Source organism: Neorhizobium descurainiae, assembly GCF_051400715.1.
Lineage (GTDB): Bacteria > Pseudomonadota > Alphaproteobacteria > Rhizobiales > Rhizobiaceae > Neorhizobium.
The window spans coordinates 113,117-227,981 of the sequence record NZ_JBLFFK010000009.1 but is presented as its reverse complement, the minus strand read 5'-3'; the positions used below and the strand labels follow the sequence as shown (position 1 = coordinate 227,981).

General features: G+C 61.7%; 101 protein-coding genes and 1 pseudogene (2 of these 102 cut by a window edge). 63 read left to right on the top strand and 39 right to left on the bottom strand.

Annotated elements, in window-relative coordinates; translation table 11 throughout:
- Nucleotides 1-652, bottom strand: partial view of an ABC transporter substrate-binding protein gene (locus ACMGE0_RS17775; protein ID WP_436817201.1) — the 5' portion only. It extends 638 nt beyond the left edge of the window; the window shows 652 of its 1,290 coding nt (coding positions 1-652); its start codon is at nt 650-652; its stop codon lies beyond the left edge, outside the window.
- Nucleotides 653-691: 39 nt separating this feature from the next.
- Complete coding sequence (locus ACMGE0_RS17770) at nt 692-1,783, bottom strand: ABC transporter ATP-binding protein (RefSeq protein ID WP_436817200.1); 1,092 nt, start codon at nt 1,781-1,783, stop codon at nt 692-694.
- Nucleotides 1,784-2,022: 239 nt separating this feature from the next.
- Here ACMGE0_RS17770 and ACMGE0_RS17765 point away from each other — a divergent pair, with 239 nt between their 5' ends.
- From ACMGE0_RS17765 to ACMGE0_RS17725, 9 genes are all read left to right on the top strand, one after another.
- Nucleotides 2,023-2,736, top strand: coding sequence for a GntR family transcriptional regulator (locus ACMGE0_RS17765; RefSeq protein ID WP_436817199.1), 714 nt, complete (start codon nt 2,023-2,025; stop codon nt 2,734-2,736).
- Nucleotides 2,737-2,826: 90 nt separating this feature from the next.
- Complete coding sequence (locus tag ACMGE0_RS17760) at nt 2,827-3,930, top strand: LacI family DNA-binding transcriptional regulator (protein WP_436817198.1); 1,104 nt, start codon at nt 2,827-2,829, stop codon at nt 3,928-3,930.
- A gap of 57 nt (nt 3,931-3,987) precedes the next feature.
- Nucleotides 3,988-4,857: a carbohydrate ABC transporter permease gene (locus ACMGE0_RS17755; protein WP_436817197.1), complete on the top strand. Its 870-nt coding sequence runs from the start codon at nt 3,988-3,990 to the stop codon at nt 4,855-4,857.
- Complete coding sequence (locus ACMGE0_RS17750; protein WP_436817196.1) at nt 4,847-5,680, top strand: carbohydrate ABC transporter permease; 834 nt, start codon at nt 4,847-4,849, stop codon at nt 5,678-5,680. The genes ACMGE0_RS17755 and ACMGE0_RS17750 overlap by 11 nt, the downstream gene beginning before the upstream one ends.
- 27 nt (nt 5,681-5,707) lie before the next feature.
- Entirely contained in the window at nt 5,708-7,003 is a 1,296-nt protein-coding gene (locus ACMGE0_RS17745; protein ID WP_436817195.1) for an ABC transporter substrate-binding protein, read from the top strand.
- 95 nt (nt 7,004-7,098) lie between these two features.
- Nucleotides 7,099-8,532, top strand: coding sequence for an FAD-dependent oxidoreductase (locus ACMGE0_RS17740; RefSeq protein ID WP_436817194.1), 1,434 nt, complete (start codon nt 7,099-7,101; stop codon nt 8,530-8,532).
- A 43-nt stretch (nt 8,533-8,575) separates the two neighbouring features.
- Entirely contained in the window at nt 8,576-9,304 is a 729-nt protein-coding gene (locus tag ACMGE0_RS17735; protein ID WP_436817193.1) for an SDR family oxidoreductase, read from the top strand.
- Nucleotides 9,305-9,306: 2 nt separating this feature from the next.
- Nucleotides 9,307-10,911: an FGGY-family carbohydrate kinase gene (locus ACMGE0_RS17730; protein ID WP_436817192.1), complete on the top strand. Its 1,605-nt coding sequence runs from the start codon at nt 9,307-9,309 to the stop codon at nt 10,909-10,911.
- Nucleotides 10,912-10,932: 21 nt separating this feature from the next.
- Nucleotides 10,933-12,000, top strand: a complete 1,068-nt coding sequence (locus ACMGE0_RS17725; RefSeq protein ID WP_436817191.1) for an ABC transporter ATP-binding protein — start codon at nt 10,933-10,935, stop codon at nt 11,998-12,000.
- A gap of 108 nt (nt 12,001-12,108) precedes the next feature.
- Here the strand turns inward: ACMGE0_RS17725 and ACMGE0_RS17720 are convergent, their stop codons facing one another.
- Nucleotides 12,109-12,843 carry an IclR family transcriptional regulator gene (locus ACMGE0_RS17720; protein WP_436817190.1) on the bottom strand — a complete coding sequence of 245 codons (735 nt, stop codon included), beginning with the start codon at nt 12,841-12,843 and terminating at the stop codon, nt 12,109-12,111.
- Between the two features lie 300 nt (nt 12,844-13,143).
- Here ACMGE0_RS17720 and ACMGE0_RS17715 point away from each other — a divergent pair, with 300 nt between their 5' ends.
- Genes ACMGE0_RS17715 through ACMGE0_RS17690 form a run of 6 tightly spaced genes read left to right on the top strand, consistent with a single transcriptional unit; the run spans nt 13,144 to nt 22,320 of the window.
- Nucleotides 13,144-17,001: a hydantoinase B/oxoprolinase family protein gene (locus ACMGE0_RS17715; protein WP_436817189.1), complete on the top strand. Its 3,858-nt coding sequence runs from the start codon at nt 13,144-13,146 to the stop codon at nt 16,999-17,001.
- A gap of 54 nt (nt 17,002-17,055) precedes the next feature.
- Nucleotides 17,056-18,612: an ABC transporter substrate-binding protein gene (locus ACMGE0_RS17710; protein WP_436817188.1), complete on the top strand. Its 1,557-nt coding sequence runs from the start codon at nt 17,056-17,058 to the stop codon at nt 18,610-18,612.
- A 57-nt stretch (nt 18,613-18,669) separates the two neighbouring features.
- The gene (locus ACMGE0_RS17705) at nt 18,670-19,677 is read left to right on the top strand and encodes an ABC transporter permease (protein WP_436817187.1); all 1,008 of its coding nucleotides are present in this window, start codon (nt 18,670-18,672) and stop codon (nt 19,675-19,677) included.
- The gene (locus ACMGE0_RS17700; protein WP_436817186.1) at nt 19,674-20,582 is read left to right on the top strand and encodes an ABC transporter permease; all 909 of its coding nucleotides are present in this window, start codon (nt 19,674-19,676) and stop codon (nt 20,580-20,582) included. The genes ACMGE0_RS17705 and ACMGE0_RS17700 overlap by 4 nt, the downstream gene beginning before the upstream one ends.
- Nucleotides 20,583-20,593: 11 nt before the next feature.
- On the top strand, nt 20,594-21,481 hold the full coding sequence (locus ACMGE0_RS17695) for an ABC transporter ATP-binding protein (RefSeq protein WP_436817185.1): 888 nt from the start codon (nt 20,594-20,596) through the stop codon (nt 21,479-21,481).
- Nucleotides 21,478-22,320 (top strand): ABC transporter ATP-binding protein, encoded by an 843-nt coding sequence (locus ACMGE0_RS17690; RefSeq protein WP_436817184.1) that lies wholly within the window; start codon nt 21,478-21,480, stop codon nt 22,318-22,320. The genes ACMGE0_RS17695 and ACMGE0_RS17690 overlap by 4 nt, the downstream gene beginning before the upstream one ends.
- Before the next feature lie 30 nt (nt 22,321-22,350).
- Here ACMGE0_RS17690 and ACMGE0_RS17685 read toward each other — a convergent pair whose 3' ends face one another.
- Entirely contained in the window at nt 22,351-23,124 is a 774-nt protein-coding gene (locus tag ACMGE0_RS17685) for an IclR family transcriptional regulator (protein WP_436817183.1), read from the bottom strand.
- Between the two features lie 110 nt (nt 23,125-23,234).
- Here ACMGE0_RS17685 and ACMGE0_RS17680 point away from each other — a divergent pair, with 110 nt between their 5' ends.
- From ACMGE0_RS17680 to ACMGE0_RS17605, 16 genes are all read left to right on the top strand, one after another.
- Nucleotides 23,235-24,161: a polysaccharide deacetylase family protein gene (locus ACMGE0_RS17680; RefSeq protein ID WP_436817182.1), complete on the top strand. Its 927-nt coding sequence runs from the start codon at nt 23,235-23,237 to the stop codon at nt 24,159-24,161.
- Nucleotides 24,162-24,215: 54 nt separating this feature from the next.
- A complete protein-coding gene (locus ACMGE0_RS17675; RefSeq protein WP_436817181.1) occupies nt 24,216-25,709 on the top strand; it encodes an ABC transporter substrate-binding protein in 1,494 nt (497 codons plus the stop codon).
- Nucleotides 25,710-25,725: 16 nt separating this feature from the next.
- Nucleotides 25,726-26,646 carry an ABC transporter permease gene (locus tag ACMGE0_RS17670; RefSeq protein ID WP_436817180.1) on the top strand — a complete coding sequence of 307 codons (921 nt, stop codon included), beginning with the start codon at nt 25,726-25,728 and terminating at the stop codon, nt 26,644-26,646.
- A gap of 11 nt (nt 26,647-26,657) precedes the next feature.
- Nucleotides 26,658-27,521, top strand: a complete 864-nt coding sequence (locus ACMGE0_RS17665; protein ID WP_436817179.1) for an ABC transporter permease — start codon at nt 26,658-26,660, stop codon at nt 27,519-27,521.
- Nucleotides 27,522-27,532: 11 nt separating this feature from the next.
- Nucleotides 27,533-28,315 carry an SDR family NAD(P)-dependent oxidoreductase gene (locus tag ACMGE0_RS17660; RefSeq protein ID WP_436817178.1) on the top strand — a complete coding sequence of 261 codons (783 nt, stop codon included), beginning with the start codon at nt 27,533-27,535 and terminating at the stop codon, nt 28,313-28,315.
- Nucleotides 28,316-28,319: 4 nt separating this feature from the next.
- Nucleotides 28,320-29,315 (top strand): ABC transporter ATP-binding protein, encoded by a 996-nt coding sequence (locus ACMGE0_RS17655; RefSeq protein WP_436817177.1) that lies wholly within the window; start codon nt 28,320-28,322, stop codon nt 29,313-29,315.
- The gene (locus tag ACMGE0_RS17650) at nt 29,312-30,307 is read left to right on the top strand and encodes an ABC transporter ATP-binding protein (protein ID WP_436817176.1); all 996 of its coding nucleotides are present in this window, start codon (nt 29,312-29,314) and stop codon (nt 30,305-30,307) included. Before ACMGE0_RS17655 ends, ACMGE0_RS17650 begins: the two co-directional genes overlap by 4 nt.
- 24 nt (nt 30,308-30,331) lie before the next feature.
- On the top strand, nt 30,332-32,695 hold the full coding sequence (locus tag ACMGE0_RS17645; protein WP_436817175.1) for a penicillin acylase family protein: 2,364 nt from the start codon (nt 30,332-30,334) through the stop codon (nt 32,693-32,695).
- Between the two features lie 65 nt (nt 32,696-32,760).
- Nucleotides 32,761-34,134 (top strand): malonyl-CoA decarboxylase, encoded by a 1,374-nt coding sequence (locus ACMGE0_RS17640; RefSeq protein ID WP_436817174.1) that lies wholly within the window; start codon nt 32,761-32,763, stop codon nt 34,132-34,134.
- On the top strand, nt 34,134-35,663 hold the full coding sequence (locus ACMGE0_RS17635) for a malonate--CoA ligase (protein ID WP_436817173.1): 1,530 nt from the start codon (nt 34,134-34,136) through the stop codon (nt 35,661-35,663). Before ACMGE0_RS17640 ends, ACMGE0_RS17635 begins: the two co-directional genes overlap by 1 nt.
- Nucleotides 35,664-35,751: 88 nt before the next feature.
- Complete coding sequence (locus tag ACMGE0_RS17630; protein WP_436817172.1) at nt 35,752-37,419, top strand: UGSC family (seleno)protein; 1,668 nt, start codon at nt 35,752-35,754, stop codon at nt 37,417-37,419.
- 2 nt (nt 37,420-37,421) lie between these two features.
- Nucleotides 37,422-38,396: an NAD(P)/FAD-dependent oxidoreductase gene (locus ACMGE0_RS17625; protein WP_436817171.1), complete on the top strand. Its 975-nt coding sequence runs from the start codon at nt 37,422-37,424 to the stop codon at nt 38,394-38,396.
- 6 nt (nt 38,397-38,402) lie between these two features.
- Nucleotides 38,403-39,092, top strand: coding sequence for a GntR family transcriptional regulator (locus tag ACMGE0_RS17620; protein WP_436817170.1), 690 nt, complete (start codon nt 38,403-38,405; stop codon nt 39,090-39,092).
- A gap of 110 nt (nt 39,093-39,202) precedes the next feature.
- Nucleotides 39,203-40,252, top strand: coding sequence for an ABC transporter substrate-binding protein (locus ACMGE0_RS17615; RefSeq protein WP_436817169.1), 1,050 nt, complete (start codon nt 39,203-39,205; stop codon nt 40,250-40,252).
- Nucleotides 40,253-40,346: 94 nt separating this feature from the next.
- Complete coding sequence (locus ACMGE0_RS17610; RefSeq protein ID WP_436817168.1) at nt 40,347-42,095, top strand: ABC transporter permease; 1,749 nt, start codon at nt 40,347-40,349, stop codon at nt 42,093-42,095.
- 1 nt (nt 42,096) lies between these two features.
- Nucleotides 42,097-43,167, top strand: a complete 1,071-nt coding sequence (locus ACMGE0_RS17605) for an ABC transporter ATP-binding protein (RefSeq protein ID WP_436817167.1) — start codon at nt 42,097-42,099, stop codon at nt 43,165-43,167.
- Nucleotides 43,168-43,176: 9 nt separating this feature from the next.
- Here ACMGE0_RS17605 and ACMGE0_RS17600 read toward each other — a convergent pair whose 3' ends face one another.
- From ACMGE0_RS17600 to ACMGE0_RS17555, 10 genes are all read right to left on the bottom strand, one after another.
- Nucleotides 43,177-44,013 (bottom strand): ABC transporter permease, encoded by an 837-nt coding sequence (locus ACMGE0_RS17600; protein ID WP_436817166.1) that lies wholly within the window; start codon nt 44,011-44,013, stop codon nt 43,177-43,179.
- Nucleotides 44,006-44,812, bottom strand: a complete 807-nt coding sequence (locus ACMGE0_RS17595) for an ABC transporter ATP-binding protein (protein WP_436817165.1) — start codon at nt 44,810-44,812, stop codon at nt 44,006-44,008. Before ACMGE0_RS17595 ends, ACMGE0_RS17600 begins: the two co-directional genes overlap by 8 nt.
- Before the next feature lie 4 nt (nt 44,813-44,816).
- The gene (locus tag ACMGE0_RS17590) at nt 44,817-45,821 is read right to left on the bottom strand and encodes an ABC transporter substrate-binding protein (protein ID WP_436817164.1); all 1,005 of its coding nucleotides are present in this window, start codon (nt 45,819-45,821) and stop codon (nt 44,817-44,819) included.
- Between the two features lie 51 nt (nt 45,822-45,872).
- On the bottom strand, nt 45,873-47,045 hold the full coding sequence (gene ssuD / locus ACMGE0_RS17585) for an FMNH2-dependent alkanesulfonate monooxygenase (protein ID WP_436817163.1): 1,173 nt from the start codon (nt 47,043-47,045) through the stop codon (nt 45,873-45,875).
- 159 nt (nt 47,046-47,204) lie between these two features.
- Nucleotides 47,205-48,059 (bottom strand): NADPH-dependent oxidoreductase, encoded by an 855-nt coding sequence (locus tag ACMGE0_RS17580; RefSeq protein ID WP_436817162.1) that lies wholly within the window; start codon nt 48,057-48,059, stop codon nt 47,205-47,207.
- A 24-nt stretch (nt 48,060-48,083) separates the two neighbouring features.
- Nucleotides 48,084-48,830: an ABC transporter ATP-binding protein gene (locus ACMGE0_RS17575; RefSeq protein WP_436817161.1), complete on the bottom strand. Its 747-nt coding sequence runs from the start codon at nt 48,828-48,830 to the stop codon at nt 48,084-48,086.
- Nucleotides 48,827-49,636 carry an ATP-binding cassette domain-containing protein gene (locus ACMGE0_RS17570; RefSeq protein ID WP_436817160.1) on the bottom strand — a complete coding sequence of 270 codons (810 nt, stop codon included), beginning with the start codon at nt 49,634-49,636 and terminating at the stop codon, nt 48,827-48,829. Before ACMGE0_RS17570 ends, ACMGE0_RS17575 begins: the two co-directional genes overlap by 4 nt.
- Complete coding sequence (locus tag ACMGE0_RS17565; protein WP_436817159.1) at nt 49,633-50,490, bottom strand: ABC transporter permease; 858 nt, start codon at nt 50,488-50,490, stop codon at nt 49,633-49,635. The genes ACMGE0_RS17570 and ACMGE0_RS17565 overlap by 4 nt, the downstream gene beginning before the upstream one ends.
- Nucleotides 50,487-51,467: an ABC transporter permease gene (locus ACMGE0_RS17560; RefSeq protein ID WP_436817158.1), complete on the bottom strand. Its 981-nt coding sequence runs from the start codon at nt 51,465-51,467 to the stop codon at nt 50,487-50,489. The genes ACMGE0_RS17565 and ACMGE0_RS17560 overlap by 4 nt, the downstream gene beginning before the upstream one ends.
- A 67-nt stretch (nt 51,468-51,534) precedes the next feature.
- Complete coding sequence (locus tag ACMGE0_RS17555; RefSeq protein ID WP_436817214.1) at nt 51,535-53,004, bottom strand: ABC transporter substrate-binding protein; 1,470 nt, start codon at nt 53,002-53,004, stop codon at nt 51,535-51,537.
- A 284-nt stretch (nt 53,005-53,288) separates the two neighbouring features.
- Here ACMGE0_RS17555 and ACMGE0_RS17550 point away from each other — a divergent pair, with 284 nt between their 5' ends.
- The 9 genes from ACMGE0_RS17550 to ACMGE0_RS17510 all read left to right on the top strand — a co-directional run bounded on the left by ACMGE0_RS17550 (nt 53,289) and on the right by ACMGE0_RS17510 (nt 62,113).
- On the top strand, nt 53,289-54,521 hold the full coding sequence (locus tag ACMGE0_RS17550; RefSeq protein WP_436817157.1) for a M24 family metallopeptidase: 1,233 nt from the start codon (nt 53,289-53,291) through the stop codon (nt 54,519-54,521).
- 269 nt (nt 54,522-54,790) lie between these two features.
- Nucleotides 54,791-56,413: an FAD-dependent oxidoreductase gene (locus ACMGE0_RS17545; protein ID WP_436817156.1), complete on the top strand. Its 1,623-nt coding sequence runs from the start codon at nt 54,791-54,793 to the stop codon at nt 56,411-56,413.
- Nucleotides 56,410-56,733 (top strand): 4Fe-4S binding protein, encoded by a 324-nt coding sequence (locus tag ACMGE0_RS17540; RefSeq protein ID WP_436817155.1) that lies wholly within the window; start codon nt 56,410-56,412, stop codon nt 56,731-56,733. The genes ACMGE0_RS17545 and ACMGE0_RS17540 overlap by 4 nt, the downstream gene beginning before the upstream one ends.
- A gap of 64 nt (nt 56,734-56,797) precedes the next feature.
- On the top strand, nt 56,798-57,865 hold the full coding sequence (locus ACMGE0_RS17535) for an ABC transporter substrate-binding protein (RefSeq protein WP_436817154.1): 1,068 nt from the start codon (nt 56,798-56,800) through the stop codon (nt 57,863-57,865).
- A gap of 15 nt (nt 57,866-57,880) precedes the next feature.
- On the top strand, nt 57,881-58,954 hold the full coding sequence (locus ACMGE0_RS17530) for an ABC transporter substrate-binding protein (RefSeq protein WP_436817153.1): 1,074 nt from the start codon (nt 57,881-57,883) through the stop codon (nt 58,952-58,954).
- Nucleotides 58,955-59,019: 65 nt separating this feature from the next.
- A complete protein-coding gene (locus tag ACMGE0_RS17525) occupies nt 59,020-59,889 on the top strand; it encodes an ABC transporter permease (RefSeq protein WP_436817152.1) in 870 nt (289 codons plus the stop codon).
- Nucleotides 59,890-59,900: 11 nt separating this feature from the next.
- Nucleotides 59,901-60,692, top strand: coding sequence for an ABC transporter permease (locus tag ACMGE0_RS17520; RefSeq protein WP_436817151.1), 792 nt, complete (start codon nt 59,901-59,903; stop codon nt 60,690-60,692).
- The gene (locus ACMGE0_RS17515) at nt 60,677-61,471 is read left to right on the top strand and encodes an ABC transporter ATP-binding protein (protein WP_436817150.1); all 795 of its coding nucleotides are present in this window, start codon (nt 60,677-60,679) and stop codon (nt 61,469-61,471) included. Before ACMGE0_RS17520 ends, ACMGE0_RS17515 begins: the two co-directional genes overlap by 16 nt.
- A gap of 180 nt (nt 61,472-61,651) precedes the next feature.
- The gene (locus tag ACMGE0_RS17510; protein WP_436817149.1) at nt 61,652-62,113 is read left to right on the top strand and encodes an RrF2 family transcriptional regulator; all 462 of its coding nucleotides are present in this window, start codon (nt 61,652-61,654) and stop codon (nt 62,111-62,113) included.
- Here the strand turns inward: ACMGE0_RS17510 and ACMGE0_RS17505 are convergent.
- Nucleotides 62,110-63,327 carry an SfnB family sulfur acquisition oxidoreductase gene (locus ACMGE0_RS17505; RefSeq protein WP_436817148.1) on the bottom strand — a complete coding sequence of 406 codons (1,218 nt, stop codon included), beginning with the start codon at nt 63,325-63,327 and terminating at the stop codon, nt 62,110-62,112. The two genes, ACMGE0_RS17510 and ACMGE0_RS17505, sit on opposite strands and share 4 nt — an antisense overlap.
- 270 nt (nt 63,328-63,597) lie before the next feature.
- Here ACMGE0_RS17505 and ACMGE0_RS17500 point away from each other — a divergent pair, with 270 nt between their 5' ends.
- A complete protein-coding gene (locus ACMGE0_RS17500) occupies nt 63,598-64,917 on the top strand; it encodes an LLM class flavin-dependent oxidoreductase (protein WP_436817147.1) in 1,320 nt (439 codons plus the stop codon).
- A gap of 179 nt (nt 64,918-65,096) precedes the next feature.
- Nucleotides 65,097-65,288, top strand: a complete 192-nt coding sequence (locus tag ACMGE0_RS17495) for a hypothetical protein (RefSeq protein WP_436817146.1) — start codon at nt 65,097-65,099, stop codon at nt 65,286-65,288.
- Nucleotides 65,289-65,533: 245 nt separating this feature from the next.
- On the opposite strand, the gene ACMGE0_RS17490 is transcribed toward ACMGE0_RS17495, so the two are convergent.
- The 5 genes from ACMGE0_RS17490 to ACMGE0_RS17470 form a co-directional block, all read right to left on the bottom strand.
- Nucleotides 65,534-66,193, bottom strand: a complete 660-nt coding sequence (locus ACMGE0_RS17490; RefSeq protein WP_436817145.1) for a peroxiredoxin — start codon at nt 66,191-66,193, stop codon at nt 65,534-65,536.
- A 419-nt stretch (nt 66,194-66,612) separates the two neighbouring features.
- Nucleotides 66,613-67,671: an ABC transporter ATP-binding protein gene (locus ACMGE0_RS17485; RefSeq protein WP_436817144.1), complete on the bottom strand. Its 1,059-nt coding sequence runs from the start codon at nt 67,669-67,671 to the stop codon at nt 66,613-66,615.
- A 7-nt stretch (nt 67,672-67,678) separates the two neighbouring features.
- Nucleotides 67,679-68,467 (bottom strand): ABC transporter permease, encoded by a 789-nt coding sequence (locus ACMGE0_RS17480; protein WP_436817143.1) that lies wholly within the window; start codon nt 68,465-68,467, stop codon nt 67,679-67,681.
- Nucleotides 68,468-68,471: 4 nt separating this feature from the next.
- Nucleotides 68,472-69,296 carry an ABC transporter permease gene (locus ACMGE0_RS17475; RefSeq protein WP_436817142.1) on the bottom strand — a complete coding sequence of 275 codons (825 nt, stop codon included), beginning with the start codon at nt 69,294-69,296 and terminating at the stop codon, nt 68,472-68,474.
- A gap of 89 nt (nt 69,297-69,385) precedes the next feature.
- The gene (locus tag ACMGE0_RS17470) at nt 69,386-70,426 is read right to left on the bottom strand and encodes an ABC transporter substrate-binding protein (protein WP_436817141.1); all 1,041 of its coding nucleotides are present in this window, start codon (nt 70,424-70,426) and stop codon (nt 69,386-69,388) included.
- Nucleotides 70,427-70,636: 210 nt separating this feature from the next.
- Between ACMGE0_RS17470 and ACMGE0_RS17465 the strand changes: the two genes are divergently transcribed.
- Together ACMGE0_RS17465 and ACMGE0_RS17460 are read left to right on the top strand one after the other, a co-directional pair.
- Nucleotides 70,637-72,514: an adenine deaminase gene (locus tag ACMGE0_RS17465; RefSeq protein WP_436817140.1), complete on the top strand. Its 1,878-nt coding sequence runs from the start codon at nt 70,637-70,639 to the stop codon at nt 72,512-72,514.
- 117 nt (nt 72,515-72,631) lie between these two features.
- A complete protein-coding gene (locus ACMGE0_RS17460) occupies nt 72,632-73,735 on the top strand; it encodes an NADH:flavin oxidoreductase/NADH oxidase (RefSeq protein WP_436817139.1) in 1,104 nt (367 codons plus the stop codon).
- A gap of 721 nt (nt 73,736-74,456) precedes the next feature.
- Here the strand turns inward: ACMGE0_RS17460 and ACMGE0_RS17455 are convergent.
- From ACMGE0_RS17455 to ACMGE0_RS17440, 4 genes and pseudogenes are all read right to left on the bottom strand, one after another.
- A pseudogene (locus ACMGE0_RS17455) lies at nt 74,457-75,041 on the bottom strand (iron chelate uptake ABC transporter family permease subunit); the annotation flags it as partial.
- 33 nt (nt 75,042-75,074) lie between these two features.
- The gene (locus ACMGE0_RS17450) at nt 75,075-76,166 is read right to left on the bottom strand and encodes an ABC transporter substrate-binding protein (RefSeq protein ID WP_436817138.1); all 1,092 of its coding nucleotides are present in this window, start codon (nt 76,164-76,166) and stop codon (nt 75,075-75,077) included.
- A 98-nt stretch (nt 76,167-76,264) separates the two neighbouring features.
- Nucleotides 76,265-77,221 carry a nucleoside hydrolase gene (locus ACMGE0_RS17445; protein WP_436817137.1) on the bottom strand — a complete coding sequence of 319 codons (957 nt, stop codon included), beginning with the start codon at nt 77,219-77,221 and terminating at the stop codon, nt 76,265-76,267.
- Nucleotides 77,218-78,174 carry a MurR/RpiR family transcriptional regulator gene (locus tag ACMGE0_RS17440; protein WP_436817136.1) on the bottom strand — a complete coding sequence of 319 codons (957 nt, stop codon included), beginning with the start codon at nt 78,172-78,174 and terminating at the stop codon, nt 77,218-77,220. Before ACMGE0_RS17440 ends, ACMGE0_RS17445 begins: the two co-directional genes overlap by 4 nt.
- Before the next feature lie 127 nt (nt 78,175-78,301).
- Between ACMGE0_RS17440 and ACMGE0_RS17435 the strand changes: the two genes are divergently transcribed.
- From ACMGE0_RS17435 to ACMGE0_RS17405, 7 genes are read left to right on the top strand one after another with little or no spacing between them, the layout of a single operon-like run.
- A complete protein-coding gene (locus ACMGE0_RS17435) occupies nt 78,302-79,330 on the top strand; it encodes an ABC transporter substrate-binding protein (RefSeq protein ID WP_436817135.1) in 1,029 nt (342 codons plus the stop codon).
- A 16-nt stretch (nt 79,331-79,346) separates the two neighbouring features.
- Nucleotides 79,347-80,363, top strand: a complete 1,017-nt coding sequence (locus ACMGE0_RS17430) for an ABC transporter substrate-binding protein (protein ID WP_436817134.1) — start codon at nt 79,347-79,349, stop codon at nt 80,361-80,363.
- A 7-nt stretch (nt 80,364-80,370) separates the two neighbouring features.
- Entirely contained in the window at nt 80,371-81,762 is a 1,392-nt protein-coding gene (locus ACMGE0_RS17425) for an amidohydrolase family protein (protein WP_436817133.1), read from the top strand.
- A complete protein-coding gene (locus tag ACMGE0_RS17420; RefSeq protein ID WP_436817132.1) occupies nt 81,759-82,538 on the top strand; it encodes an ABC transporter ATP-binding protein in 780 nt (259 codons plus the stop codon). The genes ACMGE0_RS17425 and ACMGE0_RS17420 overlap by 4 nt, the downstream gene beginning before the upstream one ends.
- A complete protein-coding gene (locus ACMGE0_RS17415) occupies nt 82,535-83,296 on the top strand; it encodes an ABC transporter permease (RefSeq protein ID WP_436817131.1) in 762 nt (253 codons plus the stop codon). The genes ACMGE0_RS17420 and ACMGE0_RS17415 overlap by 4 nt, the downstream gene beginning before the upstream one ends.
- On the top strand, nt 83,296-84,045 hold the full coding sequence (locus ACMGE0_RS17410) for an ABC transporter permease (protein ID WP_436817130.1): 750 nt from the start codon (nt 83,296-83,298) through the stop codon (nt 84,043-84,045). The genes ACMGE0_RS17415 and ACMGE0_RS17410 overlap by 1 nt, the downstream gene beginning before the upstream one ends.
- 9 nt (nt 84,046-84,054) lie before the next feature.
- Nucleotides 84,055-84,627, top strand: a complete 573-nt coding sequence (locus ACMGE0_RS17405; RefSeq protein WP_436817129.1) for a nucleoside 2-deoxyribosyltransferase — start codon at nt 84,055-84,057, stop codon at nt 84,625-84,627.
- A 77-nt stretch (nt 84,628-84,704) separates the two neighbouring features.
- Here ACMGE0_RS17405 and ACMGE0_RS17400 read toward each other — a convergent pair whose 3' ends face one another.
- A complete protein-coding gene (locus ACMGE0_RS17400; protein WP_436817128.1) occupies nt 84,705-85,784 on the bottom strand; it encodes a mandelate racemase/muconate lactonizing enzyme family protein in 1,080 nt (359 codons plus the stop codon).
- A 6-nt stretch (nt 85,785-85,790) separates the two neighbouring features.
- The gene (locus ACMGE0_RS17395; protein ID WP_436817127.1) at nt 85,791-86,606 is read right to left on the bottom strand and encodes an NAD-dependent epimerase/dehydratase family protein; all 816 of its coding nucleotides are present in this window, start codon (nt 86,604-86,606) and stop codon (nt 85,791-85,793) included.
- A 255-nt stretch (nt 86,607-86,861) separates the two neighbouring features.
- Between ACMGE0_RS17395 and ACMGE0_RS17390 the strand changes: the two genes are divergently transcribed.
- Nucleotides 86,862-88,448 carry an ABC transporter substrate-binding protein gene (locus ACMGE0_RS17390; protein ID WP_436817213.1) on the top strand — a complete coding sequence of 529 codons (1,587 nt, stop codon included), beginning with the start codon at nt 86,862-86,864 and terminating at the stop codon, nt 88,446-88,448.
- A 154-nt stretch (nt 88,449-88,602) separates the two neighbouring features.
- Here the strand turns inward: ACMGE0_RS17390 and kdgD are convergent, their stop codons facing one another.
- Together kdgD and ACMGE0_RS17380 are read right to left on the bottom strand one after the other, a co-directional pair.
- Nucleotides 88,603-89,535 (bottom strand): 5-dehydro-4-deoxyglucarate dehydratase, encoded by a 933-nt coding sequence (gene kdgD / locus ACMGE0_RS17385; RefSeq protein WP_436817212.1) that lies wholly within the window; start codon nt 89,533-89,535, stop codon nt 88,603-88,605.
- Between the two features lie 92 nt (nt 89,536-89,627).
- A complete protein-coding gene (locus ACMGE0_RS17380; protein ID WP_436817211.1) occupies nt 89,628-90,287 on the bottom strand; it encodes a FadR/GntR family transcriptional regulator in 660 nt (219 codons plus the stop codon).
- A gap of 258 nt (nt 90,288-90,545) precedes the next feature.
- On the opposite strand from ACMGE0_RS17380, the gene ACMGE0_RS17375 reads away from it, so the two are divergent.
- Together ACMGE0_RS17375 and ACMGE0_RS17370 are read left to right on the top strand one after the other, a co-directional pair.
- The gene (locus ACMGE0_RS17375; protein ID WP_436817126.1) at nt 90,546-91,346 is read left to right on the top strand and encodes an NAD-dependent epimerase/dehydratase family protein; all 801 of its coding nucleotides are present in this window, start codon (nt 90,546-90,548) and stop codon (nt 91,344-91,346) included.
- 115 nt (nt 91,347-91,461) lie between these two features.
- Nucleotides 91,462-92,610: a mandelate racemase family protein gene (locus tag ACMGE0_RS17370; protein ID WP_436817125.1), complete on the top strand. Its 1,149-nt coding sequence runs from the start codon at nt 91,462-91,464 to the stop codon at nt 92,608-92,610.
- A gap of 23 nt (nt 92,611-92,633) precedes the next feature.
- On the opposite strand, the gene ACMGE0_RS17365 is transcribed toward ACMGE0_RS17370, so the two are convergent.
- The 9 genes from ACMGE0_RS17365 to ACMGE0_RS17325 form a co-directional block, all read right to left on the bottom strand.
- On the bottom strand, nt 92,634-93,689 hold the full coding sequence (locus ACMGE0_RS17365; RefSeq protein WP_436817124.1) for a dienelactone hydrolase family protein: 1,056 nt from the start codon (nt 93,687-93,689) through the stop codon (nt 92,634-92,636).
- Nucleotides 93,686-94,435: a FadR/GntR family transcriptional regulator gene (locus ACMGE0_RS17360; protein WP_436817123.1), complete on the bottom strand. Its 750-nt coding sequence runs from the start codon at nt 94,433-94,435 to the stop codon at nt 93,686-93,688. The genes ACMGE0_RS17365 and ACMGE0_RS17360 overlap by 4 nt, the downstream gene beginning before the upstream one ends.
- 32 nt (nt 94,436-94,467) lie before the next feature.
- Entirely contained in the window at nt 94,468-95,226 is a 759-nt protein-coding gene (locus ACMGE0_RS17355) for an ABC transporter ATP-binding protein (protein WP_436817122.1), read from the bottom strand.
- The gene (locus tag ACMGE0_RS17350; RefSeq protein ID WP_436817121.1) at nt 95,223-96,065 is read right to left on the bottom strand and encodes an ABC transporter ATP-binding protein; all 843 of its coding nucleotides are present in this window, start codon (nt 96,063-96,065) and stop codon (nt 95,223-95,225) included. Before ACMGE0_RS17350 ends, ACMGE0_RS17355 begins: the two co-directional genes overlap by 4 nt.
- Before the next feature lie 11 nt (nt 96,066-96,076).
- A complete protein-coding gene (locus ACMGE0_RS17345; RefSeq protein WP_436817210.1) occupies nt 96,077-96,916 on the bottom strand; it encodes an ABC transporter permease in 840 nt (279 codons plus the stop codon).
- Between the two features lie 67 nt (nt 96,917-96,983).
- A complete protein-coding gene (locus tag ACMGE0_RS17340; protein ID WP_436817120.1) occupies nt 96,984-98,000 on the bottom strand; it encodes an ABC transporter permease in 1,017 nt (338 codons plus the stop codon).
- A 61-nt stretch (nt 98,001-98,061) separates the two neighbouring features.
- The gene (locus ACMGE0_RS17335; protein ID WP_436817119.1) at nt 98,062-99,669 is read right to left on the bottom strand and encodes an ABC transporter substrate-binding protein; all 1,608 of its coding nucleotides are present in this window, start codon (nt 99,667-99,669) and stop codon (nt 98,062-98,064) included.
- Between the two features lie 345 nt (nt 99,670-100,014).
- Nucleotides 100,015-100,899 carry an ABC transporter permease gene (locus ACMGE0_RS17330; RefSeq protein ID WP_436817118.1) on the bottom strand — a complete coding sequence of 295 codons (885 nt, stop codon included), beginning with the start codon at nt 100,897-100,899 and terminating at the stop codon, nt 100,015-100,017.
- Between the two features lie 62 nt (nt 100,900-100,961).
- On the bottom strand, nt 100,962-101,963 hold the full coding sequence (locus ACMGE0_RS17325; protein WP_436817117.1) for an ABC transporter substrate-binding protein: 1,002 nt from the start codon (nt 101,961-101,963) through the stop codon (nt 100,962-100,964).
- A gap of 252 nt (nt 101,964-102,215) precedes the next feature.
- Between ACMGE0_RS17325 and minC the strand changes: the two genes are divergently transcribed.
- The 7 genes from minC (at nt 102,216) to ACMGE0_RS17290 (ending at nt 110,034) form a co-directional block, all read left to right on the top strand.
- Nucleotides 102,216-102,941 carry a septum site-determining protein MinC gene (minC, locus tag ACMGE0_RS17320; protein WP_436817116.1) on the top strand — a complete coding sequence of 242 codons (726 nt, stop codon included), beginning with the start codon at nt 102,216-102,218 and terminating at the stop codon, nt 102,939-102,941.
- A 32-nt stretch (nt 102,942-102,973) separates the two neighbouring features.
- On the top strand, nt 102,974-103,789 hold the full coding sequence (gene minD / locus ACMGE0_RS17315) for a septum site-determining protein MinD (protein WP_436817115.1): 816 nt from the start codon (nt 102,974-102,976) through the stop codon (nt 103,787-103,789).
- Nucleotides 103,786-104,046: a cell division topological specificity factor MinE gene (gene minE, locus ACMGE0_RS17310; RefSeq protein ID WP_436817114.1), complete on the top strand. Its 261-nt coding sequence runs from the start codon at nt 103,786-103,788 to the stop codon at nt 104,044-104,046. Before minD ends, minE begins: the two co-directional genes overlap by 4 nt.
- 465 nt (nt 104,047-104,511) lie before the next feature.
- Entirely contained in the window at nt 104,512-106,455 is a 1,944-nt protein-coding gene (locus tag ACMGE0_RS17305) for a PrkA family serine protein kinase (protein WP_436817113.1), read from the top strand.
- Nucleotides 106,456-106,485: 30 nt separating this feature from the next.
- Nucleotides 106,486-107,763, top strand: a complete 1,278-nt coding sequence (locus tag ACMGE0_RS17300; RefSeq protein ID WP_436817112.1) for a YeaH/YhbH family protein — start codon at nt 106,486-106,488, stop codon at nt 107,761-107,763.
- Complete coding sequence (locus ACMGE0_RS17295; protein WP_436817111.1) at nt 107,760-109,328, top strand: SpoVR family protein; 1,569 nt, start codon at nt 107,760-107,762, stop codon at nt 109,326-109,328. Before ACMGE0_RS17300 ends, ACMGE0_RS17295 begins: the two co-directional genes overlap by 4 nt.
- A gap of 268 nt (nt 109,329-109,596) precedes the next feature.
- Complete coding sequence (locus tag ACMGE0_RS17290) at nt 109,597-110,034, top strand: hypothetical protein (RefSeq protein ID WP_436817110.1); 438 nt, start codon at nt 109,597-109,599, stop codon at nt 110,032-110,034.
- Nucleotides 110,035-110,250: 216 nt separating this feature from the next.
- Here ACMGE0_RS17290 and ocd read toward each other — a convergent pair whose 3' ends face one another.
- Both ocd and ACMGE0_RS17280 read right to left on the bottom strand, forming a co-directional pair.
- Nucleotides 110,251-111,321, bottom strand: coding sequence for an ornithine cyclodeaminase (gene ocd / locus ACMGE0_RS17285; protein WP_436817109.1), 1,071 nt, complete (start codon nt 111,319-111,321; stop codon nt 110,251-110,253).
- A 130-nt stretch (nt 111,322-111,451) separates the two neighbouring features.
- A complete protein-coding gene (locus ACMGE0_RS17280) occupies nt 111,452-111,715 on the bottom strand; it encodes a helix-turn-helix domain-containing protein (RefSeq protein WP_436817108.1) in 264 nt (87 codons plus the stop codon).
- A 149-nt stretch (nt 111,716-111,864) separates the two neighbouring features.
- Between ACMGE0_RS17280 and ACMGE0_RS17275 the strand changes: the two genes are divergently transcribed.
- Nucleotides 111,865-114,765, top strand: a complete 2,901-nt coding sequence (locus tag ACMGE0_RS17275) for a monovalent cation/H+ antiporter subunit A (protein ID WP_436817209.1) — start codon at nt 111,865-111,867, stop codon at nt 114,763-114,765.
- Nucleotides 114,765-114,865, top strand: the start of a protein-coding gene (locus ACMGE0_RS17270; RefSeq protein ID WP_085421159.1) for a Na+/H+ antiporter subunit C. The gene runs 238 nt beyond the window's last position; 101 of the gene's 339 nt are visible here — the first part of the coding sequence; it begins with the start codon at nt 114,765-114,767; its stop codon lies off the right edge, out of view. Before ACMGE0_RS17275 ends, ACMGE0_RS17270 begins: the two co-directional genes overlap by 1 nt.

The following is a 114,865-nucleotide window of genomic DNA, read 5'->3' as shown; positions in this document are numbered from 1 at the left end:
TGATGCCGATCGACGGGATGTTCAGGATCGAGGTCTTGCCTTTGAATTTCGGGTCCATGATGTCGGCCCAGGTCGAAATCTCGCGGCCGACGAGGTCCGGGCGGATGCCGAGCGTATCGGCGTTGTAGATGGTCGGAACCATGGTGAACCACTGGGTCTCGCCCTTCGCGAAGGTCTTGACGCCGGGACCTTCGACGAAACCGACCGTATGCGGCGCGGTGCCCTGTGCGATGACGCTGTCCGGCTTCAGCTTGCCCGTTTTGAAGAGCGGCACGATCTTGTCGTAGTATTTGAGCTTCTTGGTATCCATCGGCTGGATGACGCCTGCCGGATAGACCTTCTTCAAGATCCAGTATTCGATGTCGGCAATATCGTAGGAGTTCGGCTGGGTGACGGCGCGCTGGGCGGCGGCGTCGGAATCGGTCGCCGTCATTTCGAGCGTGATGCCGAGATCGGCCTTGCACTTCTCGGCAATCGCATTGAGGTTCGAAACGCCGGTGCCGAACTGGCGCAGCGTGATCGGGTTCTGCGCCCAGATGGTCGGAAAACCGGTGATGGCGCCGGAACCGGCCGCAAGACCGGCCGCGGCGGACGCGGTTTTCAGCAGGTTGCGGCGTGAAATTCCCTTGGTCGTCTTTTTGGTCTCGGTCATTGCCTTGTTCTCCTCTGGTTTGAGATTTTGTGGCTGACGTCAATGCTTGAGGCGGCCAAGGACGGTGGCGTCCTCGCGGCCCCAGGACAGCGGGATCGCCTCTCCGACCTTGACCGGATTGGCGAAAAAGGCGGTGTCGCTGAGGATGGCGGTGAAATCCTCGATGCCGGCGCCGTTGACGCTCAGCTTCACCGAAGAGCCGCGATACTCGATGTTGGATACCGATCCGGTAAAGCCGAGACCCTTCTCCGGCGGCTCGCCAATGCACACGTGGTCGGTGCGTATGGCGATGTCAGCCGTATCGGTGAGGCCCGCCGCGTTGCCGCCGGTCGCGAGGAATTCACCGCCGGCCGGCACGGAGAGCCTCAATTCGTTGCCGTCACTTCCGGTGACGCGGCCCGAGATGACATTGTGATCGCCCATGAAGCGGGCGACGAAGGCGGTGGCCGGCTTCTCGAACACCATCCGCGGATGCGCCGCCTGCTCGATGCGGCCGTCGTTCATGACGACGATCAGGTCGGCAAGCGCCATCGCCTCTTCCTGGCTGTGCGTCACGTGCACGAAGGTGATGCCGAGCGATGTCTGCAGCTTCTTGAGTTCGGCGCGCATGCGAATCTTCAGGAACGGGTCGAGTGCCGAAAGCGGCTCGTCGAGGAGCAGCGCTTCCGGATCGGTGATGAGGGCGCGGGCAAGCGCCACACGCTGCTGCTGGCCTCCGGAAAGCTGGGCCGGGCGGCGTGTTGCATAGGCTTCGAGTTGCATGAGCCGCAGCATGTCCATCGCCTTGGCCCGGCGCTCGTCCTTTTCCACTCCCTTCATCTTCAGGCTGAAGGCGACGTTGTCGACAAGGTCGAGATGGGGGAAGAGCGCATAGGATTGGAACATCATCGCCGTGCCGCGCCTGGCGGGCGGCAGGTCGGTCACGACCGCGTTGCCCAGACGGATATCGCCGGAGGAAAGGCTCTCGTGGCCGGCGATCATCCTCAGCGTCGACGTCTTGCCACAACCCGAGGGGCCGAGCAGGCAACAATAGGTTCCGGCAGGAATTTTCAGGCTGATCGAGTGAACGGCAGTCGTCGTACCATAGATCTTGGAGACAGAGACAATGTCGATTTCGGCAGCTTTGCTCATCCGGCGCTCCCTTGCGTCGGATATTGCAATGCATCAGGCGTGCCAGTTCCGCTAAACCTCTAACGATACTGGCCTTTATTTCCATAGACGTCCCGCGGGCCCGCTGGAATGCGTAAAAATCGTGCGATCGTTTTCGATGATATGGGTAAATCGTATGCAATCCCTGGATTCGATCAAAGACAACTCTATTGGCTTTTTGTGATCACTCAGGGTACAAAGGTCCCGCAGCGGATCACACCATGAATATCAATGAAAAAATCATCTTTACCGAGACCGCATCCGAGGACCGCTCGCTGGCGATCCGGGAAGCGCTTCGCAACGCGATTGTCGATCGCCGCCTGGCGCCGGGAACGAAGCTCTCCGAAAGCGAGGTTGGCTCTCTTTTCGACGTGAGCCGCACGGTCGCACGATCTGCACTCCAGATGCTTGCCTTCGAAGGCCTGGTGAGAACCGAGCGCAATCGCGGCGCATTCGTTTCCAACCCCTCCCCGGAGGAGGCGAAACAGATCTTCGCTTCCCGCCGGTTGATCGAGCCAGGGATCGTCGCGGCGGCCATCGACCGCATCACCTCCACCGACATCGAACAGTTCCGCCGCCAGCTCGAGGAAGAAGAGCGCTACATGAACGAGCGAGGCCCCGCCGCGCGGCGCGCCGAGATCAAGGCGTCGGGCGATTTTCATCTCATGCTGGCCTCGGTCGCAGGCAACGTCATCCTGCAGAAATTCATGGACGAACTCGTCGCGCGCTCCTCACTGGTCATCGCGCTCTACGGCAGGTCCGGCGTGTCGAGCTGCGGGCATTCGGAACATTTCGCCATTCTCGAAGCTCTCGAAAAAGGGGAGGGCGGACGGGCGGCCGAACTGATGGTCCATCACATCGATCATATCGAGGCCGATCTCGACCTTCAGCCCAAGCAGGGCCTGGGTCTCAAAGATGCGCTCTCGCTGATCTAATCTTGTCGCGAATGCTGCATCAAGGTCCCTTGATTTTCCTGCCGAAGCTGTTAAACGTTTAACGGTAAAACGTTTAACAGCGGGGCAACGGTGAGCCGAAAGCGAGCCACATTGAAGGAAGTCGCGGAGAAAGCGGGTGTGTCCATCGCCACCGTCTCCAACGTCTTCAGCGGCCGAAAGCCGGTGAACGACGATCTGCGCATCAAGGTGGAGAAGGCCGCGAAGGAGCTGTCTTATCAGGTCGACCGCGCGGCCTCGCAGCTGAAGTCGGGCCGAGCCAGGGTTGTCGGTGTGCTCGTGCCGGATCTCGATGACACGTTCTTCACCTCGCTGATCTCCCGCATCGAGGTGATGGCGCTGAAAGACGGCTATGATGTCATCGTCGCGAGTTCCCGTGACGATAAGCAACTGGAGGAGTCGCGGCTGCAGACGCTGCTCGGCTGGCGGCCCTCGGGGATCATCGCCGTGCCGTGCTCGGATACGGTGCCGGCCATCCTTTCGCGTGAGGTGGGCCACCTGCCGATGGTTCTCGTCGACCGCGTCATGCCGAAATCGGCCGCTGCCGACACCGTGACGATCGACAATTTCGAGGCGGGCGAGATTGCCGCCCGCTATCTGGTCGAGATGGGGCATTCGGATATCATCCTTGCGGCCTCCCATCTCGATATCGCACCGATCCGGGAGCGCGTAAGGGGCGCGACCTTGGTCGTTGAACAGATGCTCGGTCGCACGCCCGCGGCGATCGGACTGGGCTCGAATGCCGAACGCGGTGCGGAACTTTTCACCCACTGGCTCGAACGTCATCCGTTGCCGTCGGCGGTTTTTGCGCTCACCAACGTTACGACGCTCGCGGTGCTGACGGCGCTCGCCCGACAGCGGATCGACATTCCGGACCAGGTCTCGGTCATCGGCTTCGACGATTACACCTGGATGAGCGCCCGCAAGACGGCGCTGACGGCCATCCGTCAACCGGTCGATGAGATTGCGCGCGTCGCGTGGGAGCGGCTGCAGAGGCGGATCGCCGGCGACGCTGCCGATCCTTATCCCAGCATTCTGAATACGAGCCTGCAGGTCCGGGATTCCACGCGCCGGCTCGTTCCATCTCCCGCCGAGGAGCTTCTCAAGGGAGTGGAAGAGCAGGGTGCCGACCCTGCAGCAGATGCGGTCAAGGACCGGCCGAACAGCATTCACTAGGCGCCGGACGAGAAAGCGCCAGCAAAAACACATCCGAATGGGAGGAGCATTTTGCGTTTGAACAAGATCACCGAAGCGGTGCCATTCCTCGCGCCGGTGCAGATACTGATCCTCAGTGTCATCGTCATACCGTCGCTTTACGTCGTATGGCTCAGCCTCCATGCCTCCAGCTTCGGCCAATCGGCGGCCTTCGTGGGGCTCGACAACTATATCAAGGTGCTGACCGACCCGGCCTTCATGCTGGCGCTCGGCAATACGGTCCTGATCGTTATTTTCGCCGTGCATCTGGAACTGGCGCTCGGGCTTGGGATGGCGCTGCTCTTCGCAAGCGGCCTGCCATGCCGCCGCATCCTGCTCGTCGCGGTGCTGGCTCCCTATGCGGTCAGCGAAGTCATCGCGGTTGCGATGTGGCGTTTCCTCTTCGATCCCGACGTCGGCCCCGTGACGGCCGTTCTGACCTCACTCGGCCTGCCGATGCTCGATTGGTCCTTCGAGCCGTCGCATGCGCTGATCATGATCGGTCTTCTGACGATCTGGCTGCATCTGCCTTTCACCTTCATCATCCTTTACGCGGCGCGTCTTGCAATCCCGAAGGATCTTTACGAAGCCGCCCGCATCGACGGCGCGACGCCGTTCGCCGCTTTCCGTCGCGTAACCATGCCGTTGCTTGGCCCCGCGATCGTGGTGGCGCTCCTCTTCCGCTATATCTTCGCCTTCCGGATCTTCTCCGAAGTCTGGCTGATGACCCAGGGAGGGCCGGCCCGCTCGACGGAAGTGGTCGCCGTCTATCTCTACCAGGAAGCCTTCAGCTTCAATGCGTTCGGCACCGCTGCCGCAACCGCGTGGATCATGGTGCTCGCGTCGCTGCTCTTGGCGACCGGTTATGTCTTCCTTCTTCGCAAACAGGTGGCCGGCAATGCGCACTGACAAGCTCGCCATCGGTTTCGGAAAAACGGTCGCCGTCGTGGTGATCCTCGCCTGGTCGCTGTTTCCGATCGCCTTCATCGTCATGTCCTCCTTCAAGCCGGGACAGGACATTTTCGCGGTGCCGCCGAAATTCGTCTTCTCGCCGACCTTCCAGCACTATATCGAACTCTGGAACGGCTGGGGCGTCTTCTTCGACGGGCTCTTGAACAGCACCATCATCACGGCAGGCGCGACGGTTCTTGCGATCACCACCAGCACGGCGGCCGGTTACGTCTATTCGCGCTACAGCAGCCGGATGCTCAATGCGAGCGTGATGTTCCTGATCGTCGTGCGTCTCATCCCGCCGATCGTCGTGACGCTGCCGCTCTTCCCGATCATCAACGCGATCGGTCTCAACGACACGCATATCGTGCTGATGGTGCTTTATGCGACCTTCTTCGTATCGCTCGGCACGGTGCTGATGCGCACCTTCATCGACCAGATTCCGCGCGAACTCGACGAGGCCGCGCAGATCGATGGGGCGGGGCGCCTGACGATCCTGAGAAGGGTCATCGTGCCGCTCGCCGCACCGGGCATCCTGGCGGTGGCCGTCTTCGTCGTCGTGTTCGCCTGGAACGAGTTCCTGTTCGCCTTCATCTTCACCGCGACCCGCGCCAAGACCGCGCCTTTGGTGATCTCCGAAATGATCGGATCGATCGACGGCGTCGATTGGGGCGTGCTGTTTGCCGCCTCGACCGTCCAGCTCATCCCGGTCCTGCTCTTCGTCATCTTCATGAACCGCTATCTCGTGGCCGGCCTGACCGCCGGCGCGACAAAGGGGTAGCCACACTGTCTGCAAGGGAGGAAAATTATGTCAGACAACGTATTGAACAACATCACGCGGCGCGGCTTTCTCGGAACCGCGATCGGCGGTGCGGCAATGTTGGCCGCCGGCCCGTCCTTTGCCGCCGGCAAGACGCTCAACGTCCTGAGCCACAAGGTGCACCAGACGGTGCTCGGCTCCGGCGACGGCGATCTGCTGAAGGATTGGAAGTCGTCAAATGATGCGGACATCGTCTGGACGACGTTCGATTCCAATCCGCTTCAAGACCGCCTTTTCCGCGAGGCAAGCCTCAACGCCACCGATTTCAACGTCGGCTACATTATCGACAACCGGCCGACCAAGCAGATTGCGGCCATGTTCGAGCCGCTCGACGATTACCTGAAGAAGGATGCGATCGAGGATTTCGACGACGTCGCTCCCGGCCTGGTTCAGGGCATGACGGTCGACGGCAAGCTGACCGGCATCCCCGTCCGCCATGCGACCCAGGGCCTCTTCTATAACGAAGCGCTTCTGGAAGAGCAGGGCATCAGCGCGCCGCCGACCACGCTGGAAGAACTCGTCGAGCAGGCCCAGAAGCTTACTTTCACCTCCAAGGCCGGCACGCCGGTCGCCGGCATGGTTCTGGCGAGCGATCTCGCGGTTTTCCCGGTCATGTTCGCGCGTGCCTTCGGCGGCGATTTCATCAGCGCCAAGTTCGAGCTGCTGCCCAATCCAGAGGCGATGGAAAAAGGCCTCAGCGTATTGGCCAAGATGTTCGAGGCGGGCAATCTGCCGCGCAGCTACGCGACCACCAAGAACGACGACCAGGTGACCTGGCTGCAACAGGGGCGTGCCGCCTTCACGGTTCTGCCGTTCGCGCGTTTCGCGCAATTGAACAACAAGGAGCAGAGCAAGTTCCCCGGCAAGATCAAGGCCATCGAGTTCCCCGTCTCGGCGGACTTGAAAGGCAAGGTGCCGATGTCCTCCATCGTCGAAGCCTGGGGCATGGTCATTCCGGCGAACTCCAAGGACAAGGATCTGTCCTGGAAGTTCATCAAGGAAGTATCCAGCAAGCGCGCAACCCTCGGCATGGCCAAGAACGGCAATGGTCCGGTGCGCGTCTCGACCTATGCGGATCAGTCCTTCGCCGCAAATAACCCGGTCGCCGCCGTCGAGGCCGCCGTGCTGAAGAATGCCCGCGGGGCCTTCCCGCCCTTCCCGGAAGCGGCGCGCGCTCAGTCGATCTTCCTTGAAGAGGTTCAGCTTGCTGTTCTCGGCCGCAAACCGGTGAAGGAGGCGGTCGCGTCCATCGCCACACGCGTGAAGCCCTTGATCCAGGCTTGATTTCCAAACGAGCCGTCCGCGCGGCAGACGCCCGGACGGAAATACGGCACGAACGATACGGGCCGTGATGGCCCTTCCACGAAAGAGACCAGACTATGCTGAACGCCACCACCCGATCGATCCAGGAACCTGCCCGGGCAACGCCCATCATGGCGGAATATGACGTGCTTGTCGTCGGAGGCGGCCCCGCCGGTCTGACCTCGGCGCTTGCGGCCGCCGAAGACGGGCTTCGTGTGGGCCTCGTCGAAAGCCGCAGCTTCGTCGGCGGCAACATGACCATCGGCCTGCCGGTGCTCGGCTTCCTCGGCCAAAAAGGCAATCAGATCATCGAGGGCCTGCCACAGAAGTTCATCGACCGGTTAAAGGTGCGCAATGCCGCGAGCGAGCATCGGCCATGCCCGCTGCACATGGGCATCACACTGGTGGAGCCGGAAGCGGTGAAGACGGTGGCGCTGGAAATGCTGACCGAGGCCGGCGTCGAGGTGCTGTTCTATACGTTCTGCGCGGGTGTAGTCATGGATGGCGACACGATCCGCGGCATCATCACCGAGAGCAAGAGCGGCCGCGGCGCCATCCTCGGCAAGGTCGTGATCGACTGCACCGGCGATGCGGACGTCGCCTATCGCGCCGGCGTACCTTGCGAGAAGGGCAATGAGCATGGTGGCATGCAGCCGCCGACGTTGATGTTCTGCCTTGCCGGCGTCGATACCGAGAAGCTGCGGCTGAGCATCGCCAACCAGCCGCCGCAGGCCCGCACCTATCTGACCGACTTCATCCCGGCGGAATATTTCGGCCAGAACAACCAGTTCATCATCGTGGGCCTGCGCGAACTGATCGCCAAGGCTCAAGACGAGATGGGGCTGAAGATCCCCAATGAGCGCACGATCATCATCACCGGGCTCAAAGCCGGCGAGGTGTGGATCAACATGACCCGCGTCAAAGGGGTCGACGGCACCGAGGCGGCGAGCCTGACGACGGGCGAGATCGAGGCGCGGGCGCAGATCGACGACATCGTCACCTACCTGATCAACTACGTTCCCGGTTTCGAGAACGCCTACTTCACCAAGACAGCACCGTTCCTCGGCATCCGCGAGACGCGCCGTATCATCGGCGAATACGTCATGACACGGGAGGACGTGCTCGGCTGCCGCCATTTCGACGACGCGATCGCGGTGGCAAGTTATCCAATCGATATCCACCGGCCGGCCGACGACGGCTGTACGCTGATCTGGTGCGGCGACTGCTACGACATTCCCTACCGATCGCTGATCCCGGCCAAGGTGAAGAATCTGATCGTCGCGGGCCGGGCGATCTCCACAACTCACGAGGCGATGGGCGCGATCCGCGTCATGGCGACCTGCATGGCGATGGGTGAGGCCGCAGGCCGTGCCGCCAAGATCTCCGTGCGTGGCAACCGCGCGCCTGCCGATATCGACGTGAAGGAGCTCCGCCGGCAGCTGATCGCCAAGGGCGCCTATCTGCGCACCAAGGACAGCGCCGAGCGCGCCCGGGAGCTGGAAGACGCCTGAGAGCGTCTCCCGACCTCACCGCATGAATTGAGCAAGGAATGACATGAGACAGGAACTCTCCGGAAAGGTCGCAGCTGTTACCGGCGCTGCCTCGGGTATCGGCCGGGAATGCGCCAGGTCCCTATTGCGTGAAGGTGTCGGCGTCGCGCTTGTCGACAGAGCGACGGATGCGCTTGAAGCACTGAGTGCCGAACTGGGGCCGAACGCTTTTCCGATCGCGGTCGATCTCACCGACGCCGCGAGCGTTTCCACGATGATGCCGCAGATCCTCGAGCGGTTCGGAAAGCTCGATATCTTCCATGCCAATGCCGGCGCCTATATCGGCGGCGAGGTCGTCGATGGCGATCCCGATGCCTGGGATCGCATGCTCAATCTGAACGTCAATGCGGCTTTCCGGTCCGTGCAGGCGGTCCTGCCTCACATGGTGGAGCGAAAGACCGGCGACATCATCATGACGAGCTCGATCGCCGGCCTCGTCCCGGTCGTCTGGGAGCCCATCTATACGGCGTCCAAACATGCCGTGCAGGCCTTCGTTCATACGCTACGGCGCCAGGTTGCCAAGCATGGCATCCGTGTCGGTGCGGTGGCGCCCGGCCCGGTCATCACCGCATTGATCAGCGATTGGCCGCAAGCGAAGCTCGATGAGGCAATCGCCGCCGGAGGTCTGATGGAGGCGACGGAAGTCGCCGAAGCGGTGATGTTCATGCTGTCCCGGCCGCGCAACATCACCATCCGCGATCTCGTCATCCTGCCTCTCAGCACGGATCTTTGACCATGAGTTCTTTCTTCGTTGGCATCGATGTGGGAACGGGCAGCGCCCGCGCCGGAATATTCGACCGCAATGGCGTCATGGTCTCGACGGCGAAGCGTGACATCGCGCTTTACCGGGAAGGCGCCGACATCGCCGAACAATCCAGCAACGATATCTGGCGGGCGGTTTGCGCCAGCGTCCGCGAGGCGCTGGATGCCGCCGGCCTTTCCGGCCAGGATATCGGCGGCATCGGCTTCGATGCCACCTGCTCGCTGGTCGTGTTGGGCCAGGGCGGGCGGCCCTTGCCTGTCGGAGCATCCGGCGACCCGGAGCGCAATATCATCGTCTGGATGGATCATCGCGCGCTTGACCAGACCCGACGGATCAACAAGACAGGCCATGCGGTGCTGAACTATGTAGGCGGCACGATCTCGCCGGAGATGGAAACGCCAAAGCTCCTGTGGCTCAAGGAGAACCTGCCTGATAGCTATAACGCGGCATGGCAGTTCTTCGATCTGGCCGATTTCCTCACCTGGCGGGCGACAGGGAGCCTTGCGCGCTCCGTCTGCACGGTCACCTGCAAATGGACCTATCTGGCGCATGAGAAGCGCTGGGACGAAACTTATTTCCGGGAGATCGGACTTGCCGATTTGGCGGATGACGGTTTTGTACGGATCGGCACAGAGATTGTCGAGGCCGGATCGGCACTGGCGAGCGGACTGACGCTTGAGGCGGCCGAAGAACTCGGGCTAAGGCCCGGCACGCCGGTCGCTAGCGGGCTGATCGACGCCCATGCAGGCGGCGTCGGATCGACGGGCGGAGCCGGCGGACAGGGCTCGGTCCTGACACGCATAGCCTATGTCTTCGGCACCTCCGCCTGCACGATGGCGAGCAGCAGCGAACCGCTCTTCGTGCCTGGTGTCTGGGGACCCTATTATTCGGCGATGGTCCCGGGGCTCTGGCTCAGCGAAGGTGGGCAATCGGCAGCGGGTGCCGCCATCGATCACCTGATCGCTTTTCATCCGGCAGCCTCAGACGCCCGGCACAAGGCTACGGCCGTGGGCATGTCTCTGCCCGAATGGCTGGCCGAAGAAGCGAAGAAAGCCGCTCCTTCCTTTTCGGGAGCTGCTCGGTTGGCCGGCTCCATCCATGTCGTACCGGATTTTCTCGGCAATCGCTCGCCCTTTGCCGATCCGGATGCTCGCGGCCTGATCGCGGGTCTTGGCCTGGAAAGCGACATAGAAAGTCTCGTCTCGCTGTATGTCGCCGGCATTCTCAGCCTCGGCTACGGTCTTCGCCAGATCATCGCCGCAAGCCGTGAGCGCGGTGCGACCATTGATGCGATCACCTTGAGCGGCGGGGCAGGACGGCACCCGCTCATTCGCCAACTTCTCGCAGACAGCACGGGTCTTCCGATACTGGTTTCCAGGGAAAGCGAGCCGGTTCTGCTCGGTTCGGCCATGCTCGGCGCCGTTGCCGGCAAGACCTATCCCAGCGTGGAAGCGGCCATGACCGCGATGTCCGCGATCACCGCGGAGTTCAAGCCGGCTGGCGGTGAGATTGCCGCGCTGCACGAGCGCCGCTTCGCGGCGTTCGAAGCGCTCCAGACGGCAGCGCGATCGCTCTGAGAAGAAAGAAGAGAGAGGAAGATGGCAGGTTTGCGTTTGACCGGGCTCAAGAAGAGCTTCGGATCAGTCGACATCATCAAAGGCGTCGATATCGATATCAAAGACGGCGAATTCGTCGTTTTCGTCGGCCCGTCGGGCTGCGGCAAGTCCACGCTTCTGAGGATGATCGCCGGTCTCGAGGAGATAACGGGAGGCGAGCTCCGTATCGGCGATAGGCTGGTCAACGAGGTGCAGCCGCGCGAGCGCGGCATCGCCATGGTCTTCCAGTCCTACGCGCTCTACCCCCATATGACGGTCTATGAAAACATGGGCTTCGGGCTTTCGCTCAACAAGACGCCGAAGGCGGAACTGGACGCAAGGGTGCGCGAGGCGGCGCGCATTCTGCAGATGGAGCACCTCCTTGAGCGCAAGCCGAGCCAGCTCTCCGGCGGCCAGCGCCAGCGCGTTGCGATCGGACGGGCGATCGTCCGCAAACCTGACGTCTTCCTGTTCGACGAGCCGCTTTCGAACCTCGATGCGGCGCTGCGCGTCGATATGCGCATGGAGCTTGCCAAGCTGCATCGCGATCTCGGTTCGACGATGATCTATGTGACCCACGACCAGGTCGAGGCGATGACGCTCGCCGATAAGATCGTCGTGCTCGAAGGCGGCACCGTGCGCCAGATCGGCGCGCCAATCGACCTCTACAAGAACCCGGCCAACAAATTCGTCGCCGGCTTCATCGGCTCGCCGAAGATGAACTTTCTGCCCGTGAAGGTCGAAGGTGCCGATGGCGATACGGTCCGGGTGGCTTCTGGATCGATTGCTCCCGTTGCTGTCAAAGGACGGGGGTTTTCGATCGGCGATAGCGTCTGGCTCGGTATCCGGCCGCAATATCTGACACCCGGCAAGGTGCAGGGCGGGCAAGGGTCCGTCGGCGGCAAGGTGACAATGGTCGAACGGCTCGGCACCGAGACGATCATTGGCTTTGAGACGCGTTCCGGTGAAAAGGTCATTGCCGCTCTTCCTCAGGATGCGGAGTTCGCGATCGACCATCAGATCGAATTTTCGTTCGATCCGGCCATGGCGCATGTCTATCCGTCGGATTGATCGAGGGCGTGCGATCTCGCCTCATGCCTGCCGTTGAGCTTGTGGCATGCGTCTCCCGACAAGAACCGGCGGCTGCTTCGTGAGGCTCGCCGGTTCATCTCATCAGGCTCAGGCATGTCGCATCAGGTTGGCCTTCATTTTCGCGAGCAGGCTGTTGATCTTGTCCTGCAGTTCGGGCGTTCCCATGACAGTCGGGTAGGAGATCGCCACGCCGATGACCTCGCCGGTTCCAGGATCGCGGAAAGCGATGCCTTCCGACGACACGCCGTCGTAAGAATCGTTCGTCGAATGAGAGCGCCCTGTCTCGTGGATGGTCCGGATGCGCGCCAGCAGTTCCTCGTGATTTTGCGGAGCCCTGGTCGTCACGAAGGGCAATTGATCCGGAACGCGCAATTTCCATTCCTCCTCGTTCAGCAGCGCCAGCATGGCGCGGCCGTTGGAGGTCGCGTGCGGCCAGGCGCGGTATCCCGGCGTTGACGTGATGGCAAGTGGGCTTGAGCCGCGCACCATGCGCAGTACGACAAGCTGATGCCCGTCGAACACCGTCACATAGGCCGTGTGGCCGCCGACGGCGCAGACCTCCTCCAGTTCGGTGCTCACCAGATCCAGGAAATTGTGGTTCGAACGGCAGATTTGGCCAAGCTCGAAGAGCCGGATGCCGGGTGTGTAGAGGCGCGTCACCGGATCGAAGTCGAGGATGCCGTTTTCCCGCAAGGTTTTCATCACGCGTGAGGCCGTGGCCTTCGGACAGCCGGTCCGACGTGCCAGTTCCGCCTGCGACAGCGAAGGCTCGGCCAGCGAGAAGCAACCGAGAATGGATATGGCGTCTTCAAGCGAGCTCATTCTTCATCCTATGCGCGAAATCGCTTTTGTATAGTTCCATTATTGGAACTCATTGTCAAATATGAAACTTGTTCTGGACTCCCTGAAAATTGCCGCCTATAAAGAGATCAAAATACTTCATGCTTAAAAAAGCGGCGGAACAGGGCAGATCGGCAGATCGATTCCTCTTGAGAGAGGCATTTCCCATTCGCACGCCGGGCGCACAGAACCCGAGATGAGTAGCCATGCATGCCGCCGGAAATGGTGGGCTGTATCGGGCCGTTGCGATCCATCGGCTTTTGCGTATTGGGGAACATGTGAATGCACCAGACTTCCAGGAATTTCCGCGCCGGCGTCGATATCGGGGGCACCTTTACCGATTTCATCCTGTTCGATGAGCAGGCAGCAGCCATCCGGCTGCACAAGTGCCTGACAACGCCGAAGGATCCGTCGCAGGGCGCGTTGGGCGGCCTTGCCGATCTGATGAAGGCCGGGGAAATCTCGGTCGCCGACCTTTCGGAGATCGTCCATGGCACGACGCTCGTCACCAATGCCGTCATCGAACGCAAGGGTGCATCGGTCGGCCTCATCACCACCGAAGGGTTCCGCGACGTCCTGGAGATCGGCACCGAGCAGCGCTACGACATCTACGATCTTTTCCTGACTTTCCCGGATCCGCTGGTCAGCCGCTCGCGCCGCATCGAGATTTGCGAGCGCATCGGCGCCGATGGCGGCGTCATCAAGCCGCTCGACGAAGTTTCGGTCCTGCGCGCCGTCAAGAAACTGGCGGCGGACCGGGTCGAGGCGATTGCCGTCTGCCTGATGCATTCCTACCGCAACCCTTCGCATGAGAAGCGGGTGCGCGAGATCATCAGGCAGCACTATCCGGATATTTCCGTTTCCATTTCTTCGGAGGTCGTGGCCGAGATTTCCGAATACCAGCGTTTCGTCACCACCTGCGCCAACGCCTACGTGCAGCCGCTGATGGACCGTTATCTGCGCCGCTTCGAGAAGGAGCTTGCCGCCCGCGGCTTCAAGGGCGCTTTCCGGCTGATGCATTCGGCCGGCGGTCTGGTTTCGGTCGACGAGGCTCGCGAATTCCCGATCCGCCTTTTGGAATCCGGCCCGGCCGGCGGTGCGCTTGCGACCGCCTGGTTCGGCAAGGCCGCCGGTCAGGAAAACGTCATTGCCTTCGACATGGGCGGCACGACGGCCAAGGCCTGCATGATCGAAAACGGCATGGCCCATATTGCTTCCTATCTCGAAGCCGGCCGCATGCGGCGCTTCAAGAATGGCTCCGGCCTGCCAATCAAGGCACCGGTTGTGGACATGATTGAGATCGGCGCGGGCGGTGGCTCGATCGCCGCGATCGACGAGGTCGGCCTCCTGCAGGTCGGGCCGCATTCGGCGGGCGCTTCTCCGGGGCCTGCCTGCTACGGCGCCGGCGGCACCAAGCCGACCGTCACGGATGCCAGCGTTGCACTCGGCTATTACGACCCGGCCTTCTTCCTCGGCGGCCGCATGACGCTCGATCTCGACGCCGCCGAGAAGGCTTTGAAGACGATCGCAGAACCGCTTGGCATCTCGACCGTCGAGGCCGCCTGGGGCATTCATCAGGTGGTTGGCGAAAACATGGCAAGCGCCACCCGCATCCATCTCGTCGAAAAGGGCAAGGATCCGCGCGGCTATTCGATGATCGGTTTCGGCGGCGCGGGGCCGGCCTTTGCTGCCCGCGTTGCCCGCATTCTCGGCGTGTCCGAGGTCATCATTCCGCAGGCGAGCGGCGCTGCATCCGCATTCGGCTTCCTGACGGCGCCGCTTTCCTTCGATCTCGTTCGCTCGCGGCCGATGGAGCTCTCGCCGGATTTCGATGCGGCCTCCCTTAACGCCGCCTTCGGTGAACTTGCCGAAGAAGGCAAGTCGAAGCTGCTTTCCGCCGGTGCAAAGGCTGAAGACATCATCATCGAACGCACTGCGGACATGCGGCTTGTCGGCCAGCTCCATGAGATCAATGTGCCGGTCCCGGCCGGCGAACTCGGCGCCGGCGCTTACGGCGCGATCCGCAAGGCCTTCGAAGACGTCTATGCGGCCCGCTACACCCGCGTGCCGGCGGAAGCCGAGCTCGAAATCCTTTCTTTCCGCGTTCGCGTGAGCGGTGCGACACCCGAGCTCTCGATCCGCCAGGCCGATATCGCGGCCTCTAGCGACGGCGCGCTCAAGGGCTACCGCAAGTGCTATTTCGGCGAAGGTTTCGTCGATGCGGGCATCTACGACCGCTACAAGCTGACATTGGGCATGACGGTTCAGGGGCCTGCGATCATCGAGGAGCGTGAGTCGACGACGATCGTTCCGCCCGGCGACGTGCTGACGGTCGATGCCGCCGGCAACCTGCGCATCAAGATCGCGACCATCGGCAAGGGGCTGGCTCTCGTGACGCCTCAGATGACGAAGCTGGAAGCGATCGAAAAGATCGAATCCGATCCAATTGCGCTTGAGATCATGTGGAGCCGCCTGGTCACCGTCGCGGAAGAGATGTGGCACACGGTCTGCCGGACAGCCTATTCGCTGATCATCTCGGAATCCCAGGATTTCGGCTGCTCGATCCTCGATGCGACCGGTGAAACGCTGGCGCATTCGGCCCGCGTCATGCCGGTCTTCAATCTGACGCTGCCGATGGTCGTGAAGGCCGCGCTGCAGCGCTATCCGGTCGAAACCCTCGAGCCGGGCGATGTGCTGGTCTGCAACGACCCGTGGTTGTGCGCCGGCCATCTGTTCGACATTGCGGTCATGACGCCGGTCTTCAACAACGGCAAGGTCGTGGCCGTCATGGGTACGGTCGGACATGTCGGCGATATCGGCGGCACGCGCAATGGCATGAAGGCGACGGAAGTTTACGAAGAAGGCCTGCAGATTCCGCCGATGAAGCTCATCAAGGCGGGCGTCGAAAACGAAGATCTCTTCCGGCTGATGGCAGAAAACATCCGCGACTCCCATCAGGTTCTGGGCGATGTCCGCTCGCTGGTCGCCGCCAACGATACCGGTGCACGCCGCCTCGTGTCCTTCATGGAGGAATACGGCCTTTCGGATCTGCAGGCGCTGGCCGAAGTCGTGCAGTCCCGTTCCGAAAGGGCGATGCGCGATGCGATCCGGGCGCTGCCGAACGGTGTCCACACTTCGACCATCTCCTACAATCCGCTCGGCACGCATATGACCGTGCCGGTCAAGGTGACGATCAGGGACGACGAGATCGAGCTCGATTTCGAAGGCGCGCCGCCGGAAGTGCCGCTCGGCGGCATCAACTGCACGCTGAGCTACACGACTGCCCATTCCACCTATCCGCTGAAGTGCATGCTGACACCTTCGGTCCGCGGCAATGCCGGCTGCTATCGACCGCTGACGGTCAAGGCCCCCAAGGGCTCGGTGATGAACTGCAACAAGCCGGCGCCGGTCAGCCTGCGCACCCGGACCGGCTGGTACACGTCGCCGAACATCTTCCGCGCTCTTTCGGGGGCCGCGCCCCAAAAGGTCATCGCCCATACCGGCCTGCCGAGCCTCTTGACGGTCTACGGCAAGACGCCGGACGGCAAGGTCTACTACGACCACCTGCTTTCCGGCGGCGGACAGGGCGGCAGCTCCGCCAAGGATGGGAAGTCTTCGGTTTTGTGGCCGACCTCGGCGGCAACCTCGTCGATCGAGCTTCTCGAAAGCCGTTCGCCGGTGGTCGTCCTCGAAAAGGGCTTCGTACAGGATTCCGGTGGGGCCGGCGAGTTCCGCGGCGGTCTCGGCGCGCGCATCCGGCTTGCGAAGCGCTATGACGACGGCACGTCGGTGACGGTCTTCGTCTCTCCGGAAGGTGTGAATGCTCCGATCGACGGCCTGTTCGGCGGGCAGCACGGCCTGCTCTCCCACGGCTATGTCCGCGATGAGGACGGCAATGTGATCGAGGACGTCGGCACCGGCGGTCTTTTCGTCGTCGACCGCACCGATCGGGTGGTCGAGCTGCAGCTTGGCGGCGGTGCCGGTTTCGGTGATCCGGCCAACCGCTCCGTCGAGCTGATCGAGGAGGACGTAAGGGAAGACTACGTCAGCGCCGAAACCGCCGAGAGGGTCTATCGCTTGAGCGAACGCAAGAAGGAACTGGCAGCCTCCGCACGCCTTTCGCCGGCCGCGAGCCGGTAAGATCGGCTCTCTTCATCAACAACGGGCAATGCAGACATAAAAAGGGGAATGGACATGCTCAAACTGAATAAACGTCAATTTCTGATCGGTGCTGCAGGGGTCACGGCTGCCGCAACGCTTCCCTGGATCGCCAATGCGGCGGGCAAGAAGATCATGGTGCTGGCGAGCACCGTCGATATTCCGAATTTCGACCCGCATGTGGCGACCGGTTATGCGCCGCAATGGCTCTTCCGCAACACCTATGATCCGCTGGTGCGGGTGGTGAACAATCCGCCGGTGCCGGCACCGGGCCTCGCCAAGAGTTGGAACCAGTCGGAAGACGGCCTCGTCTACACCTTCGAGCTCGACGGCAACGCCAAGTTCCAGGACGGCACGCCGGTGACCGCAAAGGACGTCGAATATTCCTTCGCGCGCCTGCTGCGCCTCGCCAAGGGTCCGGCCTGGATGGTGTCCGGCGTCCTCGACCAGAACAGCGTCAAGGCAACCGGCGAAATGACCGTGACGATGACGTTGAAAAAGCCCTTCGCGCCGCTTCTTTCCGTCCTGCCGTGGATGTTCGTCGTCAATTCGAAACTGGTCGAGGCCAATAAAGGCACGGATGACGGCCAGGCCTATCTGCTCGCCAACATGGCGGGTTCCGGTGCCTTCAAACTGGGCCGCGTCAAGCCGGGCGATCTCTACGAGCTCGTCCGCGTCGAGGACGACTGGCATAAGGGCGGCAATCTCGATGGCGCGATCTGGAAGATTGTCCGCGAAGCTTCGACCGCCCGCCTGATGCTTCAGCGGGGCGAGGTGCATTTTGCGCTCGACATGTTCGCGGAAGACATGGACGCCATCAAGGACATGCCGCATGTCGTCCGTATCATGGAGCCCGACTACCGCACGTTCACGATCAAGATGAACACCGCCAAGGGGCCGCTTGCCGACAAGAACCTCCGCAAGGCGGTCTCCTACGCGTTCAACTACAAGGGCATGCTCGATGCCGCCGGCCCGGCTCAGCTGATGAAGGGCCCGCTGCCGACCGGCATCTTCGGCTTCGATCCGGACCTCAAGGGCTACGAGCAGGACATGGCGAAGGCGAAGGACTATCTCGCCAAGTCGCAGTACAAGGACGGCGGCATCACGCTCTCCATGCATCACGCCTCCGGCTACGAGAACCAGCGCCGCTGGTGCCTCATCATGCTGGAGTCTCTGAAGGCGTTGAACATCGACCTCGATATCCGTGCCATGACCTGGCCGGATACGGTTGCGATGGCCCGTTCGCCCGACACGATGGTCGACTTCTACTCGATCTTCCAGTCGCCGAACTACGCCGACCCGGACAATACCGCGTTTGCCGCCTACCATTCCTCGCGCAACGGCCAATGGCAGAACCCGGTCTACAAGAACCCGGAAGTAGACAAGCTGATCGAAGACGCCCGGGCCGAAATCGACACGGCAAAGCGTGCCGAGCTCTACAAGAAATTCCAGGCCGTCGTTGTCGAGGATGCGCCGGATATCTTCGGCATTCTCGAACTGCGCAAGTTCGCGATGCGCGACAACGTGAAGGACTATGTGTTCAGTCCCGTGGCCGCCAACACGATGGAAATCTGGCCCCTGTCGATCGCCTGAGGCATTCCTCTCCGGCGGGCTGCTTCTTCAGGCATCCGCCGGCACCGGAGCTCGCGAATGTTGCTATATATTTTGCGCAGGCTCGTCCTGCTCGTGCCGATGCTGTTCGGACTGACCCTGCTTCTGTTCATCGTGGCGCGCATCCTGCCCGGTGACCCGGTCGGCCTTGCCGCCGGACCGAACGCGACACCGGAGCTGATCGCTCAAATGAGGCAGGAATTCGGTCTCGACCAACCCCTGCCGGTGCAATATTGGGACTATCTCACCGGTCTCGTTTCCGGCGACTGGGGCATGTCCGTCTTCACCCGCCGTCCGGTCTTTGCGGATATTCTGGAATATCTTCCGGCGACCCTGGAGCTGGTCTTCGCCGCGCTTTTCATTGCGGTGGTCGTCGGCATCCCGCTCGGCCTCCTGACCGCCGTCTACAAAAACGGGGCGCTCGACTATGCGACCCGCACGGTGGCGCTCGGCGGCATCGCCATGCCGCGCTTCTTCCTCGGCCTTCTCCTGCAGATGGCCTTTGCCGCCTGGCTGGATATCCTGCCGCTGTCCGGCCGCTATCCGCTGATCGAGAGCCCGCCGGAGCATGTGACGGGTCTCTATACGATCGACGCCCTGATCGCCGGCGACCGGGATGCCTTTCAGATCGCGCTGTCGCACCTGGCATTGCCGGCGATCGCCATGGCGCTCTCGCCGCTTGCGACCATCATGCGGATGATGCGCGCTTCGACGATCGAGGTACTGCAGCAGGATTACGTGATGACGGAGCGGGCGCTCGGCCTCTCCAACCGGCTGATCCTCTTCAAATACGTGCTGAAGAACGCCATGACCTCGACGCTGACGGTGATCGGGCTCTACGTCTCCTGGCTGCTCGGCGGCACGGTTCTGGTCGAAACGGTGTTCGACTGGCCTGGTCTCGGCCTTTACGCCACGCAGGCGATCCTGACCCAGGATTTCATGCCGGTGATCGGCGTTACCCTCGTCATCGCCATCATCTATCTTCTCACCATGCTCGTCGTCGACCTTCTTTACGGCGTCTTCAATCCGAAGGTACGCTACGCATGACCCAGTCCCAGCCCTTGGCTCCCGTCGCCATTCCGAAACGCGCCCGGTCCGCAAGGATCGAGAACTGGAGCCGCGCCTTCTACCGGTTTCGCCAGAGCTGGCTCTCGGTCATCGGACTTGCGATCGTCATCCTGCTGATCGTGCTCGCCATCCTCGCGCCCTGGATCGTGCCGCATCCGGAGCATGTCGTCGGCGGCACCAATACCGCGGCGCGCTTCCAGCCGCCATCCGCGACCGCATGGTTCGGCACCAATGCGCTCGGACAGGACATGTTCTCGCTCGTGCTGGTCGGTTCGCAGGTCTCGCTCTTTTCGGGCCTTGCGGTTGTTTTCATCGCCATCGTGGTCGGTACGGTCGTTGGCGCGATCGCCGGCTATTTCGGCGGCTGGATCGACGAGATCCTGATGCGCATCACCGATTTGCTGCTTACGATCCCAAGCCTGATCCTCGCCATGGCGGTCGCGGCAGCGCTCGGAACCGGTGTCTTCAACATGATCATCGCCATCTCGATCACCTGGTGGCCGGCCTATGCGCGGTTGGTACGCGGCGAGGTGATCGTCAAAAAGGAGGAGCAGTTTGTCGTGGCTGCCCATGCGCTCGGCGCCGGCTGGGCGCGTATTCTCGGCAAGCACATCCTGCCCAACATCGTCTCGCCGATCGTCATCAAGGCCTCGCTCGACATGGGTTTTGCGATTCTCACCGTTGCCTCGCTCGGCTTCGTCGGCATCGGCGTCAAGCCGCCGACGCCGGAATGGGGGACGCTCCTTTCCGGCGCCCGCAGCTACATGCCGGACTACTGGTGGACGGCGGTCGCTCCTGGCATCGCCATCTTCCTGGCCGTGCTGGCCTTCAACCTGCTGGGCGACGGGTTGCGCGATGTCCTCGACCCCAAGGCCCGACGATAGGGGAGAGTAAGATGACGCTTCTCGACATCAGGAACCTCAACCTCGCGATGAGGAGCTATGAGGGGGAGACGCAGATTCTCCACGGCATCGATCTCAAGATCGAGCGCGGCGAGATATGGGGCATGGTCGGCGAAACGGGCAGCGGCAAGTCGCTGACGGGCCTGTCCGTCTCGCGGCTCATTGCGTCGCCGCCGGGGCGCTATCTCGCCGGTTCGATCGAGTTCCAGGGCAAGGATATGCTGAAGGCGACCGACAGGGAGATGCGGGCGCTGCGCGGCCGTCATATCGGCATGATCTTCCAGGATCCGACGACCAATCTCAATCCGGCCTTCCGGATCGGCACCCAGCTCGTCGATGTGGCGCTCCATGCCGGCCATGCGGACCCGTCCGTGCTTGGGCTTTCCGCCGGCGCTTCGCGTGGTGATCTCAAGAAGGCCGCGCGTCGCGTCGCGGTGGAAATGCTTGAGAAGGTCGGCATCCCGAAGCCAGCCGAGCGCATTCATGACTATCCGCATCAGTTTTCCGGCGGCATGCGCCAGCGCGTGCTCATCGCCATGGCGATGATCGGCAAGCCGGACCTGCTGATTGCCGACGAGCCGACGACGGCGCTCGATGTCTCCGTGCAGGCGCAAATCCTCCGGCTGATCCATGATCTCGTCGCCGAGCGGAACATCGGCGTGCTGCTGATCACCCATAATCTCGGCGTCGTGGCTCAGATATGCAGTCATGTCGCCGTCATGTATCGCGGCCGCATTCTGGAATCCGGTCCCGTCGGCGATGTGCTGAAACGGCCGGGCCACAGCTATACCCAAGCGCTCTTGAACTCGGTGCCGACCGCCCATACCAAGCGCGGCGAGCTCAAGGGCTTGAGCGGCGTGATGCCGGAGATATCCGCATGAGCCTCGACATCCGGAACGTCACCAAGATTTTTCCAGGTCCGCGCCAGGGCTTCTTCGGTCGGGGGGACGGCTTCACGGCGCTCGATGACGTCAGCCTGTCGATCAGGAAAGGAGCGAGCTTCGGCCTTGTCGGCGAATCCGGTTCCGGCAAGACGACGCTGACGCGCTGCATCCTGCGGCTCGAAAGCCTGTCGGCGGGCAACATTCTTTTCGACGGCGCGGATATCCACAAGCTGACGCCGCTCGAGATGCGGCGGCTCAGGTCACGCCTGCAGATCGTCTTCCAGGACCCCTATGCCTCGCTCGATCCGCGCATGACGATCCATGACATCGTTGCCGAACCGCTGCTGATTCACGGCGATGTGGTGAACCTCAATGCCCGCCAGCGCACCGAACGTGTACTGGAACTGCTGCTTCAGGTTGGTTTGAGGTCGGAACACCTGTTCCGCTATCCGCACGAATTCTCCGGCGGCCAGCGCCAGCGCATCGGCATTGCCCGGGCGCTTGCCGTTCGGCCGGAATTCCTGATCCTCGACGAACCGACTTCAGCGCTCGATGTCTCCGTGCAGGCGGACGTGCTGAACCTCCTTCACGGACTGCAGATGGAGCTAGGCCTCACCTATTTCTTCATCAGCCACGATCTCGGCGTGATCCGTTATATCTGCGACGACGTAGCCGTCATCTACCGCGGCAAGCTTGTCGAACAGGGACCGGTGGCGGAGATATTCGACCATCCGAAGAGCGATTATACGCGCATGCTTCTGGACGCGATGCCGGACCCCGATCCGGACCGCTCGCCTTTCCGCAACCAGGCAATCGCCTGCTCCCCGGAGCGATGATCCAGCTCGGGAACGGAGAAGGGTCCAGGATCACTTTTCCTTCATTTGGCGATGATATCCCAGCGCCCGGCTGATCGCATCAGCGGCGCTGCGGACCATGAGCAGGAAGGCCTCACGCCTCTCGTTGTAGCGGACGGTCGGAAGGCCGAGATTGATGGCGGCGACGACTTCGCCGTGGCGATCGAAAATCGGGGCGGCTATTCCGGTGGAGCCCGTGACGAATTCCTGGTCGTTGAGCGCGTAGCCATCCCTGCGGACCTTCACGAGCATGTCGCGGATGCGTTCGATGTCGGTGATCGTGTAGCGGGTATAGGAGAGAAGCTGGACGCGGGAGAAATAGTGCTCCACGGCCTCTTTCGGCGTGTGCGCCAGCAGCACGCGGCCGGTCGCGGTGCAATAGGCGGCAATCGCCGCGTCGAGGTTCACATCATACCGGACGCGGTGGCGGCTGACGCATTTCGCCAGCCGCCGGATATCGCAATGCGCGTTCATCGTCGCGAGCAGCACCGTTTCTCCCGATTCGTCACGCAGTTTTTCCATGAAGGGGCGGGCCGTCACCACCAGCGGCTCCTCATGGCGCCGAAAAGGAAAACCATGTCGGCTTGCTTCCACCAGCATGTAACGGCCACCATTATCGCGCACCAAATGGCCACGTCCCGCGAGCGTCTGGATGAGCCCGTGCGCACTGCTTTTGGGAAAGCCGAGATCCCGGATGATCTGGGCAAGCGGAACCGCCTCTCGCTGGGATGCCATGTATTCGAGAAGGTCGAGAATCCGGCCGGCGCTTTTTATCTCGGAGTTCATGTATGTGAACGAAACCCCCGTTGATGACTATTCACCCGGCTCATAACAATTCTGCCTAGAAAGCAGCCACTCACATTTTCGAGTGTCGCGCTGAAAGGATGAACCATCTCATGAACGTGCCGAATAAGCAAAACGATGTCTCCGAACCCTGGACCTGGCCGGATACAGTCTGGCAGGAGAAGGTTCGGAAGGTGCGTGCGGGGCGTTCCCTGAGACCTCAGAGATGGAAAAACGGCGCGCGCATGGCAGTGGCATTGTCTTTCGATTCCGATCACGAGACGATGGAGTTGCGCAATGGCGGCGTCTCGTTCGGCAAGATGAGCCAGGGCCAGTACGGCGCCCGTTCCGGCATGCCGCGCATCCTGCGTCTTCTGGAAAAATATTCCGTTCCGGCGTCCTTCTTCATGCCCGCCGTCTCCGCCATGATCAACGCTGAGGAGGTGAAGACGGTCGTTGCCGCCGGTCATGAACTCGGCATCCATAGCTGGATCCACGAGTTCAATTCCCGCCTCGACGAAGCAACGGAGCGCGATCTCGCATTGCGTGCCGCCGATGTGCTGGAAAAGCTTTCCGGCGCGCGGCCGGTCGGCATGCGGACGGCCTCCTGGGATTTCAGCCCCTATACGCTGAAGATCGCCCGCGAGATGGGACTTCTCTACGATTCCTCGCTGATGGCCGACGAGGAGCCTTACGAGCTTCTGGAGGATGGCGAGCCGACCGGCGTCGTCGAAATCCCGGTCGAATGGATTCGCGACGACGCGCCTTATGTGGCGATGGACCGGATGACGGGCGCGCGGCCTTATGGCGGCCCTTCGATGGTCTTCGACATCTTCAGCCGGGAGCTCGAAGTGGCTTATGAAGAAGGCGGGCTCTTCCAGCTCACCATGCACCCGCACCATATCGGCCATCGCTCGCGCATCTTCATCCTCGAAGAGATCATCCGGCTCGCGCAGTCGAAGGGCGACGTCTGGTTCTGCACTCACGCGGAACTGGCGCGCTATTGCGCCAACGAAGCCGGCCTCAAGACGGCCGCGTGAGCCCGGCAGAATAAGCATTTGAATCAAGCAGTAACATCAATGAGGGTAAGGAACATGTCTGCTAAATTTGCATCCATAGCCGCAGTGCTGTTGGCGCTCACCGCGTCGACCGCATTCGCCCAGACCAAGGATACTCTGACCATCGATCTGCCGAACGATGCGGCAACGCTCGATCCGCATCTGCAGTGGAACACCGACAGCTATACGATCTACCGCAACATCTTCGACAATCTTCTGACCCGTGACGCCAAGGGCGAGATCGTGCCGCAGATCGCGAAATCTTGGAAATATCTCGACGACAGGACGATCGAGTTCGAAATCCGCGACGATGTCACCTTCCAGGATGGCAGCAAGCTGACTGCCGAAGACGTCGCCTTCTCGATCAACCGCATCATCGACCCGAAGCTGAAGAGCCCGCAGCTTTCGCAGTTCGACCAGATCACCAGGGCCGAGGCCACCAGCCCGACCGTCGTGAGGATGGCCACGAAGTCGGCCTATCCGGCGCTGCTCGCCCAACTCGTCAAGCTGTCGATCGTGCCGAAGGCTTATGTCGAGAAGGTCGGCGACCAGGAATTCAACCTAAAGCCGCTCGGTTCTGGCCCGTACAAGATGATCAACTGGCAGAAGGGCGTCCAGACCGAGCTTGAAGCCTATTCGAGCTACTGGCGCGCCAAGCCGCCGTTCCAGAAGGTCGTCTTCCGCACCGTTCCTGACGTGTCGACCCGCATCGCGGATCTCAAGACCGGCAAGGCCGATCTCATCCGTGAAGTGCCGCCGGACCAAGCCGAAAGCATCAAGAGCGATTCCAATTCTCAGGTTCTCTCGGTCCCGACAGAACGCATCGGCTATCTCTTCATCAACGCCCAGGCCGGTGCCACCAAGGATGTCCGCGTCCGCCAGGCGATCGCCTATGCGATCGACCGCCAGGCGCTGGTCGAGGCGCTGCTCGAAGGGTATGGCAAGCCGGTGGAGGTGCTCGGCGCCGAGCCGGTCTTCGGCTACACCGACAAGATCAAGGGTTACGAGTACGATCTCGACAAGGCGAAGGAACTGGTGAAGGCTGCCGGCGCGGAAGGCCAGACCGTCGAATTCCTGACCTCGCCGGCCTATAGCCGCGCTACCGTGGAAGCCATCCAGCAGATGGTCAACGAAGCAGGCCTTAAGGTGGAAATCTCCTCCAGCGACCAGGCGACCTTCCTGAAGCGCCGTCAGGGCGATCCGGCCAATGCCGGCGGGCTTGCCTTCGGCGCATGGTCCTGCGCCTGCCAGGACGTTGACGGCGTGATCTTCCCGCTCTTCCGCACCGGCAGCATCTGGGCGAAATATTCGAACGAGAAGTTTGATGCGGCCGTCGATAAGGCACGCACCATCCTGGATCAGAATGAACGCCTGAAGCTTTACGAAGAAGCCTACGATATCCTGCGCGAAGACGTCCCCGGCATCGGCCTCTATCAGGCCTATGCGCTCTATGGTGCCAACAAGAGCCTGAAATGGCAGCCGACCGCCAACGAAGCCATGTTCGTCATGGATATGAGCTGGCAGCAGTAGGACAGGTAGCAGGACCATGTTGAGATACGCCGTCGAGCGTTTGATACAGGCGATCATTGCGATCTTCGGCGTTCTCACCATCGTGTTCGTCGTCATGCATCTCTCGGGCGATCCGACCCTGCTGCTCGTGCCGCAGGACGCATCGGCCGAGATGATCGCCCAGCTGCGCAGCCAACTCGGTTTCGACCGGCCGATCTGGGTGCAATACCTGGACTATCTTCAGGGCCTCGGGCGGCTGGATTTCGGCGTGTCGGTCGTGCAGCGCGTGCCGGCGCTCGATATCGTTCTGTCGCGCGTGCCCTATACGATCATGCTCGCTGCCGGTGCGCTGGTCGTGGCAATCGGCATGGGCATTCCGGCCGGCATCCTCATGGCGACGCGCCGCGGCGGCTGGCTGGAAAGGCTCCTGACCGCGATCGTCGTCACCGGCCAGAGCGTGCCGACCTTTCTCTCCGGTATCGTGCTGATCTTCGTCTTTGGCGTCACGCTGCGCTGGCTGCCGACGTCGGGCTCCGGCGACTTCGCTTCGCTGATCATGCCCTCCATCGCGCTTGGCGCGATCTCCATGTCGACCTTCGCCCGCATGACCCGCATCTCGATCATCGACGAGCTCGGCAAGGACTATGTGCGCGCCGGACGCGCCCGCGGCCTGTCGCTCGGCTCGGTGGTCTTCCGCCACGTGCTGCGCAACGCGGCGATCCCGGTCATCACGATTGCTGCGCTTGAGATCGGCAACCTGCTCGCCGGCGCCGTCATCATCGAGACCGTCTTTGCCTGGCCGGGCATCGGCCAGCTCGCCATTCAGTCCATCCAGTCGCGCGACTTCCTTGTCGTCCAGGTCATCGTGCTTCTGATTTCCTTCGTCTATGTTCTGACCAGCGTGCTTGCCGATTTCGTCTACGCGCTTGTCGATCCGCGCATCCGCCTGGTCCGCTGAGGAGGCAGCCCATGAACACAGCCGTCCTCGCTTTTCGCCAGCGCCTTCGCCGCGTGCCGATCTCGGTCGTCATCGTCTCGATCATCTTCCTGGTGATCGTGATGCTCGCGATCCTGGCGCCCTGGGTCGCGCCGGCCGATCCGGCCAAGCAGAACCTGCTGGCTCGCCTGAAACCGCCGGGCTTCGAGCTGCGCGGCGTCACCTATTGGCTCGGCACCGACGACCTCGGCCGCGATCTCCTGTCGCGTACCATCTATGGCGCCGGTGTGTCGCTCTCGGTCGCGGTCATGTCTGTCGTCGTCTCGACGCTGGTCGGCGTGACACTGGGCATGGTCGCCGGCTGGTTCCGCGGCAAGGTCGAGATCGTCATCATGCGCCTCGTCGACATCATGATGTCGATCCCGGCGATCCTGCTTGCAGTCCTGACCGTCGCGGTTCTCGGCCCCGGCTTCCTCAAGCTGGTGCTGGTGCTGGGGCTCACGCGCTGGCCGCGCTATACCCGCGTCGCCTATGCCCAGACGCTGCAGGTTTCCAACCTGCCGTTCATCAAGGCTTCCGAACTTGCCGGCGCCGGTGCGACGCGCATCCTCTTCCACCATATCCTGCCGAATATCGCCGGTCCGATCCTGATCGTCGCGACCGCCGAATTCGGTCTGATGATCCTGATGGAGGCGGGCCTTTCCTTCCTTGGCCTCGGCATCCAGCCGCCGGCCGCAAGCTGGGGCTCGATCATGAGCGTCGGCCGCCAGTATCTGGAAAGGGCCTGGTGGATCGTTGCTTTCCCTGGCGTCTGCCTCTTCCTGCTCGTCTTTTCCGTCAATGTGCTGGGCGACTGGCTGCGTGACGAAATCGACCCCCGCTCACGTACACGTTGAGGTTTTTTGTTATGGAATTCGAAAACAAGACCATGGTCATCACCGGTGCTGCCGGCATCTTTGGCCGCTGGATCGCCGCCTATTTCGCAAGGGAGGGTGCAAAACTCTGCCTCAGCGACATCCGCATGGACGGGCTGGAAAAAGCGGCGGCGGAGCTCGGTCTCGACCGCTCGAAAGTGCTGCTGCACGCGACCGAGCTGACGAGTGATGCTTCCATGCTGGAACTCGTCGATCTGGTGCGCCGTGAATGGAAGGCGCCGGATATCCTCGTCAACAATGCCGGCATCTATACCCGCTTCAGCCTGCTCGACATGGAATTTGCCGATTGGGACCGCGTCTTCGGCGTCAACCTTCGCGCACCCTTCGTGCTGTCGCGCGAGATGGCGAAGCTGATGATCGCAGAAGGCAGGAAAGGCTCGATCGTCAATATCTCGTCTGGCGCCGCCCGCAAGATGACCCAGAACGGTGTGCCCTACTGCACGTCGAAGACCGCGATTGAACGGTTGTCCAAGGGCTTCGCCATGGAGCTTGCAGAGTACGGTATCCGCGTCAACGTCGTCGAGCCGGGCTTCGCGCCGGGAAGCGAGGTGAGCGAGCTTTCCGACGAATACGTCATCAACATGCTGAAGAACATTCCGCTCGGCCGCTCCAGCGGGCCGGAAGATGCCCCGGGCGCGATTGCCTATCTCTGCTCGGAAAAGGCCGCCTTCATCACCGGTGCTGTTCTTTCCGTCGACGGCGGCAATTCGATCGGCAACTACAAGCGCCCAGAGCGCAACACCGAGAAGGTGTGACGCGATGGATGCTGCCGCTGACCCGCTGCTTGCCGTCGATCGGCTGACCATCGACATCGGTGGCGCCAAGGTGGTCGACGACGTGTCTTTTACCGTGGCGCCGGGCAAGGTCATGGCGCTGGTGGGTGAGTCGGGCTGCGGCAAATCGCTGACCTCCTATGCCATGCTCGGCCTGCTGCCGCCGGCAGCCCGCCGCGCAGGCGGCCGGATCATGCTGGAGAATACCGATCTTTCTGCCATGTCCGAGCGGCAGTTCCGCAAGGCGCGCGGCAAGGACATTTCCATTATCTTCCAGGAACCGAGCGCCTCGCTCGATCCGCTGACCACGGTCGGCGCGCAGATCGCCGAGGCCTATCGTGTCCATCACGGCGTCTCGAAGGCCGAGGCTTATGAAAAGGCGCGGCAGATGCTGGTCGATGTGGGCATTCCCGACCCGACGCGGCGACTTGATCAGTATCCCTTCGAACTGTCTGGCGGCATGTGCCAGCGCATCATGATCTCGATCGCGCTGATCTGCGGTCCGCGCGTTCTCGTCGCCGACGAGCCGACGACGGCGCTCGACGTGACGATCCAGGCGCAGATCCTCGACCTGATGAAGAAGCTGGTGGCCGAACGCGGCACCGCGATCGTACTCATCACCCACGACATGGGTGTAGTCGCCGATATTGCCGACGATGTGGCGGTCATGTATGCCGGCCGTATCGCGGAGATCGCGCCCGTGCACGCGCTCTTCCGTGAGCCGAAGCATCCCTATACGGCCCTCCTGCTGGCCAGCGTTCCGAAACTCGATCACACACCGAAGGCGGATCTGGCAACCATCGAGGGAACCGTGCCGAGTCCGAACGAATTCGGGCTCGGCTGTCGGTTTGCGGATCGCTGTCCGCTCGCGACCGACAGGTGTCGCAAGGAACAGCCGCCGCTTTTTGATTGCGGCGGAGGCCATCGCTCGGCCTGCTGGCACATCGACCGCATGATGGAAGTGCGCGAGGTGGCGGCATGAGTGAGCCCGTGAATTCTCACGAGACCGGGAACGTCCTCGAAATCCGCGATGTCGCTGTGCATTTCGGCGGTCGCGGCGGCTTCCTCGGCAAGGCCGGCCCGGTGGTGAAGGCGGTCAACAGCGTCGATCTCGATATCGGCCGCGCCGAGACGGTGGCACTGGTCGGCGAATCCGGCTGCGGCAAGTCCACGCTCTCCAACACGATCGTCGGCCTGCAGACGCCTGTCTCCGGCAGTGTCAGGATCAGCGGCGAGGAAGTGGTCGGCGCCGACCGCAGGAAGCTGAACGACATCCGCCGCAAGGTGCAGATGATCTTCCAGGACCCGGCACTGTCGCTCGATCCGCGCTCGACGGTGGGGGCGACGATCGGCGAGCCGCTGATCGTGCGCGGCGTGGCGAAAGGCAAGGAGCTGAAGGAACGCGTCGCGGCCCTTCTCCAACAGGTGGGTTTGCGGCCGGAACATGCGGACCGCTATCCGCACCAGTTCTCCGGCGGCCAGCGCCAGCGGGTGGTGATCGCGCGCGCCTTGGCGCTCGAGCCCGATCTCGTCATCTGCGACGAGCCTGTCTCGGCCCTCGACGTTTCGGTGAGGGCGCAGATCCTCAACCTGCTGGTCGCGCTGCAGAAGCGCACCGGCGTCTCCTACCTCTTCGTTTCGCACGATCTCGGCGTGGTACGGCATATCTGCGACCGCGTCGTCGTCATGTATCTTGGCCGCTTTGTGGAAATGGCCGACCGCGACACCTTCTTCGCCAACCCGAAGCATCCTTATACCAAGGCGTTGATGTCTGCCGTGCCGGAAGCCGATCCCGTCATGCAGCGTTCCAAGGAACGGATCATTCTCGGGGGCGAACTGCCGAGCCCGGCCAACATTCCCTCCGGCTGCGCCTTCCACACGCGCTGCCCGCTTGCGACCGAGATCTGCTCCAGGCAGCGGCCGGAACTGACGCCCCGCGCCGATGGCGCGCGCGTCGCCTGCCATCACGCATAAGAGCCATTACGCTTAGAGAATGCCATGACCGATGCTCCGACGACCGAAACCATCCGATTGGCCGGCCTAGATACCGAGGCCGAGATTCGCATCGACCGCTGGGGCATTCCCCATATTAAGGCTCAAAGCGCGAAGGACCTCTTCTTCCTGCAGGGCTTCAACGCGGCGCGCGACCGGCTGTGGCAGCTCGACCTCTGGCGCAAGCGCGGCCTCGGCCTGCTCGCCGCCGATTTCGGTCCCGGCTACCTGGCGCAAGACCATGCCGCGCGACATTTCCTCTATCGTGGCGACATGGCGCCGGAATGGACGGCCTACGCGCCCGACACGGAGGCGATCTGCACCGCCTTCGCCGCTGGTATCAACGCTTATGTCGCGCTCTGCGAGGCCGAACCTTGGCGCCTGCCGCCGGAATTCGCCGTGTTCGGCACAAAACCTTCCCGGTGGCAGCCATCGGACGTCGTTTGTATCCGCAGCCATGCGCTGACCCGCAACGGGCTTTCGGAAATCCTGCGCGCCAACATCATGGCGCTTGCCGACGCCGAAACCGATCTCCTGCGCTACGAGATCGATCCACCGGTTCAGCCGAAGCCGGCCGAGGGTATCGTGCTCGCCGACATTCCGCTCGAAGCGGCCCGCCTTTTCAAGCTCGCGACCGCTCCGGTCGCCTTCGACAAGACGCGGCTTGCCGCGACGCTCGACGACGTCTGGACGTGGACCGAGGTGACCGATCTCGGCGACATCATCCAGCGTGTCGCGGAGGAGGGTTCCAACAACTGGGCCGTCCATGGTTCCCGCACCGAGACCGGCCGGCCGATTCTGGCAAGCGACCCGCACCGGGCGCACGCCGTGCCGTCGTTGCGCTATCTCGTTCATCTCGAAGCGCCGGGCTTCAACGCCATCGGCACCGGCGAGCCGACCGCACCCGGCATCTCGCTCGGCCACAACGAGAAGATCGCCTTCGGCTTGACGATCTTCGGCGCCGATCAGGAGGACGTCTATGTCTACGAGACAAAGGACGGCGACCCGGAACTGTACCGCTACGGCGACGGCTGGGAGAAGATCACCCGCATGGAGGAGCGCTTCGAGGTCAAGGGGTTTGCTGACCAGACTCTGACGCTCTCCTTCACTCGCCACGGTCCGATCCTGCACGAGGACCCGAAGAAGCGGCAGGTCATCGCCATGCGCTCCGTCTGGCTGTCGCCTGGCTCGGCCGCCTATCTCGGCAGCCTGTCCTATATGCGCAGCACGTCGGTGAATGTGTTTTCGGAGACGCTCGGGGCCTGGGGAACACCTTCGGTTAATCATGTCATCGCTGACGTGGAAGGCAATATCGGCTGGTTCACGGCGGGCTTCACGCCGGTCCGCCACAATTGGGAAGGCCTGCTGCCGGTGCCCGGCCACGGCTCTCATGAGTGGGACGGCTTCCTGCCGGCCGACCAGCTGCCGCGCAGCTACAATCCGGCCGAAGGGTTCGTCGCTTCCGCCAACGAGATGAACCTGCCGGCCGGCCGCGACCCAAAGGCGCCTTCGATCGGCCATGAATGGGCGGAAATCAGCCGCGCCCGGCGCATCAAGTCCGTACTCGCCGCCGATCCGAAGCACACGCTGAAGGGTTCGATGGCGCTGCAGACGGATACCTATTCGCGTCCCGCAGCGACGATCTGCGGCGTGCTGGAGAAGGTCGCCGCCCGCCACCCGCTCGATGAAAGGCAGAAACAGGCGCTTGCTCTGTTCAAAGGCTGGGACCACCGGCTGGAGGCCACAAGCGCGACGGCCGCGCTTTTCGAAGTTTGGTGGATGAAGCACTTGCGGCCGGCGCTGCTCACCAAGTTCGCGCCGAATCCGACCGTGCGCCAATTGCTGCTGCCGGGGGATGTCGACCGCATGCTCGCGCTTCTGACTGAACCCGGCAAGGTTTGGGCCGAGGTGGAGCGCGACGCAATGCTGCTTGCAACCCTGTCGGTAGGCTTTGCCGATTGTGAGGTTCGGCTCGGCACCGATCCCGCCGGCTGGCGCTGGGGCAATCTGCACCGGGCGCTCTTTGAGCACGCCACCAGCCGCGCCAAGATCGAGGACGTTGGGGACTGGAACGTCGGACCGCTGCCATTGGGCGGCAGCCGATCGACGCCGATGCATGCGGGCTACCGGATGGGCGATTTCGGCGTCAATGCCGGCGCGTCAGTGCGGCTCGTCATGGATGTCGGCGATTGGGACAACAGCGTCTGCATCAACACGCCGGGACAGTCCGGCGACCCTCGCTCGCCACATTACTGCGACCTGGCCGAAACGTGGTCGAGGGGCGAATATGTGCCGCTGGTCTATAGCGATAGGCGCATAAACGAAGAGACCATCCGCAGAATTCTCCTTATGCCAGCCGAGCAAGGTTGAAGCCCGGTTTCGACTTGCATACGATCAGCCATCTGCTGTATGCAAGGGAGGGCAGGAGAAAGAAGATGAGCAGCAGGGAACCCGTTTTTGGCTGGTGGGATGCTCCTCCTTTTATCGGCGAGCTGATCCAGTCGTTATCGGGCCGCGGCCGGGCCCTGTTCGGCCTCACGTCGTCGCCGATGCAGAATCGCGACCTTGTCGGCCTGGCCGAAATGATCCTCTCGCGCCGCGGCGAAGTTTCCGGTGCGATCCTGGCGGAAGCCTTCCTGGAAGCCTACCGGCAGGCGAGCGGCCCGGACCGTGACGGGTTCATGCGCGCGTTGCTGGAGCGTTTCGGTCCCGATTCCAAGGCTCTTGAAGCGGCCGTTGCGGCCTATCAGACGGAACCAAGCGCGCAGAACATCGCCAGGCTGCACGAAGCCGCCGAGCCGCGCCGGCAGGAGCTTTTCCGGCGCATCAACTTTGCCAAGCGCGGCACCGCGACGCTGGTCGAGATGCGTGAACACCTGATGGGCATGCTCGGTAAGGAACCGGCGCTGCAGCCGGTCGATCTCGATTTCTGCCACCTCTTCTCCTCATGGTTTAATCGGGGTTTCCTGATGCTGCGCTCGATCGACTGGAGCACGCCCGCCAACATCCTGGAGGCGCTGATCCGCTACGAAGCCGTGCACGACATCGACGGGTGGGATGATCTGCGCCGGCGGCTGGCGCCACCTGATCGCCGCTGCTTCGGCTTCTTCCATCCGCAATTGGAGGATGAGCCGCTGATCTTCGTCGAAGTCGCGCTCACCGACCATTTGGCCTCCTCCGTCGATGCACTGCTGGCGCGCGATCGTGAGCCGATGGATCCGAAGCAGGCGACGACCGCCGTCTTCTATTCGATCTCCAACTGCCAGCGCGGCCTGACGGGCGTCTCGCTCGGCAATTTCCTCATCAAACAAGTGGTGAACGATCTGAAACGCGACCTGCCGAAGCTCGACAATTTCGTGACGCTTTCTCCCATTCCGGGTTTCGGCGCCTGGCTGCGCGACGAGAGCCGTTTTGATGACGGTGAGGACATTCGGGAAGAAAGGAAGCGCCTCGTTGCCCGGCTGGAAGGCGATTGGGCGTCCGCCGACGAGCGCGAACTTGATGCAATCCGCCGCGTCATGCTGCCGCTCGGGGCGCATTATCTGTTGAATGTCCGGCGGGGCAATGGGCGGCCGGCGGACCCCGTGGCGCGTTTCCATCTCGGCAACGGAGCGCAGATAGAGCGCCTCAATTTCCTGGGCGACCGATCCGCCAAAGGCATGCGGCAATCCTACGGGCTGATGGTCAATTATCGCTACAGGCTCGGTGAAATCGAGAAGAATCATGAGGCTTACGCCGAAAGCGGCCATATCGCAGCGATGCCGGCGCTGCGGAAATTGGCGCAACCGGTATCCCAGGAGGTGTTTTGATGGCTGGCAATCTCTACGATGCGCTGCTTGGCCGGCTCGAGCGGGAGGATCGCCTGCTCCTGAAGGATGGGACCGTTGGCGCCGTCAGCTATCGTGCCTTCGCGGATCAATGCGCGCGGTTTGCCGGCGCGCTTCTTCAAGCAGGCCTGCAGCCTGGCGACCGGGTTGCCGTCCAGGCGGAAAAATCCGTTGCGGCGCTGGCGCTCTATCTCGCGACGGTTCGCGCCGGTGGCATCTATCTGCCGCTCAACATCGCCTATACGCCGGCGGAGATCGACTATTTCCTGAACGATGCCGAGCCCGCGATTTTCGTCTGCGATCCTGCAAAACTTCCCGCGCTGGAGCCGATCGCAAAGGCAGCGGGTGCCAGGGCACTGACGCTTGATCCGGCCGGCGGCGGAACGCTTGCCGATGCGGCGGCTGTCGCCGCGCCGATCGCCGGAACGTCCTCCCGCGGCGGCAGCGACATCGCCGCTATCCTCTATACGTCCGGCACGACCGGCCGCTCCAAAGGGGCGATGCTTTCCCACGACAATCTGCTGTCGAACGCGCGATCGCTGGTGGAAAGCTGGCGCTTCACCGAGAAGGACGTACTGATCCACGCCCTGCCGATCTTCCACACTCACGGTCTTTTCGTAGCGACGAACGTGGTGCTTGCCTCGCGCGCCGCGATGATTTTCCAGCCGAAATTCGATCCGAACAAGATCATGGAAGCGATGCGGCAGGCGACGACGCTCATGGGCGTGCCCACCTTCTATACCCGTCTCTTGCAGCATCCCGGCCTCAATCGCGACAGTACCGCGCATATGCGGCTTTTCGTTTCGGGCTCGGCGCCGTTGCTCGCCGAGACGCATCAGGAATGGGAAGAGCGGACCGGCCACGCCATTCTCGAGCGCTACGGCATGACCGAGACCAACATGAACACCTCGAACCCCTATGACGGGCGACGGGTCGCCGGCACTGTCGGCTTCCCGCTGCCGGGCGTTGAGATCCGCATTGCCGATCCGGAAACCGGTGCCCGGCTCGGCGTCGAAGAGATAGGCATGATCGAGGTGCGCGGGCCGAACGTATTCCAAGGCTACTGGCGGATGCCGGAAAAGACCGCTGCGGAATTCCGCAAGGACGGTTTCTTCATCACCGGCGACCTGGGCAAGGTGGACCAGGACGGCTATGTCCACATCGTCGGCCGGGGCAAGGATCTCATCATCACCGGTGGCTACAATGTATACCCTAAAGAGGTGGAGATGGAGATCGACGCCCTGCCGGGCGTCACCGAAAGCGCCGTCTTCGGCGTCAAACATCCGGATTTCGGCGAAGGGATCATTGCCGCCGTCGTGCCGAAATCGGGCGCCGAACTCACCGAACAGGACGTCATAAGGGCGCTCGACGGCCGGCTCGCGGGTTACAAACGCCCCAAGAAAGTGGCGTTTATGGCCGAACTGCCGCGCAACACCATGGGCAAGGTCCAAAAAAATATATTGCGCGACCGGTTCGCCGGTACATTCGAGCCCGCGGAGGCGGCAAAATAAGCCTGCCTGATTTTAGGGCTTGACGAGTCATGTATACGCGTGGACTATAGATTGCATACTAGTGCAGGGCATTTCGAGGAGGAGTGAAATGCTGCAGCAGAACAAGCCGGAGAGCGGACAGCCGCTTGTCACCGTTCATAATCCGATGGGCTATCCCCCGAAGGTGAGCCGCAAGCAGCCCGCCGCGCGGCCTGCCAGCCTCGATGGCAACGTCGTCTATCTCGTCGACAGCCGCTTCGATGATTCCGTCGAACTGTTGAAGCAGGTCGAGGCCTGGTTTGCCCGCAACATGCCTTCGGTCGAGGTGCGCATCCGGCAGCTCGCGAGCACCTATGCCAAGGATGATCCGACCCTTTGGGAAGAGATCAAGGCGAACGGTCACGCCGCGATCATCGGCGTTGGTCATTGCAGCACCTGCGCACCGGCGGTCACGACCCATGCGATCACGCTGGAGACCAAATACGGCGTGCCGACCGTCGCCATTCATACGGACAAGTTCGACAAGGTGGTGCGCTCCGTCGCCAAGATGGGCGGGCTTTCCCAGCAGCCGCTCGTCTTCGTGCCGCAGCCGGTCATGGGCAAGACGGCGGAAGAGCTGCGCGCCTATGTGGAAGGCATCGACCCGGTCAACGGCAAGCCGGTCATGCAGGAAATCATCGAGGCCCTGACCATCGGCCTCGCAGCGGGCGCTGAGGACGCCCAGTTCGAGCGCATCACGCCACGCCATGTCGACCCGGACACGGAGGAGAACCTCCAAGCCTTTTTCCTGCGCAACAACTGGACCGACAAGCTGCCGATCATCCTGCCGACCGACGCCCGCGTGGCCGACATGCTGGCCGGGACCAGCCGCAAGCCGGACGAAGTGGTCGGCCACATGCAGCCGACGACCAATCGCGGCCTGTGGGAGTATACGGTCGAGAAGGTCGCCGTGAACGCCGTCATGGCGGGCGCAAGGCCTGAATATTTCCCGGTGATCCTGGCGCTTGCGGCAGCGCAGATCACGGCACGCGGATCGACCTCCAGCTCGGCGGCGGCCATGGCCGTCGTCAACGGACCGATCCGAGGCGAGATCGGCATGAACTGCGGCGTCGGCGCGCTCGGTCCTTACAGCCACGCGAATGCCACGATCGGCCGTGCCTTCGGGCTCCTGTCGCAGAACCTGCAGGGCGGTTCTGTTCCAGGCGAGACCTTTATGGGATCGCTCGGCAACAACTATACCTACAACAACCTGACCTTCGCAGAGAACGAGGAGCGCAGCCCCTGGGAGCCGCTCCACGTGCAAAAAGGTTTCGAGGCAAAGACAAGCGCGGTCAGCCTCTTCCACGGCTGCCGTTCGACGACCTTCAGCCTCGGACTTCGCAAGGAGTACTGGCGCGAGCATGTACGTGACATGCTGCTCGGCACGGATGCGATCACTGCACCGGTCCTGGTGCTCGACCCGATCTGCGCTCACCAGTTCATCGATCGCGGCGGCTTCGTGAAGAAGCAGGACCTGCTGCACTTCATCTACGAGACGGCTCAGATGCCTGCCGGCCGCTATTGGGATCTGCAGCTCGTTCAGAACTATATCTACCCGCGTGCCACCTTCGGTGAGGAGCCGATGGCCGGCAAGCTGAAGGCCGGCAAGGACCAGCTCGTCCATGTCTTCCGGGAACAGGACATCAATGTGGTCGTCGTGGGCGGCGAGTCGAACGGCTATTGGCAGATCTACGGCGCGCATCACCGTACGACCGTTTCCATCGACGAATGGCGGTGACCATGAACGCGAACGATTACGACATCGCGATCGTCGGCGCCGGCGTGGCGGGCCTTAACGCCGCGATTACGGCAGCCCGGCATGGTGCGCGCACCATCGTGATAGACATGCTCGGCGCCGGCGGCCAGGTGATCAATGTCGACCGTATCGATAACTTTCCGGGACCTTCCGAAGGCATGTCGGGTTTCGAACTCGGCCCCATGCTGCAGATGCAGGCGGACGACGCGGGGGTCGAATTCGCGCTCGATACGATCGACACCCTTTCGAAGACGGAAAGCGGCTTCCGCATTGCCGGAGCCGACCTTGATCTCACGGCAGGCACGGTGATCGTCGCCGCCGGCTCCGCCAAGCGTGCGCTCGGCATTCCGGGCGAGGCGGAATTCGAAGGCCGCGGCGTTTCCCATTGCGCCTCCTGCGACGGGCCGCTGATGCGCGGCAGGCAAGTCTGCATCGTCGGCGGAGGGGATTCGGCACTCGACGAGGCGCTGGCGCTAATCCCCCATGCCTCGCATGTCACCGTCATTCATCGCGGTCCGCGATTGAAGGCGAGTGCAGCGCTGCAGGCGAAAGCCCGCGAGGCTTCGAACATTGAAATCCGGCTGGAAACGGTCGTTGAGGCAATCCGCGGCGGAGACGGTGTGACCGCGCTTGCCGTCCGCGACCTTTCGACGGGGCTGACCAGCGAAATCCCCTGTCATGGCGTGTTCATCTATGTGGGGCTGGAGCCGAATACCGCCTTTCTCGGCGATGCCGTTGCGCTTGCGGCGGATGGCCGGATCGTCGTCGATCTCGACATGCAGACCTCGGTGCCGGGTATTTTTGCAGCAGGCGACATCCGCGCCCGTTCGGTGGCGCATCTGGCAGCCTCGGCGGGGGACGGCGTGACGGCGGCGATTTCCGCCGTGCGTTATCTGGAGGAGCGAAAGGGCAACAGTAAACAGCCGGCGCCGCATCATGCGGCCGCATCGGCAAGGTAGGCATCCATGAACGTGCTGCCGAAGGGAAAACAGGGCAAGCCCAGCGTTCGCGACGCGATCGAGCAGGATATCGTCACCGGCTTCTATTCGCCCGGCGACCGGCTCGACGAGGCAAGCCTTGCGGCGCGGCATCAGGTATCGCGCACACCGGTCCGTGAAGCGCTGATCCAGCTCAACACGATGGGGCTCGTGAAGATGGTGCCGAACCGTGGCGCCTTCGTCGCCCAACTCACGATCACCGAGCTGGTCGAGATGTTCGAGGTGATGGGCGAGCTGGAAGCCATGTGCGCGCGGCTTGCGGCGCGGCGCATCCGTCCGGAACAGCTGAAACGCCTCGAGGAGGCGCAAGCCGCCTGCGCGGCCGCTCAAGAGGCCGGCAATTCGGACGACTATTATTACGCCAATGCCGAATTCCACCGGCTGATCTACGAAGCGAGCGGCAACGGTTTTCTCGCCGAGAACGCCTATGCGCTGCAGCGGCGGCTGAAGCCCTATCGACGCCTGCAGCTGCGGGTGCCGGGCCGTGTCAACAGCTCGCTTGCCGAGCACGAGGAGGTGCTTGCGGCCATCCGCGCCCGCGACGATGCCCGCGCCCGCGACGCGATGCGCAACCACGTGGTCATCCAAGGTGAATATTTCAGCGATTTCCTGGCACTGATGCGGCCGGTCGAGCGCCAACTGATTCCCGGGGAATGATGAGGAGAAACATCTCCAGGGTCACAAGAGCAAAAGGGAATGCATGAGTTTTAAGCTCGGGAGGGTCGAGCTCATTGCCGGCAACCGCCGGTTCAACGGGAGGAGAGATCATGAAGCATGTCTTCAGACACATGGCCGGCATCGTGCCGGCGCTTATGCTCGCTGCCGGCATAGCCGGTGCAGCCGAAATGACGGACTCGGAAAAGCAGCTCTATGAGGCTGCGAAGAAGGAGGGCTCCGTCACTTGGTATGTTTCGCAGACGACGACCGAATTTGCCGACGGCATGTGCAATCTTTTCGAGAAGCGCTATCCCGGCGTCGAGTGCAATGTCGTGCGCGCTTCCGGCCAGGTCATCTTTCAGCGGCTCGTGCAGGAACTGCAGGCAGGCGCCGTTCAGGGAGACGTGATGTCGACCAATGACGACGGCCAGATGCTGCAGCTCAAGGAGCAGGGGGCGCTTGCCCAATATGCCCCGGAAAATCTCAAGGACATGGTTCCGGTGCTCCGCGACATGGCGGACAAGGAAAACTACTGGATCACCTCCGGCGTCTCGCCCCTGGTGATCGCCTACAACACCAAGCTGGTCACCGAGGCGGAAGCGCCGAAAAACTGGAGCGACTTCACCGACCCCAAATGGAAGGGACAGGTTGCGATCGGCCATCCGAGCTTCTCCGGCAGCGTCGGGCTCTGGACTATCCTGATGAACGACCTCTATGGCTGGGATTTCTTCGAAAAGCTCGAGAAGAATGCGCCGCAGATCGGCCGTTCGGTCGCTGACGGGCACAATCTCGTCGTCTCGGGCGAGCGGAAGGTGGCGCTGGCACCGTTGCCGCTGATCCTGTCGGATTCGATCCTGAAGAAGGCGCCGATTGCGGTCGTCTATCCGACCGACGGCGCGCTGCTGCCGCCGTCCGCGACCGGCATCATGAAGGACGCGCCGCATCCGAATGCCGCGCGGCTCTTCGAGAATTTCCTGCTCGGGCCGGAGATCGCCGAGTATTTCGCCAAGGATTACCGCTATCCCCTGCGGGCCGGCGTGCCGCTGGCGGAAGGCATGCGACCGCTCGACAGCTATACGACAAAGTCGGTCGAAACCTCCGAGGGCATCAAGAAGCTGCCGGACATCCAGGAAAAGTTCCGCGACACGTTCGGGATATGAGCCTGATCCGGAGGCCGGCCCGGCCGGCCTCCGCTTGTGCCTCGTGCGACATGCCCGGGTCCCGACGTCTCCAGTGATGAAGTGAGCGCCGATAATGACGAGTGTTTCCGATACCGATGCGATGAGCTGGTCGAAGGACGAGCAGGCGAAGGTGCGCGTGCCCTGGCATCAGCGGCTGCAGCCCGCCAACCTGCTCTGGCTTTTTCTCGCCGGCATCCTGGTGGTGCTGATCATCGCGCCCATGTGGACGCTCGTCGTCTCCAGCTTCACCGACGCCAAGACCGGCGGCTGGACGCTGCATAACTATGTCGAGGCCTATGGCAAGGAGCGGCACATCACGGCGCTGACCAACACGCTGAAGATGGGCGCCTGCGTCGTCGTCCTGAAACTGCTCTTCGGTGTGCCGCTCGCCTGGGCCTGCACCCGCACCGACATGCCGGGTCGCAACTTCGTACGCTACAGCGTCTTCGGCGCATTCATCATGCCGCCCTATCTCGCCGGCGTCGGCTGGATTCTGCTGGCCGGCCCCAATACCGGCTGGATCAACAAAATCTGGCAGAGCCTGACCGGTGCCACCGAACCGCTGGTCAACGTCTTCTCCTTCGGTGGCCTGGTGCTGGTTACGGCAATCGGCGGCTTCTTCCTCGTCTTCGTTTTGGTCAGCTCCGCCTTCGAGATGATCAACTCGGAAATGGAGGACGCCGCCAACATCCTCGGTGCCGGACCGTTCAAGACGGCGATGAAGGTGACCTTCCCGCTCGTCATGCCGGCGATCATCGGGGCGGCGCTTCTTTCCTTCCTCGGCGCGATCGCACTTTATGGCGTGCCGGCGCTGATCTCCATTCCCGCACGCTATCCCGTCGTGGTGATCCAGCTCACCGAGTTCTTTTCTTTCCCGCTCAGGCTCGAAGTGGCGGCCGCCTACTCGATCCCGCTTCTGTTGATCACTGCCGCGCTGCTCGGCCTGCAGAAGCTGATCCTGCGCCGCAAGGGCTATGTCGCGGTGAGCGGCAAGGGCGGCGAGCGACGCATCGTCAAGCTCGGCAAATGGCGCTGGGTGCTGTTCGCCTATTGCATGATCGTCGTGTCGCTGGCCGTCATCATGCCGCTCTTCGTGCTCCTGCTTGCAGCCTTCTCGCAGTCCTGGACGACGGGCTTCTCGTTAGACAACTTCACGCTGGCCAATTTCCACTACGTGCTCTTCGAGCATTCCAGCTCGCAGAAGGCGCTGATCGGCAGTGTAGGCCTCGGCATCGCGGCCGCCACCGTGGCAATCGTCCTGGCCCTCTTCATCGCCTATATCGTACAGCGCAAGCTTTTGCCGTTCTCCGGCGTGTTGGCCTTCCTGGCGGTGTCGCCCTATGTCGTGCCGGGCATCGTTCTGGCGATCGGCTTCTATGCGGCCTATGCGCTGCCGCCGGTAGCACTTTACGGCACCTATATGATCCTGGCGCTCGCCTTCATCACCCGGTTCCTGCCGATTGCGTTTACCACCAGTTCGGCCGGCGTGCGCAGCATCCATCCGGAAATGGAGGAGGCGGTGCGCATCCTGGGCGGCGGACGGACGACGGCGATCCGGCATGTGGTCGGGCCGCTCTTGAAGCGGACGCTTGCCGGCGGCTGGCTGCTGATCTTCGTGCCCGCGGCGCAGGAACTCTCGACCGCCATCTTCCTGGTCGGACCGACAACGCGCGTCGTATCCGTCGTTCTGCTCGATCTCAGTGAGGAAGGCGAGCTCGAAAAGCTCGCGGCGCTGGGTTCGCTTCTATTGATCATCATCGTTGCCGTTGTCGCTCTCGGGATGAAATATCTCGGCCGCGACTTCATGTTGAGGAGGAGCTGATATGGACGGACTTGTCCTCAGGAAACTCGGTCGCCGTTTCGGGGCCGTCGATGCGGTTCTCGATTTCGACCTTCATATCAAGCCTGGCGAATTCGTCTCGCTGCTCGGGCCGTCCGGGTGCGGCAAGACAACGACGCTCAGGATGATCGCCGGTTTCATCGATCCGACGTCCGGTTCGATCGAACTCGACGGCAAGGTCCTGTCCGCGCCCTCCGGTTCCGTGCCGCCGGAAAAGCGCGGCATGTCGATGATCTTCCAGTCCTATGCGATCTGGCCGAACATGACGGTGGCCGAGAACGTCGCCTTCGGCCTCAACCTGCGCAAGCTGCCGGCGGAAGAGGTCAGGGCCCGCGTCGGCACCGTGTTGGAAACGGTGCGGATGAGCCATCTCGCCGACCGCTATCCGGCCGAGCTTTCGGGCGGCCAGCAGCAGCGTGTGGCGTTGGCGCGCGCCGTCGTCATCCGCCCCGCCGTGCTCCTGCTCGACGAGCCGCTTTCCAACCTCGACGCAAACCTGCGCGAAGAGATGCGTTTCGAGATCAAGCGCATGCATGACGAGTTCAAGATCACATCCGTCTACGTCACCCACGACCAGGGCGAGGCCATGGTGACCTCCGACCGCATCGCCGTGATGAACAATGGCCGGCTCGAACAGATCGACACGCCCTACGCGCTCTATAGCCGTCCGAAGACACGCTTCGTCGCGAGCTTCATCGGCCGCACCAATTTCCTGTCCGGCAACCGCGGCAACAACATGATCGACTTTGCGGGCTTTAGCGTACCGTTCGGGATGATCGGCGAGGAGGTAACGGGTGGCGGGCCTATCACCGTGTCGATCCGGCCGCAGGCGATGAAGCTCTCTGCGACCGAAGTCGCGAAGGACAAGGCGATCAACCTGCCCGGTTCGGTGAAGCAATCCTCGTTCCTCGGCGAGACCTGGGACTATGTCTTCCAGTCGCGCGATGGAGACCTGCAGTTCCGCGTCGCCGCGCCGCCGGCGGATGTCTTTCCGGTCGGCACGCCCGCCTGGTTGCAGATCGATCCGGCGCAGATCGTGCCGATTGCGGATTGACAGCCGCTCTCAGCGCTGCATGCCCCAGCGGCGGACCGTGACGCTCTCGACGATGCGAAAGAGGATGCCTTCCACCAGAAGGCCGATGATGATCACCATGGCGAGACCGGCGAACACCTTGTCGGTGAAGAGTTCGTTGCGGTTGCGGAAGATGAACCAGCCGAGCCCGCCCGCCGAAGAGCTGACCCCGAACACCAACTCAGCGGCAATCAGCGTGCGCCAGGCAAACGCCCAGGCGATCTTCATGCCGTAAAGGATGGAAGGAAGCGCTGCCGGGATCAGGATGCGGAAGACATAGGACGGTCCGCGCAGGCCGTAGTTGCGGCCGACGAGGCGCTGGGTTTCCGGCACGCTTTCGAAACCAGTCAAGGTAGCGAGCGCGAAAGGCCAGAGCACGGCATGGACGAGCACGACGAGCAGGCTCTTTTCGCCGAGCCCGAACCAGAGCATGGCGAGCGGCAAAAGCGCGATCGCCGGCAGCGGATTGAACATCGAGATCAGCGTCTGCAGCAGTTCTCGCACGAAGCGGCTGGCGACCGCGAGCGAGACGATGACAAAGGCAAGCAGAACCGCGATCACATATCCCTTAAGAAGGACGGAAAGCGACGCCCAGGAGGCGAGAAGCAGGTTCTCCGAGGTGAGCGCTTCCCAAAGGGCGGCCATGGTTGCCGTGAAGGTCGGAAACAGGATCGGCTTGCCGCCGTAGCGAGCCGACAGCTCCCAGACCAGTGCCAGAAGCGCCAGCACCAGCACCTTGCGGACGGCCGCCGAATTCCAGGCAAAATCGCGCAGGCGGATCCAGGTCTGCGATTTCTCGGATGCGCCGGTCAGCGAAAGGTCAGACATGTTCGGGAACTCCCTTTCTGGCATGTGGCGAGAACAGGAGGTCATGCACTTCGCGCGAGAGGGATTCGAGACGGGCGCTGCCGACATCCTCGCGGCCGAATTCATGCGTGTCGAGGCTGGTGATGGTCCGGCCGGGATGCGGGCTTAGAAGATGCAGCTTCGTGCCGATCAGGATCGCCTCCTCGATCGAGTGGGTGACGAAGAGCAGCGTGAAGCCGAGTTCTTCCGCGAGATCGAGGAGTTCGCCCTGAAGCTGAGTGCGGGTGAGGGCGTCGAGCGCCGCGAAGGGTTCGTCCATCAAGAGCACGTCCGCATCGGTGACAAGCGCACGAGCGATCGCGGCGCGCTGCTTCATGCCGCCGGAGAGCGTATGCGGGTAGCTGTCGAGCGCCCGTTCCAGACCAACCTTTTTCAGCGTTGCCTCGGTGCGCTCGCGAATTTTGGCCTTCGTGAGCCTGCTTGCCATGCGCAGCGGAAACTCGACGTTCTGGCGTACGGTCTTCCAGGGAAGAAGCTGGTCGAACTCCTGAAAGACGACGATGCGATCCGGGCCGGGACCTTTGACCTCCCGGCCGCGCACCCTGATCGCGCCGGAAGCGGGCTTCAGGAAGCCCGCCACCGCCTTGAGGATCGATGATTTTCCGCAGCCCGAAGGACCAAGAAGCACGAGCCGTTCTCCCTCCCCGACACGGAAGGAGACGTCGTCCACCGCCCGCACGGTCCCGGCGGAGGTCGGGTAGTCGAGGACGAGGCGGTTGACTTCGAAAACCGCGGTCGGAAGGGGATTGCGTGCCAGCATGGGGTCAGCTTCCGCTTTCGCTATGCAGTTCCTCGAACGTGTAGTCCTTCCAGCTCTCGGCCTTCTTCTTGATGGCGCCGGTCCGGTGCAGGAAATCGGCAAAGACATAGGAGCGGGACGGAACGACCGTGAACTTGCTTTCTGGGGATTCGATCAGCGACTGCACAAAAGCCGGATCGAGCCTGGATTTCTCGATGCGGACATAGGTTTCGGCAGCCGCCTTCTTGTTCGCTTCGATCCAGGCGCCCGCTTCCTTCAGCGCTTCGAAAAAGGCTTGGAAGGTCTTCGGATTTTCCTCGCGCCATGCGGTGGTCGTGTAGAGATAGGTGGGTGTAACCGGCCCGCCGAGCACGTCATAGGAGGAAAAGACCTTGTGGATCTTCGGGTCCTTCAGCGCCTGTTCCTGGAACGGCGTGTTGGAGAGATGGGCGGTGATCTCCGTCGAACCGGAAAGAAGTGCCGCTGTCGCGTCGGGGTGCGGCAGGGTGATTGTGATATTGTCGAGCTTGTTCTGATTGCCCTCGCCGAATTCCTTCTCCGCAGCGATCTGCAGGATGCGCGCCTGGACCGAAACGCCGACCGCGGGAAGCGCGATCTTGTCGGAGGCCGTGAAGTCCTTGAGCGTCTTCACATTCGGATTGTTGGTCACGAGATAATTCGGCTGGTTGGCCAAACCCCCGACGATCTTCACTGCGCCCTCGGTACGGTCCCAGAGTGTCAGGAAGGGACCGATGCCGGCGGCTGCAATATCGATCGAGCCGGAGAGCAGGGCGGCGTTGATGGCGTCCCCACCACTAAGCTGCGCCCACTCGACCTTCACTTCATCGAGGCCGAGCGCCTTGGCGTGCTTTTCGATCAGGTTCTGGTCGCGGATCACATGCAACGGCAGGTAGAGGGTGCCGAACTGCTGGGAGATGCGGATGAGGCCTTCGGCGGATGCGCTCGTCGCCGGCGTGAGCGCGCTGAGCGCCAGGGCTGCCGCGGCGACAAGCTTCAGGGATTTCAGCATGTATCGACCTTTCAAGAGGATAGGCGTGATTGTTCGAAATGCGGTTGAATATCAGCCGGCCGCGTTGGCGAGCTTCGAGCCGCCGTAGTCACCGACCGCGAATTCGTTGGCGACGCTGTCGCGTAGGCCCTGACGGCGGTTCTTGTCGATGCCAAGCAGCGGGAAGAGCAGTTCGCCGACGCGATAAGCCTCTTCGAGATGCGGATAACCGGAGCCAATGATCGTATCGATGCCGAGAGCCTGGTATTCGCGCAGCCTCTCCGCCACTTGGCTCGGCGTGCCGACCAGCGCGGTTCCGACACCTGTGCGGACAAGGCCGACACCGGCCCAGAGGTTCGGCGCAACGACGAGCTTATCGCGGCGGCCACCATGGAGAGCGGCCTGCCGACGCTGGCCGACGGAATCCATTTCCTGCTGGAAGCGGTGCCAGCTGCGCTCGATCTGCTCGTTGGAGATGTTGCTGATGAGCTTGTCGGCGGCGCGCCAGGCTTCTTCCTCGTCCTCGCGGACGATGAAGTGAATGCGCATGCCGAAGCGAATTTTTCGGCCTGTCTTCGCCGCCTTGGCGCGAACGGATTCGACCTTTTCCTTCACCTGTTCCAACGGCTCGCCCCAGGTGAGATACATGTCGGTGGCATTGACGGCGAGTTCCTGGCCGGCATCCGAGGAGCCGCCGAAATAGAGCGGTGGGTGCGGCAGGCCGACTGGCGGGAAATCCGAACGCGCGCCCTTGAGTTCGTAGTACTTGCCCTTGAAATCGACGGTCTCGCTGGCGAGCAGCCGTTTCCAGATGTCGAGGAATTCGGCGGCCTGCTCGTAGCGCTCGTCATGGCCGAGGAAGATGCCGTCGCCGGCAAGTTCGGTCGGGTTGCCGCCGACCACGACATTCAGGAGAAGCCTGCCATTGCTCAGACGGTCGAGCGCTGCCGTCTGTCGAGCCGCGAAAGTGGGCGAGGTGACGCCGGGGCGCAGCGCGACCAGATATTTCAGCCGCTCGGTGACGACCGAAAGACCCGTGGCGGTAATCCAGGAATCCTCGCAGGACTGGCCGGTCGGCAAAAGCACGCCTTCGAAGCCGAGCTCGTCGACGGCGATCGCGACCTGCTTGAAATAGCGGAACTCCGGCCGGCGGCTCAAATGATCCGTGCCGAGATAGGTGCCATCCCCATGGGTCGGAATGAACCAGAAGAAATTCAAAGGTTCAGCGCGTCCGGTGGCGGTCATCAGTTTCTCCATACCCTTCTTGCGAAGAGAGGCTAATGACGACTTATCCGATAGAGAAGGAAGATTATTCTCTTCTCGCGGGAGCGGCGCTACGGGATATCTAAGCGTTAGCGGCACCGGCGAACGGCATTTCAACTCCGGTGCAAAACGGCTGTCCCGCTATTTTGTCCTGAAGCCCATGCGCCGCACGACATCGAGAAGCACGTGCCGCCCCTTGAGGGATGCCGTATCGGCGATACGATTGGCGGCGACAGCCGTCCAACCGCGTGTTGCCATGCCCTGACCCGCCTGGAAGGAGCGCATCGTATCGTCATAGGCGGCGAGTGCGGGTTCGTGGGCCGAGACCTGATATTGCTCGCGGTGAAGCACAAGCGACTGCGGGAGACGCGGCTTGACCTCCGTTTCAACCGAAGCATCGGGATAGCCGACCGTCATGCCGAACACGGCAAAGGTCTCCGGCGGCAGGCCGAGCACTGCGCCGACTTCCGCCGGATGATTGCGCATGCCGCCGATATAGCAGGAGCCGAGACCGAGCGATTCCAGCGCGACCAGCGCGTTCTGGGCAGCAAGTGCGGCGTCGATCGCGCCAAGCAGGAAGCTTTCGAAATAGTCGAGCCCTTCACCCGTCTTGCCCTGATCGACCGAGATCTTCCGCAGACGGGAAAGATCGGCGAGCCAGACAAGAAAGAGCGGCGCCGAAAGGATCTGGGGATTGGGTGAGGCAAGCTCGGCGAGCTTTGCCTTGCGATCCGGATCCTCGACGGCGACGACGCTCCAGGCCTGGAGGCTGGATGAGGTGGGGGCTGACTGCGCGGCCGCGACGATCAGCTGGAGCGCGCTTTCGGGCACCTTCTCCGGAAGATAGGCGCGGATGGAGCGATGTGAAAGGATCGTCTCCACCACTGCATTCCAATCTGAAGTTTGGTCCGATTGGTCCGCGCCATAACGGCGGCGCAGCAGATCGAACGGCAGCTCGGCAGTTTCGGAAGCGGAAACGGGACGGGAAACTGACATCGGGCAACTCCTTGGAAAAGAAGATCAGACCGGCATGCGGGGGATGCTGGCCAAGAGTTTCTGGGTGTAGGAATGCTTGGGTGCCGCAAGGATGTCGCGGGTCCTGCCGCTCTCGACGATCTTGCCGCGTTCGAGGATGATGGTTTCTTCGCAGAGCGAGGCGACGAGGCCGATGTCGTGGGAGACGAGCACGAGCGTCACCGTCTTCGACAGATCCTGGAGCAGCTGGACGATGCGGATGCGGGTGGAAAGGTCGAGGGCGCTCACCACTTCGTCGGCCAGCACGACCTCCGGCCGCGAGACGATCGCGCGGGCAATCGCGATGCGCTGCCGCTGCCCGCCGGAAAACTCGTGCGGATATCGCTCCGCCGCATCGGCCGACAGGCCGACCGAGGCAAGTGCTGCGGCAACGGCAGTCTTGGTATCTCCGGAAATTTTGAGCGAACGCAGCGGCTCGGCGATGATGTCGAAGACGTTCTGGCGCGGATCGAGCGAGGAATAGGGATCCTGAAAGACCGCCTGAACGGTACGGCGGAAGCCGCGCATGAAATCGCCGTTCTTCGGATCGAGCGGCGAGCCTTTGACCGTGATCGAGCCCTCGGACGGGCGGTTGAGGCCGAGCAAGAGGCGGAGCAACGTCGTCTTGCCGGAGCCGGATTCGCCGACAATGCCGAGATTGGTGCCCTGCCGCAGTGTCAGGCTCACGCCGTCGAGCGTCTTCTGGTCGCGATTGTAGCCGAAGGAGACGTTGCGGACGTCGACGAGGCTCATGGCGCGATCTCCAGAGCGTTGTCGAAGGAGCGGGCGGCGGCGACCAGGCTCTGCGTATAGTCGTGCGACGGCTGCTGGAAGACCGTGCCGACCGGTCCTTGTTCGACGATGCGGCCATGCCGCAGCACGACCACCCGATCGACGGCATTCGCCACCACGGGCAGATCGTGGCTGATGAAGAGCAGCGCCATGTTGCGCTCTCGGACCAACTGGCCCAGCAGATTGAGGATTTCTGCCTGCGTCGTGACGTCGAGCGCGGTGGTCGGCTCGTCGGCGATCAGAAGTTCGGGACGGCAGGCGAGCGCCATGGCGATCGCGGCGCGTTGCCGCTGGCCCCCGGAAATTTCGTGCGGCCAGGATTTTGCGATCCGCTCCGGCTGCGGCAGGGCCACTTGGTCCAGCAGGTCGATCACTTCGCGCATAACCGTCGTGTCGTCGCTCGGCCGGCCATCGCGCTTGGCGCGGCGCCGAACAGCCTCGGCCACCTGCCGGCCGATCTTCATCAGCGGATCGAGCGCGGTCAGCGGTTCCTGAAAGACGGTCGCCACGATCGTGCCCCGCAGCGGCACCAGATCACGGTCACGCGCACCGACCACCTGCTTTCCATCAAGCAGAACCGAACCGCCGGCGCGCAAGCCCTCGGGGAGAAGGCCGATCGCTGCAAGCGCCGTCAATGATTTGCCGGAGCCGGATTCTCCGATCAGGCCAAGACGCTCGCCGGATGCGACGGAGAAGGAGACATCCGAGACCAGCGTCTGGCCGCCCGTCTCGACCGAAAGGCCTTCGATCGACAGAAGCGAGCTCATCGGCGCCTCCTGCGGGTCGGGTCGGCGATATCGCGCAGGCCGTCAGCCAGCAAATTGATGCCGATGACGAGCAGGACGAGCGCAATGCCCGGTGCAACGGCGCCGAAAGGTGCCGTATAGACCGTGCCTTGCGCTTCCTGCAGCAGCCGGCCCCAGGAAGCGTTCGGAGGCGGTGCGCCGAGACCAAGATAGGAGAGCGAGGCTTCGGCGATGACGGCCAGCCCGAACTGCAGCGCCAGGTTGACGAGCAGCGTCGGCCAGATATTCGGCAGGATGTGGATCGCGACGACACCCAGCCAGGACGTGCCGGAAATCCGCGAGGCGGTGATATAGTCCATCCTCAATACACGCTTCGCCAGAATGCGCGTGAGCCGTGCAACGATCGCCGAATTGGCGATGCCGATCGCCACGATCGCGGTCCAGAGGCTCGCTCCGTCGCTGGAGGCGACGATCAGCATGGCGAGCAGCAGGGTCGGGAAGGCGATGAGGATGTCGAGGCCGGCGGCGAGCACGTCGTCCAGCGTCTTCGACGCGAAGGCTGCGATGAGGCCGATCGTGATACCAATCGCCGCACCGATGATCACCGCACCGGTGCCGACGAGGAGCGCGATGCGCGAGCCGATCATGATCAGCGTGAAAAGGTCGCGCCCAAGCCGGTCGGTACCGGCCCAATGCGCAAAAAAGGGCGCTTCAAGCCGCCCGCCGGACATGGCGGCCGGATCATAGGGCGTCCAGACGAGCGTCAAGAGGCCGATGACAAGATGCAGGCCGACGAGGATCGTGCCGGCGGCAAAGGTCCATGAACGGCGGGCGCGGCCTTCCGGAGGAGCGGCGATGAGGCTTCTATCGGTCATGGCTCGGTTCCCGCCACGCGGCCGCGCAGCCGCGGATCGATAAGGCGCTGGGCAAGATCGGCGGCAAAGCCGACCAGCAGGACCAGCAGCGTCGAGATGAAGAGCACGCCCTGCACGTTCGGATAGTCGCGCTGCTCTATGCCGAGAAGCAGCATCGACCCTAGGCCCGGCAGCGAGAAGACCCGCTCGACGACGACGGCGCCGAGAAGCGTCGAGGCGAGCTCTATGCCGAGAATGGAAATCACCGGCACCGAACCGTTGCGAATGCCGTGGCGGATCAGTGCCTCGGAAAAGGTCGCGCCGAGGGCGCGCGCGGTGCGCAGGTAATCGCTGCCGAGCACGTCTTGCGCGGCGGAGCGCACATAGCGGATCAGTGAGGCGGACATGACGATGGCGATCGTCGCAACCGGCAGCACGAGAGCTTCGAAGGCTGCATCCGGCCTCTGCCAGCCCCGCGACGGAAAGCCGCCCGAGGGAAAAAGCCGCAGATTGACGGCAAAGACGGTTACCAGAAGGATACCGATCCAGAAGACGGGCACGGCAATGCCGAACTGCGAGACGACGGAGATGAGCGAACCGTACCAGCGGTCGGATTTCACGGCGGCGACGACCCCAAGCGGTACGGCGATTACAATTGCCAGCAGGAACGACATCAGCGTCAGCGGCACGGTGACGGCCAAGCGATCGCCGATCTCCGGCAGAACCGGCGCGCCGCTGATGAAGGAATTGCCGAGGTCGAAGCGGGCGAGGCTGGAGACGAAGCGCAGGAACTGTTCCGACAGCGGCAGGTCGGACCCCACCTGCCGCCGGGCGGCTTCGATCTGCTCCGGGTCTGCTCCGACGGAAACGAGCGCATTGGCCGGATCGCCCGGAAGCAGGCGCAGCAGCAGGAACAGCACCGCGGCCGCGATCAGGATCGAAACGATGAGGATGGCCAGACGGCGCAGAAGATAGGAGAAAATAGCCGCACCTTTCATCAGAAAACCGCCCGGGCTGAGCCGGGCGGGTACACTATAGCGCAAGCCCCGAGCAGAGGGGCCGCGATCAATCGGCCTTCTTGATGCCGGAGGCGAAGAACTGCGAGTTCAGGCCGTTGACGGGATAACCGGACACCGATTTCGCCGAGACGACGATCTGCGGATAGAGGTAGAGCCAGTTGCTGGCGGCATCTTCCGCGATGATCGTGTTGGCTTCCTTCAGCTTTTCCGTCTGCTCGTCGGTCGTGGCGCTTTCTTCCGCCTGCCTGATGAGGTCGACGACCTTCGGATTGTTGTAGCCCCAATAGAAGTCCGGGTTGCCGTAGAAGACGATATCGCGATGGTTCACATGTTCCTGAAGCGTCGCCTGGAAGTCATGCGCCTTGTAAATCTTGGTGTACCACTCGTTGGCGGTGATGACGTTGATGTTCACCTTGACGCCGATCTTGGCGAGTTCGGTCTGCAGGAACTGCGCCGCGATCGGATGCGGATCGTAGTTCGGCGTATCGATGGTGAAGGTGAAGCCGTTCGGATAACCGGCCTCGGCGAGCAACGCCTTGGCGCTTTCCGGATCGTAGGCATCGACCTTGGTGAGGTCGACATACCAGGGATCGGTCGGCGGAACCATCGAGCCGATCAGCGTGCCATAGTCGCCCCAGACGGCTTTGAGCAGCCTGGCGTCGTCGACGGCGCGCGCGAGCGCCTTGCGGACCTTTACGTTGTGGAAGGGTGCGACGCGGTCGTTATAGGCGAGCAGGAGCTTGGTGGTCGACTGGCCCTCGGCCACCGTGAAATCCGGATTGTCCTTGAATTGCGCAAGCGAATCCGGGCTTTGCACGGAGGTAATGATGTCGACCGAACCGGTGAGCAGCGCATTGTTGAGTGCGGTCGCCTCGGTGAAATACTGGAAGACCACGTCGGCATTGGAGGGCTTCTGGCCCCAGTAATCGTCGAAACGGGTCAGCGCTAGCGACGAACCGCGACGCCAGCCTTCCAGCGTATAGGGGCCGGTACCGTCTTCCGTCGCAGTGAGATTGGTCGCCGTGTCGTTGACGATCCAGACATAGCTCAGATTGTAGGGCAGCGAGATCGAGCGGGAGGAGAGCTTGACGATGACGGTGGCGTCATCCGGCGTCTCGATGCCGGCGATCTGCTTCAGGCTGTTCTTGCGGGAGCTTTTGGATTCCGGCGCGGTGACGCGCTCGATCGAGAATTTCACATCCTCGGAGGTCAGCGGATCGCCGGAATGGAAGGTGACGCCCGGCTGCAGCGTGAATGTATAGGTGAGGCCGTCGTCGCTCACCTTGTAATCCTTGCCCAGGACCGGCTCGACCGCGCCGGCATCGGTCAGCTGGAACAGCGCTTCATAGACATTGCCGTTGAAGGCCTCGTTGATGCCCTGGCCGGCGCCGGCGGTATTGTCGAGGTTCTGCGGCTCATAGAGCGAACCGATGTTGATCGTCGCATCGGCATCGAAATCCTGCGCGTGAACGGAACCTGCCGCAACCGCGCCGAGGAGAAAGGCGCCGGCCGTCATAGCCCGGACAAAGCGCCGGTCGGTCTTCAAGGTCTCGGCCATGCGGGCCGTCAAACCGCTCATTTTATGCTCCCTAATCGAGTTGGCCTTTTCAGCCATTGTATACCGGCGCGGAGAATATCGCAGTTCTTCTCAACCGGAAGGGCAGTGGGCCACGATTTTCCGCAGGTGCAGGAAACGCTCTTCGCCGCCATACTTCCGGCAGGGAATTTTGTTCCAGCTTCCGCTGGCGCTTTCTCGTAAGGCCGGCTAAGGCCTTGAGAAAGACGATTTGGAGTACGGCCATGAGCGATATCGATCGCGATCATGCAGAACGCCTGATGCGGGAAGCCGGGCTCGATGCATTGGCGCTCTTCCAGCCCGAAGCTTTTCATTATGCGATCGGGGCGCCGGCGGGCGTGGCGGCGATGTGGGGCAGGGCGGGAGCGGCCATCGCGCTCGTGCCTGCGGATGCCGCGGCTGATCTCGCGGCTGTCGCCAGCGATCACGCTTCCGGTCCGATCCGCAATGCGGTTCCCGATATCGATCTGCGCACGCACCGCATCTGGATCGACATGCTCGACCTGACGGGTGTGCAAACGGTGCTCCAGATCAACGAAGCGTATCAGCGGCTCGGGGCGGCCAGTCCCCGGCCCGAAACCTTCGATCGATCCGCCTGCTTCAATCTGCTCGGCGATTTGTTGAAGGAGCGCGGTCTCGGCCACGCGCGGATCGGTGCGGATCTGGAGTTTATGCCGGCTGCCGATTTCGACGCGCTGAAACAGGCTCTGCCGGGTGTCCGCTGGGTCAATGGTTCCGAAGTGCTCCGCCGGATGCGGGCGGTCAAATCGCAGCATGAGATCGAACGCCTGCGCCGTGCCGCGAAGGCCGCCGAGGCGGGGCTTGTCCGAATGGCGGTGGCGGTAAGGCTGGGTGTTCCGCTTGGCGAACTCTCTTCCGCCTGGAAGGCCGGCGCGCAGGCCGCAGCTATCGAAGGCGGCTTTGCGCTCAGCGGCCATTGGGACTTCATCTCGATCGGCTCCGACCTCTCGGACATGTCCGCCGTCGTGACACCCGGTGCCCTGATCAAGGCCGATGTCGGCACGCTGGTCGGTGGCTATTCCTCCGATGGCGCCCGCACCTTCACCCACGGGCCGGCGTCGCCACTGGCACGCGACATATTCAAGGCGCTGGAGAGCGCATTCGAGGCAGGTTTCGAGCAGCTTCGGCCGGGCAATACGTTCGGTGCGGTGCATGCAGCCATGATCGCCTCCATGCGTAAAGACGGTTTTTCCGATTATTATCGCGGCCATTTCGGTCACTCGGTCGGCGGCAGCGTCGGCATCGAGGAATGGCCGTTCTTTTCCTCCGGCAATCCGGAGATCATCCTGCCGAACATGGTGGTCGCGCTGGAGACGCCGTTCTATGGTCAGGGTCTTGGTGCGCTGATGATCGAAGACCAGTTCCTGATCACCGAGACCGGGGCGGAATGCATGAACACGCTGCCTCGGACATTGCGCGATCTCTCAGCCGAGTAGCCCAAATCTTTCCCCGATAAAGCCCTGTCTTTCGGAAATTCATTCTCCGCGGACGACATCCATTCAGGTCCGGATTATTCCCCTAACCCCGATGGATAGCGGTAGCATTTTTTCCGTAGCGGCCGTTCGCACGCACGTCATTTCCTTTAGTCTATAGAATTAATAGATAATATGATTGCCATCGGTCGGCCGGTGCACGAAGCGCTGTAGCCGCCTGATTTCGGGGACTTGAACGACGGGCTTTCCGCCCGTACCAGGAGAGACAGATCATGGTGATCACATCCACGGCCGCGAATATCGCGGCCCCTTCCGCCTCGCTCGAACTTGACGCCGACGTTCTGGTGATCGGCGGTGGTCCTGCCGGAACCTGGGCGGCGATCGCCGCTGCGGGCAAAGGCGCCAAGGTCGTGCTGGTCGACAAGGGTTTCTGTGGCTCCTCCGGGGCAACCGCGCCGTCCGGAACCGGCGTCTGGTACGTGCCGCCGGACCCCGCCCGCCGCGCCAGGGCGATGAACAGCCGCTGGGATCTCGGCGGCCGGCTTGCCGACCCCGCCTGGATGCGCCGGACGCTCGATCGCACCTATGAGAACGTCAACCATCTTGCCGAATGGGGCTATCCCTTCAGCGATGACGGCAACGGCAGATCGATCCGGACCAGTCTCGATGGTCCCGATTACATGCGGCTGATGCGCAAGCGGACCAAATCGGCGGGTGTGAAGATCCTCGATCACAGCCCCGCGCTCGAACTGCTGCGTGATGAAACCGGTGCGGTTGCCGGTGCTGCGGGCGTTCGGCGGCAGAAGGGCGATACCTGGCTGGTGAGGGCCGGAGCGGTGGTGATAGCAACCGGCGGCTGCGCCTTCCTCAGCAAGGCGCTCGGCTGCAACGTGCTGACCGGTGACGGCCTGCTTCTTGCTGCCGAACTCGGCGCCGAACTCTCGGGCATGGAATTTTCCAGCGCCTATGCCATGGCGCTGGAAGGCGGCTCGGTCACCAAAACCCGTTTCTACGAATGGGCGACCTTCACCTTCGAGGACGGCTCGCCGATCCCGGGTGCTGCGTCCAAGGGCGGCCGTTCGGTGATCGCCAAGGCGCTTGCGACGCAACGGGTCTTCGCCCAGCTCGATAAGGCGGATGCCGAAACCGAACAGGCGATGCGTTACGCCCAGCCCAACTTCTTCGTACCGCTCGATCGCGTCGGCATCGATCCGTTCAAGCAGCGCTTCCCGGTCACGCTGCTGCTCGAAGGCACCGTGCGCGGCACCGGGGGTCTGAGGATCGTCGACAACGGCTGCGCCACAACGGTTCCCGGCCTTTACGCGGCCGGCGATGCCGCGACCCGCGAGCTGATCTGCGGCGCATTTACCGGCGGAGGCAGCCATAACGCCGCCTGGGCCATGTCTTCCGGCTTCTGGGCCGGCGGTTCGGCCGGTGACTACGGCCAGCAATATCGCGGCCGCAATCGCCGTTATGTCCGCGCCGGCGGCGTCGGCATCGCCGACGGATCGGGTTGGGCGATCGATGCGGCAGCACTCACCCGTTCGGTTCAGGACGAGGTCCATCCCTATGACCGCAACTATCAGCGCACCGGCGAAAAGCTGGAAGATTCGCTCGGCCGCCTGGACGGGCTCTGGTCAGGCATCCGCACGGCGCGGGCCGCATCGCTCGGCGAAGCGCAGCGCATCCGCGAAGGCGTCGCGATGCTGGCCACCTCCCGCTGGATGTATCGCAGCGCGCTTTCGAGAACGGAAACCCGTGGGATGCACAAACGTGAAGACTTCTTGAGGAAGGACGATACGCAGCTTCACTATACGACGACCGGTGGCCTCGATGAGGTCTGGATCGGCCGCGAGCGCGCTCCGTCGCCGGAACTCGAGATTCTGGCAGCATGATCGAGGTCATCAGCGAGGACCGGTGCACCGGTTGCAATATCTGCGTCAACGTCTGCCCGACCAATGTCTTCGACACGGTTCAAGGCGGCATTCCGGTGATCGCCCGTCAGGACGATTGCCAGACCTGCTTCATGTGCGAGGTCTACTGTCCGGACGATGCGCTCTATGTGGCGCCCCTCGCCGCTGAGGTGACCGGCATCACGGTTGCGGAGCTCGAACGGCAGGATCTGTTCGGCAGTTACCGCAAGTCGATCGGCTGGGTGAGGAGTGGAAGGCCACGGCCCACGCCGGAAGTTATGAGCCGCCTCGATCATCATTGACGAATGAACCGGCCGCCGGACTAGGCGACTACCGTCAAACAGACGAATTGCGGGATTTTCGACCATGCGCACCACACGCAGAACATTTCTGGGATTAAGCGCGGCAGTTGCCACGTTTCCCACCACATTCTCCATCACCCGCGCGCAAACCAAGCCGGATGTCATCCGGCTCGCGGGGCCGGGCAACGCCGCCGGCCGACCCTATGGCAACGGCTCGATCGGCATCCTGCGCGGGCGGGAGCTGCTTGAGAAGGAATTCGAGCCCGACGGCATCCGCATCGAATGGCAGTTCCCGCGCGGCACCGGCCCCGCGATCAACGAGGCCTTCGCCAACCGCCAGCTCGAGTTCGCGAGCTACGGGGGTTTGCCGAACATCGTCGGCCGCGGCGCCGGCGTACGCACCACGGTGCTCGCCGCCTCGGGCATCTCGCCGACCTATGTCGGGGTGCGCCCTGCAGCCGGAATCAAGACACTCGCCGATCTCAAGGGCAAGAAGGTCGCCTTCCAGCGCGGCACGATCTTCGAGCTCTCGCTCTCGCTCATTCTGGCAGGCGTGGGCCTCAAGAACGAGGACGTCCGGATTTTCGACCTCCAGGGCGCCGACCAGACGGCGGCGATCCAGTCGGGCGACGTGGACGCGCTGCTCGGCCAGGGCAACCAGGTACTGGCGCTGGTGAATAGCGGGCTCGTCGAGGTCCTCTACAGCACCAAGGGACCCGCCCCGGGTTCGACCTTCGGCTCCTTCACCGTGCTCGACAGCTTTGCCGAGGCAAATCCCGAGATCGTCGCGCGGGTGTTGCGCGCTTACGTCGAAGCCTCGCGCTTCGCGGGCCTCGATGAGAACCGGGACAAGCTCTACGACATCTGGGCGCTCACCGGCTCCCCTCGCGAGAGCTATGTCACCGATTATGCTGGCGATAATCTCCGTGACCGCAACAGCCCGCTGCTCGACGGCTTCTACCGCGCGAACATCAAGGCCGGGCTCGACTTCACGCTGGAGCAGAAGCTGGTGCGCAAGCCTTTCGATGTCGACGAATGGATTCAGGACAGCCTGCTGACCAAGACGCTCGCCGATCTCGGCTATGAGACCGTCTGGACCCCACGCGAGGCCGACGGCAAGACCCGGACCTAAGGGAGAGAGGGCAAGATGAGACGCAGAACCTTTACGAGCCTCGCCGTGCTCGCCGTTACCGCGGCAGCCATCCTCGGGACCGGCCCGGCCGTGGCCCAGGATAAGCCCCGGGTCATCCGCATCGCCTCCTTCGGTAACGCGGCCGGCAAGCCCTATGGCACCGGTGCGATCGGCGTCGTCCGTGCCCAGGAGCTTCTGGAGAAGGAGTTCGCCGCCGACGGCATCAAGATCGAGTGGCAGTTTCCGCGCGGCACGGGGCCGGCCATCAACGAGGCCTTCGCCAACGGCCAGCTCGATTTCGCCTATTACGGCGGCCTGCCCAACATCGTCGGCCGCGGGGCCGGTCTCAAGACGAAGGTGATCGCGTCCTACGGCGTCAGCCCCGTTTATCTGGTCGCCCGGCCGGACGCCAGGATCGCCTCGCTTTCCGATCTCAAGGGCAAGAAGATCTCGACGTCGCGCGGCACGATCAACGAGCTCGGCCTCTTTCAAATCCTCACCAGGGCCGGCCTGGCGGTCGACGACATCCAGTTCTTCGACCTGCAAACCGCCGACCAGATATCGGCGATCACCTCCGGTGATATCGATGTGGTCGTTGGTGGCGGCAACTCCGTCTTGCAGCTCGTCGACCAAGGCATCGCGCAGATCGTCTACACCACCAAGGGGAGCCCTGCGCCCGGCAGCAATTTCGGCTCCTTCGTGGTGACGGACCAATTTCGTCAGGCCTATCCGGAGTTGACCCAGCGGGTGGTCAACAATTTCGTCAAGGCGTCCTATTTCGCTTCCGATGAAAAGAACCGCGACGCGCTCTTCGACATATGGGCACTGACCGGTCCGCCACGCTCGACGTTCCAAAAAGATTATGACGGTGAGTTGTTGAAGGACCGCCAGAGCCCGCTGCTCGACGACTTCTATCGCGCCAATGTCGAAGCCGGCATCAAATTCGCCGTCGGCCAGAAGCTGATCCGCAAGCCCTTCGACATCGATGAATGGGTGGACGACAGCTATCTGAAGACGGCTTTGAAGGCGTTCGGCTACGAGAATGTCTGGACGCCGCGCGACGGCCAAGGCAATGCCGTCCGGTTCTGACCGGCGCTTCTCCACTCTCTGGTCTACGCTTCGTGCCGAGATGACGGCCGAAGGAAGGAGCGATCATGTCCGATGTCACCTTCAAGACTTCCGTTTCGATTGCCGAGACCCCATTCGACCGCGTGGCGGACAAAGGTGTGCGGGGTCTTCTTGCCTCGGCACCGCACCTGTCCGGCTGGTTAGGAAAGGTGGCTCTAGGCCTCGTCGTGCCGTTCGCGCTTCTGGCGTTCTGGTCCTACGCCGTCCACCAGGAATGGCTGGCGGAGCAGATCCTCCCCGATCCGCGGCTCGTATATGAAACGACCACAGATCTGATCGCCACCGGCCAGTTGCCAGGTGAGCTTCTCGTCAGTCTGGGGCGCGTGGCGGCGGGCCTTGCGGTCGGAGGCGGGCTCGGTCTCCTCTTCGGGCTCGCCTTCGGCCTCTTCCGGCCGCTGGATATCTATGTGGCGCCGACGGTGCGGGCGATCTGCCTGGTGCCCTCGCTCGGCTGGCTTCCCTTCTTCATGCTGGTCTTCGGCATCGGCGAAGCCTTGAAGATCATCCTCATCGCCAAGACCTGTTTCCTGCCGCTGATGGTGAGCGCCTATGAAGGCATCCGCAGCAGGCCGCGCAAATATGACGATGTCGCCCGGGCGCTCGAACTGCCCTGGCTCGTGAGGGTCCGGCTGGTGGTGTGGCCCTCCATCCTGCCCGCCATTCTTACAGGCGTCCGCCAGGCGCTGAGCCGCGGCTGGAAGGTGCTGATCCTGGTCGAGATGATTTCCTCGGCAGCAGGTCTCGGCTACCTGATGATGTGGGGCCGCAAGGCCTTTCAGCTCGACGTGGTCTTCGCCACCATGATCGTCATCGGCATCGTCGGCTGGGTGCTCGATTACGCGTTGACGAAGTTCCAGCATCGCACGACCGGCTGGTCGTTCAAGACGGCGGCATGAGGGAGGGGCCGATGACCACCGCCACGCTCACTCGTCCCCAGCTCATCTGGCGGGCGCTTGTCCTGCCGGCGGCGCTCGTTGTTCTCTGGTCGCTTCTCGATGCGCTCGGAGCGCTCGGCAACGACATCATCGTCTCGCCGGCACAGGTTTTGAAAACCGCCTATCAGGGTTTCGCGGACGGCTCCATTCCCGGGGCGACGATTGCGACTCTTCTGAGAGCCCTGGCCGGCTGGGCGATCGGGGCGTCCGTCGGGCTTGCTTTCGGCGTGCTGATCGGGCTTTCCGGCATCGCGCGCGGCCTCTTCGATCCGTCTATCGCCAGCCTGCGCCAGATCGCGCTCTTCGCCTGGATTCCTCTGCTCAGCGCCTGGTTCGGCAATGGCGAGGTGATGAAGATCACGCTGATCGCACTCGGCGCCTTTTTCCCGATGGCGCTTGGTGCGCAGGCTGGATGTCAGAACGTACCCGCGCCGTTCCGTGAAGTAGGCCGAGTGCTTGAACTCGATCGCCGCACGACGCTGACGAAGATCATCTTTCCGGCGGCAATCCCTTCCATTTTGGCGGGGTTGGAGCTGTCGCTCAATATCGCCTGGCTCGGCACTTTCGGCGCCGAGTACCTGATCGGCACCGGTTATATCAACGGCATGGGGGACGGTCTCGGTGCCTACCTCGCCGCAGCCCGCGAATATGCGCGCATGGATCAGGTTCTGCTCGGTGTCCTTTTCCTCGCGCTCATCGGGGTCGGCCTCGATCGGCTCGTCATCGGATTTTCAAGGAGGCTCATACCATGGCGGATGCCCTGACCCTGTCACGGCCGAAAACGATCGCGGCCGGTTCGGTTCGGATCTCGGATGTCTCCAAGACTTTCCGCGTCGAAAGCCGCATCGTCCACGCGCTCGACAACGTATCGCTCGCCATCGAATCCGGCGAATTCATCAGTATCGTTGGACCGAGCGGCTGCGGCAAGTCGACACTGCTGCGCTTTCTCGCCGGCCTCGACGGACCGGACCGCGGGCGGATCACGGTCGATGGCGAAGTGATCGATCGCCCGAGCCTCAAGCGCGGCATCGTCTTCCAGGATCACCGGCTGCTGCCCTGGTTCAGCGTGGAGAAGAACATCGCGCTCAGCCTCTACAGCCTCGCCGGCTCGGAGGCGGAAAAGCGCGAGCGGGTGCAGTACCTGATCGATCTCGTCGGCCTGAGCGGCTTCGAAAAAGCGTTGCCGCACGAACTTTCCGGTGGCATGTCGCAGCGCGCGGCGATTGCCCGCGGACTTGCGCCGCGGCCGCCCCTGCTCCTGCTCGACGAACCGCTGGGTGCGTTGGATTCGCTCACCCGCAGCTATCTTCAGGACGAGTTGCTGGCAATCTGGGAGCGCGAGAAAAGCACGGTCGTCATGGTGACCCATGACGTGGAAGAGGCGATCTACCTTTCCGACCGGGTGGTCGTCATGGAACCTCGCCCGGGCCGCATTGCGAAGATCTTCGAGATACCCGGCAACCGGCCGCGGCATAGAGACGATCCGGATTTCGTCACGATCCGGCGTCAGGTCACCGATCTTCTGGCGCATCGAAAAGATTGATCGGGAAGTTCGAGCGTTCAGGTGAAGTTTGAGCGAGCTTCGCCTGTGCAGGCGGGCGGGTCCTTCCCTTCTTGGATCCGCCCGTCTCGTTTCTTGTCCCTGGTTGCCGAAAGTTGCGTTGAACCTCAGGAACTTGTCCTGTATCGAGAAGGAAACGGTGAGGCAGGCTTTCGATCCTCGATGCTGACGAAAAAGGGAAAATACGGTCTCAAGGCGCTGGTGCATCTGGCGCAACTCGAACCCGGCAGGACCGCCTTCGTCAGCGAGATCGCCGAGCAGAACAACATTTCCAAGAAATTCCTCGACGCGATCCTGCTCGAACTGCGCAAGGGCGGCCTGCTGCGCTCGAAGAAGGGGCCGGGCGGCGGTTATGCGCTATCGAAGCCGGCGTCGCAGATCTATGTCGGCCAGGCGGTGCGCATCCTCGACGGACCGCTGGCTCCGATCCGCTGCGCCAGCAAGACGGCTTTCGAGGCCTGCGACGATTGCGACCATCCCGAAGACTGTCAGATCCGCCATTCGATGACCGAAGTGCGCGATGCGATCGCCTCGGTGCTCGACACCATGACGCTGGAACAGATGGTCGCCAAGCGCTCGAGCGGCATTATCGATGAGGTCGAGCCGACCACCAAACAGGGTTAGAATTGCCCGTTCGGCTTCGGCACCTTGCCGTTGAGGTGATAGTCGCCGATCGCGTGATGTTTCCAGCGCACCGGATCGTGCACCGTGTGGGTGCGGGCATTGCGCCAATGACGGTCGAGGTTCAGCCCTTCCTTGGTGGCGGAGGTGCCGGCCAGTTCGAACAGGCCGTTGGTCGCGTCCATCGCCGCTTCCGTCGTCAGGATCTTCGCCGCTGCAACCGCCAGCGAGGCCTCGACCGCCGTTTCCGGCGAGGGGGTGATCTGGGCGACATCAACCTTGCGGCCGGCTCGTTCCAGCACCGCCGACGCCGCTTCCAGCTTCACGGCGATCGACCCTGTCCGCGCGATGGTCAGCGGATCGCTGCTTGCCGTCTCGATGCCGAGATTGCGCATGCCGCGGGATTTATGGCGGACAAATTCGAGCATGTCGGCAAAGGCAGCGCGCGCAATCCCGAGATCGATCGCAGCATGCAGGAACTGGCCGAGAGAACCGACGGGCGCGTGCCGCTCGAAGCTGCGGTAATAGGCAATCACCGAATCCGCCGAGACATAGACATTTTCGATCAGCACAGTGCCGCTGGCGGTCGTGCGCTGCCCGAAGCTGTCCCAGTCGTCGACGATGGTGAGGCCCTCCGTCTCCTTCGGCACGATCGCCATCGCGAGCCTGCCCTCGGGATCGATGGCGAAGATCGCCACCCAATCGGCAAAGAGCGCGCCAGTGGAATAATATTTGCGGCCGTTGATGCGATAGCCGACGCCATCCGGCACCAGCCGAGTCTCGATGTCCCCGGCCGCCGCGACCCCCGTTTCCGCCAGAGCATTTGCAAAGTGCTCGCCGGCCAGCGCCCGGGCGAAGAAGAACTTCTTCTGCTCCTCCGTGCCGCAAAGCCTGAGCGCTTCCAGGATGTGATAATGGTTCTGCGGGATTTGGCCGATCGACGCATCCGCCTCGGAAAGGATGGCGATCACCTCGGCCAGAAAGGCATTGGAAATATCCGCCCCCCCATATTCCGCGGGCACGGTGATGCCGAGAAGGCCCGACTGGGCCACAAGCTCCATCTCATGATGGGGAAGAAGCCTCTCCCGGTCCCGGAGGCCCGAACCTTCGGCGATCGGCACCGCCAGCGCTTTTGCCACGTCGAGCGCCTCGTCCTCGGTCGCAATGTATGGAGCCACTGCTTTGATCTTTCCTGCCAAGTGGAAAACCCTGCTCATGTGCATCTCCTCGATCAAGCTATCATTGAGACACGCCGCAGAGGCCGGGAGAAGGAATAAAGCTTCAATTGCCGACCTTGGACGAAGCGAATTTTCTCTTTTGGCGGCTGCAAAGAGAGATTTGCGGATTGTCACGGCAAGTTGAGCAGGAGAAGAGAGAATTTCTCCGGCGCAATAGGATCCGCGAAACAACTTTCCTTAGCGCGCGAAAAGAGAACGCCTAGTCTGGCGGAACAGGGTCATTCCCTCTTTTCCGATAGAGCTTCTCCCATGGCAAAGTCTCTGCACCTTACCGCTTTCATGCGCCCCGTCAGCCTGCATACCGGAGCGTGGCGTTATCCTGGCGCCCATCCGGACGCCAACTTCAACTTTGCGCATATCAAGTCTTTCGCGCAGAAGCTGGAGCGGGCGAAGTTCGACGCCTTCTTCATGGCCGATCACCTGGCGGTGCTGAACATGCCGGTGGAAGCCTTGAAGCGCAGCCATACCGTCACTTCGTTCGAGCCGTTCACGCTGCTTTCGGCACTTGCGGCCGTGACCGAGAAGATCGGGCTTGCGGCGACCGCCTCGACGACATTCGACCAGCCCTACCACGTCGCCCGCCGCTTTGCCTCGCTTGATCATATCAGCAACGGCCGTGCCGCCTGGAACATCGTCACCACGTCCAATCCGGATGCGGCGCGCAATTTCGGGCTCGACGAGCATGTGGAGCATGGCGAGCGCTATAAGCGGGCGCGGGAATTCTACGATGTGGTGACGGGGCTGTGGGACAGTTTCGCCGACGATGCCTTTCTTCGCGACCAGGAAAGCGGCATTTTCTGGGATCCGGAAAAGATGCATGTGCTCGACCACAAGGGTGAAGAACTAAGCGTGCGCGGGCCGCTCAACATCGCTCGGCTGGTACAGGGCTGGCCGGTGATCGTGCAGGCCGGGCAGTCGGAACCGGGACGTCAGCTCGCAGCGGAGACGGCCGAGGTGGTCTTCTGTTCGCCACGCGATCTTTTGGCCGGCAAGGCTCTCTATGCGGACATCAAGGGACGCATGGCGGCGGTCGGCCGCAATCCGGAGCACCTGAAAATCCTGCCGGCCGCCTTCGTCGTGATCGGAGAGACAGTCGAGGAGGCAAAGGCCAAGCGCGCCAAGCTCGACAGCCTCGTCCATTACGACAGCGCGATCGCTTCGCTTTCGATCGCGCTCGGTCATGACGCTTCCAGCTTCGATCCCGACGGGCCGCTGCCGGATATCCCCGAGACCAATGCCAGCAAATCCGGCAGGGCAGGGGTCCTAAGGCTTGCCGAACAGGAAAAGCTCACGGTGCGGCAACTCGCCCAGCGCTATGGCGGATATTCCGGCCTCGCCTTCGTCGGCACGCCGCAGACTGTTGCCGACGAGATGCAGGCCTGGCTGTCAGAACAGGCATCCGACGGGTTCACCGTGGTCTTCCCCTACCTGCCGCAAGGCCTGGATGATGTGACGACACGGTTGGTCCCGGAACTCCAGCGCCGCGGAATTTTCCGCCACGAGTATGAACGCACGACGCTGAGGGAACACCTTGGCCTGCCGCGGCCGGCAAACCGTTTCTTTGCATGAAGGCCGTCTCATGCTCTTCTTGCAAAGATGGCGATTTCGTGAAGCGCCACATTTGTGACGGAATTGTTTCAAATCCATTGGCCTAATTAGTACAGTGTTTTGGTAGACTACATTGACCGGAACCGGATTTGGCCCGAAACTGGCAGGAGGCATGATGCTGACCCAACTGGAGGCTGACGATGATCGGTGGTGGCTTTTCCCTGTTTGGATTTGATCTGTTCGGACTGACCCGGCGCGTTCCGCCGAAGGCAGAACTGGAGCCTGCCGAACAGCAGGCGCCTCAAAAAGTGCGGAGCGATCGCGAGATCGACCGTGTTCCGGACCGGGAATATTCCGAAAGCTTCTTCTGGGGCATGTATCCCGTCTATTGAAGGGAGGCTCCCCCCGGCTCTCGCATGCGATGCGTGCCGTAGCTGTCCGTTCACCCGCAAAATCGGAAAGTTATCTTGCGCAAGGAAGGCTCTGGTTTACCCGCTGTGCGGTTGCGGCGCGTTCTCCTTCGGGCAGCGGTCCTGTCCATCCATAAGGGGCGGGCTCGCTCGACCCGATGGCAATGACACGACAAGGCCGGCGAAACGATCCGCTTCGCCGGCCTTGAGATTTGCGTCAGCGCATATCATGCTGTCGGCTGCTTGGTCTTCCGCAGATAAGGCAGGACCGTATCGAAGGATCCGAAGCGAGAGACGGCGTCTTCGTTCGAAACTGCGGCGGTGATGATCACGTCGTCGCCCTGCTGCCAGTTGGCAGGCGTCGCCACCTGATGCTTGGCAGTGAGCTGGATCGAGTCGATCGCGCGCAGGATTTCGTTGAAGTTGCGGCCGGTGGTCATCGGATAGGTGAGGATCAGCTTGATCTTCTTGTCCGGCCCGATGACATAGACCGAGCGCACCGTTGCATTGTCGGCAGGCGTGCGGCCTTCCGAAGTCTCGCCCGCGCCGGCCGGCAGCATGTCGTAAAGCTTGGCCACCTTGAGATCGCGGTCGCCGATCAGCGGGTATTCCACCTCGAACCCCGTTGCTGTCTTGATGTCGTCCTTCCACTTGCCGTGGCTTTCGACCGGATCGACGGAGATGCCGATGATTTTGACGCCGCGTTTTGTGAACTCTCCTTCGAGACCGGCCATGGTGCCGAGCTCGGTCGTGCAGACCGGCGTGAAGTTTTTCGGATGGGAGAAGAGGACTGCCCAGCCGTTGCCGATCCAGTCATGGAAATGGATCGTCCCCTTGGTGGTCTCGGCGGTGAAGTCCGGTGCGGTATCGTTGATGCGAAGGCTCATGTTTCAACTCCCTTGAATTGACTGGATTTGCGCAGTCGGTGATTTCCGGTGCGCCAATCAGTCGGCGACCGGGATCGTCCGTTGATTATAGAGTATTTTGCGGATGCGTTCCCCACGAGAATGGCGCCGGATGCGAACGCCACCTGCTTGCCGTAGGGGTGGCCAGTGGTAAAGATCGATCATTGAAGGCTCCCGTGGCATCATCAATTGCGGGATCGATACTATCCTCTTCCGGAGCAAAGACCGAATCCGTTTGTTCCAAAATGCCGGCGGGAAAGAGAGCAGCTTTCCAAATGATCCCCCGCTTATGTCAGTTCCGTCACCGGCGTTGACACAAGCCCGAGCTCACGGGTCTCGCGATCAAACGCATCGGTCGATACCGCGTCCGGTGAGTTGGGCTGCGCCGATGAAACGCCGGATCAATCTTCCGGATCAAGGATGCAGCATTGTTCCGCAACCGGGGTCAGAACGGCCTGGATACCGGCGTCCAGCGGATCGGAGAGTGCGCCGTTGGCGGTGACTTCGCCTGCGGTCGTCTCGCATTTATATTGGTAGGCCCGGCCGAGATACGTGCGGGTGCCAAGCGTCGCCGGAATGCCTTCGCCGCCGCGGCGGACTGAGAGACCTTCGGCGCGGGCGGCGAGCGTGAAATCGTCCTTGATCGGCCCGAACACGTCCTGCGACAGATGCAGCTTGGTGCCCCCGGCGGCTTCCGCCGTGACCATGGGACCCTCGCGGCCGGTTACCTTCATGCGGATCAGATTCTCGAAGCCGACGAACCGGGCGACGAAGGCGTTGGCAGGCTTGCGGTAGAGCACTTCCGGCGTGTCGAGCTGCAGGATGCGGCCAGCGTTCATGATCGCGACGCGATCGGAGATCGAAAAAGCTTCCTCCTGGTCGTGGGTGACGTAGAGAGAGGTCGTGCCGTTGGCGCGCTGCAGCTGGCGGATCTCGACCCGCATGTCGATACGCAGTTTCGCATCGAGGTTGGAAAGCGGTTCGTCGAACATCAGAAGCGGTGGCTCGATGACAAGAGCGCGGGCAAGGGCGACACGCTGCTTCTGACCGCCGGAAAGCGCAGCCGGCAGCCGGTCGGCGAGCGGGGCGAGGCCGACGCGCTCCAGCATGGCCATTGCGCGCTTTGCCCGATCCGGTCTCGTGATATTGCGCTGTTTCAGACCGAAGGCGACATTGTCGAGCACGGTCAGATGTGGAAAGAGCGCATAGTTCTGGAAGACGAGGCCAATCTCCCGCGCATGGGCGGGCAGCGTCGTCAGATCACGGTCGCCAAGCCGCACCGTGCCGCTGGTCGGCTGCAGGAAACCGGCGACGATCCGGAGCGTCGTCGTCTTGCCGCAGCCCGAGGAGCCGAGCAGCGAGACGAGTTCGCCGGCAGCGACCGAAAGCGACAGGTCCTTCAGGACCTGCGTGGTTCCGTAATGGGCCGAGAGGTTTTCGATGGTCAGAGATACGGTCACGATGAACCTATTTGGTCAGAAAAGTGAGGCCGAGCGTCGCTTCGACGATGGCCATGACGCCGACGGTCACCAGCATCAGGAGCACCGAGACGGAGGCGATCGTCGGATCGAAGAACTGCTCCATATGCGCGAGAATCTGGATCGGCAGGGTGGAAATGCCCGGTCCCGTCAGGAAGACCGAGACCGAAACATCGTTGATCGAGGTGATGAAAGCGAGAATGAAGGCGGCAATCACACCCGCGCGGATGTTCGGCAGCACGACCGTCATGAAGGTTTTGACCGGTGGGCAGCCGAGGCTCCTTGCCGCCTCTTCGATCGAGAAATCGAAGGATGCCAGGCTCGCGCCGACGACCCGCACCGAATAGGGCAGCACGAGCAGGGCGTGCCCCAGAATGAGGCTGGGATAGACCGGCAGACCGAGGCCGATGGTGATGGATTTCAGCAACGAGAAGCCGAAGACGATTTCCGGCACCAGAATCGGCAGCACGAAGAGCGTCGAGAGCCAGCGCGGCAGCTCCACCCGATAACGGTTCAGCGCATAGGCAGCCGGAATGCCGATCAGCAGCGAGAGTGCGGTGCCGAGGAAGGCGACCTGCAGGCTGGTGATCGCCGTGCGCCGGAAGGCTTCGACCTGGAAGATGTTGGCGAACCAGCGCAGTGTCAGCCCCTGCGGCGGGAAGGTGAGAAAGGTCGTGTCGCTGAGCGAGGCACCGACGATGATGACAAGCGGTGCCAGCAGAAAGAGGAAAACGAGGGCCGCGAAGGCGCCGAGGACGGGATGAACGCGTGCGGGCATAGGGTCATACCGCCATCGGGTTCAGCCGGCGTGCAATCCGGCTCATGACGGTGACGACGGCGATGGTGATCACCACCATGATCGCCGCGATGGTGGAGGCGCCGACCCAGTCGAAGGTCACCATGGCGCGCTGATAGAGGAACGTGCCCATCATCATCTGTTTTTCGCCTCCCAGAAGCTGTGGTGTCGCATAGGAGGTGAAACTACCGGTGAAGACGAGAACCGCGCCGACGATGAGGCCGGGTGTCGCCAGCGGCAGGATAATCTGCAGGAAGGTCGGAACCGGTCTGGCGCCGAGCGAGGCGGAGGCCTCGATCAGGTCACGCGGAATGCCTTCCAAGACGCCGGTCAGCGTCAGGATCATCAGCGGCACGAAGAGATAGACCATGGCGACGATGACCGAACCTTCCGTGTAGAGCATGGAGAGCGGCTCCGCGATCAGCCCGATCGAGATCAGCGTATCGTTGATGATGCCGTTCTTGCCGAGGATGATCAGCCAGGCAAAGGAGCGTACGACGACGCCGGTCAAGAGCGGAAAGACGGCGGCGATGATTGCGATGCTTTTCAGCCGGCCCGGCATCTGGGCGATGACGTAAGCCGTGATGAAGCCGATGACGAGCGAGATCGCCGTGGTGATCAGTGCGATCTTCAGCGTGCGGTAAAGAACCGCGCGCCGGAAGCCGCTGTTGAAAAAAGCCGCATAGGTTGAGAACGGCCCTTTCGCTTCGCCGAAGGTCGTGGCGATCGTCAGAAGGACAGGGATGACCAGAAGCACGACGACGGCGATCGTCGCCGGCGTCGTCAAACCCCATCTGGCGAGCTTGTGCATCGGATACTCTTTTGAAGGCAGGAACGTCGCGTTGACGGCGACGTTCCGATGTCGATTCAACAGGTCTTCGGTTCCAGCAGATATTCGGACTACTGGCCGAAAACCTCATTCCAGCGATCGATCCAGTCCGTCTTGGCTTCGTTCATCTTCGCATAGTCGATGCGGCTCAAGCTTCCAACCTGTTCGGCGCCGTAGGTCCAGATCTTCGCCTGTTCGGGCGTCAGCTCGACCTTCGTGTTGATCGGTGCATCGACGCCCTGTTCGGCTTCCTTCTGCTGGACGTCCTTCGACAGGATGAAGTCGATGAACTTGTAGGCGAGATCGACATTTTCCGAACCTTTCGGGATGTTGACCGTGTTGAGGGTCGCGATGTCGCCGTCCGAGAGCTTCGCCCAGGTCATCGTCTTGGCGGCGGCTTGCATGGAGGCAAGCGTAAAGTCCTGCGCCAGCGCGACGCGCACTTCGCCAGTCGAGATCAGGTTCACCAGTTCCGAGCCGGTGTTGTAGTTCTTCACGACGTTCGGCTTCAGAGCTTCCACCGCTTCGAAAGCCTTGTCGGCGTCGTCATAGGCGTCGACGCCCGCATGCTTGCCGGCCTGCATCACGACCATCGGACCGGCCGTCGTGGTAATGCCCGGCAGGGAAACCGAGCTCTTGAGGTCTTCACGCCAGAGGTCGTTCCAGGAGGTGATCGGCGGGTTGACCTTGGCCGAGTCGTAGACCAGGCCGACGCGGCCGATCGTGTAGGCCGGCCCGTATTTGCCCTGCGGCGCGCGGCCGAGTTCGTAGATCTCCGACAGGTTCGGGATCTTCGCCGGGTCGATCTCCTGGAAGAGGCCCTGTTCGATGCCGAGCTGGGAGAAGCTGTCGGAAAGGTAGATGACGTCGACGCCCTTGCCGTCGCGCAGCTTCAATTTGTTCAGGCGGTCGGCATTGTTGCCGGTCTCGAAGACGATCTCGCAGCCGCAGATCTTCTTGAACGGCTCGATGATATTGGCGTTCATCTTCTCGCCGTTATACCCCCACCAGGAAATGGTGAAGGTCTTCGATTGCGCAGCTGCCGTCGCCGCGCCGCCAAGGGTGGCGAGCAGTGCGAGGGTTGCCAGTTGGGTGAGACGCATGGCCTTCATGAGGCATTATCCTTTTTCAAAAGCGGCGTTGACGCTCCCCTGGGCGCGCCCCCGGGAATTGAGGGGATACTATTTTTTGAACGGTTCGCCCGCAAGCCCAACAATTAGGCATTGACCGATTTTAAGAGTCGGGTTCCATCGCTTTACACGCCGATCCGTCGTCTCTAGGTTCCGGCGAACTTTCGGTTCTTCTTCTTAAAGGCAACAGCCATGGTGAGCGCGCCCGACACTCTTCCCGACGACCTGCTGATCAACGCCGCCGACGAGGTGCGCATCCGGCAGGATCTCGTGCTGACGGCACTCGGCAAGCGCCCCGCCGATCGGCTGCTCCGCGTGGGCAGGCTGCTCGACGTCCATAGCCGCACCTGGCTCGATGACCAGGATATCGTCATCAAGGGCCGCCGCATTGCCTATGTCGGGCCGGCCGGCAGCTACACGGGCGAGGTCGCCGAGCGGGTGCATGAACCGGACCTCCTTGCGGTGCCGGGTTTTGGCGAGGCACACAAGCATATCGAAAGCTCGCATCTGACGCCGGAATGGGAAGCGGCTCTTGTAATGCCGCATGGCGTAACCTGGATCTGCGAGGCGAGCCACGAATTCTCCAACGTTAACGGCGCTCGGAACCTGGAATTCTGGCTGACTGCCCGCCGCCGCGGCTCGCCGATGAAGATCTTTCCGCTGCCGGGTTCGGCCGTGCCGCCGACGGCCTATGAATGGGGCGGCGGCTATTTCGGCTACGACGAGCAGAAGCGGTTCCTCGGCGAAAGCCTGATGGTCGCCGGCCTCGACGAAGTGATGGACTGGCCGTCGATCTCCGATCCCGCAAACCCCTCCTACGACCGGCTCTGGGGCATGATCGGCGCCACGTTCGAGCAGCGTGGGGTGGTGGAAGGCCATGGCGCGGGCTTGCGTGACCTGCCGTCGATCAACGCGTTTGCCGCCGCGGGCCTCGCCTCCGACCACGAAGGCTGGTTCATCGACGAAATCTGGCAGAAGCTGCAGCACGGGCTGTTCATCGAGCTTCGGCCGCATTCCCTGCCCGAGGTCGTCCGCGGCCTCATCGACAAGAAGCTCGCCGACTGGTCGCAGGTCGCCTTCGTCACCGACGACCGCAGTGCTTCCGATACGCTGAAGATGGGGGCGACGGACTATAATGTCCGGCTTGCGATCGAGAACGGACTGCAGCCGGAGATCGCCATCCAATGCGTGACGCTCAATCCGGCGCGGCACATGCGGCTGACGCCCTGGGTGGGCTCGATCGCGCCTGGACGGTTCGCGGATATCGTGCTGCTGGATGACATGCAGAAACTGTCGATAGCCAAGGTCTGGGCCGATGGCCGGCAGGTCTCGGAAGGCAAACGCTTCACCGGAGCACTGCCGAAGATCGACTGGCCGGATTGGGCGACGAAGACGGTGACGATCGATCGCAAGGTCACTGCCGCCGATTTCCGCATCGAGGCCCCGGCGGGCCGCGCCACGGCCAATGCCGCCTTGCTTCGCCCTTTCCATTGGTCGGACGACTTCATCACCATGGAACTGCCGGTCAGGGATGGCGCGGTGCAGCGCGACCACGACCGCAACGTCACGAAGTTTGCGATCGTCGACCGGTTTTCCGGAGAGGCGAAGGTGTCGAAAATGTTCTGGCTCGGCACCGGACCGCGCACGCCCGATACGGCGCTCGGCTCGACGCTCGGCCATGACAAGCACAATATCTGGGTCGTCGGCTCGTCGGACGATGCCATGGCCATGGTCGCCAACGAGCTCAAGGCGCAGCAGGGCGGCTGGGTCCTGGTTTCCGGCGGAAAGGTGCTCGCGCGTGTCCATTATGAAGTGGGCGGGCTGATGACGGCGCGTGTGGCCGAAGAGCTCGATGCGGAGATGCAGGCGCTTTACAAGGCCGGAGAGACGATCGACTGGATGTACGAGCCGACCTTTTCGCCGCGCTGGTGGCCGGGCTTTCCGGAACGCCTATCGTTTGCGACGCTCACCTGCTCGCCCTGGCGCTGGGTGCTGGTCGCGCCGTCCGAGCGGGCACCGGAAGGTTTCGTCAACGTGCTGACTGGCAAGACGCATCCGGTGGTCTGGTAATGGCCGTTCTCCCGAGCGTGACTTGAAGCGCCGGGCGCGATTTGCCAAAAAGCGAGAACCGGTCCCGGCGCCAACCCATCCTCCCATCTGACGCCACCGATCGCAAAGGAATCCGACATGGCCCAGCCCGTACTTTTCACGCCCTTTCGCGTCCGCAATCTCGAACTCGAAAACCGCATCGTCATCGCGCCCATGTGCCAGTATTCGGCCGAAGACGGCTGCATGACCGACTGGCATCTCATCCATCTCGGCCAGCTCGCCCTTTCCGGCGCGGCGTTGTTGACGATCGAGGCGACGGGCGTCACACCGGATGGCCGCATCACCTATGCCGATGTCGGGCTTTATGATGACGCCACCGAAAAGGCGATGGCCCGGGTGATCGAAGGCATCCGCAAGTGGTCGGACATGCCGATCTCGATCCAGCTCGCCCATGCCGGCCGCAAGGCCTCGACCGACAAGCCCTGGTTCGGCGGCGGGCAGATCGCGCCCGACCATCCCAACGGCTGGCAGACCGTGGCGCCCTCGGCGATCCCGTTCAACCCGAAATACGTCGCACCGGCCGCGCTCGACAAGGAGGGCCTGAAGCGCATCCGCGATGCCTTTGCGGCATCTGCCGTGCGGGCTGCGCGGATCGGCCTCGACGCGATCCAGATCCATGCGGCGCACGGTTATCTTCTGCACGAATTCCTGTCGCCGCTCTCCAACCAGCGCACCGACGGATATGGCGGCTCGCTGGAAAATCGTGCACGCTTCCCGCTGGAGGTCTTCGAAGCGGTGCGCCAGGCTTTCCCGTCCGACAAAGCGGTAACGGTGCGCGTCTCGGCGACCGATTGGATGGAAAACGGCCTGAATATCGAAGAGACCGTGGCGTTTGCAAAAATGCTGGAGGAGAAGGGATGCGACGCGATCCACGTGTCAAGCGGGGGGCTGCATATCGAACAGAAGATCCCGCTCGGCCCCAGCTATCAGGTGCCGCTCGCCCGCGCCGTCAAGGCCGCGGTGAAGATGCCAGTCGTGGCGGTCGGCCTGATTACCGAGCCGACCCAGGCGGAAGCGATCGTCGCAACGGGTGACGCGGATATCATCGCGCTCGCTCGGACTGTTCTCTATGACCCGCGCTGGCCCTGGCATGCCGCGGCGGAGCTCGGCGCTCAGGTAAAGCCAGCACCGCAATATCTCCGCTGCCAGCCAACAAAGTTCAGGACCCTGTTCAAGTCCTAAGAGGTCCTCGGGCCTCCTCATAGACCTCGCCGGCCGGAGCCAAGAGCAGCCGGTCGGCCATTTCCTGCTTCAGGTAGGTAAGGCGCTCTTCCTCTTGCCGGCTGCGGTCCTGCTTTTGTCCGAGGCGGATGAACTCTTCCCGCACATGCCCGTCCTTGAGCTGCAAGGTGACCGTCTTGCCGCGATAGGTGAGCTCGAAAACATAGCGCTGCAGAATGTCGCCACGTTCCGGCTTTTCAAGCGTCGGATCGACCGTATAGCGGCCTTCGGTGAGACCGCGCGTCACCATTTCGAACGCGTCGCGGCCGCCGGGGCCTCGGAAGGCGGTCCGGACGACGATCTCCCGACGTTCCGGCGGGCTGTCGGGGCTCAAGAGCGGCATGGCTCGCTGCATCACTTTGAAAGCATGCGCCACGCCGCCCGGAAAGCCGAAACCGTGGAAATGCATGAGGTCGGCATAGGTGTAGGAAAGCGGCTTGCCGCCTTCCAGAATGTCGATCGTGTCGGTCATTTTGCTTTTGCTCCGTCCAGCTCCTCGCGCATCCATGGCAGGAAGCCATCCAGGAAACGCGTCGTCGCCGGCATGAAATGCGATCCGTGATGGAAGCATGGATCGAGGCTGGTGATGATCATGCGGCCGGGCGTCGTCACCTCGTAATACACCGCCTATGATGAGGCCGGGTGCCGCGATCAACGTGCGCTCCCAGGTGGCGGTGGCGAACGAGCCCATCAGCCAATAGACGATCGCAGGCAGCGAGGTGTTCGGGTCGGCCACGAACTGTAAGAGCGAGACGACTGCCGAAAACATCGAACTGACCACCAGTCCGCAGAGGATGACGGTGACGGTCTCGGTGCGGCCGTTGACGCGCGACAGCATGCCGACGAGGATGAGAGCGACGAGGCCCGAGACGAAGACCAGGCCGATCAGCGGCAGGCCCCAGATGCCGAGCATGATGCCGAGCGCGCCGCCGAAGGCCGCACCCTGCGAAATGCCGAGAATGTCCGGCGAGACGAGCGGGTTGCGGAAGACGCCCTGCAGGGCTGCGCCTGAGAGTGCCAGTCCCGCACCGGCAAGGGCGGCAAGCACGACGCGCGGCGCGCGGACGAGGAGCACGATGCGTTCGTCGATCGCACCGAGCTCGCGAGTGGGGTCGGTGATGCCGAGCCAGATCAGCTCCAACGCCCGTCCGGCCGGAACCGAGAAGCGGCCGACGCAGAGGCTGATCACGAAAGCAATCGCAAACAGCGCCAGCAATCCGGCGAAGACCAGCGTCTGCCGCGCAATCCGCGACCGGCGGACAGCCATCGCCGGCCCGTCCTCTGTCAGGGCCGCCATCGTCTACTTCGCCTTGAACTGGGCGTAATTGGCCGCGTCGCCCTGTTCCCTCACCCACAGGATGCCGTCGATATCCGCATCGGTGAGCTCGTAATTGTAGAGCATCTTGTAATAGGTCTTCATCTCGGACCGCAGGTCGTATTTGAAGACGTCCGGCTGGATGAGATTGGCCGACCACATCCAGGAAAGCGGCGATTCCTGGTTCGGCGGATCCCAGCGATAGCCGCCGAGCGGCATCTTGTAGACGCGCTTGTTCTTCGCTGCCTTGGTGAGCGACAGGATAGGGTCGTTATAGATCCAGCTGACGTCGAGCTTGGCCTCAAAGGCATTCAGGAAGATGACTTCCGGATCCCACTCGGCGATCTGTTCCTTGTTGATGGAAACCGTGCCGTTAAGCTCGGCCGAGGCATTCTTGCCGCCGGCGAGCTCGATATACCAAGCATTGTAATTCCCCTTGGTCCCGGAGGCGCTGATGTCGGATAGTGCGCGACCGACGTAAAGGACGCTCGGCCGCCTGTCTTGGGGGATGGCTTTCGTCTTCGCCTCGATGTCCTTCTGGACCTTGTCGCGCCATTCGACCAGTTCGACGATGCGTTCCGGCTTGCCGAGCGCCTTGGCGGTGATTGCCATATACTCGCGGGTCAGTTCTTCCGTGCCGTAGAGGATCAGCATGGCATTGAGGCCGGCATTGGTGATCGGCGCGACGATATCGTGGCCGCGACCGCCCCACTGGATGACGAGATCGGGATTGGTGGCGGTCAGCGCCTCGACGTTCGGCACGAAATTCGGCGCGGTCACGTCCGAGGGAATATCCTTCGCTTCCGGGAAGATCTTGCCGAGAATGCCCTCCAGCACGGCACTCTTGGCAGTCGGGTTCATGCCGACGAGCTTCTTGGTCGAGCCGTCCAGCGCGATGACGGTCGAGGCCATCGGGATGACGATCGAGACGATGCGCCCGGCCGCTTTCGCGAGGCGGACTTCACGGTTTTCCTGGTCCTTGAAAACGATCTCCTGCGCTCCGGCGCCGGGGGCCAACAGGCCGGAGAATGCTGCGGCGAGAAGGCCGCGAGAGGCAATGCGAATAAGCGGAACCATGATCCGTCCCCGATTGGTTGCTGCGTCGGGGGGCATTCCTAATCTTCCCGATTAATCTTGTCTATAATGCTCCACTTTAAATTTTTACGCCACAAACGTCAGGGACGAAATCCGCAAAGCGTGTCGACGAAGCCCGGGACAAAGCGATCGACATCGACGTCGATGCAGATATCGGCATTCGGCACGGTCGTACCGGTCCTGCGGCGGTCGGGGATGACCTGGCCCCGGGAGAGTTCGCCGGCGCATTCGACATCCACTTGCATCGGCTCGACTGTAACAAGGCTCGGGTCGAGAGCAGTCGCGACGGCAAGCGGGTCATGCAGCGCGCAGCCGGTAATGTCCGGGTATTGCTCTCGATAGGCCGCAAGGTAGAAACGGCTCGCGTCGGCGCATTTGCGTGACGCAAGGCCGCCCTCGCTTTCAATCCGGTCCATCATGGGTTCCGTGAAGAGCGTCTTCATCGTCACGTCCATGCCGACCATGGTGATCTTCGCTCCCGACTGCAGCACGATGCGGGCAGCCTCCGGATCGTTGAAGAAATTGGCATCGGCCACAGGGCTTGGGATACGTGGCACGCCCGGATGCCAGATCGTGCCGCCCATCAGCACGATACCTTTGAAGAGGGTGGCGATCTCCGGCGCCTTCATCAATGCCTGCGCCACGTTGGTCATCGGCCCGACCGGCACCAGCGTGATCTCGCCCGGATTGGCGCGCGCCATCTCGATCAGCAGATCCGGTCCCCAGATGTCGCGGGCGGCAACTCTTGGCTTCGGCAATGCGATGCCGCCGAAGCCGTTCGGACCGTGGATGCGGCTGGCGGTCTTGTTATAGGGCCGGGTGAGCGAGCGTTTGGCGCCCGCCGCCACCGGAATGTCGGACCGCCCGGCCGCTTCGAGCAGCCCGAGCGTGTTGGCCGTTGCCATGTCCACATTGATATTGCCGTAAACGGTCGTCACGGCCTCCAGCGCAATATCCGGATGGGCGAGTGCATAGACGATCGCAAGGGCATCGATGCCGGTATCCACATCGAGGATGATACGGCAGGGCTTGGTCATGGAACGTCCTTCCTGTCGGGTTTCGAAACCTTGCGTGTCGCCGCCTTCTCCTCCTCTTCGGGATAGGCGAACCAATAAAAACCCATGTCGGCAAAACGCTGAGCGGCATTGGCGGCTCCGGGTTTCTTGTTGGCGACGCCGGCAGCGAGCGCTTCGAGCACGGCAAGCACGGCGGCATCCGACGTCGAGGAGAAGCTGCGGCGGGCATGGGCGTAGACGACCACCTTCCCGAGCTTGGCGATCGGCGAGGTCTGGCTGTCCGTCACGACGAGCATTGGAATGTCGTGCTGGTGGGCAAAGCGCGTCATCGACACTGTGTCCCGCAAGTAACGCGGAAAGGCGATGGAAATCACAAGGTCTTCCGGACCAAGCCCGGAGAGATGGCGCGCAACCGAAAGCGAGCCGGCACCGCTTTCCACCGTGCGCGCGTCACAGCCGATCGCCTGCAGCCGGTGGGTCAGGACAAGCGCCAGGCCTGCGGCATTGTCGAAGCCGAGGACGAAGATACGCCTCGCATTGACGATCATGTCGACGGCTTGTTCCGCCCGCTCCGGATCGAGGTTGCCGAGAGAACCTTGAAGGTTGGCGATATCCTCCATCAGGGAGGCCGCGACCACGTCCGGTGTCGTCGATTCCTCCGAAAGCTTCCGTCGCAGGCGCTCCACCGGCTCGATTGCCGGAGCCATGCCGCGCAGCAGTTCGGCGCGGAATTCCGCATAGCCATCGAAACCGAGCTTGCGCGCGAAGCGGTTGGCGCTCGCAACCGACACGCCGGTGATGTCCACCGTATCGTTGATCGAAAGGCCAGCGACCTTCATCGGATATTTCAGGACATAGTCCGCGAAGGTGCGCAGCGCCTGCGACAGTTCCGGATAGATCGCCTCGAGACGTTCCGCGACCACCGAATTGGCGGGCAATCCGGCCCGCAGGGAGGGTAGGTCATCGGAGGTCACGGTGGCGTCCATTTCGCTCTTGTAAATATTTTTTCATTTGATATCGTCTTCTGTAATAGTCGGTTACAAGACTTGCAGCAACATCCATAGCACGAAATTTTTCGGTCAAAAAAACAGGGGATCGGCCATGAAATTCGCGTCCAACGTCGTGCCGCGGCGTGCCTTCATACAGATGGGGGCGGGGGCTGCCGCCTTTGCAGGGTTTTCGAGATTTTCCTTCGCCGCCGGGCCGGCCAGGGTCACGACGGCGAACGGCTGGGTATCCAACGTTCAATATTCGGGCTTCTTCCTCGGCATCGAACGAGGCTATTTCGAAGAATTCGGGGTGAAGGCGGAATTCCTGCCTGGCGGACCCAATACCCCGGATACGCTGGTGTCGCTTTCGGCCGGCCAGGCCGAGATCGCCACGGCAAACTGGCTGCCCTTCATCGATGCCGTTCAGAAGGGCAATGACTTCGTGCTGATCGGCGCGCAATGGGCAAAGAGCCCCGCCGCCGTCATGTCGATGGCGAAGAAGCCGCTGCTGAAGCCGAAGGACATTCTCGGCATGAAGATCCTCATCCAGAAGCCGTCGGATGCCCAGATCATCGACGCGATCCTGGATGGCGCCGGCCTGCCGCATGACTACACGACTGCGCCGACCGGGTTTTCGCCGGAGCCGCTCATTGCCGGCGACGGCGACGCCTACCTCGCATTTGCAACCAACCAGCCGATCACGCTGGAGAAAATGGGACTTGTGGCAGGCAAGGATTTTCACGTGACCCTGCTCGACGACCTGGGTTACCACGTGACCCAGGGCCTTTATCTCACGACCCGCAAATATCTGACGGAAAACCGTGCGGCAGTGGTCGGTTACATGGCCGGCATGATCAAGGGCTGGAAGGCAGCGGTCGCGGAGCCGGAGGCGGCGCTCGACGTCGTGCTGAACAACTATGGCGCCGATCTCGGGCTCGACGCGGCCCAGCAGAAGCGCCAGAACGAGCTGCAGATGCCGCTGGTGGCGCCTGCGCCGGACACCAGGCTCTTCGCCCTGACGCCTTCGGTCTTTACCGGCCCCATGACCGTGGTCGCAAAGGCGGCCGGTCGCACCGTTCCCGACTTCGAAAAGATCGCCGACACGACCGTTGTCGACGACGCGCTTGCGAAACTGGCCTGAAGCGAAGGGATCGAAGATGAAAAAACTGCTTTATTGCGCGGCGATGCTGGTCGCCGCAGCCGGCACGGTTTTGGCCGATGAACTGCCCAAGGTACGTGTCCAGCTCGGCTGGATTGGCAACGTCCAATACGGCGAACAGTACATCGCGCTGGAGGACGGGCTCTTCAAGAAACACGGAATCGACGTCACGATCAGTCCCGGCGGGCCGAATGCGCCGAGCGCGCTGACCTCCGTGGCGGCAGGCGACGCGGATATCGGCTTCACGGGCTGGTTGCCCTTCCTGGATGCCGTCGCCAAGGGTAACGACTATGTGCTGATCGCGGCGCAGATGCAGGTTTCGCCACTCGGCATCATCTCGCTGAAGGACAAGCCGATCCTGAAGCCGCAGGATCTCGTAGGCTCGAAAATCCTGGCGCAAGGGCCGAACGAAAAGACGGCCATCGAAGCGACGCTCTCGCTCGCCGGCCTGCCGAGGGATCAGTGGACACAGGTCCCTGCGGGCTTTTCGCCGGAACCGCTCATCTCCAAGGCCGGCGACGGTTATACCGGCTTTGCGACCAACCAGGTCATAACATTGGAGCAGATGGGTCTCGTCAAAGACAAGGACTTCCATTTCCGGAGCTTCGACGACCTCGGGTTCAAAGGCTACGCCGGCATCGCCTTCACCAGCCGCAAATATCTCGACGAGCACCGCGACCGGGTGGTCGCCTATATCGAGGCGATCATCGAGGCTTGGCAGAGGAACGAGAAGGATTTCTCCTATGCCCCGAAACTGATCGTCGAGAAATATGGCGCGGACTATGGCTTGGATATCCGGCAGCAGACCCGCCAGAACGAGGTTCAGGCGCCCTATTACCGGCCGGGCGGCGATCCCGACTTTCCGATCTACTCGATCAATCTCGAGCACATTGCCGGACCGATGATGGACGCCGCCCGTGCTTCCGGACGGACCAATCTGCCGGACGCGTCGAAAATCGCGGCTCCCGATCTGGTGCTGGAAGCGCTCGCCAATCTCAAGAAGACTGCAAACTGAGGCATTGATGACGACTGCAACACCCGAACGCGCCGACATTCTGATCCGGCGTGCCTATGTCGTGACGCTGGATGCGGAGAACCGTGTTTTCTCGGACGGCGCGATCGCGATTTCCGGCAACCGGATCACCTGGATCGGCTCCGGCACCGAGGTGGCGAAGATCGTCGCCTCGGAGGTTATCGACGCCTCCGGGCAGATCGTGCTTCCGGGAATGATCGACGCGCATTTCCACACCGGCCAGCAGCTCCTTCGTGGGAAACTCCAGGCGATCGGCCGCAAGCGGCCGCTGAAACTGCCGGTCTGGAAGAACTATCTCATCCCATGGGAAAGCTGCCTCGAACCGGAGGACGTGCATCTCTCAGGCCTCGTCGCCTATTCGAACATGATCCAGGTCGGCACGACCTGCTTTGCGGAAGCGGGTGGACCGCATCCGGATGAAATGGGCAAGGCGGCGCTCGAAGTCGGTATCCGCGGCTTCATCTCGCAGTCGACCGTCGACCAGTCGGAAAACATCGGCGCGACCGTGCCGCCGAACATGCTCTTCACCCATGACGAAGCGTTGGAGAAGAACGTCTCCTTGGTGAACCGCTGGAAGGATGGCGATCGGGTGAAGGCCTGGATGTCGCTGCGGCAGGTGATCGTCTGCTCGCCGGCGCTGATCCGCGATATTGCCGCCGAAGCCAAGGCTGCGGACGTCAAGATCCACACCCATCTTTGCGAAGGCAGCTACGAGATCGACTACACGGCTGAGAAATTCGGTCTGCGTCCGACCGAGTGGCTGGACAGCATCGGCGTGCTCTCGCATCGCTTGCATTGCGCCCACTCGGTGCTTCTGTCGGATCGGGAGGTTGACCTCTATCAGAAGCACCGACTGTCTGCCTGTCATTGTGCCTTCGGCAACTATTCGATCGGCCATCATCGATTGATCGAGATGTGGCGGCGCGGCATCGATATCGGGCTCGGCACCGATGGTCCGGGCGGCGGCGGCACGCTCGACATCTTCCAGGTGGCGCGGGTCGCGCGGGTCGCGCAGCAGGCGATCCACTCCTCGACGCTCCACTGGCGAGATCCGATCTCATCGGAGGAATTGCTCAGGGTCGCCACCCAGGGCGGGGCACGGGCGCTCGGCATCTTCGATCAGGTCGGTACGCTGGAAGTCGGCAAGAAGGCTGATATCCTGCTCTGCAATGTCGACAGCATGGACCACCAGCCGATGCAGGACCCGCTTTTCGTCGCCGCCTCCGTCGTCGTCGGACGCGACGTGGATACGGTTCTGGTCGACGGTCAGGTGGTCATGCGCAAGCGCGAATTGCTCGGCGTCGATGCAGAGCGCATCGAAGCGCGGCTCAAGGAGCGCATGCCGGTGATTTCCGAACGTTTCGAAAGGCTGATCGCATGAGCGGCGGAACCTCGATCCTGCTCGATCACGTCGGCAAGGATTTCGAAATGGATGACGGCCGCAAGGTCGTCGCCGTGGAGGATGTGCGGCTGGAGATCGGCGCTGGCGAATTCGTGGCGCTCATCGGCCCGTCCGGTTGCGGCAAGAGCACGCTGCTTCGCATGCTCGCAGCCCTGGAACAACCGAGCCGCGGTCGCGTGACGGTCGACGGTAAGGCGCCGGAGGAGCTGTCGCGCAACCATCGTCTTGGCGTCGCCTTTCAGGATCACGCGCTGCTGCCCTGGCTCTCCGTCGAGGCCAATGTCGAGTTACCGTTTCGCATAGCCAGTCGGGCGGTCGATCATGCGCGCATTGCCGAGCTCATCGCGCTCGTCGGCCTCAAGGGCTTTGAGAAAGCCCGGCCGAGCCAGCTTTCCGGCGGCATGCGCCAGCGCGTCTCGATCGCCCGCGCGCTCGTTCTGCGGCCGGATGTGCTGCTGCTCGACGAGCCCTTCGGTGCACTGGATGCCGTGACCCGACGGCAGATGAACCTCGAACTGCAGCGCATCTGGCAGGAGCAGCATATTTCGACGCTGCTCGTCACCCATTCGGTCGACGAAGCGCTCTTCCTCTCCGATCGCGTCCTGGTCATGTCCGGCCGGCCCGGCAGCATTCTGAAAGAGGTATCCGTGCCGTTCGGGCGGCCGCGTGATCCGGAGGTCATGCGCAGCGCCGAATTCCACCAGCTGGAAGATGAACTTACCGAAGCGCTGGAGCAGCCGGGAGTGGCCGCGTGATCCGCATCTCCAAACGCCGCGGTCAGGATCTCGCCTATGGTGCGATCGGTATAATCGCCTTTCTGGGGCTCTGGGAATATATCGGCGTCAACCAGCTCGCAGGCCTGACCTGGCCACCGCTGACGGCTGTGCTTGCCTTTCTTTTTGATCCCTCGCGACAGACACTTTTCGTCCGTGCGACGAGCGCCAGCTTTGCGATGGTTGGCGCAGGCTATGTCGCAGGCGGCATGCTCGGCATCGTTCTGGCGGCGGTCGCCCATCTGGTATCGCCGCTGAAAGAGGGGCTTGGCCGGCTTTCCTCCGTCATTCATTCCATTCCGTCGATCGCGCTGGCACCGCTGTTCATCGTGCTTCTGAGCAAGGAATGGTCGGGCATGGCGATCGCTACGCTGAACGTCTATTTCATCCTCTTCATCGCCACCCAGTCCGGGCTTGCCGCGGCGACGCGCGCGCACCATGACGTCTTTACGGTGCTCGGATCGAGCCGCTTCACCCGGCTGATCCGGCTGGAGGCGCCGGCCGCGCTGCCGGCCATGGTCTCGGGGCTGAAATATGCCGTACCGGCTGCCTTCATCGGGGCGATCATCGGCGAATGGTTCGGCGCGACGCGCGGCCTTGGATTGCTGATGGTCTCCGCCATGCAGAATTTCCAGATCCCGCTTCTATGGAGCGCGGTGCTGATCACTTCTGCCGGTTCGCTCATTTCCTTCGGTTTGATGTCGCTCGTCGAGCGCTTCGTTTATGCGAGGTACCGCTGATGCTCGGCGTCCTGAAGACCGCAGTCAACCGCTATTGGGGTGTGCTGCTGATCCTTATACTCTGGCAGACATGGGTGACGCTGGGCGAACTCAACGCCATCGTCATGCCGCAGCCTTTCGATGTGGTGGTCGATCTCGTCGGCAACCCGGGCATCTATCTGAAGAACGGTGTGCAGACGCTGGCGCTGGCGGCAGGCGGGCTGTTGCTCGGCATGGCTTTTGGCAGCCTGATCGCGATCGCCTGCTGGTTCTCGCGGCTCGCGACCGGAATGCTTGTACCGCTCGCGATGATCTTCTCCTCCGTCCCTGTCGTGGCGCTGATCCCGGTCGTGGCACGGTTGCTTGGTTACGACATCAAGACGGTCATGGCGATCGTGGTGATCGTGTCCTTCTTTCCGGCCTTCGTTTTCACCTCGGCCGGAATGCGGGCGTTGCCGCCGGGTTCGGAAGACCTCTTTCAGGTGCTCGGCGCATCGCGGAAATCGCGCTTCCGGCACCTTGTCCTGCCGGCCGCGGTGCCGAACTGGATGATCGCGCTGAGGCTTGCGGCTCCCTCGGCCGTTCTTTCGGCGATGCTGGCAGAATTCCTGATGGGCCAGAGCGGATTGGGCTATATGTTCCGGGCCGCAGCCGGCGATTTCGCGACAGAGCGGGCTTTCGGGACCTCCGTCATCGCGACCGCCGTCTCGGTCATCACCTTTACCCTCTCGCAGCGCGCCGAGCGGGCGGTCAACGAACGCTGGCGTTAAGGAACCCAAATGCCGACCATCTATCTTGCCGGTCCGGAAGTGTTTCTCCCGGATGCCAGAGCGATCATGGGCGAAAAACGCCAGCTCGCCCGTAGTTTCGGTTTCGAGCCGACCGGTCCGGGAAGCGACGAGAACCAGGCGCCGGTCGCGCGATTGACCGCGGATGCGATCTACCGGCGCAATGAAGATGCGATGCGGCGCGCGGATGTCTGCCTTGCCAACATCACGCCGTTTCGGGGGATCAGCGCCGATCCGGGCACAGTCTATGAGATCGGCTTCATGATCGCGCTCGGCAAGAAAGTCTGGGCCTATACCAACCACCCGGATGATTACGGCAGCCGCGTGCGGTCGATCTGGTATGCGGGGCTCGACATCGATGAGAGCAGCGGCCGTCCGCGCGGGCCTGACGGCATGGCAATCGAAAATCATGGCAAGGCCGATAATCTGATGATCGATTTGGGCATCGAGGCTATCGGTGGGCGCGTCATCCGGGCTTCGACGTTACCAGCCGATCCGGCCCGGGATCTGGCGATCTTCGCCGATGCGTTGCGGCAGCTCGCGACCACGGGGCAGCGGCAATAGCCCCGGATTGCTCGCGTTGCGAGACATAAGCGGGGCAAGCTTTTGTTTTTATCTCGCAGTTACCTGAGCGCCATCGCCTAAATCACATACCGGTCAATTGCGCTTCTATCGAGAGCAATTCCCCAGCCTGGCCGATCGGGAACGACGGCTTCGCCGTTCCGTAGTTCGATCTTCTCTTCATAGAGCGGTGCGAACCACTCCAGATACTCGAGGGAGTGGGCGGTGGGCACATGCGCCAGCAGTTGCAGGCTCATCTCCGGAAAAAGGTGGGAGGATATCGGCAGGTCGAAGCTTGCGGCGAGAGCGCCGACGCGCGCGAATTCGGTGACGCCGCCGACCCTCTGCAGGTCGGGCATCAGGATCGAGGCCGCACCCGTTTCGATCATCCGCCGGAAACCGTAGCGGGTATATTCGTTTTCCCCCGAGGCGATCGGCATTTTCAGGGCCTTCGCCACCTTGGCGGAATCCTCCAGTGCATGGGCCGGGACCGGCTCCTCGAACCAGGCGATATCGTAAGGCGCCAACGCATGGCCAAGCTTGATCGCCTCGTCGGCGCTGAGCACCTGATTGGCATCGACCATCAAAGCAATATCGCCGCCTATTGCCGTTCGCACTGCCTTTACGCGCGGGATATCTATCTCGATCTTTCCGGCAAGACGCAGCTTCATCGCTTTGAAGCCTTGCGCGACGAAACCTTCGGCCTGTCGAACCAGAGAAGGAATATCCTGCGTCAGCCACAGGCCGCCGCTCGCATAGGCTGGAATGTGCTCCCGGCATCTGCCGAGCAGTCTGGAGATAGAGAGGTCGGCACGCCGGCCCTTCATATCCCACATGGCACCGTCGATCGCCGAGATACCCATGATCGAGACGCCGGTAAAGCCGATGAAATTAATCCGGCGCCAGGCATCGGCCCAGAAGGCGCCCGTATCGTCGGGATCGCGTCCGATCACCGCATCGCGCAAGACATGAACCATGGCGTCCAGCAGCTTCAGCTGCTCCGGCCGGATGGTGAAGATCAGGTTTTCTCCCCGCAAACCCTCATCGGTGATGAGATCGACCACCAGACAGGAGAATTCGTGAATGGTCGCGGTCGCGTTGCCGAGCGGTTCGGCAAGCGGCAGGCTGACGGCAGTCGTGCGCAGATCGGTGATTTTCATGGATGGTTACCGGTTCGGGGAACGGGGAGGCTCGGTGTAGATGGGATCCTCGACGAAGCCGCCGCCCTGCCACACGGCCTGGGAGGAATCCTTTTGCGGGACGCCCGGATCGCGTTCGAGTTCGGCCCGATAGATTTCCGCGCTGTCCTTCGGAACCCAGCCGAGATAGGTGGACGCGGAATTGTCCCACCATTTCGGCTGATTGTCGGAAACGCCCCAGATTGTCGGGCAGCCGAGGTAAGGCACCTTGAACACGCGCTCGGCAAGCGATGCCATATCGTCGAAGCTCAGCCAGATCGACAACATGCGCACCGTCGTCGGTTTCGGCCAGCAGGCCCCGATGCGGACGATCGCCGTCTCTTGGCCGAATTTGTGGAAATACATGTGCGCCAAGCCTTCGCCGAAACATTTCGAGGCGCCATAGAGCCCGTCCGGCTTCGTCGGCCGGTCGATGCCGATGAACTGGTCCTGCCGATAGAACCCTACTGTATGATTGCTGCTCGCAAAGAGGATGCGCGGTTTTCCGTGGCTTCGCGCTGCCTCGTACAGATTGTGGAGTCCGCGAATATTGCTGTCGAGGATGCTGGAAAACGTATTCTCGGAGGGAATGCCGCCGAAATGCAGAATACCGTCGCATCCCTCAACCATCTGCCTGACCCTGTCAGCATCCGCCAGATCGCAAGGAAAGGCTTCCTCGTTGGAGCAGACCTCTCCAAGATCGGCAATATCGGAGATGCGGATGACTTCGGCCAAATGGCCCAGCCTCTGGCGCATGGCCTTGCCCATGTTGCCGGCTGCCCCGGTAATCAGAAGCCGTTTCATCCCGATTCCTCCTCGATATGGCGGCAATTTAGAGGCCTACCCGAGTACCCGTCAACTTATAATATGACAAGGATCCTGAAATACGACGATGATGAAGCGGCAGCCGCTCCGGACCGATCTGGGGAAACTCAAATTTCGATCGTTATCGACGTCTATATTGACGAATGCCTCCATTTTAGTCTTCATACAAGACTGTAGCTCATGTGACGTCATACCCGAAATGAGCACCCAAATGGAGGAACCCCTATGAAATGGATGAAGCATGTGGCTCTCGCCGCAGCGCTAACGCTATCTGCGCCTATTGTGGCTTTGGCGGATACGCCACCTGACCAGCTTGTGGTCGGCTTGAGCATGAACAATATCCTGACGCTCGATCCGGCGGCGATCTCGGGACGAGAGGCGACCGGTGTCATCGCCAATCTTTACGACACGCTGGTCGAACTCGATCCGGTGGACAAGACGAAGGTCAATCCCGGTCTCGCAAGCGCATGGACCATTGCGGACGACGGCGCTGTCACCTTCACCCTCAGGGAAGGCGCAAAATTCACGTCGGGCAATCCCGTGACGGCGGAAGACGTCGTCTGGTCGATCAAGCGCAATATCAGCCTCGGCCTCGTTGGCGCGGGCGTCTGGTCGTCCTTCGGCTACAAGGCCAACAATATCGATCAGTTCCTGAGTGCGGACGGCGATCAGATCACCATCAGGCCGGCCCAGCCCACCGATCCCCAATTGACGCTCGCCATCTTCGGCAAGCCGGATGCAAGCGCCGTCATCGACAAGAAGACGGCGCTCAGCCATGAAACCAATGGCGATCAGGCAGCCGCCTGGCTGAAGATCAACGCCGCCGGCTCCGGAGCGTTCAGTCTGACGCGCTGGTCGTCCAACGAAATGCTCATCCTGACCCGTTCCGACGACTACTGGGGCGAGAAGCCGCAAATGAAGCGGGTGATCTACCGGCACATGCCGGAATCGCAGACCAAGCGGCTGATGCTGGAAAAAGGCGATATCGATGTGGCGATCGGCTTGTCCGTGCCGGATATCGCGGCACTCAGCAAGAACCCCGAAGTCGAGGTTCAGAGGACGCCAAGCTCCGGCTTTTATTTCCTTGCCGTGAGCATGAAGGATGAGCGCTTCAAGAATCCGGATGTCCGTCTCGCGATCCGTTATCTGATCGATTATGAGGGTATCAACAAGGTGATCATGCCGAACTATGGCACGAAGCGCCTGCGTCCGGTCGCCGAAGGCGTCATCGGCAGCCTGCCCGATCCGGATTACAAGGTCGATGTGGCCAAAGCCAAGGAGCTCCTTGCCAGGGCCGGCTATCCCAACGGCTTTTCGGTCAGGCTTCTGACGCTCAACGAACCGCCCTTCGCCGATGCCGCCACGGCGATCCAGGCCACGCTCGCCCAGGCCGGCATCAAGGCTGAAATCGTGCAGGGCGCCGGCGACCAGATCTATGGTCCGATGCGTGAGCGCAAGTTCGAGATGATCGTCGGCCGTGGCGGCGGCGGGCAGGAGCCGCATCCGCATTCCAACCTTCGCGCGCTCGTCATCAACCCGAACAATGCCGATGATGCGAAGCTGAGCGGCATCATCGGATGGCGTACGTCCTTCTACGACGAGCAACTGAACGACATGTCCGCGAAGGCGCTTGTCGAGCGCGATCATGACAAGCAGAAGGCGATGTATGAGGACATTCAGACGCGCTACGAGGAACTCGTTCCCGCGCTGCAGCCGATTTCGGCTGTCATCGACAGCGTCGTCTATCGTGCGGATGTCAGGGGCTACCAGAACCATTACGGCTGGACCGTCCGCCTGCGCAGCGTGTCCAAGCAGCGCTGATCGGAGCCACTGAAAAGTCCTCCCAGGACGAACCGCCCGCGACCACGGTTGCGGGCGGTTTCATTTGCATCATCCGCAGAATGACATGGGAGCATGAAAAAGCCGGCAGGTCGAACCTGCCGGCTGATGCTCCCGGGAGAGGGGAGGAGGACGCTTATTCAGCCGCCTGCGACCCGAGAGCGTTGTCGCGATAAGGCCCGCAAAGAGCCTCCAGCATCTTGACTTCTTCGGCCGTCAGATCGGTCAGGGGGGCGCGAACCGGGCCTGCATCGAAGCCCATCAACCGGACGCCTGCCTTGATGGCGGAGACGGCGTAGCCTTTCTGGCGATTGCGGATTTCCATGAAGGGATAGAAGAAGTCGATCAGGATCCGGTTGGTGGCTGCCGTGTCCCCTGCACGGAGCGCCTTGTAGAACTTCTGGGCAAGCGCCGGGACGAAGTTGAAGACGGCGGACGAATAGGTCGTCACCCCGGCACCCAGATAGGCATCGGCGAAGAGTTCGGCTGTCGGCATACCGCCGAGATAGGTGAGGCGGTCGCCCATCACTGCGGTGATCTTGCGCACGAGGCCGATATCGCCCGAGCCGTCCTTGAAGCCGACCAGATTGGGGCATGCGTCGCAAAGCCGCGCGAGCGTCTCGGCCGTAAGGATCGAATTGTCGCGATTATAAACCATGACCCCGATGCCGACCGATTGGCAAACGGTCTTGATGTGCTGGTAAAGCCCTTCCTGGCTGGCATCCATCAGGTAATGCGGCAGCAAAAGCAGGCCGTCTGCTCCGGCCTTTTCCGCGGATTGGGCAATCGACACCGCGATGCGGGTGCCATAGCCGCAGCCCGACACGATCGGCGTCTTGCCGGCAGAAGCCTTGGCTGCCGCGATGATTTCCGGAATTTCCGCCGGTTCGAGCGAAAAGAATTCGCCCGTGCCGCCCGCGGCAAAGAGAACCGAAGCGTCAAAGCCTGCCAGCCAGCCGACATGGTGCTCATAGGCCTTGCGGTTGAAGAGGCTATCCTTGCCGAAAGGAGTCACGGGGAAAGACAGCAGGCCAGCGCCGAGCGCGTGCTTCAGTTCATTTGGATCCATAGACATGGGGTCCCTCCAGGTTGATTTGCCCGGAGGATATCTAATCATATTATGACAGTCAATACTTGTATTATCTCTTGACGGCAAAGTTCTCACGAACGCCGTATCAGCGCACGATATCGTTGCTGGCTTCCTTTGAGATGCGTCCGCATCGCATCGCGCGCAGCCGAATCATCCCCGTCGGCAATCGCCCTGGCGATAAGCGCATGCTCCCTCTGGATCTGCGACAGATAGTCCGGGGGCGAGATATCGACGTCTTCCTCCTGCAGAAGCGAGCGTGGAATCATCTGCTGTCCTATGGCTTCCAACAGCTCCCGGAAGCGAGGGTTATTGGTGGAGTCGGCAATCGCGAGATGGAAGGCGCGGTCGCTCTCTACCGTCGACAAACCAGCCGCGATCTGTCGGTTCATCGTGTCGAGACACTCGAAGATCAACTCCTGCTGCGCTGGGGAGGAACGGCTTGCCGCCAGGCCGGCGGCTTCTATCTCGATCGCTGCGCGGACCTCGAGCATCTCTATAATGGACGAGACGCGATTGGAATCGACGCTGCGAAATCCCTTTTGAAGGCCGGACTGGGGAGCCAGTACGAACACGCCGACGCCGTGCCGGACTTCGACGAGGCCATCCGCGCGAAGAGAGGCGATCGCTTCGCGAATGACCGTACGGCTGACCTGATGTTGCTGTGTCAGGCCACTTTCGCTGGGAAGCTTGTCTCCGGGCTTGAGATCACCCCTTGCGATTGCGCTGCGCAAACGTTGCCCGACCGTCTCGACAAGGTTGCGTCCCTTGCGTGCAGGCGCTTCCAAGGTCGTGTGATCTGATCTTTTCAAAATAAGGTTGCTCCGGCCTTCGTGTTGGCGTTCCTAAAGGCGTAAGATGATGCACTTTTGTCAAGAAGCGACCAACAAATTCATTGACGCTCATGGCTTGCCTTATAGTATGAGAGCGGATACGAGATATGATAACATTATGGCTCATCGGGTTATCGCCCGATCGTCAACGAGGGTAGGATGCTCAAGAAAGTTCTGTTGACCGGTGCTGCGGGCGGCGTCGGACGTGCCATTCGTCCGATGCTTGGAGAGATCGCCGAACAGGTCGTGATTTCGGATATCAGCGAGATTGCCGACATAGGCCAGAAGGAAACCTTCGTCCGCTGCGACCTTGCCGATGCCACGGGTGTGGCGAAGCTGGTCGAAGGCGTCGATGGCATCATCCATCTCGGCGGGGTTTCCGTCGAAAGGAAATTCGACCTCATTCTCCAGGGCAATATCGTTGGCCTCTATAATCTTTATGAGGCGGCGCGCCATAACGGCATGCCGCGCATCGTCTTTGCAAGCTCCAACCATGTGGTCGGCTATTACCGGCGCGACGAGCGGCTCGACAATGCGGTGGTTCCGAAGCCGGATTCCCTTTACGGCGCCTCCAAGGTTTTTGGTGAAGCGATCGCCAGCCTCTATTTCGAGAAATTCGGCCAGGAGACCCTCTCGGTTCGGATCGGTTCGTGCTTCGAAAAGCCGGCCAACACGCGGATGTTGGCAACCTGGTTGAGCTACCGCGATTTCTTCGCTCTTTGCCAACGGGCTTTCGCTGCGCCGAGGATCGGCCACACCATCGTCTACGGCGCATCGGCCAATGACGAGCAATGGTGGGACAACCGCAATGCAGCTTTCCTGGGATGGAAGCCGCAGGACAGTTCGGTGCAATGGCGGGTCGAAGTCGAAGCCGCGGCTGGTAAGGAGGATCCTACGGATCCGGCCGTGATCTATCAAGGAGGCGCCTTCGCCTCGGCCGGCCACCCGGACGACAACTGATCGGCTGAACTTCGCCGCCATTGCAGAGACGGATCAGACGCGACCGTCCGGTGGTTCGAAGTCATTTTGCGAATTGGCGGAGATTCTCCTCTCCGCTCCTGACAGGAGGAATTTTGTGAAGATCGTAGACGTCAATGTGAGGGTCTTTTCCCACACCACTCGCCGTCACCAGGACACGGCCGGCCATGCGCACCCCGGTCCGCCGCACAAGATCCATCTGGCGCTGCTGACGATCGTCGACGATGATGGTGCCGAAGGCTACTGCTTCGCGCCGCCGGAGATCGTGCGGCCGCATGTCATCGACAAGTTCGTCAAGAAGGTGCTGATCGGCGAGGACCCATTCGCGCGCGAAAGGCTGTGGCAGGATCTTGCCCATTGGCAGCGCGGCAGTGCCGCCCAACTCACCGACCGTACCCTCGCCATCGTCGATTGCGCGCTTTGGGATTTAGCGGGCCGCAAGCTTAACATGCCCGTCCACAAGTTGATCGGCAGCTACCGCGAGAAGATCCCGGCCTACGGCTCGATCATGTGCGGCGACGAACTGGAAGGTGGCCTTGCGACACCGGAGGACTATGGCCGTTTTGCCGAGAAACTGGTGAAACGCGGCTATAAGGGCATCAAGCTGCATACCTGGATGCCGCCGGTCTCCTGGGCGCCTGACGTCAAGATGGACCTGAAGGCCTGCGCCGCCGTTCGTGAAGCGGTTGGCCCCGACATCCATCTGATGATCGACGCCTTCCACTGGTACACGCGCACCGAAGCGCTGGAACTCGGCAAGGGGCTGGAAAAGCTCGGTTTCGACTGGATCGAGGAACCGATGGACGAACAGAGTTCGGCATCCTATGCCTGGCTCGCAGAAAACCTCGATATCCCGGTCCTTGGCCCGGAAAGCGCCCACGGCAAGCATTTCAACCGTGCGGAATGGATCACCTCCAAGGCCTGCGACATCCTTCGGACCGGCGTACACGACGTCGGTGGCATCAGCCCGGCGATGAAGTGCATGCATCTGGCCGAGTCCTTCGGCATGAACTGCGAAATCCATGGAAATGGCGCACCGAACCTGATCGTCGCGGCCTGCACCAAGAATGCCAAGTGGTACGAGCGCGGCCTGCTGCACCCGTTCCTCGAATATGACGACGGCTTCGAATATATGAACGCGCTGGTCGATCCGATGGACGAAGATGGCTTCGTGCACATCTCCGACAAGCCGGGCATGGGTGAAGACATCAACTTCGATTTCATCAACGCCAATCTCGTCGGCTGAAAAGCCGGCGAGGGCGATCGAAATCAGATTACGCGATCGAGCCACTCGATTGCGTAATCCTGTTGGTCGATCGGGAAGCGGTGAGCATCCGGCCAGAGCTGCGTTTCAATTCGGTCGAAAGCACCCGCTGCACTCCAGATATCCTGAAGTTGATGGTAGGCTTCCGTGGCGACGAGCTCGGGAAAATGCCGGTCCTGCCTGCCGCTGAAGATCAAGGCAGGTTTAGGCGCAGCCAGCCCGGCAAAATGCGGATAATCCAGCTTTCCGGCAATCGGCGGGTGCAACATGCAGAAAGCGGATTGACCGCGAAGCTGGTTGTTGCCCGGCTGCATGAGGCCCGCGAGTGTTCCCATCCAGCCGCCTGCAACACAGGCTTTCACGTCGTCCGAGAGGGCGGCCGTCTGCCAGGCTCGCGATCCGCCCATCGAATAGCCAAAACTTGCCACCCGGCCGGCATCGATGCCGGGGAGCTGACGAAGCCAGGCCATTGCCTCAAGATCTTCGAGCAGGATGACAGAGGCGAGGGAAACGCCGAACTGCATGAGGTTTGCGGCCAAGGCCTGCTGCGCCTCATAACCGTTGCCCCTGCGGCTGCCCCAGCCGAGCGCATCGGCGCAGAGGACAGTGTAGCCGCGCCGGGCAAGCTCGTTGCCCACATGGCGCCCGCCATAGAGCCTGGCGGTCCATTGTTCGACGTCGGCGGCGATCTCGGCCTCTTCTCCCGGGCGGCGGATCATCTTCTCCTTGCCGATCGAAAAGAGCGAGCCGTGGTCGTGCAGCAGAAGGGCGGCAGGTGTCGGAGCATCCGTGGCCGGACGCAAGAGATAAGCCCCTGTCGTCTCGCCGTTCGAGAAGCGGAGTTCGAGTTCCTGCCCGACACAAGCATCCTGCGTCCATTCGCCAATGACCGACGCGCCGGCGGGTGCGATCCGCTCGACACCGAGAGCCTCCCGCACCTTTTTTCGCGTGCGTTCCTTCCAGTCCGGAAAGCTCTCGGCCGCGGGGTCAAAATTCCAGGCGAAGGAGAGATTGTCACGCAACCTCACGGCCAGGCCGGCCATGTTTTCGCTATCGATCATTGGTGACGCCGCAATCTGTCGAGCATTCGATCGCGGCTGTTGCCCAGGTGGTTGCGCATGGCTGCACGCGCGCCTTCGGCATCACGGATTTCTATTGCACGGAAGACGGCGCGATGCTCCTCATTGACGCGTGCGAGATTTGCGGAGAAGGTCGCGTCGCTGACCGTATCGGGTTGAAGCCGCATGCGAGGCATCAGGGTTTCGCCAATATAGTTGAATATCCGGTAGAAGTGCTCGTTCTGGCTCGCGGTCGCAACGGCACAATGAAACTCGAAATCGGCTTGCGTGCTTCTGCTCGCATGACGGATTGCGGTATCCATCGCCGCGCAGGCGGCGCTCATAGCCTCGATGTCGGCCTGGGTTCGCCTCTCGGCGGCGAGCGCCGCCGCCTCGGATTCGATGCCGATGCGCAACTCAAGGCCCTTGACCAGGTTTTCGACCACCATCAGGCTTTCGTCGCTCAGCCGGAAGGGAGGTACGCCGGCGTCCTGCCGAACGAAAACGCCGATCCCGTGGTGGATGGAGACGAGGCCGCTTGCCCTGAGATTGGCTATCGCCTCGCGAACGACCGTCCTGCTGACACCCAATTCATCGATCAGAGCCTTTTCGGTGGGGAGTTTCGATCCGCGCGGATATTCACCCAGCTTGATACGCTCGGCGATCATGCGCACCACCTGCGCGCTCAGAGTTTCCCGGCGGCTCCAGGTAGAGGACGGCAAAACGGATTTTCCGGCTTCCGCTGTCATAAGGCACCTCCCTGCTGTCGCTGTCGGGATTTTCAGACGGCGTGATCGTATTCCAGGCTAGCCTGGATCAGTTCCCGGGCATAGGGATCCTTGGCCTCGCCGGTCGCCAGCACGTCACGGCTCATCACCTCCACCAGGCGACCGTGCTGCATGACGGCAAGCCGTTCGCACATATGGTCGATCACGGCGAGATCATGCGAGACGAAGAGGTAGGTGAGATTGCGCTTGGCGCGGAGGTCGGCAAGCAGATTGAGCACTTCCGCCTGCACGGAGACATCGAGCGCCGAGGTCGGCTCGTCGAGGAGAAGGATACGAGGTTCGAGGATAAGCGCACGTGCGATGGCGACGCGTTGCCGCTGGCCGCCCGAAAGCTCATGCGGATAGCGCGACAGGAAAGCGGGATTGAGACCCACGTCGACCAGCGCCCGCTCCATGCGCTCCAGCTGCCGATCCATGCGGTGGATCCGCAGCGGCTCCTGCAGCGCGGTGCGGATCGACTGGCGGGGATGGAGCGAACCGTAGGGATCCTGAAAGACCATCTGCACCATCCGGCAATATTCGGCGAAGGGCATGTCCGTGACCGAACGCCCCTCGAGCGCGATATTGCCTTCCCACAGGTTCAAAAGGCGGGCGATACAGCGCAGGACGGTGGATTTGCCGGAACCCGATTCACCGACCAGCCCGAAGGATTCACCGGCCTCCACCGAAAAGCAGACATCGCCGAGAATGCGTTTCTTAGCGGCGCCGTAGCCGAGATCGATCGACAGATTGCGGACGTCGATGGCATTCATGCGCGCACCTCTTTGATGTCACGGTTCAGGACCGGAAGCGGCTTGCGGCTGCCGCCGATATGCGGCTGGGCGGCGAGAAGACCCTTTGTATAGGGATGAGTACAGTTCTTCATGTCGCGGGCTGCCCGTTCCTCGACGACTTCGCCCGAGCGCATGACCAGCACGCGATCGCAGAAATTGCGCACGAGATTGAGGTCGTGGCTGATCATGATGAGGCCGATGCCCTTGTTGGTCACGAGCTCGTTCAGGATGTTCAGCACCTGCATGCGCACGGTGACGTCGAGCGCCGAAGTCGGTTCGTCGGCAATGATGATCTGCGGTTCCGGGATCAGCATCATCGCGATCATGATGCGCTGGCCCATCCCGCCGGATACTTCGTGCGGATAAAGGCCAAAGACCCGTTCCGGATCGCGGATCTTCACGGCCTCCAGCATTTCGAGCGTCTTCTGCCTGGCCGCATGGCCGGACGCCCTGGTATGGACGCGGTAGGCCTCGGCGATCTGGTCGCCGACCCGGTGGACGGGATTGAGCGAGAATTTCGGGTCCTGAAGGATCATCGAGATGCGTCGTCCGCGGATCGCGAGCATCTGCCTTTCGCTGGCGGCAAGAAGATCCGTGCCGCCGAAATCCATCCGCGTCGCTTCGATCCTGGCGGTCGGCAGGAGTTTTAAAAGCGCGCGGCCGATGGTCGATTTGCCGGAGCCGGATTCGCCGACGATGCCGAGCCGTTCGCGGCCAAGATCGAACGAGACGCCTTTGACGACCGTATTGTAGGTCTTGCCGCTGCGATAGCTGACCTTGAGATTTTCGACCCGGAGAAGAGCTTCCTGAGTGTTCATGGGGGCAGATCCTAACGCTGTTTCGGGTCGAGCGCGTCGCGCAGGCCATCGCCGAGCAGGTTGAACGCAAGGCTGACGAGGAGGATGGCCCCGCCGGGGAAGGCGACGAGCCACCAATTATCCAGCATGTAACGCCGGCCGGTGGCGATCATCGCGCCCCATTCGGGAAGCGGCGGTTGAGCGCCGAGCCCAAGGAAGCCGAGGCCTGCCGCCGTCAGGATGACGGTCGCCATGCTGAGCGTGACGCGGACCAGAACCGAGGGAAGGCACATCGGCATGATGGATTTCACAATGATGCGAAGCGGCGAGGCGCCCTGCATGCGCGAGGCCGATATGTAGTCGGCGCCCCGGAACGTAAGGGTTTCGGCGCGCGCCAGACGGGCAATCGGCGGCCAGGCGGTGAGCCCGATAGCGATGATCGCGTTTTCAAGGCCGGCGCCGAGCGCCGCCACGAAGGCCAGCGACAGGATAAGGCTCGGAAACGACAGGAATATATCCGTGATGCGCATCATGATCGTGTCGTACCAGCCGCCGAAATAACCGGCCGTCGTCCCAACGATCAGGCCGATCGGCCCTACGATGACGGAGACGATGGTGATGATCGTCAGACTGATGCGGGTACCGTAAATGATGCGGCTCAGGATATCACGGCCGAGTTCGTCGGTCCCGAACCAGTGCGCCCCACTTGGCGGCTGCAGCGTGTTGCCGAGATCGACGATGTTCGGATCGTAGGGAGCGATGAGCGGTGCCACGATCGCCGTCAATAGAAGGATGGTGATGACGACGAGGCCGAAACCGGAAGACGGATTGCCGAGCAGTTCACGGATGACCGCGAGCAGCCGGCGGAGCATCGAGTTTTGACCGGAGCGAGAACCGTGCATGGCGGTGTCCTGCATATCGAGAGAATTTGCTGTCATGTCACCGCGTCCTCGGATCGAAGATCTTGTAAAGCGCGTCGGAGAGAAGGTTGAGCGCGATGAAGATGATGCCGACGAGAAGCACGCAGGTCATCACCGCATTCATATCGCCGATCAGCATGTTGTTGGTGATGTATTGACCGAAGCCGGGCCAGGAAAACACCGTCTCGATGAGGACGGCGCCTTCGAGCAGGCTTCCGTAAGCAAGTGCTACGATCGTCACGAGCTGCACGCGGATATTGGCGAAGGCGTGATGCCAGATCGTACGCCCCTTGGAGAGGCCCTTCACACGAGCGGTGGTGATGTATTCCTGGTTCAGCTGATCCAGCATGAAGCTGCGCGTCATGCGGGTGATATAGGCCATCGACGAATAACCGAGGATGCTGGCTGGCAGCAGCAGATGGTTGACCGCATCCCAAAAGACCTCCCAGTCGCCGGCAAGGATGGAGTCGATCAGCAGGAAGCCGGTCGTATCCGGCACGAGACCGATATAATAATCGGAGATGCGACCGCCGCCGCCGACCAGATCGAGGACGGCATAGAAGACGATGAGGCCGATCATGCCGGTCCAGAAGATCGGCATCGAATGTCCGATCAGGGTCAGGAAGCGGATGACGTGGTCGATCGGCCTGTTGCGGCGGACGGCGGCGAGGATGCCGAGAGGAATGCCAAGGCCGGCGCCGACGATGATGGCGAAAGTGGCAAGCTCGATCGTCGCGGGCATGACATGCAGGATGTCGTTGATGACCGGCTGTCCCGTGCGGATCGAGGTCCCGAAATCGCCGTGCAACAGGTCGTTCATATACCGGAAGAACTGCTGGTAGAGAGGAAGATTGGCGCCTATCCGCTCCGCGACCATATCATAGGTGGCCTGATCGGCCTCCTCGCCGACGATGGCCCGCACCGGATCGACCGGCATAAGCCGTCCGATGCAGAAGGTCAGGATCAAAAGGCCGACAAGCGTTGCCAATATGGTGCCTGCCTGCCTTGTGAATGCGGTAAGACGCTCGTTATTCATGGGGGTTCCTCGGTATCGTATGCGTGCCGGGCTGCAGCACGGCACGCGCGGCGGCCGATCGTTATCGGTCCTTCGTCACCGTACGGAGCTGTGTCGACCAGGACGGATTGAGTTGCAGACCATTGATGTCGGCGCGATAGGCGACGCTGTCGACGACCTCGGAGAACGGTTGGATGGCCGGCACCATGTCCGCGTAGTAGACTTGGATATCCTCGTAGTCCTCGGTCTGTTTTTCCCTGTTGGTTTCGACCAGGGCGGCGTCGATCATCTTGTTGATCTTCTCGTCATAGAAGGATGTCCGCCAACCCTGGAAATTCGTCAGCTTCGCCTGATCGGAATTGTCGGGATTGTAGACGATGGCGCGAAGATTGGAATCCGGATGCGGCAGCTGTCCGCCACCCCCACGGCCCACGAGGAGCTCGTACTTGCGTTCGCGCATGGCTCCGTAGATCTGGTCACCCGAGCCGGTGATGATCTCGGCCTTGATGCCGCCCTGGGCGAGCGTCGCCTGGATCGCCGTCGCGGCGTTCATGAAGGGGACGTCGGAGATCGCTCTCAGCGTCGTCGAAAAGCCGTCAGGGTAACCGGCTTCGGCCAAAAGAGCCTTGGCCTTCGCCACGTCGAGCTTGTACCCCGCGTTGGGGAGCGCGCCCAGAACGCCGGTTGCGATCGGCCGGTCGCGCAGCTTGCCGAAATAGGGAAGGACACTTTCATTGAGGCCCTGATAATCGATGAGGTAGCGCAGCGCCTCGCGAACCTTGGGGTTCTGGAATTTCTCGTCCTTCATCGAAACGGCGAGATAGTAGAAACCGCTGCCGCCATTGGTCTGGACGGTGACATCCTTGTTGTTTTCCAGCGCCTTGAGATCGGCGGCCGACAGCGAATAGGCGAGATCGATATCGCCCTTCTCGAGCATCAGGCGCTGGCTCTGGGATTCGGCCAGATGACGCATCATGATGCGGCGCATCGCCGGCTTCTCGCCCCAGTATTTCTCGTTCCGCTCCAGCGTTACGCGCTCGTTCGACTGCCATTGCGCCAGCGTGAAGGGGCCGGAGCCGGCCGAGTTATTGGTAAGCCATGCGGCTCCGAGGTCACCGTTCTTGTCGTGCTCCATGACGGCCTTGCTGTCGAGCACCGAGCCCGGGCCGACGATACCGAGCGTCTGGATGATGATCTGCGGATCGACCTTCTTCGGCAATCTGACGACGACGGTGTGCGGGTCGGGAGCGGTGAAGCTTGCATCGGCATTGGCGGCGGTGAAGCCGTGCGTTTTCAGGAACGACGCCTGCGCGAGATTGAGCTTCATCAAGCGTTTGAAGGACCAGATCACGTCCTCCGACGTGACGGGATTGCCGGATGCGAAAGTCGCATCGCTGCGCAGTTTGAAAGTGATCGCCGCGCTGTCGTCGCTGATGGTCCAGCTTTCAGCGAGTTGCGGATCGACCTGTGAGCGATTGACGGCATTCAGCGCCACAAGGTTGTCATATATGTTCGCAAGAACCTGTACGGTTTCCTTGCCGGTAATTGCCGCCGGGTCGAGCGTCAGGATGTTGTTCATCGAGAAGCCGACCACCAGCATGTTTGGCGGTGTTTCGGCGCTTGCAGGCTGGACGAGCAGCGTAGAGCTGGCCAAAATGGACGCAAAGAGTGTTGTCAAGAACGGCTTCATCAGCATTTCCTCCCAATGGCTGCCCAGGTCCTCACCGGCAGCAGAACGGTCCTCATCTGGCTGGATGAGATATGACGTCTTATAACGTATGTCAATTCGATGAAAGATCTTCGGCCCTAAAAAGCCGGGAGGACGGCGGGTGGAGAGGCTAGTCTGAGATGCGGTTGCATCGGGGCGGTTTTTGCCGGACCTTCGCTTTTCGACTGTTCCTTCAGCCAAGCGAAGTCGGCCGCGGAGACAGGATTGTTTCTCCGCAATCGAGCGATGGCGACTTTTATTATGGGGTTGCTTTTCAGGCGCGCGCCGGATCCGCACATGTGACTGCGCGGCCCGATGGCGACTTCATCAATGGAGCGTTTCGGTATGTCGTTGAAGGCGTCGGCCATAAGCCTGGCTGATGCGGTCGAAGACGATCGCAATGCCGACGATCGCCAGGCCGTTGAAGATGCCGAGCGTGAAATACTGGTTGGCGATGGCCTTGAGCACCGGCTGCCCAAGCCCCTGGACTCCGATCATCGAGGCGATCACCACCATGGCCAAGGCCATCATGATCGTCTGATTGATCCCCGCCATGATGGTCGGCAGTGCCAAAGGCATCTGCACATCGCGTAATTTCTGCCACGCCGAAGAGCCGAATGCATCAGCGGCCTCCAGCACTTCCTTGTCCACCAACCGGATACCGAGATTGGTCAATCGAATCATCGGCGGGATCGCATAGATGACGACGGCGATGAGGCCTGGGACCTTGCCTATGCCCAGCAGCATCACCACCGGGATGAGATAGACGAAGCTCGGCATCGTCTGCATCACGTCGAGAACGGGGTTCACCATGTTCTGCAGCCTTTCGGAGCGTGACATGGCTATGCCTATGGGAATTCCGACCACGATCGAAAGCACGGTGCAGACGAAGATCATCGACATGGTCTTCATCGTGTCTTCCCACATGTCGAAATAGCCGATGGCCAGAAGCGTCGCGACGCAGCCGACGACGATCTTCCAGTTCCGGCTGGCGAACCAGGCTATGAGGGCCACGGCAATGATGATGAGCGGCCATGGCGTTCTGACCATGATCCGTTCGGCATGGATGAGGAAGAACTGAAGCGGGTCGAAAAAGGACTCTATCGCGTCGCCATAAGTGCGCGTAAACGCGCGGAAACCGTCATCGATGCCCTTTTTCAGGATGCGCAGCGTTTCGTCATCCATATGAGGAAATTTGGCTAACCATTCCATCCGCGGCTCCATCTCTGCGCGGTGACCCATCGCACGCGCCGGCGTGCGATAGGGTCAGGTTGTTAAAGGGCGGCCTTGATCTTCTCGGCTGCTTCCGGTGTCACCCATTTCGTCCAAATATCCTCATGCTCCTTGAGGAATTGCTTGGCGCCGTCATCACCGCTCGACTGGTTGTCGGTCATCCAGGCCATCAAGGCGTTCACCGTGTCGTTGCTCCAGGAACGCGTGTTGAGATAGGCCATGACGTCCGCTCCGGCCCGATCGGCGAACGATTTCGTAACGAGCGTCTGCACCTTGTCCTTCGGCCAGTCATTGGGCTTCGGATCGGGGCATTCCGCAACGGTATTGCACCGTTTCCATTCAGCCGCATCGACGGGAACGCCATGGCCGAGCTTCACCATCTGATACTTCCCGAGGAGAGCCGTCGGTGCCCAGTAATAGCCGACCCAGCCTTCCTTGCGTTCATAGGCTTTTGCAATCGAGCCATCGAGGCCTGCGGCCGATCCCGTATCGACGAGCGTGAAGCCGGCCTTCTCGGCACCATAAGCCTTGTAGAACTGCGTCGTTGCGACTGTGCCGCCCCAGCCCTGCGGGCCGTTATGGACGGCTCCCTTGCTTGAGTCCTCAGGGTCCGGGAAGAGTTCGGGATGCTTCAGGGCATCCTGTATGGTCTTGATGTCCGGATGAGCGTCGGCGATGTACTTCGGGATCCACCAGCCCTGAACCGCTCCGTCGGAGAGCGCAACTGCCGCTCCGACCAGCTTGCCCTCCGCAATGCCCCGGTTCACCACTTCCGGGAGAAGGTCGACCCAGCCCTCCGGTGCGATATCCGGCTCGCCCTTTTCGACCATCGAGGTGATCGTGGGGACGGTGTCGCCCACGATGATTTCGGCATTGCAGCCATAGCCTTCGTTCAGGATGAACTTGTCGAGGCTCGCGAGCACTTCTGCGCTTTGCCAGTTCATGCTTGCAATCGTCACCTCGCCGCAATCCGCGGCATTCGCCTGTGCTCCCAGCACGAGGACGCCCAAAGTCAGGCAGGTCGACGCGAGAAGTTTTTTCATTTCTCAGTTCCCTCTTTTGTTCGGTCTTTTTCAGAGGAGACAGGTCCACCGCTCCCAAGCCAAGTCTTGCAGGGTCTCAAGACAACGCTGTTTCAAATACGCCGCTGCCGGTTCTTTTTCCGTCAAACCCACCGATTGGCCGGGAACCGGGCTCGCCGCGGGTTCCCGGATGTCGGTGCTCGGCGAAGACCGGATGTTAACGACTTGTTAACCATGACGGCGATAGACATGGGCAACGAATTATTTACGTAGATGACCAAAGTGCTAACAGACGCTCGCTCGATCCGTATCAAGGGCCGCTCTTTCCTGGCGGTTGTGCTTTCTCCGGACCTTCCTTTCGACGAATGGTTGACTCGTCTCGACGATCTGGCCGCACGGTCGGCCGGGTTCTTCCTGGGAAGACCAGTCGTGCTCGACGTGACGGACTTGCCGATCGACCGGGCGCAGTTAAAGGACCTCATCGGAGAACTTGCCAAGCGCAGCGTGACCATCATGGGTATCGAGGGCGCGCGCCCGTCGATCCTCGGGCAGGGCATGCCGCCTGCGCTCAAGGGTGGCCGGCCGGCTTCCGATGAAGCCGTTGCCAAGGAGCCGATCGTCGAATTGCGCAACACCGAGACCAGGCCGGCAATGGAGAGCCGCCCGGCCCTTCAGTCCATCATCATCCGGGAGCCCGTGCGTTCAGGGCAATCGGTAATCTTTCCGGAAGGCGATGTCACCGTCATCGGCTCCGTCGCGTCGGGTGCCGAGATCATCGCCGGAGGGTCGATCCACATATACGGGACGCTGCGCGGGCGCGCCATGGCAGGCTCCGTCGGAAACGCCGCTGCGCGCATCTTCTGCCGAAAGCTGGAAGCCGAGCTGCTTGCGATCGACGGCATCTACAAGATGGCGGAAGACATGGCCCCTGGCCTTCGCGGACGATCTGTCCAGCTCTGGCTCGAAGGCGAGGCCATCATGGCAGAGACACTTATCTGAGCCGGAGACCGGGCAGGAAACAGGAGAGAAAGATGGGGAAAGTCATCGTAGTCACTTCAGGCAAGGGTGGGGTCGGCAAGACGACCTCCAGCGCCGCGCTGGGCGCCGCTTTGGCCCAGAGAGGCGAGAAAGTGGTCGTCGTCGACTTTGACGTCGGCTTGCGGAACCTCGACCTCGTGATGGGCGCGGAACGAAGGGTTGTCTACGACCTGGTCAACGTCATTCAGGGCGAAGCCAAGCTCACGCAGGCGCTCATCCGCGACAAGCGGCTCGAGACCCTCTTCCTGCTGCCGGCATCGCAGACCCGCGACAAGGATGCCCTGACCCCGGAGGGCGTCGAGCGGGTCATGACCGAACTGAAGCGTGTCTTCGACTGGGTCGTTTGCGATAGCCCCGCCGGCATCGAACGCGGAGCGACGCTCGCCATGCGCCACGCGGACATGGCGGTCGTGGTGACCAATCCGGAGGTCTCTTCGGTACGGGACTCGGACCGTATCATCGGCCTGCTCGACTCAAAGACGCTCAAGGCGGAACGCGGCGAGCGCATGGAAAAGCATCTGCTCCTGACCCGCTACGATCCCAATCGCGCGGAACGGGGCGACATGCTCAAGGTCGAAGACGTCCTGGAGATCCTGTCGATCCCGCTTATCGGCATCATCCCGGAAAGCATGGACGTCCTGCGCGCCTCCAATATAGGTGCTCCGGTCACCCTGGCGGATGCTCGCAGCGCACCGGCGATGGCTTATTTCGACGCCGCCCGCCGGCTGGCCGGCGAGGTGCTGCCGATCACCATCCCCGGCGAAAAGCGGGGCCTCTTCGGCAAGATCTTCGGAAGGAGGGCCGCATGAGCATTTTCCAGCTTTTCCGAAAGCAGCGTTCTGCGCCGATGGCGCGCGAACGCCTGCAGGTGCTTCTCGCCCACGAACGTGCGTCTTCGGGGTCGGATCTGGTATCCGTGCTTCGTGAGGAAATTCTGGCCGTGATCGCGAAGCATGTTCAACTCGACAATGACAAGGTCCAGGTAAAGATGGATCGCGACGAGCATGTCTCCATCTTGGAGATCGACGTCGAGATTCCCCTGGATGCGGCGATGCGGGCTGCATAGTCGGCCGGCGACCGCCGCTCGCATGCTCACGTCCCATCTAACGATAGCCGCCGGAGAAAGTCGCGGACGAGCGACCTCCTCCGGCCGCTTGACCTCGACAGCGTCGCCCTGTCCACCATCGAGGTAGCCGCAGCAGCGCAAAATCCGCTGCGTTCCGCAGGAAATCGTACATTTCTCATGCGCCATCGCGACCAAGGCTGGCTGCCTTATCAGTTTCGCTTTTGCGACTGAACAATTTCCCCCATACTGCGTTCAAACCTTATGTCCACGGACCGGAAGCCATGCATACGCTTCTTTGGGAAGAGACTAAGTAAAAAGGACCTGTGAATGCACATTTTTGTGCATTGCCATGAAAGCGCTGCGGGTGTCGTATTACTTACGAAAATGTTGATTCTCAATGAATTGCCGCAGCGTTTCTGATCTCTGCGGCAATCGGGCAGTGGCACAACCTTGACTGGAGGCCCCATGCTGAGTGAATCCCTGTTTGATGCCTTTACGCGAAGCTACGAAGCGCGGCGAGAGACCGATATGTCGATCGCCGACTATCTAGCGTTGTGCAAGAAGGACCCGATGGCCTATGCCAACGCGGCGGAGCGGCTGCTGGCGGCGATCGGCGATCCGCAGATGCTGGACACCGCCAAGGACGCGCGGCTCGGCCGGATCTTCATGAACCGGACGATCCGGGTCTATCCGGCCTTTTCCGGCTTCTACGGCATGGAGGAGACGATCGAGCGTATCGTTTCCTTCTTCCGGCATGCGGCCCAGGGACTGGAGGAGCGTAAGCAGATCCTCTACCTGCTCGGGCCGGTCGGTGGCGGCAAATCCTCCCTTGCCGAACGGCTCAAACAATTGATGGAGGTCAATCCCATCTATGTCCTGAAGGCGGGCGACGAGATCAGCCCCGTTTTCGAAAGTCCGCTCAATCTCTTCGATCCGGTCGCCATGGGACCGCTGCTGCTTGAGCAGTACGGCATTCCGACGCGCCGCCTGAGCGGGCTCATGAGTCCCTGGTGCTTGAAGCGGCTCGATGAATTCGGAGGAGACATAAGCCGCTTCCGCGTGGTGAGGATGCAGCCTTCCCGGTTGCGGCAGGTGGCGATCTCCAAGACGGAGCCGGGCGACGAGAACAACCAGGACGTTTCCTCGCTGGTCGGCAAGGTCGATATCCGTAAGCTCGAAAACTACTCGCAGAACGATCCGGATGCCTACAGCTATTCCGGCGGGCTCAATCGCGCCAATCAGGGCCTGCTCGAATTCGTCGAAATGTTCAAGGCGCCGATCAAGATGCTGCATCCGCTGCTGACGGCCACCCAGGAAGGCAACTACATAGGCACCGAGAATATCGGCGCCATTCCGTTCTCGGGGGTCATTCTCGCCCATTCGAACGAAGCCGAATGGCAGAGCTTCAAGGCGAACAAGAATAACGAAGCCTTCATCGACCGCATCTGCGTCATCAAGGTGCCCTATTGCCTGCGGGTGATGGAAGAACAGAAGATTTATGAGAAGTTGATCGAAGGCTCGGAGCTGGCGGATGCTCCCTGTGCTCCGGCGACGCTTGAAATGCTGGCCCGCTTTTCCGTGCTTTCCCGCCTCCGCAAGCACGAGAACTCGACATTCTTCTCCAAGATGCGTGCCTATGACGGAGAAAACCTCAAGGAAACCGATCCGCGGGCCCGGAGCGTTCAGGAATATCGGGATGCCGCCGGTGTCGACGAAGGCATGGACGGAATATCGACACGTTTTGCCTTTAAGGTCCTTGCTTCGACCTTCAACCACGACACTACAGATCTCGGCGCCGATCCGGTCCATCTGATGTATGTTCTGGAGCAAGCGATCCGCCGGGAGCAGTTTTCCGAAGAGACCGAGAAGCGATACATGGAGTTCATCAAGGCCGATCTCGCCCCGCGTTATGCCGAGTTCATCGGCAACGAGATTCAGAAGGCCTATCTGGAATCCTATGCCGATTACGGGCAGAATCTCTTCGATCGCTATGTGGATTATGCCGACGCCTGGATCGAGGATGTCGACTTCAAGGATCCGGATACCGGCCAGCTTCTCGATCGGGAACTGCTCAACCAGGAACTGACCAAGATCGAAAAGCCCGCCGGGATCGCCAATCCGAAGGATTTCCGCAACGAGATCGTCAAATTCTGCCTGAGATCGAAGGCCAGCAACGGCGGCAAGAATCCTTCATGGACGAGCTACGAGAAGATCAGGGAGGTCATCGAGAAGAGGATGTTCTCGCAGGTGGAGGATCTCTTGCCGGTAATTTCCTTCGGTTCGAAAAAAGATGGTGAAACCGAAAAGAAGCATAGCGAGTTTGTATCACGCATGACCGCCCGCGGCTATACCGAGAGACAGGTTCGGCGGCTCGTGGAATGGTACATGCGGGTAAAGCAAGCAGGTTAGGATAAACCTCGTGCTCACGCAGGAGCCAACATGCACATCATCGACCGGCGGCTGAATCCGCGCGGTAAAAGTTTGGAAAATCGGCAGCGGTTTCTTCGGCGCGCAAAGGACGCCGTGCAGCAAGCGGTCAGACGATCCCTGCAAAGCCGTAACATCCGCGATGTGCTTGACGGCGGTGAGGTCACCCTGCCGATCGACGGTATGGCCGAACCGAGTTTTCACAGAGGGGAAGGTGGCATTCAGGATCAGGTTCTGCCCGGCAATCGCGCTTTCGTCGAAGGCGATATCATCCCGCGTCCTCCCGGGCGCGGCGGCGGCAGGCCGAAAGAAGCCGGCGAGGGTGACGGTGAGGATGGCTTTCGTTTCGTGCTGACCCGCGAGGAGTTCCTTGCGGTTTTTCTCGACGATCTCGAACTGCCGGATTTTGCCAAGCGGCGGCTCAGCGAAACCGAGGAAATGAACCCGGCACGGGCCGGCTTTTCGATCTCCGGCTCGCCTTCGAATATCTCCATCGATCGCACGACACGGCTGGCGATGATGCGGCGCATTGCGTTGCGGCGCCCCAAGCCCGCGGATATAGAGGCATTGCAGCGGGAGATCGAAGAGTGTGACAGCGAGGAGAAGCGCCTGTTGCTGGAGGCGAAGCTCAAGTCTCTGACGGACAAGATCAGGCGCATTCCGTATGTCGATCCCGTGGATGTGCGTTACCGCCGCTTCGAGAACGAGCCGAAGCCCGTCGTGAAGGCCGTCATGTTCTGCCTGATGGACGTGTCCGGATCGATGTCGGAGCATATGAAGGATCTGGCAAAGCGCTTCTACCTTCTGTTGTATCTTTTCTTGTCTCAGCGTTACGAGAAGGTCGAGATCGTCTTCATTCGGCATACCGAAAAGGCCGAAGAGGTCGATGAGGAGACCTTCTTCTATGGTCAGACGACGGGGGGCACCCTGGTCTCAAGCGCGCTTGCGGCCATGCGGTCCATCGTTGACGCACGTTTCGACCCGACGGAATGGAATATCTATGCGGCGCAAGCCTCCGACGGTGACAATTCCTACAGGGACGAAGGCGCGACAGGTCATCTGCTGCAACACGAGATTTTGCCGCTCTGCCAGTATTTCGCCTATATCGAGGTTGGAGAGGAGGAGAGCGATTCCTCGATGTCCAACTCTCCTCTCTGGAGCCTGTATGAGAGCATTCGCTCCGAGTTGCTCCCCCTGGCGATGCGCAAGGTCTGCCGGAAGAACGAAATATTCCCGGTTTTTCACGACCTCTTCCAGAAGCGGCAGGCGCATTCGAAGGCGACGCCATGACCAAGATAGGAAGGCAGAAAGAGCGATTGCTCTTCGACGGCGCTGAGTGGGATTTCGCGACGCTTCAGCGCATCCATGACGCCTGCGAGGAGATCGCGCTTGGTGAACTCGGGCTGGATGTCTATCCCAACCAGATCGAGGTGATCACGGCGGAGCAGATGCTGGACGCCTATTCGTCGACGGGCATGCCGCTCTTTTACCGTCACTGGTCCTTCGGCAAGCATTTTGCCCATCATGAGGCCTTCTACCGCCGCGGAATACGCGATCTCGCCTATGAGATCGTCATCAACTCATCGCCCTGTATCTCCTATCTGATGGAGGAAAACACCGCGACGATGCAGACATTGGTCATCGCGCATGCCGCCTTCGGCCACAACCATTTCTTCAAGAACAATTATCTGTTCAAGCTGTGGACGGATGCCGAAGGCATCCTCGACTATCTGGATTTCGCCAAGGGCTACATCGCTCGTTGCGAGGAGCGCTATGGTGAAACTGCGGTGGAACGGACCCTTGATGCGGCCCATGCGCTGATGTCGCACGGCGTGCATCGTTATGCCGGCAAGACGAAGGTTGACCTACGGCAGGAGGAGCGGCGCCAGCAGGAGCGGCGGGTCCACGAAGAGCAGGTCTTCAACGATCTGTGGCGAACTGTGCCGACCGGTCCCAAACGCAATGCGGCCGACATCGATATCGAAAAACGGCGTGCAGCGCTCGGCTTGCCACAGGACAACATTCTTTATTTCCTGGAGAAGTCGGCTCCCCGCCTGCAGCCGTGGCAGCGGGAAATCCTTCGCATCGTTCGGCACGTCGCACAATATTTCCATCCGCAGCGCCAGACCAAGGTGATGAACGAAGGCACGGCGACCTACGTTCACTACAAGATCATGGAAAGGCTGCATGAACGCGGACAACTCAGCGATGGACACTATTTCGAATTCCTGAAGTCGCATACCAATGTGGTTTTTCAGCCCGCCTACGACGATCGCCGCTTTTCCGGCTTCAATCCCTATGCCCTTGGGTTTGCGATGATGCGGGATATCGAGCGCATCGTCACGGCCCCGACGGATGAGGATCGCGACTGGTTTCCCGATATCGCCGGCAGGGGAGATCCTATGCAGGTTCTTCGCGGGATCTGGGCCGATTATCGGGATGAGAGCTTCATCAGCCAATTTTTGAGCCCGCACCTTATTCGCCAATGGCGTCTCTTCCAGCTTCATGACGATCCTGAGATAGACGAAGGGATTTTGGTTTCGGCGATCCACGACGAGCGTGGTTACAAGTACGTCCGCCGTCAGCTCGCGCGCGAATATGATATTGGCTGGACGGATCCCGGAATAGATATCGTCGACGTCGATCTCGCTGGCGACCGCCGCCTGCTGCTGCAACATCGCGCGCCCAATGACTGGTTCCTTGAGGAGGGCGAGACCAAGCTCGTCCTGCAGCATCTGGCCGATCTCTGGGGCTACGATGTTCTACTGCAGGAAGTCGATGGCGCCGGAGGGGTGGTGAAAGAGCATGTAGCGCATCCGCGCCAAGCTTTGTACCGCGCTTCCCGGGTCGCGTAAGAGCCCGCTGTAACGGGTACGGATTGTAAGGCTCTTGGCCTGGAACCGCGCAGGGCCGCCTGTCTCGTCGGTATCCGATTTGAGTCGAAGATATCTCCAGCCTCCTGCGTGGGGAACGGCCAGCCGCCTGCGGTAATAAATCTCATCAATTTTGTGGTTGAGGGGCGATGGCCGATAACGTTAACGCTGATCGTGATTGGACATTTGAAGCTGTCTGAGCCACGCTAGCAGTGGGACGGGCGTCTATTTTTTTAAATAGGAGGCCGTAATGGAACAGCATGCAGTCGATCAGTTGAAGGCCATCGCCAAGATCAACCGCACCTATCCTTGCTCCGAAATGTCGCGCAATGAACGGCTTGAGCGGTGGGCCGAGGTTCTGGAGCGTGACCCTGATCGATCTCTCAACACGCTTCGTGAAACCGAATACCAGCCGGCGGACATGCGGGCTGCCATGCGTGATGACGGAACAGCGATCTCCGTTGCCTTCGCGGATCCGGTCTTGCGTGAAGCGGGCCTGGAGAACGATACCTATGGTGAAGCTAAACGATTTTTTGAACTGACCGACTGGCAGTTGCATCGATTGGTTTGCTTTTGCCATTTTGGAGGACGCGTGAGCTCCGGAACGATCGCTCATCATGTGCGCTTGATGGCGGCCCGCGAGTCCAATGGCATCCTTGCTCGCTTGTTCGCTTTCTTCGGACGATAGGCCGCTGCCTGCTTTCGAGGGTCGATCATCGCACGGCTGCTTAGCCACGACGTTTGCAACCGCCCGTGACGAACGGTTCGGTGATGCCAACGCTTTCCGCTTAACCTCTCTGCCTCGTTCCGGATGAACGACGAGGGGAAACGGCGGCGCGCACCATCTCCTGCAATCGAAGTCAGTCGGCGCTGCCTGCAAACGATATTGATCAGCCCTGGCCGCTCAGCGCGAAACCAATTGCCCCTTGAGAGCCTGCCGGCGCAGCAGCATTCCGAAGAGATCTCTCGGTTCGTCGGGATCGGCGAGCAGATCGAGATTCTCGTAGAGGCCGGTGCCGGCAAGCTGGTCGCGGACATAGCGTAGCGCTGAAAAATCCTCGATTGCAAAGCCCACGCTGTCGAACAGCGTCACTTGACCTGCATCGTGCCTTCCCACTGCGGCACCGGCGATGACCTGCCAGAGTTCCGTGACGGGATGGTCCGCGGGCATCTGCTGGATCTCACCTTCGATGCGAGTCTGCTGCGGATATTCAACGAAGATGTCGGAACGCAGGAGGATGTCCCGGTGCAGCTCCGTCTTACCGGGGCAGTCGCCGCCGACCGCATTGATATGCACGCCTGAGCCGATCATGTTGTCGGTCAGGATAGTGGCATTCTGCTTGTCCGCCGTGACCGTGGTGATGATTTCAGCACCTTCGACCGCCTCTTCCGACGAGGCACAGGCGCGAATGTCGAAGCCGAGGCCCTGAAGATTGTGGGCGCAGCGTTCGGTGGCGTGCGGATCGATGTCGTAGAGGCGGAGCTTTCTGACGCCAACCAGCGCCTTGAAGGCGATCGCCTGGAACTCGCTCTGCGCGCCGTTGCCGATGATTGCCATACAGTCGGCATTTTCCGGAGCAAGGTATTTGGCCGCCACCGCGGAGGTTGCCGCCGTGCGCAGCGCCGTCAGGATGGTCATTTCCGAAATCAGCAGCGGATAGCCGCTGTCGACGTCCGACAGAACGCCGAAGGCCGTGACCGTCTGGCGGCCGCTGCGGGTGTTCTTGGGATGGCCGTTGACGTATTTGAAGCCGTAGAGCGTGCCGTCGCTGGTGGGCATCAGCTCGATGACGCCTTCGTGCGAATGGGATGCAATGCGCGGCACCTTGTCGAAAGTTTCCCAGCGGCGGAAATCGGCCTCGATATAGGCCGAGAGTTCCTTGAGGAAAGTCTCGACGCCAATGTTCAGCACCAGATCCATCATGTTCTCGACGCTGATGAACGGTACGATGTTCAGATTGGGCAAGACTGGCATTCCCGGATTCTCCTTGCTTCGCGGCGATTGCTTTCAAGGATTTCAGCGCCCTTCGCCTCCACGAATAGGCTGATAGCTATCCTATGATACCTCCATCGCCGCGCGGCACGCCATTGAATCTCCTGCTTGCTTACGCTTGGGAGCCATGTTTCGGACATATGCCGATATTATTACCTTCGATATTGATAAACGTCAGGCCGCCGTTTTCGAAAGCGAGGCGCAACTGCGCTTCCGTGGCGCGATGCACATCGTGTCGGCTACCCTCGTAATCACGTATCGTACTGCGCGACACCCCAGCCCGATCAGCAAGATCCGACTGCGTCCAATCCAGAAAACCACGAGCTGCCCGACACAGAGCCGGCGTCAAAATCTTCGGGTGGTCGGCTTGACCCATCGCTGAATACTACCCATATTGGTCAATATCTTTCATATATGGTATTTCAGATCAAATTGCTAGGGCCGCAGGGAAGACCTTAGCGAGAGATCACAGGACCAGAACACGCAAAGGGCCGGAACATTGGGGTAACGTTGGGACCGTACTTTCTGTTGATCCTGTTGGTCCTGCCCTTCCTCGGAAGCCTGATCTCCGTCTTTCTGCTGAATACTCTTTCTCGCACGTTGCCTTCCTGGGCCGCCGGGTCGGTTACGCTGCTATGTCTGCTGATCGCCGCGGCGGCTTATCCGACAATTTCCGAAGGTGAGGTTCTTCGTTTTCACGCGGAGTGGGTACCGCAGCTCGGCCTCGATTTCACGCTTCGGATGGATGGCTTCGCCTGGCTGTTTTCGGTGCTGATCACCAGCATCGGGTTCCTCGTGGTCGTCTACGCCCGCTATTACATGTCCGAGGACGATCCCGTCCCGCGGTTCTTCTCTTTTCTGCTCGCCTTCATGGGAGCGATGCTCGGGATCGTTCTTTCCGGCAATGTCATCCTCTTGTCCGTCTTCTGGGAACTGACCAGCATCTTTTCCTTCCTGCTGATCAGCTACTGGCACAATACAGCCGCGGCGCGCGACGGCGCACGTATGGCGTTGACGGTGACCGGCATCGGGGGATTTTGCCTGCTGATCGGCCTGCTTCTGCTCGGCAACATCGTCGGCAGCTACGACCTCGATAAGATACTGCAATCGGGAGATATCATTCGGGGCCATTCCTTGTATCTGCCGGCGCTCATTTTCATCCTGCTCGGCGCGCTGACGAAGAGTGCCCAATTTCCCTTTCATTTCTGGTTGCCGAACGCGATGGCGGCACCCACACCCGTATCGGCGTTTCTTCATTCGGCCACCATGGTCAAGGCAGGCGTTTTCCTTCTCGCGCGCCTGTCGCCGGCTTTGGCGGGGACCTATGAATGGTTCTGGATCGTTGGTGCCGCCGGGATCATCACGCTTCTGCTGGGCGCATATTTTGCAATGTTCCAGCAGGACCTCAAAGGCCTGCTTGCCTATTCCACGATCAGCCATCTCGGCTTGATTACGACACTGCTCAGCTTGGGAAGCCCGCTTGCGACCGTGGCTGCGATCTTCCACATGGTGAACCATGCGACGTTCAAGGCGTCCCTTTTCATGGCGGCCGGGATCATCGACCACGAGACCGGCACGCGCGATATGCGCAGGTTGAGCGGGCTCTTCCGTTTCCTGCCGATCACGGGGACATTGGCCATGGTCGCCAGCGCTGCAATGGCGGGCGTGCCTTTGCTGAACGGTTTCCTGTCGAAGGAAATGTTCTTCGCCGAGGCGGTGGAAACCCACGCCGATTCCATTTTGGACCGCATTCTTCCTTACGTCGCAACGCTGGCAAGCGCGTTTAGCGTGACCTATTCGTTGCGATTCATCCACACGGTCTTCTTCGGTCCGCCGCCGAACGATCTCCCCAAGGAGAAACCGCATGAACCACCACATTGGATGCGCTTTCCGGTCGAATTCCTTGTTGTCTGCTGCCTGATCGTCGGCATTGTCCCCGCCATTTCGATAGGTCCCTTCCTCCACACGGCCGTCGTCAGCGTGCTGGGGGCGGACACCCCGGAATACAGCCTTGCGGTCTGGCACGGGTTCAACCTGCCGCTGATGATGAGCATCACCGCCCTTCTGGGCGGGGCCGCCTTGTATTTCGTCCTGAAGGACTATTTCGCCACCTGCGAGGACGGGCCGCCGGTCCTGCGCCGGTTGAAAGGCCAGCGCATATTCGAACGCATCCTGGTCGAAGTGTCATGGCGCTGGGCGCGCATGGCCGAACAGCGGGTCGGCACGCGCAACCTGCAGCCACAGCTTCGCTGGGTGGTGGCGACCGGCTTCATGGCCGGTCTCCTGCCTCTTTATCTGTCCGGGTTTGAAACACGTCCCTTTGTCTTCTCAGGTGTCGATCCCACGTTTGCGGCAATCTGGCTGCTTGGCATATCCCTTGCTCTCGGCACGGCCTATCTCGCCAAATACCACCGGCTCGCCGCGTTGGTGACGCTTGGCGGCGTGGGGCTCATCGTCTGCGTTTCCTTCGTGTGGCTTTCGGCTCCGGATCTTGCGATCACCCAGCTTCTGGTCGAGATCGTGACGACGGTCCTCATCCTTCTGGGGTTGCGCTGGCTGCCGAAGCGGGCGGAAGGCCTGGACGAGAAGATCACGTTACGCGCGCGCTTCCGTCGTTTCCGGGACCTGGCGCTGGCGGTCGGCTGCGGCATCGGCATGACCTTTATCTCCTATGCCGTCATGACCATGCCCGTTCCCGACGCGATCGCCAACTATTTCCTTGCAAACGCCTATTCCGAAGGTGGCGGGCGTAACGTCGTCAACGTGATCCTCGTGGATTTCCGCGGCTTCGACACGCTCGGTGAGATAGCTGTTCTCGGTGTCGTCGCGCTCACCGTTTACGCCCTACTGCGGCGTTTCCGGCCCGCTCCCGACAGCATGGACATGCCCGAGCAGCAGCAGATACAGAACCGGTTTGACGAGGAGCGTCCGGAACGCTCCGCAGGGGATACGGTGCGCGACTATCTGCTGGTGCCCTCGGTCATCATGCAATGGCTGTTTCCGGTCATCATAACCTTCGCCGTCTATATCTTCCTGCGGGGTCACGACCTGCCGGGCGGCGGGTTCTCGGCGGGTCTGACGCTTTCAATCGCCTTCCTGCTGCAGTATCTGGCCGGCGGTACCCGTTGGGCGGAGGACCGCATCCGCATCCTGCCGCTTCGCTGGATGGGTGCAGGTCTTTTGACCGCGGCGGCGACAGGCATAGGCGCCTGGTTCCTCGGTTATCCGTTCCTGACTTCGCATTTTCAGTACATCGAGCTGCCTTTGATCGGAAAGGTACCGGCCGCGACGGCATTGCTTTTTGACCTTGGCGTCTTCTCGCTGGTGGTCGGATCGACAGTTCTCATTCTCGTCGCGCTGGCGCACCAGTCCATCCGCATCAACCGCCTGCGGGCGATCGAGGCGGAGAAGGGGAAGGAGGCCTGATGGAAATCATCCTGTCCATAGCGATCGGAGTGATGACGAGCTGCGGCGTCTGGCTCATCCTGCGCCCGCGCACCTACCAGGTCATCATCGGGCTTTCGCT

Excerpts from the sequence above, each read along its gene's own strand:
- ACMGE0_RS17460 (WP_436817139.1), top strand. The coding sequence starts at position 72,632 with ATGGCCCAGCCCGTACTTTTCACGCCCTTTCGCGTCCGCAATCTCGAA.
- ACMGE0_RS17545 (WP_436817156.1), top strand. The coding sequence starts at position 54,791 with ATGGTGATCACATCCACGGCCGCGAATATCGCGGCCCCTTCCGCCTCG.
- ACMGE0_RS17595 (WP_436817165.1), bottom strand. The coding sequence starts at position 44,812 with ATGCTGGCACGCAATCCCCTTCCGACCGCGGTTTTCGAAGTCAACCGC.
- ACMGE0_RS17715 (WP_436817189.1), top strand. The coding sequence starts at position 13,144 with ATGCACCAGACTTCCAGGAATTTCCGCGCCGGCGTCGATATCGGGGGC.
- ACMGE0_RS17685 (WP_436817183.1), bottom strand. The coding sequence starts at position 23,124 with ATGAACTCCGAGATAAAAAGCGCCGGCCGGATTCTCGACCTTCTCGAA.
- ACMGE0_RS17690 (WP_436817184.1), top strand. The coding sequence starts at position 21,478 with ATGAGCCTCGACATCCGGAACGTCACCAAGATTTTTCCAGGTCCGCGC.
- ACMGE0_RS17725 (WP_436817191.1), top strand. The coding sequence starts at position 10,933 with ATGGCAGGTTTGCGTTTGACCGGGCTCAAGAAGAGCTTCGGATCAGTC.
- ACMGE0_RS17360 (WP_436817123.1), bottom strand. The coding sequence starts at position 94,435 with ATGACAGCGGAAGCCGGAAAATCCGTTTTGCCGTCCTCTACCTGGAGC.
- ACMGE0_RS17635 (WP_436817173.1), top strand. The coding sequence starts at position 34,134 with ATGGCTGGCAATCTCTACGATGCGCTGCTTGGCCGGCTCGAGCGGGAG.
- ACMGE0_RS17660 (WP_436817178.1), top strand. The coding sequence starts at position 27,533 with ATGGAATTCGAAAACAAGACCATGGTCATCACCGGTGCTGCCGGCATC.
- ACMGE0_RS17365 (WP_436817124.1), bottom strand. The coding sequence starts at position 93,689 with ATGATCGATAGCGAAAACATGGCCGGCCTGGCCGTGAGGTTGCGTGAC.
- ACMGE0_RS17390 (WP_436817213.1), top strand. The coding sequence starts at position 86,862 with ATGAAGCATGTGGCTCTCGCCGCAGCGCTAACGCTATCTGCGCCTATT.
- ACMGE0_RS17290 (WP_436817110.1), top strand. The coding sequence starts at position 109,597 with ATGGAACAGCATGCAGTCGATCAGTTGAAGGCCATCGCCAAGATCAAC.
- ACMGE0_RS17610 (WP_436817168.1), top strand. The coding sequence starts at position 40,347 with ATGACGAGTGTTTCCGATACCGATGCGATGAGCTGGTCGAAGGACGAG.
- ACMGE0_RS17350 (WP_436817121.1), bottom strand. The coding sequence starts at position 96,065 with ATGAACACTCAGGAAGCTCTTCTCCGGGTCGAAAATCTCAAGGTCAGC.
- ACMGE0_RS17515 (WP_436817150.1), top strand. The coding sequence starts at position 60,677 with ATGGCGGATGCCCTGACCCTGTCACGGCCGAAAACGATCGCGGCCGGT.
- ACMGE0_RS17600 (WP_436817166.1), bottom strand. The coding sequence starts at position 44,013 with ATGTCTGACCTTTCGCTGACCGGCGCATCCGAGAAATCGCAGACCTGG.
- ACMGE0_RS17395 (WP_436817127.1), bottom strand. The coding sequence starts at position 86,606 with ATGAAACGGCTTCTGATTACCGGGGCAGCCGGCAACATGGGCAAGGCC.
- ACMGE0_RS17710 (WP_436817188.1), top strand. The coding sequence starts at position 17,056 with ATGCTCAAACTGAATAAACGTCAATTTCTGATCGGTGCTGCAGGGGTC.
- kdgD (WP_436817212.1), bottom strand. The coding sequence starts at position 89,535 with ATGGATCCAAATGAACTGAAGCACGCGCTCGGCGCTGGCCTGCTGTCT.
- ocd (WP_436817109.1), bottom strand. The coding sequence starts at position 111,321 with ATGCCAGTCTTGCCCAATCTGAACATCGTACCGTTCATCAGCGTCGAG.
- ACMGE0_RS17325 (WP_436817117.1), bottom strand. The coding sequence starts at position 101,963 with ATGAAAAAACTTCTCGCGTCGACCTGCCTGACTTTGGGCGTCCTCGTG.
- ACMGE0_RS17300 (WP_436817112.1), top strand. The coding sequence starts at position 106,486 with ATGCACATCATCGACCGGCGGCTGAATCCGCGCGGTAAAAGTTTGGAA.
- ACMGE0_RS17500 (WP_436817147.1), top strand. The coding sequence starts at position 63,598 with ATGGCAAAGTCTCTGCACCTTACCGCTTTCATGCGCCCCGTCAGCCTG.
- ACMGE0_RS17470 (WP_436817141.1), bottom strand. The coding sequence starts at position 70,426 with ATGAAGGCCATGCGTCTCACCCAACTGGCAACCCTCGCACTGCTCGCC.
- ACMGE0_RS17695 (WP_436817185.1), top strand. The coding sequence starts at position 20,594 with ATGACGCTTCTCGACATCAGGAACCTCAACCTCGCGATGAGGAGCTAT.
- ACMGE0_RS17655 (WP_436817177.1), top strand. The coding sequence starts at position 28,320 with ATGGATGCTGCCGCTGACCCGCTGCTTGCCGTCGATCGGCTGACCATC.
- ACMGE0_RS17625 (WP_436817171.1), top strand. The coding sequence starts at position 37,422 with ATGAACGCGAACGATTACGACATCGCGATCGTCGGCGCCGGCGTGGCG.
- ACMGE0_RS17680 (WP_436817182.1), top strand. The coding sequence starts at position 23,235 with ATGAACGTGCCGAATAAGCAAAACGATGTCTCCGAACCCTGGACCTGG.
- ACMGE0_RS17570 (WP_436817160.1), bottom strand. The coding sequence starts at position 49,636 with ATGAGCTCGCTTCTGTCGATCGAAGGCCTTTCGGTCGAGACGGGCGGC.
- ssuD (WP_436817163.1), bottom strand. The coding sequence starts at position 47,045 with ATGACCGCCACCGGACGCGCTGAACCTTTGAATTTCTTCTGGTTCATT.
- ACMGE0_RS17705 (WP_436817187.1), top strand. The coding sequence starts at position 18,670 with ATGTTGCTATATATTTTGCGCAGGCTCGTCCTGCTCGTGCCGATGCTG.
- ACMGE0_RS17400 (WP_436817128.1), bottom strand. The coding sequence starts at position 85,784 with ATGAAAATCACCGATCTGCGCACGACTGCCGTCAGCCTGCCGCTTGCC.
- ACMGE0_RS17490 (WP_436817145.1), bottom strand. The coding sequence starts at position 66,193 with ATGAGCCTTCGCATCAACGATACCGCACCGGACTTCACCGCCGAGACC.
- ACMGE0_RS17560 (WP_436817158.1), bottom strand. The coding sequence starts at position 51,467 with ATGAAAGGTGCGGCTATTTTCTCCTATCTTCTGCGCCGTCTGGCCATC.
- ACMGE0_RS17720 (WP_436817190.1), bottom strand. The coding sequence starts at position 12,843 with ATGAGCTCGCTTGAAGACGCCATATCCATTCTCGGTTGCTTCTCGCTG.
- ACMGE0_RS17330 (WP_436817118.1), bottom strand. The coding sequence starts at position 100,899 with ATGGAATGGTTAGCCAAATTTCCTCATATGGATGACGAAACGCTGCGC.
- ACMGE0_RS17645 (WP_436817175.1), top strand. The coding sequence starts at position 30,332 with ATGACCGATGCTCCGACGACCGAAACCATCCGATTGGCCGGCCTAGAT.
- ACMGE0_RS17430 (WP_436817134.1), top strand. The coding sequence starts at position 79,347 with ATGAAAAAACTGCTTTATTGCGCGGCGATGCTGGTCGCCGCAGCCGGC.
- ACMGE0_RS17535 (WP_436817154.1), top strand. The coding sequence starts at position 56,798 with ATGCGCACCACACGCAGAACATTTCTGGGATTAAGCGCGGCAGTTGCC.
- ACMGE0_RS17555 (WP_436817214.1), bottom strand. The coding sequence starts at position 53,004 with ATGACGGCCGGCGCCTTTCTCCTCGGCGCGGTTGCGGCAGGTTCCGTT.
- ACMGE0_RS17650 (WP_436817176.1), top strand. The coding sequence starts at position 29,312 with ATGAGTGAGCCCGTGAATTCTCACGAGACCGGGAACGTCCTCGAAATC.
- ACMGE0_RS17425 (WP_436817133.1), top strand. The coding sequence starts at position 80,371 with ATGACGACTGCAACACCCGAACGCGCCGACATTCTGATCCGGCGTGCC.
- ACMGE0_RS17410 (WP_436817130.1), top strand. The coding sequence starts at position 83,296 with ATGCTCGGCGTCCTGAAGACCGCAGTCAACCGCTATTGGGGTGTGCTG.
- ACMGE0_RS17765 (WP_436817199.1), top strand. The coding sequence starts at position 2,023 with ATGAATATCAATGAAAAAATCATCTTTACCGAGACCGCATCCGAGGAC.
- ACMGE0_RS17355 (WP_436817122.1), bottom strand. The coding sequence starts at position 95,226 with ATGAATGCCATCGACGTCCGCAATCTGTCGATCGATCTCGGCTACGGC.
- ACMGE0_RS17620 (WP_436817170.1), top strand. The coding sequence starts at position 38,403 with ATGAACGTGCTGCCGAAGGGAAAACAGGGCAAGCCCAGCGTTCGCGAC.
- ACMGE0_RS17700 (WP_436817186.1), top strand. The coding sequence starts at position 19,674 with ATGACCCAGTCCCAGCCCTTGGCTCCCGTCGCCATTCCGAAACGCGCC.
- ACMGE0_RS17665 (WP_436817179.1), top strand. The coding sequence starts at position 26,658 with ATGAACACAGCCGTCCTCGCTTTTCGCCAGCGCCTTCGCCGCGTGCCG.
- ACMGE0_RS17435 (WP_436817135.1), top strand. The coding sequence starts at position 78,302 with ATGAAATTCGCGTCCAACGTCGTGCCGCGGCGTGCCTTCATACAGATG.
- ACMGE0_RS17750 (WP_436817196.1), top strand. The coding sequence starts at position 4,847 with ATGCGCACTGACAAGCTCGCCATCGGTTTCGGAAAAACGGTCGCCGTC.
- ACMGE0_RS17540 (WP_436817155.1), top strand. The coding sequence starts at position 56,410 with ATGATCGAGGTCATCAGCGAGGACCGGTGCACCGGTTGCAATATCTGC.
- ACMGE0_RS17525 (WP_436817152.1), top strand. The coding sequence starts at position 59,020 with ATGTCCGATGTCACCTTCAAGACTTCCGTTTCGATTGCCGAGACCCCA.
- ACMGE0_RS17480 (WP_436817143.1), bottom strand. The coding sequence starts at position 68,467 with ATGCCCGCACGCGTTCATCCCGTCCTCGGCGCCTTCGCGGCCCTCGTT.
- ACMGE0_RS17670 (WP_436817180.1), top strand. The coding sequence starts at position 25,726 with ATGTTGAGATACGCCGTCGAGCGTTTGATACAGGCGATCATTGCGATC.
- ACMGE0_RS17450 (WP_436817138.1), bottom strand. The coding sequence starts at position 76,166 with ATGGTTCCGCTTATTCGCATTGCCTCTCGCGGCCTTCTCGCCGCAGCA.
- ACMGE0_RS17630 (WP_436817172.1), top strand. The coding sequence starts at position 35,752 with ATGCTGCAGCAGAACAAGCCGGAGAGCGGACAGCCGCTTGTCACCGTT.
- ACMGE0_RS17505 (WP_436817148.1), bottom strand. The coding sequence starts at position 63,327 with ATGAGCAGGGTTTTCCACTTGGCAGGAAAGATCAAAGCAGTGGCTCCA.
- ACMGE0_RS17640 (WP_436817174.1), top strand. The coding sequence starts at position 32,761 with ATGAGCAGCAGGGAACCCGTTTTTGGCTGGTGGGATGCTCCTCCTTTT.
- ACMGE0_RS17280 (WP_436817108.1), bottom strand. The coding sequence starts at position 111,715 with ATGGGTCAAGCCGACCACCCGAAGATTTTGACGCCGGCTCTGTGTCGG.
- ACMGE0_RS17340 (WP_436817120.1), bottom strand. The coding sequence starts at position 98,000 with ATGAATAACGAGCGTCTTACCGCATTCACAAGGCAGGCAGGCACCATA.
- ACMGE0_RS17550 (WP_436817157.1), top strand. The coding sequence starts at position 53,289 with ATGAGCGATATCGATCGCGATCATGCAGAACGCCTGATGCGGGAAGCC.
- ACMGE0_RS17530 (WP_436817153.1), top strand. The coding sequence starts at position 57,881 with ATGAGACGCAGAACCTTTACGAGCCTCGCCGTGCTCGCCGTTACCGCG.
- ACMGE0_RS17740 (WP_436817194.1), top strand. The coding sequence starts at position 7,099 with ATGCTGAACGCCACCACCCGATCGATCCAGGAACCTGCCCGGGCAACG.
- ACMGE0_RS17420 (WP_436817132.1), top strand. The coding sequence starts at position 81,759 with ATGAGCGGCGGAACCTCGATCCTGCTCGATCACGTCGGCAAGGATTTC.
- ACMGE0_RS17580 (WP_436817162.1), bottom strand. The coding sequence starts at position 48,059 with ATGTCAGTTTCCCGTCCCGTTTCCGCTTCCGAAACTGCCGAGCTGCCG.
- ACMGE0_RS17735 (WP_436817193.1), top strand. The coding sequence starts at position 8,576 with ATGAGACAGGAACTCTCCGGAAAGGTCGCAGCTGTTACCGGCGCTGCC.
- ACMGE0_RS17510 (WP_436817149.1), top strand. The coding sequence starts at position 61,652 with ATGCTGACGAAAAAGGGAAAATACGGTCTCAAGGCGCTGGTGCATCTG.
- ACMGE0_RS17675 (WP_436817181.1), top strand. The coding sequence starts at position 24,216 with ATGTCTGCTAAATTTGCATCCATAGCCGCAGTGCTGTTGGCGCTCACC.
- ACMGE0_RS17295 (WP_436817111.1), top strand. The coding sequence starts at position 107,760 with ATGACCAAGATAGGAAGGCAGAAAGAGCGATTGCTCTTCGACGGCGCT.
- ACMGE0_RS17465 (WP_436817140.1), top strand. The coding sequence starts at position 70,637 with ATGGTGAGCGCGCCCGACACTCTTCCCGACGACCTGCTGATCAACGCC.
- ACMGE0_RS17520 (WP_436817151.1), top strand. The coding sequence starts at position 59,901 with ATGACCACCGCCACGCTCACTCGTCCCCAGCTCATCTGGCGGGCGCTT.
- ACMGE0_RS17475 (WP_436817142.1), bottom strand. The coding sequence starts at position 69,296 with ATGCACAAGCTCGCCAGATGGGGTTTGACGACGCCGGCGACGATCGCC.
- ACMGE0_RS17375 (WP_436817126.1), top strand. The coding sequence starts at position 90,546 with ATGCTCAAGAAAGTTCTGTTGACCGGTGCTGCGGGCGGCGTCGGACGT.
- minE (WP_436817114.1), top strand. The coding sequence starts at position 103,786 with ATGAGCATTTTCCAGCTTTTCCGAAAGCAGCGTTCTGCGCCGATGGCG.
- ACMGE0_RS17445 (WP_436817137.1), bottom strand. The coding sequence starts at position 77,221 with ATGACCAAGCCCTGCCGTATCATCCTCGATGTGGATACCGGCATCGAT.
- ACMGE0_RS17345 (WP_436817210.1), bottom strand. The coding sequence starts at position 96,916 with ATGCTCCGCCGGCTGCTCGCGGTCATCCGTGAACTGCTCGGCAATCCG.
- ACMGE0_RS17495 (WP_436817146.1), top strand. The coding sequence starts at position 65,097 with ATGATCGGTGGTGGCTTTTCCCTGTTTGGATTTGATCTGTTCGGACTG.
- ACMGE0_RS17335 (WP_436817119.1), bottom strand. The coding sequence starts at position 99,669 with ATGAAGCCGTTCTTGACAACACTCTTTGCGTCCATTTTGGCCAGCTCT.
- ACMGE0_RS17305 (WP_436817113.1), top strand. The coding sequence starts at position 104,512 with ATGCTGAGTGAATCCCTGTTTGATGCCTTTACGCGAAGCTACGAAGCG.
- minD (WP_436817115.1), top strand. The coding sequence starts at position 102,974 with ATGGGGAAAGTCATCGTAGTCACTTCAGGCAAGGGTGGGGTCGGCAAG.
- minC (WP_436817116.1), top strand. The coding sequence starts at position 102,216 with ATGACCAAAGTGCTAACAGACGCTCGCTCGATCCGTATCAAGGGCCGC.
- ACMGE0_RS17565 (WP_436817159.1), bottom strand. The coding sequence starts at position 50,490 with ATGACCGATAGAAGCCTCATCGCCGCTCCTCCGGAAGGCCGCGCCCGC.
- ACMGE0_RS17745 (WP_436817195.1), top strand. The coding sequence starts at position 5,708 with ATGTCAGACAACGTATTGAACAACATCACGCGGCGCGGCTTTCTCGGA.
- ACMGE0_RS17405 (WP_436817129.1), top strand. The coding sequence starts at position 84,055 with ATGCCGACCATCTATCTTGCCGGTCCGGAAGTGTTTCTCCCGGATGCC.
- ACMGE0_RS17615 (WP_436817169.1), top strand. The coding sequence starts at position 39,203 with ATGAAGCATGTCTTCAGACACATGGCCGGCATCGTGCCGGCGCTTATG.
- ACMGE0_RS17575 (WP_436817161.1), bottom strand. The coding sequence starts at position 48,830 with ATGAGCCTCGTCGACGTCCGCAACGTCTCCTTCGGCTACAATCGCGAC.
- ACMGE0_RS17730 (WP_436817192.1), top strand. The coding sequence starts at position 9,307 with ATGAGTTCTTTCTTCGTTGGCATCGATGTGGGAACGGGCAGCGCCCGC.
- ACMGE0_RS17590 (WP_436817164.1), bottom strand. The coding sequence starts at position 45,821 with ATGCTGAAATCCCTGAAGCTTGTCGCCGCGGCAGCCCTGGCGCTCAGC.
- ACMGE0_RS17770 (WP_436817200.1), bottom strand. The coding sequence starts at position 1,783 with ATGAGCAAAGCTGCCGAAATCGACATTGTCTCTGTCTCCAAGATCTAT.
- ACMGE0_RS17605 (WP_436817167.1), top strand. The coding sequence starts at position 42,097 with ATGGACGGACTTGTCCTCAGGAAACTCGGTCGCCGTTTCGGGGCCGTC.